The 112,368-nt window shown below is 68.3% G+C and carries 109 protein-coding genes, 1 tRNA gene and 1 other RNA gene (1 of these 111 cut by a window edge); 59 read left to right on the top strand and 52 right to left on the bottom strand.

The features are described from left to right. The 5 genes from AC0L6G_RS16245 to AC0L6G_RS16225 form a co-directional block, all read left to right on the top strand. On the top strand, positions 1-176 hold the 3' portion of the coding sequence (locus tag AC0L6G_RS16245) for a HigA family addiction module antitoxin (protein ID WP_291535622.1). 124 nt of this gene lie to the left of the window's left edge; 176 of the gene's 300 nt are visible here — the last part of the coding sequence; its start codon lies off the left edge, out of view; the stop codon is at positions 174-176. A 78-nt stretch (positions 177-254) separates the two neighbouring features. Next, positions 255-2,102 (top strand): acyltransferase family protein, encoded by a 1,848-nt coding sequence (locus tag AC0L6G_RS16240; RefSeq protein ID WP_473252640.1) that lies wholly within the window; start codon positions 255-257, stop codon positions 2,100-2,102. Between the two features lie 151 nt (positions 2,103-2,253). Then, entirely contained in the window at positions 2,254-4,215 is a 1,962-nt protein-coding gene (gene mdoH, locus AC0L6G_RS16235; RefSeq protein WP_473252639.1) for a glucans biosynthesis glucosyltransferase MdoH, read from the top strand. A gap of 111 nt (positions 4,216-4,326) precedes the next feature. After that, positions 4,327-4,644 carry a hypothetical protein gene (locus AC0L6G_RS16230; RefSeq protein WP_473252638.1) on the top strand — a complete coding sequence of 106 codons (318 nt, stop codon included), beginning with the start codon at positions 4,327-4,329 and terminating at the stop codon, positions 4,642-4,644. A 67-nt stretch (positions 4,645-4,711) separates the two neighbouring features. Continuing rightward, a complete protein-coding gene (locus tag AC0L6G_RS16225) occupies positions 4,712-5,692 on the top strand; it encodes an SDR family oxidoreductase (protein WP_473252637.1) in 981 nt (326 codons plus the stop codon). Here AC0L6G_RS16225 and AC0L6G_RS16220 read toward each other — a convergent pair. The 7 genes from AC0L6G_RS16220 to AC0L6G_RS16190 form a co-directional block, all read right to left on the bottom strand. Continuing rightward, positions 5,689-6,009, bottom strand: coding sequence for a hypothetical protein (locus tag AC0L6G_RS16220; RefSeq protein WP_473252636.1), 321 nt, complete (start codon positions 6,007-6,009; stop codon positions 5,689-5,691). The genes AC0L6G_RS16225 and AC0L6G_RS16220 overlap by 4 nt on opposite strands. A 108-nt stretch (positions 6,010-6,117) precedes the next feature. Beyond that, on the bottom strand, positions 6,118-6,402 hold the full coding sequence (locus tag AC0L6G_RS16215) for a GNAT family N-acetyltransferase (protein ID WP_473252635.1): 285 nt from the start codon (positions 6,400-6,402) through the stop codon (positions 6,118-6,120). Between the two features lie 54 nt (positions 6,403-6,456). Next, complete coding sequence (locus AC0L6G_RS16210) at positions 6,457-6,840, bottom strand: hypothetical protein (RefSeq protein WP_473252634.1); 384 nt, start codon at positions 6,838-6,840, stop codon at positions 6,457-6,459. Positions 6,841-6,853: 13 nt separating this feature from the next. Beyond that, entirely contained in the window at positions 6,854-7,504 is a 651-nt protein-coding gene (locus AC0L6G_RS16205) for a hypothetical protein (RefSeq protein ID WP_473252633.1), read from the bottom strand. A 91-nt stretch (positions 7,505-7,595) separates the two neighbouring features. After that, complete coding sequence (folB, locus tag AC0L6G_RS16200; RefSeq protein ID WP_473252632.1) at positions 7,596-7,991, bottom strand: dihydroneopterin aldolase; 396 nt, start codon at positions 7,989-7,991, stop codon at positions 7,596-7,598. 5 nt (positions 7,992-7,996) lie between these two features. Next, entirely contained in the window at positions 7,997-8,770 is a 774-nt protein-coding gene (locus AC0L6G_RS16195; protein ID WP_473252631.1) for an SDR family oxidoreductase, read from the bottom strand. Beyond that, positions 8,763-8,981, bottom strand: coding sequence for a hypothetical protein (locus tag AC0L6G_RS16190; RefSeq protein ID WP_293825340.1), 219 nt, complete (start codon positions 8,979-8,981; stop codon positions 8,763-8,765). Before AC0L6G_RS16190 ends, AC0L6G_RS16195 begins: the two co-directional genes overlap by 8 nt. A gap of 15 nt (positions 8,982-8,996) precedes the next feature. Between AC0L6G_RS16190 and ku the strand changes: the two genes are divergently transcribed. Further along, entirely contained in the window at positions 8,997-9,845 is an 849-nt protein-coding gene (gene ku, locus AC0L6G_RS16185; protein ID WP_293825342.1) for a non-homologous end joining protein Ku, read from the top strand. On the opposite strand, the gene ligD is transcribed toward ku, so the two are convergent. Beyond that, entirely contained in the window at positions 9,842-12,409 is a 2,568-nt protein-coding gene (gene ligD / locus AC0L6G_RS16180; protein ID WP_293825343.1) for a DNA ligase D, read from the bottom strand. The two genes, ku and ligD, sit on opposite strands and share 4 nt — an antisense overlap. A gap of 240 nt (positions 12,410-12,649) precedes the next feature. Between ligD and uvrC the strand changes: the two genes are divergently transcribed. Continuing rightward, a complete protein-coding gene (gene uvrC / locus AC0L6G_RS16175) occupies positions 12,650-14,527 on the top strand; it encodes an excinuclease ABC subunit UvrC (protein WP_293825345.1) in 1,878 nt (625 codons plus the stop codon). A 6-nt stretch (positions 14,528-14,533) separates the two neighbouring features. On the opposite strand, the gene AC0L6G_RS16170 is transcribed toward uvrC, so the two are convergent. Further along, the gene (locus tag AC0L6G_RS16170) at positions 14,534-14,905 is read right to left on the bottom strand and encodes a PIN domain-containing protein (RefSeq protein WP_293825346.1); all 372 of its coding nucleotides are present in this window, start codon (positions 14,903-14,905) and stop codon (positions 14,534-14,536) included. Positions 14,906-14,914: 9 nt separating this feature from the next. Beyond that, the gene (locus tag AC0L6G_RS16165) at positions 14,915-15,151 is read right to left on the bottom strand and encodes an antitoxin (protein WP_291535608.1); all 237 of its coding nucleotides are present in this window, start codon (positions 15,149-15,151) and stop codon (positions 14,915-14,917) included. Between the two features lie 68 nt (positions 15,152-15,219). On the opposite strand from AC0L6G_RS16165, the gene AC0L6G_RS16160 reads away from it, so the two are divergent. The 4 genes from AC0L6G_RS16160 (at position 15,220) to pgsA (ending at position 17,246) form a co-directional block, all read left to right on the top strand. Beyond that, positions 15,220-15,843: a carbonic anhydrase gene (locus tag AC0L6G_RS16160; protein ID WP_293825348.1), complete on the top strand. Its 624-nt coding sequence runs from the start codon at positions 15,220-15,222 to the stop codon at positions 15,841-15,843. Between the two features lie 79 nt (positions 15,844-15,922). Beyond that, positions 15,923-16,156 carry a ribbon-helix-helix domain-containing protein gene (locus AC0L6G_RS16155; RefSeq protein WP_473252630.1) on the top strand — a complete coding sequence of 78 codons (234 nt, stop codon included), beginning with the start codon at positions 15,923-15,925 and terminating at the stop codon, positions 16,154-16,156. After that, on the top strand, positions 16,096-16,608 hold the full coding sequence (locus AC0L6G_RS16150; protein WP_473252629.1) for a PIN domain-containing protein: 513 nt from the start codon (positions 16,096-16,098) through the stop codon (positions 16,606-16,608). Before AC0L6G_RS16155 ends, AC0L6G_RS16150 begins: the two co-directional genes overlap by 61 nt. After that, the gene (gene pgsA / locus AC0L6G_RS16145) at positions 16,605-17,246 is read left to right on the top strand and encodes a CDP-diacylglycerol--glycerol-3-phosphate 3-phosphatidyltransferase (protein WP_291535604.1); all 642 of its coding nucleotides are present in this window, start codon (positions 16,605-16,607) and stop codon (positions 17,244-17,246) included. The genes AC0L6G_RS16150 and pgsA overlap by 4 nt, the downstream gene beginning before the upstream one ends. On the opposite strand, the gene AC0L6G_RS16140 is transcribed toward pgsA, so the two are convergent. Together AC0L6G_RS16140 and AC0L6G_RS16135 are read right to left on the bottom strand one after the other, a co-directional pair. After that, positions 17,243-17,785, bottom strand: coding sequence for a retropepsin-like aspartic protease family protein (locus AC0L6G_RS16140; protein ID WP_293825352.1), 543 nt, complete (start codon positions 17,783-17,785; stop codon positions 17,243-17,245). The two genes, pgsA and AC0L6G_RS16140, sit on opposite strands and share 4 nt — an antisense overlap. 75 nt (positions 17,786-17,860) lie before the next feature. Next, on the bottom strand, positions 17,861-18,070 hold the full coding sequence (locus tag AC0L6G_RS16135; protein ID WP_291535602.1) for a DUF1289 domain-containing protein: 210 nt from the start codon (positions 18,068-18,070) through the stop codon (positions 17,861-17,863). Positions 18,071-18,226: 156 nt separating this feature from the next. Between AC0L6G_RS16135 and AC0L6G_RS16130 the strand changes: the two genes are divergently transcribed. Both AC0L6G_RS16130 and AC0L6G_RS16125 read left to right on the top strand, forming a co-directional pair. Further along, entirely contained in the window at positions 18,227-18,379 is a 153-nt protein-coding gene (locus AC0L6G_RS16130) for a hypothetical protein (RefSeq protein ID WP_291535601.1), read from the top strand. Positions 18,380-18,499: 120 nt separating this feature from the next. Continuing rightward, positions 18,500-19,297 (top strand): crotonase/enoyl-CoA hydratase family protein, encoded by a 798-nt coding sequence (locus tag AC0L6G_RS16125; protein WP_473252628.1) that lies wholly within the window; start codon positions 18,500-18,502, stop codon positions 19,295-19,297. 62 nt (positions 19,298-19,359) lie between these two features. Here AC0L6G_RS16125 and AC0L6G_RS16120 read toward each other — a convergent pair whose 3' ends face one another. The 3 genes from AC0L6G_RS16120 to AC0L6G_RS16110 are packed head-to-tail and all read right to left on the bottom strand — an operon-like array spanning position 19,360 to position 22,317. Next, on the bottom strand, positions 19,360-20,373 hold the full coding sequence (locus AC0L6G_RS16120) for an HlyD family secretion protein (RefSeq protein ID WP_293825356.1): 1,014 nt from the start codon (positions 20,371-20,373) through the stop codon (positions 19,360-19,362). A gap of 25 nt (positions 20,374-20,398) precedes the next feature. Continuing rightward, on the bottom strand, positions 20,399-21,154 hold the full coding sequence (locus AC0L6G_RS16115; RefSeq protein ID WP_291535598.1) for an ABC transporter ATP-binding protein: 756 nt from the start codon (positions 21,152-21,154) through the stop codon (positions 20,399-20,401). Beyond that, positions 21,151-22,317, bottom strand: coding sequence for an ABC transporter permease (locus AC0L6G_RS16110; RefSeq protein WP_473252627.1), 1,167 nt, complete (start codon positions 22,315-22,317; stop codon positions 21,151-21,153). Before AC0L6G_RS16110 ends, AC0L6G_RS16115 begins: the two co-directional genes overlap by 4 nt. A gap of 220 nt (positions 22,318-22,537) precedes the next feature. Between AC0L6G_RS16110 and AC0L6G_RS16105 the strand changes: the two genes are divergently transcribed. After that, complete coding sequence (locus AC0L6G_RS16105; RefSeq protein WP_293825360.1) at positions 22,538-24,631, top strand: S46 family peptidase; 2,094 nt, start codon at positions 22,538-22,540, stop codon at positions 24,629-24,631. 195 nt (positions 24,632-24,826) lie between these two features. Continuing rightward, positions 24,827-26,905, top strand: coding sequence for a S46 family peptidase (locus tag AC0L6G_RS16100; protein WP_293825362.1), 2,079 nt, complete (start codon positions 24,827-24,829; stop codon positions 26,903-26,905). Positions 26,906-26,908: 3 nt separating this feature from the next. On the opposite strand, the gene AC0L6G_RS16095 is transcribed toward AC0L6G_RS16100, so the two are convergent. The 3 genes from AC0L6G_RS16095 to sppA all read right to left on the bottom strand — a co-directional run bounded on the left by AC0L6G_RS16095 (position 26,909) and on the right by sppA (position 29,890). Continuing rightward, complete coding sequence (locus tag AC0L6G_RS16095) at positions 26,909-27,670, bottom strand: peptidoglycan recognition protein family protein (RefSeq protein ID WP_473252626.1); 762 nt, start codon at positions 27,668-27,670, stop codon at positions 26,909-26,911. Positions 27,671-27,684: 14 nt separating this feature from the next. Beyond that, positions 27,685-28,008 carry a hypothetical protein gene (locus tag AC0L6G_RS16090; RefSeq protein ID WP_293825365.1) on the bottom strand — a complete coding sequence of 108 codons (324 nt, stop codon included), beginning with the start codon at positions 28,006-28,008 and terminating at the stop codon, positions 27,685-27,687. A 103-nt stretch (positions 28,009-28,111) separates the two neighbouring features. After that, on the bottom strand, positions 28,112-29,890 hold the full coding sequence (gene sppA / locus AC0L6G_RS16085; protein WP_473252625.1) for a signal peptide peptidase SppA: 1,779 nt from the start codon (positions 29,888-29,890) through the stop codon (positions 28,112-28,114). 175 nt (positions 29,891-30,065) lie between these two features. On the opposite strand from sppA, the gene panD reads away from it, so the two are divergent. Next, complete coding sequence (gene panD, locus AC0L6G_RS16080) at positions 30,066-30,419, top strand: aspartate 1-decarboxylase (RefSeq protein ID WP_291535591.1); 354 nt, start codon at positions 30,066-30,068, stop codon at positions 30,417-30,419. Between the two features lie 72 nt (positions 30,420-30,491). On the opposite strand, the gene AC0L6G_RS16075 is transcribed toward panD, so the two are convergent. Next, positions 30,492-31,289, bottom strand: a complete 798-nt coding sequence (locus tag AC0L6G_RS16075) for an SIMPL domain-containing protein (protein ID WP_473252624.1) — start codon at positions 31,287-31,289, stop codon at positions 30,492-30,494. A 215-nt stretch (positions 31,290-31,504) separates the two neighbouring features. Here AC0L6G_RS16075 and AC0L6G_RS16070 point away from each other — a divergent pair. The 7 genes from AC0L6G_RS16070 (at position 31,505) to AC0L6G_RS16040 (ending at position 37,644) form a co-directional block, all read left to right on the top strand. Beyond that, a tRNA-Ile gene (locus AC0L6G_RS16070) sits at positions 31,505-31,580 on the top strand. A 151-nt stretch (positions 31,581-31,731) separates the two neighbouring features. Beyond that, entirely contained in the window at positions 31,732-32,229 is a 498-nt protein-coding gene (locus AC0L6G_RS16065) for a GAF domain-containing protein (protein ID WP_291539976.1), read from the top strand. A 60-nt stretch (positions 32,230-32,289) separates the two neighbouring features. Next, positions 32,290-32,967 carry an SDR family NAD(P)-dependent oxidoreductase gene (locus AC0L6G_RS16060; protein ID WP_473252623.1) on the top strand — a complete coding sequence of 226 codons (678 nt, stop codon included), beginning with the start codon at positions 32,290-32,292 and terminating at the stop codon, positions 32,965-32,967. Next, complete coding sequence (locus tag AC0L6G_RS16055) at positions 32,967-33,800, top strand: HpcH/HpaI aldolase/citrate lyase family protein (RefSeq protein ID WP_293825373.1); 834 nt, start codon at positions 32,967-32,969, stop codon at positions 33,798-33,800. The genes AC0L6G_RS16060 and AC0L6G_RS16055 overlap by 1 nt, the downstream gene beginning before the upstream one ends. 87 nt (positions 33,801-33,887) lie before the next feature. After that, positions 33,888-35,942 (top strand): capsular polysaccharide biosynthesis protein, encoded by a 2,055-nt coding sequence (locus AC0L6G_RS16050; RefSeq protein WP_473252622.1) that lies wholly within the window; start codon positions 33,888-33,890, stop codon positions 35,940-35,942. Between the two features lie 115 nt (positions 35,943-36,057). Then, entirely contained in the window at positions 36,058-37,209 is a 1,152-nt protein-coding gene (locus tag AC0L6G_RS16045; protein ID WP_473252621.1) for a beta-ketoacyl-ACP synthase III, read from the top strand. Positions 37,210-37,383: 174 nt separating this feature from the next. Continuing rightward, the gene (locus AC0L6G_RS16040) at positions 37,384-37,644 is read left to right on the top strand and encodes a hypothetical protein (RefSeq protein WP_291539987.1); all 261 of its coding nucleotides are present in this window, start codon (positions 37,384-37,386) and stop codon (positions 37,642-37,644) included. Between the two features lie 68 nt (positions 37,645-37,712). Here AC0L6G_RS16040 and AC0L6G_RS16035 read toward each other — a convergent pair whose 3' ends face one another. Next, positions 37,713-38,240 (bottom strand): porin family protein, encoded by a 528-nt coding sequence (locus AC0L6G_RS16035; RefSeq protein ID WP_291539989.1) that lies wholly within the window; start codon positions 38,238-38,240, stop codon positions 37,713-37,715. Positions 38,241-38,573: 333 nt separating this feature from the next. Beyond that, positions 38,574-41,252 (bottom strand): pyruvate, phosphate dikinase, encoded by a 2,679-nt coding sequence (gene ppdK / locus AC0L6G_RS16030; protein ID WP_293825379.1) that lies wholly within the window; start codon positions 41,250-41,252, stop codon positions 38,574-38,576. A 209-nt stretch (positions 41,253-41,461) separates the two neighbouring features. On the opposite strand from ppdK, the gene AC0L6G_RS16025 reads away from it, so the two are divergent. Then, positions 41,462-41,815 (top strand): endonuclease domain-containing protein, encoded by a 354-nt coding sequence (locus AC0L6G_RS16025; protein WP_291539994.1) that lies wholly within the window; start codon positions 41,462-41,464, stop codon positions 41,813-41,815. Positions 41,816-41,975: 160 nt separating this feature from the next. Here the strand turns inward: AC0L6G_RS16025 and glyS are convergent, their stop codons facing one another. The 6 genes from glyS to AC0L6G_RS15995 form a co-directional block, all read right to left on the bottom strand. Continuing rightward, positions 41,976-44,060 carry a glycine--tRNA ligase subunit beta gene (glyS, locus tag AC0L6G_RS16020; protein ID WP_293825383.1) on the bottom strand — a complete coding sequence of 695 codons (2,085 nt, stop codon included), beginning with the start codon at positions 44,058-44,060 and terminating at the stop codon, positions 41,976-41,978. Further along, entirely contained in the window at positions 44,060-44,953 is an 894-nt protein-coding gene (locus AC0L6G_RS16015) for a glycine--tRNA ligase subunit alpha (RefSeq protein ID WP_293825385.1), read from the bottom strand. The genes glyS and AC0L6G_RS16015 overlap by 1 nt, the downstream gene beginning before the upstream one ends. A gap of 109 nt (positions 44,954-45,062) precedes the next feature. Beyond that, entirely contained in the window at positions 45,063-45,803 is a 741-nt protein-coding gene (locus AC0L6G_RS16010) for a fasciclin domain-containing protein (protein ID WP_293825387.1), read from the bottom strand. Between the two features lie 208 nt (positions 45,804-46,011). Continuing rightward, on the bottom strand, positions 46,012-46,884 hold the full coding sequence (locus tag AC0L6G_RS16005; protein WP_293825389.1) for a 4-(cytidine 5'-diphospho)-2-C-methyl-D-erythritol kinase: 873 nt from the start codon (positions 46,882-46,884) through the stop codon (positions 46,012-46,014). 3 nt (positions 46,885-46,887) lie between these two features. After that, positions 46,888-48,798 carry a tetratricopeptide repeat protein gene (locus tag AC0L6G_RS16000; RefSeq protein WP_473252620.1) on the bottom strand — a complete coding sequence of 637 codons (1,911 nt, stop codon included), beginning with the start codon at positions 48,796-48,798 and terminating at the stop codon, positions 46,888-46,890. Between the two features lie 193 nt (positions 48,799-48,991). Continuing rightward, positions 48,992-50,647, bottom strand: coding sequence for an electron transfer flavoprotein-ubiquinone oxidoreductase (locus AC0L6G_RS15995; protein ID WP_293825762.1), 1,656 nt, complete (start codon positions 50,645-50,647; stop codon positions 48,992-48,994). Between the two features lie 195 nt (positions 50,648-50,842). Here AC0L6G_RS15995 and AC0L6G_RS15990 point away from each other — a divergent pair, with 195 nt between their 5' ends. Both AC0L6G_RS15990 and AC0L6G_RS15985 read left to right on the top strand, forming a co-directional pair. Then, entirely contained in the window at positions 50,843-51,655 is an 813-nt protein-coding gene (locus AC0L6G_RS15990) for a uracil-DNA glycosylase (RefSeq protein ID WP_293825698.1), read from the top strand. 92 nt (positions 51,656-51,747) lie between these two features. After that, complete coding sequence (locus tag AC0L6G_RS15985; protein WP_293825699.1) at positions 51,748-53,436, top strand: lytic transglycosylase domain-containing protein; 1,689 nt, start codon at positions 51,748-51,750, stop codon at positions 53,434-53,436. A 2-nt stretch (positions 53,437-53,438) separates the two neighbouring features. On the opposite strand, the gene AC0L6G_RS15980 is transcribed toward AC0L6G_RS15985, so the two are convergent. Then, the gene (locus AC0L6G_RS15980) at positions 53,439-53,579 is read right to left on the bottom strand and encodes a hypothetical protein (RefSeq protein WP_291540011.1); all 141 of its coding nucleotides are present in this window, start codon (positions 53,577-53,579) and stop codon (positions 53,439-53,441) included. Positions 53,580-53,695: 116 nt separating this feature from the next. Next, entirely contained in the window at positions 53,696-54,016 is a 321-nt protein-coding gene (locus AC0L6G_RS15975) for a DMT family transporter (protein WP_293825700.1), read from the bottom strand. A gap of 163 nt (positions 54,017-54,179) precedes the next feature. Between AC0L6G_RS15975 and purB the strand changes: the two genes are divergently transcribed. Genes purB through purU form a run of 4 tightly spaced genes read left to right on the top strand, consistent with a single transcriptional unit; the run spans position 54,180 to position 57,579 of the window. After that, the gene (gene purB, locus AC0L6G_RS15970; RefSeq protein ID WP_293825701.1) at positions 54,180-55,478 is read left to right on the top strand and encodes an adenylosuccinate lyase; all 1,299 of its coding nucleotides are present in this window, start codon (positions 54,180-54,182) and stop codon (positions 55,476-55,478) included. A gap of 5 nt (positions 55,479-55,483) precedes the next feature. Next, positions 55,484-56,218 (top strand): 2OG-Fe(II) oxygenase, encoded by a 735-nt coding sequence (locus AC0L6G_RS15965; protein ID WP_293825702.1) that lies wholly within the window; start codon positions 55,484-55,486, stop codon positions 56,216-56,218. Positions 56,219-56,224: 6 nt separating this feature from the next. Beyond that, positions 56,225-56,740 (top strand): DNA-deoxyinosine glycosylase, encoded by a 516-nt coding sequence (locus AC0L6G_RS15960; RefSeq protein ID WP_293825703.1) that lies wholly within the window; start codon positions 56,225-56,227, stop codon positions 56,738-56,740. Next, a complete protein-coding gene (gene purU / locus AC0L6G_RS15955) occupies positions 56,737-57,579 on the top strand; it encodes a formyltetrahydrofolate deformylase (protein WP_293825704.1) in 843 nt (280 codons plus the stop codon). The genes AC0L6G_RS15960 and purU overlap by 4 nt, the downstream gene beginning before the upstream one ends. Positions 57,580-57,825: 246 nt before the next feature. Here purU and AC0L6G_RS15950 read toward each other — a convergent pair whose 3' ends face one another. Next, positions 57,826-58,149, bottom strand: coding sequence for a DUF1476 domain-containing protein (locus AC0L6G_RS15950; protein ID WP_293825705.1), 324 nt, complete (start codon positions 58,147-58,149; stop codon positions 57,826-57,828). 290 nt (positions 58,150-58,439) lie between these two features. Between AC0L6G_RS15950 and purC the strand changes: the two genes are divergently transcribed. Further along, a complete protein-coding gene (gene purC / locus AC0L6G_RS15945; protein WP_293825706.1) occupies positions 58,440-59,198 on the top strand; it encodes a phosphoribosylaminoimidazolesuccinocarboxamide synthase in 759 nt (252 codons plus the stop codon). Then, entirely contained in the window at positions 59,198-59,449 is a 252-nt protein-coding gene (gene purS, locus AC0L6G_RS15940; protein WP_291540024.1) for a phosphoribosylformylglycinamidine synthase subunit PurS, read from the top strand. Before purC ends, purS begins: the two co-directional genes overlap by 1 nt. Before the next feature lie 25 nt (positions 59,450-59,474). Here the strand turns inward: purS and AC0L6G_RS15935 are convergent, their stop codons facing one another. Then, positions 59,475-60,644: a class I SAM-dependent methyltransferase gene (locus AC0L6G_RS15935; protein WP_473252619.1), complete on the bottom strand. Its 1,170-nt coding sequence runs from the start codon at positions 60,642-60,644 to the stop codon at positions 59,475-59,477. Between the two features lie 108 nt (positions 60,645-60,752). Here AC0L6G_RS15935 and AC0L6G_RS15930 point away from each other — a divergent pair, with 108 nt between their 5' ends. The 3 genes from AC0L6G_RS15930 (at position 60,753) to purQ (ending at position 63,247) form a co-directional block, all read left to right on the top strand. After that, on the top strand, positions 60,753-61,232 hold the full coding sequence (locus AC0L6G_RS15930) for a YbhB/YbcL family Raf kinase inhibitor-like protein (RefSeq protein ID WP_293825708.1): 480 nt from the start codon (positions 60,753-60,755) through the stop codon (positions 61,230-61,232). Positions 61,233-61,284: 52 nt separating this feature from the next. Next, positions 61,285-62,493 (top strand): MFS transporter, encoded by a 1,209-nt coding sequence (locus AC0L6G_RS15925; RefSeq protein ID WP_293825709.1) that lies wholly within the window; start codon positions 61,285-61,287, stop codon positions 62,491-62,493. 91 nt (positions 62,494-62,584) lie between these two features. After that, on the top strand, positions 62,585-63,247 hold the full coding sequence (gene purQ / locus AC0L6G_RS15920; RefSeq protein WP_293825710.1) for a phosphoribosylformylglycinamidine synthase subunit PurQ: 663 nt from the start codon (positions 62,585-62,587) through the stop codon (positions 63,245-63,247). Here purQ and AC0L6G_RS15915 read toward each other — a convergent pair whose 3' ends face one another. Together AC0L6G_RS15915 and AC0L6G_RS15910 are read right to left on the bottom strand one after the other, a co-directional pair. Further along, the gene (locus tag AC0L6G_RS15915; protein WP_291537194.1) at positions 63,248-63,481 is read right to left on the bottom strand and encodes a hypothetical protein; all 234 of its coding nucleotides are present in this window, start codon (positions 63,479-63,481) and stop codon (positions 63,248-63,250) included. Between the two features lie 66 nt (positions 63,482-63,547). Further along, the gene (locus AC0L6G_RS15910) at positions 63,548-63,943 is read right to left on the bottom strand and encodes a hypothetical protein (protein WP_473252618.1); all 396 of its coding nucleotides are present in this window, start codon (positions 63,941-63,943) and stop codon (positions 63,548-63,550) included. A gap of 121 nt (positions 63,944-64,064) precedes the next feature. On the opposite strand from AC0L6G_RS15910, the gene AC0L6G_RS15905 reads away from it, so the two are divergent. Then, the gene (locus tag AC0L6G_RS15905; protein WP_291537196.1) at positions 64,065-64,856 is read left to right on the top strand and encodes a hypothetical protein; all 792 of its coding nucleotides are present in this window, start codon (positions 64,065-64,067) and stop codon (positions 64,854-64,856) included. 4 nt (positions 64,857-64,860) lie between these two features. Here AC0L6G_RS15905 and AC0L6G_RS15900 read toward each other — a convergent pair whose 3' ends face one another. Both AC0L6G_RS15900 and AC0L6G_RS15895 read right to left on the bottom strand, forming a co-directional pair. Continuing rightward, positions 64,861-65,109, bottom strand: coding sequence for a Tat pathway signal protein (locus AC0L6G_RS15900; RefSeq protein ID WP_293825713.1), 249 nt, complete (start codon positions 65,107-65,109; stop codon positions 64,861-64,863). Next, positions 65,106-65,246, bottom strand: a complete 141-nt coding sequence (locus AC0L6G_RS15895) for a hypothetical protein (protein WP_291537198.1) — start codon at positions 65,244-65,246, stop codon at positions 65,106-65,108. The genes AC0L6G_RS15900 and AC0L6G_RS15895 overlap by 4 nt, the downstream gene beginning before the upstream one ends. Positions 65,247-65,356: 110 nt before the next feature. Here AC0L6G_RS15895 and purL point away from each other — a divergent pair, with 110 nt between their 5' ends. From purL to AC0L6G_RS15880, 3 genes are all read left to right on the top strand, one after another. Next, positions 65,357-67,585 (top strand): phosphoribosylformylglycinamidine synthase subunit PurL, encoded by a 2,229-nt coding sequence (gene purL / locus AC0L6G_RS15890; protein WP_293825715.1) that lies wholly within the window; start codon positions 65,357-65,359, stop codon positions 67,583-67,585. A gap of 108 nt (positions 67,586-67,693) precedes the next feature. Then, positions 67,694-69,091 carry a cytochrome P450 gene (locus AC0L6G_RS15885; RefSeq protein WP_293825717.1) on the top strand — a complete coding sequence of 466 codons (1,398 nt, stop codon included), beginning with the start codon at positions 67,694-67,696 and terminating at the stop codon, positions 69,089-69,091. A gap of 67 nt (positions 69,092-69,158) precedes the next feature. After that, positions 69,159-70,253, top strand: coding sequence for a glycosyltransferase family 4 protein (locus tag AC0L6G_RS15880; RefSeq protein WP_293825719.1), 1,095 nt, complete (start codon positions 69,159-69,161; stop codon positions 70,251-70,253). A 7-nt stretch (positions 70,254-70,260) separates the two neighbouring features. Here the strand turns inward: AC0L6G_RS15880 and AC0L6G_RS15875 are convergent, their stop codons facing one another. The 5 genes from AC0L6G_RS15875 to AC0L6G_RS15855 form a co-directional block, all read right to left on the bottom strand. Beyond that, a complete protein-coding gene (locus tag AC0L6G_RS15875) occupies positions 70,261-71,082 on the bottom strand; it encodes a TIGR00282 family metallophosphoesterase (protein ID WP_293825720.1) in 822 nt (273 codons plus the stop codon). 10 nt (positions 71,083-71,092) lie between these two features. After that, positions 71,093-71,641, bottom strand: a complete 549-nt coding sequence (locus tag AC0L6G_RS15870; RefSeq protein WP_291537203.1) for a 5-formyltetrahydrofolate cyclo-ligase — start codon at positions 71,639-71,641, stop codon at positions 71,093-71,095. Between the two features lie 102 nt (positions 71,642-71,743). Beyond that, a non-coding RNA gene (ssrS, locus tag AC0L6G_RS15865) (6S RNA) lies at positions 71,744-71,904 on the bottom strand. 52 nt (positions 71,905-71,956) lie between these two features. Then, positions 71,957-72,271: a cell division protein ZapA gene (locus AC0L6G_RS15860; protein WP_293825722.1), complete on the bottom strand. Its 315-nt coding sequence runs from the start codon at positions 72,269-72,271 to the stop codon at positions 71,957-71,959. Further along, positions 72,271-72,534 carry a hypothetical protein gene (locus AC0L6G_RS15855; RefSeq protein WP_291537205.1) on the bottom strand — a complete coding sequence of 88 codons (264 nt, stop codon included), beginning with the start codon at positions 72,532-72,534 and terminating at the stop codon, positions 72,271-72,273. The genes AC0L6G_RS15860 and AC0L6G_RS15855 overlap by 1 nt, the downstream gene beginning before the upstream one ends. Positions 72,535-72,684: 150 nt before the next feature. Between AC0L6G_RS15855 and tkt the strand changes: the two genes are divergently transcribed. The 6 genes from tkt to AC0L6G_RS15825 all read left to right on the top strand — a co-directional run bounded on the left by tkt (position 72,685) and on the right by AC0L6G_RS15825 (position 79,778). Beyond that, positions 72,685-74,634, top strand: a complete 1,950-nt coding sequence (gene tkt, locus AC0L6G_RS15850; RefSeq protein ID WP_473253271.1) for a transketolase — start codon at positions 72,685-72,687, stop codon at positions 74,632-74,634. Positions 74,635-74,803: 169 nt separating this feature from the next. After that, positions 74,804-75,649, top strand: coding sequence for an alpha/beta hydrolase (locus tag AC0L6G_RS15845; protein ID WP_293825724.1), 846 nt, complete (start codon positions 74,804-74,806; stop codon positions 75,647-75,649). Beyond that, positions 75,646-76,050: a VOC family protein gene (locus AC0L6G_RS15840; RefSeq protein ID WP_293825726.1), complete on the top strand. Its 405-nt coding sequence runs from the start codon at positions 75,646-75,648 to the stop codon at positions 76,048-76,050. Before AC0L6G_RS15845 ends, AC0L6G_RS15840 begins: the two co-directional genes overlap by 4 nt. Positions 76,051-76,055: 5 nt before the next feature. Further along, the gene (gene purT, locus AC0L6G_RS15835; protein ID WP_293825728.1) at positions 76,056-77,252 is read left to right on the top strand and encodes a formate-dependent phosphoribosylglycinamide formyltransferase; all 1,197 of its coding nucleotides are present in this window, start codon (positions 76,056-76,058) and stop codon (positions 77,250-77,252) included. A gap of 200 nt (positions 77,253-77,452) precedes the next feature. Continuing rightward, on the top strand, positions 77,453-79,540 hold the full coding sequence (locus AC0L6G_RS15830) for a carbon starvation CstA family protein (protein ID WP_473252617.1): 2,088 nt from the start codon (positions 77,453-77,455) through the stop codon (positions 79,538-79,540). After that, a complete protein-coding gene (locus AC0L6G_RS15825) occupies positions 79,533-79,778 on the top strand; it encodes a YbdD/YjiX family protein (RefSeq protein WP_293825731.1) in 246 nt (81 codons plus the stop codon). Before AC0L6G_RS15830 ends, AC0L6G_RS15825 begins: the two co-directional genes overlap by 8 nt. A gap of 50 nt (positions 79,779-79,828) precedes the next feature. Here AC0L6G_RS15825 and AC0L6G_RS15820 read toward each other — a convergent pair whose 3' ends face one another. Then, positions 79,829-81,079: a S41 family peptidase gene (locus AC0L6G_RS15820; RefSeq protein ID WP_473252616.1), complete on the bottom strand. Its 1,251-nt coding sequence runs from the start codon at positions 81,077-81,079 to the stop codon at positions 79,829-79,831. Between the two features lie 130 nt (positions 81,080-81,209). On the opposite strand from AC0L6G_RS15820, the gene AC0L6G_RS15815 reads away from it, so the two are divergent. The 11 genes from AC0L6G_RS15815 (at position 81,210) to trxB (ending at position 94,722) form a co-directional block, all read left to right on the top strand. Next, positions 81,210-81,911 (top strand): HAD family hydrolase, encoded by a 702-nt coding sequence (locus AC0L6G_RS15815; protein WP_293825734.1) that lies wholly within the window; start codon positions 81,210-81,212, stop codon positions 81,909-81,911. Between the two features lie 394 nt (positions 81,912-82,305). Further along, on the top strand, positions 82,306-85,614 hold the full coding sequence (locus AC0L6G_RS15810; protein WP_473252615.1) for a TonB-dependent receptor domain-containing protein: 3,309 nt from the start codon (positions 82,306-82,308) through the stop codon (positions 85,612-85,614). 193 nt (positions 85,615-85,807) lie between these two features. After that, a complete protein-coding gene (locus AC0L6G_RS15805) occupies positions 85,808-86,122 on the top strand; it encodes a hypothetical protein (protein ID WP_293825738.1) in 315 nt (104 codons plus the stop codon). Between the two features lie 22 nt (positions 86,123-86,144). After that, positions 86,145-89,444 carry a carbamoyl-phosphate synthase large subunit gene (carB, locus tag AC0L6G_RS15800; protein WP_293825740.1) on the top strand — a complete coding sequence of 1,100 codons (3,300 nt, stop codon included), beginning with the start codon at positions 86,145-86,147 and terminating at the stop codon, positions 89,442-89,444. 60 nt (positions 89,445-89,504) lie between these two features. Further along, on the top strand, positions 89,505-90,770 hold the full coding sequence (locus AC0L6G_RS15795; protein ID WP_473252614.1) for a hypothetical protein: 1,266 nt from the start codon (positions 89,505-89,507) through the stop codon (positions 90,768-90,770). A gap of 28 nt (positions 90,771-90,798) precedes the next feature. Further along, positions 90,799-90,999: a cysteine protease gene (locus AC0L6G_RS15790; protein ID WP_293825744.1), complete on the top strand. Its 201-nt coding sequence runs from the start codon at positions 90,799-90,801 to the stop codon at positions 90,997-90,999. Between the two features lie 67 nt (positions 91,000-91,066). After that, a complete protein-coding gene (locus AC0L6G_RS15785; RefSeq protein WP_293825745.1) occupies positions 91,067-91,732 on the top strand; it encodes a glutathione S-transferase family protein in 666 nt (221 codons plus the stop codon). A gap of 54 nt (positions 91,733-91,786) precedes the next feature. Next, positions 91,787-91,987, top strand: coding sequence for a hypothetical protein (locus AC0L6G_RS15780; protein WP_291537219.1), 201 nt, complete (start codon positions 91,787-91,789; stop codon positions 91,985-91,987). A gap of 142 nt (positions 91,988-92,129) precedes the next feature. Beyond that, the gene (greA, locus tag AC0L6G_RS15775; protein ID WP_291537220.1) at positions 92,130-92,603 is read left to right on the top strand and encodes a transcription elongation factor GreA; all 474 of its coding nucleotides are present in this window, start codon (positions 92,130-92,132) and stop codon (positions 92,601-92,603) included. Between the two features lie 50 nt (positions 92,604-92,653). Then, positions 92,654-93,625, top strand: a complete 972-nt coding sequence (locus AC0L6G_RS15770) for a mitochondrial fission ELM1 family protein (protein ID WP_293825748.1) — start codon at positions 92,654-92,656, stop codon at positions 93,623-93,625. Between the two features lie 89 nt (positions 93,626-93,714). Further along, positions 93,715-94,722, top strand: coding sequence for a thioredoxin-disulfide reductase (trxB, locus tag AC0L6G_RS15765; protein WP_293825750.1), 1,008 nt, complete (start codon positions 93,715-93,717; stop codon positions 94,720-94,722). A gap of 78 nt (positions 94,723-94,800) precedes the next feature. Here the strand turns inward: trxB and AC0L6G_RS15760 are convergent, their stop codons facing one another. The 4 genes from AC0L6G_RS15760 to AC0L6G_RS15745 all read right to left on the bottom strand — a co-directional run bounded on the left by AC0L6G_RS15760 (position 94,801) and on the right by AC0L6G_RS15745 (position 99,509). Next, a complete protein-coding gene (locus AC0L6G_RS15760; RefSeq protein WP_293825752.1) occupies positions 94,801-95,760 on the bottom strand; it encodes an aldo/keto reductase in 960 nt (319 codons plus the stop codon). 69 nt (positions 95,761-95,829) lie between these two features. Next, positions 95,830-96,237, bottom strand: coding sequence for a response regulator (locus AC0L6G_RS15755; RefSeq protein WP_293825754.1), 408 nt, complete (start codon positions 96,235-96,237; stop codon positions 95,830-95,832). Positions 96,238-96,300: 63 nt separating this feature from the next. Further along, positions 96,301-98,238, bottom strand: a complete 1,938-nt coding sequence (locus AC0L6G_RS15750; RefSeq protein ID WP_293825756.1) for a PAS domain-containing protein — start codon at positions 98,236-98,238, stop codon at positions 96,301-96,303. 80 nt (positions 98,239-98,318) lie between these two features. Then, positions 98,319-99,509 carry a cell wall hydrolase gene (locus AC0L6G_RS15745; RefSeq protein WP_473252613.1) on the bottom strand — a complete coding sequence of 397 codons (1,191 nt, stop codon included), beginning with the start codon at positions 99,507-99,509 and terminating at the stop codon, positions 98,319-98,321. A gap of 236 nt (positions 99,510-99,745) precedes the next feature. Here AC0L6G_RS15745 and AC0L6G_RS15740 point away from each other — a divergent pair, with 236 nt between their 5' ends. Beyond that, positions 99,746-102,997: a PAS domain S-box protein gene (locus AC0L6G_RS15740; protein ID WP_293825760.1), complete on the top strand. Its 3,252-nt coding sequence runs from the start codon at positions 99,746-99,748 to the stop codon at positions 102,995-102,997. Between the two features lie 67 nt (positions 102,998-103,064). Here the strand turns inward: AC0L6G_RS15740 and AC0L6G_RS15735 are convergent, their stop codons facing one another. Further along, on the bottom strand, positions 103,065-103,421 hold the full coding sequence (locus AC0L6G_RS15735; RefSeq protein WP_291537228.1) for a DUF6481 family protein: 357 nt from the start codon (positions 103,419-103,421) through the stop codon (positions 103,065-103,067). 242 nt (positions 103,422-103,663) lie between these two features. After that, positions 103,664-103,846, bottom strand: a complete 183-nt coding sequence (locus AC0L6G_RS15730) for a hypothetical protein (protein WP_291537229.1) — start codon at positions 103,844-103,846, stop codon at positions 103,664-103,666. A gap of 515 nt (positions 103,847-104,361) precedes the next feature. On the opposite strand from AC0L6G_RS15730, the gene AC0L6G_RS15725 reads away from it, so the two are divergent. Beyond that, positions 104,362-105,432, top strand: coding sequence for a cell wall hydrolase (locus tag AC0L6G_RS15725; protein ID WP_473252612.1), 1,071 nt, complete (start codon positions 104,362-104,364; stop codon positions 105,430-105,432). Between the two features lie 17 nt (positions 105,433-105,449). Here AC0L6G_RS15725 and nadC read toward each other — a convergent pair whose 3' ends face one another. The 4 genes from nadC to nadA are packed head-to-tail and all read right to left on the bottom strand — an operon-like array spanning position 105,450 to position 109,815. Continuing rightward, entirely contained in the window at positions 105,450-106,307 is an 858-nt protein-coding gene (gene nadC / locus AC0L6G_RS15720) for a carboxylating nicotinate-nucleotide diphosphorylase (protein ID WP_293827427.1), read from the bottom strand. Beyond that, positions 106,304-107,824 (bottom strand): L-aspartate oxidase, encoded by a 1,521-nt coding sequence (locus AC0L6G_RS15715; protein ID WP_473252611.1) that lies wholly within the window; start codon positions 107,822-107,824, stop codon positions 106,304-106,306. Before AC0L6G_RS15715 ends, nadC begins: the two co-directional genes overlap by 4 nt. Then, the gene (locus AC0L6G_RS15710; protein ID WP_473252610.1) at positions 107,821-108,681 is read right to left on the bottom strand and encodes a metalloprotease; all 861 of its coding nucleotides are present in this window, start codon (positions 108,679-108,681) and stop codon (positions 107,821-107,823) included. The genes AC0L6G_RS15715 and AC0L6G_RS15710 overlap by 4 nt, the downstream gene beginning before the upstream one ends. Before the next feature lie 54 nt (positions 108,682-108,735). Continuing rightward, complete coding sequence (gene nadA / locus AC0L6G_RS15705; protein ID WP_473252609.1) at positions 108,736-109,815, bottom strand: quinolinate synthase NadA; 1,080 nt, start codon at positions 109,813-109,815, stop codon at positions 108,736-108,738. A gap of 541 nt (positions 109,816-110,356) precedes the next feature. On the opposite strand from nadA, the gene ilvA reads away from it, so the two are divergent. Further along, positions 110,357-111,871, top strand: a complete 1,515-nt coding sequence (gene ilvA / locus AC0L6G_RS15700; RefSeq protein ID WP_473252608.1) for a threonine ammonia-lyase, biosynthetic — start codon at positions 110,357-110,359, stop codon at positions 111,869-111,871. A gap of 71 nt (positions 111,872-111,942) precedes the next feature. Here the strand turns inward: ilvA and AC0L6G_RS15695 are convergent, their stop codons facing one another. Then, positions 111,943-112,341, bottom strand: a complete 399-nt coding sequence (locus AC0L6G_RS15695; protein WP_291537236.1) for a host attachment family protein — start codon at positions 112,339-112,341, stop codon at positions 111,943-111,945. Positions 112,342-112,368: the final 27 nt, after the last annotated feature.

Here is a 112,368-nt window from a genome sequence, read left to right as displayed (position 1 = left end):
CCGCCAGCAGCCTGCTGAACGGCCGGTCGGGCGTTTCCGCCGAAATGGCGATCCGTTTCGAGAAACTGTTCGGCGTCAGCGCCGACACCCTGATGCGGATGCAGGCCCGCCACGATCTGTCCAAGGCCCGCGCCCATGAACAGGATATCCGGGTTCGTCCGCTGGCCGCTGCCTGAACGCCTTCCCGCCGCTCGCGTCCCCCGAGACCATCCGTCGTCTTGCCTGACCGTTCGGGCGGGATCATAGACGCGGCCGTGAACCCGTCCGCCTCCTCGACCCAGCGCCGTTACGATCTCGACTGGATCCGCGTCGGCGCCTTTTGCCTGCTGATCCTGTATCATGTCGGCCTAGTCTATGGCGTCTATGACTGGCACATCCACAGCGCCCACACCTTCGCGTGGATGCGCGAGGCGATCCTGATCACCAATCCCTGGCGGCTGACGCTGCTGTTTCTGGTGTCGGGCGCGGCCTTGCGCTTCATGACCCTGCGCCGCACCCCGCGCCAGGTGGCCCGCGCCCGCTTCGAGCGGCTGGTTCCGCCCCTGCTGTTCGGGGCGGTGGTCCTGGTGCCGATCCAGTCGTGGATCGAGGCCATGGACAAGGGCGGCTGGCCGAACGGGCTGTCCGGCTATCTGGCCTGGATGGGGCGCGAGTTCAGCCTCGGAGGCCTGGCGGACGGGGTGCCGGTCAACCACCTATGGTTCATCGTCTATATCGCCGCCTACAGCGTCGTGACCATCCTGCTGTGGCGCCAGCCCGGCCTGATCGACCGGCTGGGCGATTGGCTGCAGAATCATCTGGCCGGGCCGCGCCTGCTGGTCCTGCCGATCCTCTATCTGATCGCCATCCGCATCGGACTGTTTCCGTGGTTCGGCGTCACCAACGTCCTGCACTGGGACTGGTACAATCACGCCCTGTCCCTGGCCGCCTTCGTCTTCGGTTTTTCCATCGTGGGCCGCGAAAGCCTTTGGCGGGACATGGAGCGGTATCGCTGGCTCGCCCTGGGCCTGGCCGCCGTCGCCCTGCCGGTCATGATGGTCCAGGTCTGGCATCCGGGCGGGCGCGCCTTCTGGGGCATACCCAAGGCCGTCGTCTACGGCGTCGACCAATGGGCGACCATCGTCGCCATCCTTGGCTTCGGCTCGCGGCATCTGCGGGCGCGGGGCGGGCCGGTGCTGAACTATCTGACCCAGGCCACCTTCCCGCTTTATCTGGCGCATCAGACCATCCTGGTCGCCGCCGTCTGGATCGTCCGCCCCGCCGCCCTGCCGGCCTGGCTGGAAGCCTTGTTCCTGGTCGCCGTCACCTTTCTGGGCAGTCTTGCGGTCTATGAGGTGGTGCGCCGCATCCCCGCCATCCGGCCGCTGTGGGGGCTGAAGCCGCTGGACGGCCGGCCCTGGCCGCTGGACCTGAAGGCCCTGCTGCGGCCGCCCCAGCGGTACCACCGTCGCCGCCGCCTGTTGGGCGTGGGGGTGGCGGCGCCGCTGCTGGCCCTGACGGTGGTCGCCGCCGCCATCGCCGCCTATCCCGGCTTCGACAACGCCACCCAGTATCTCAGCGAACTGGGCGGCGCCTCGGCCAGCGCCCCGATCATCTTCAACGGCGGGGTCTTCGTCGCCGGGATCATGGCGGGCCTGGGGGGGATCGGCTTCGGCCTGGCCGTCTACGCCCTGACCGGCGCGCGCGTCGCCGGCTGGGTGATCGTCGTCGTCTTCGTTCTGGCGGGGACGGGCATGGCGGGATCGACCCTCTATCCCTGGCCCGATCCGCGCCACATGGTCATCAACTTGGCCCTGGGCATCCAACTGGCGCCGCTGCTTCTCCTGTGGGGACTGCACCGTCGACGCGACATGCCCCGGCTGAAGGTCTTTCTGGCGGCGACCTTCGTAGTCATGGCCGTGCTGACGGTCCTGACCAAACACCTGATCCTGCCGGGCGCGGTCAACGACGCCAACGTCGGCTGGTGGGAACGGCTCTACGCCCTCGTCCTGGTGGGCTGGGTCGGGGTTGCGGCCTGGGTTCTGGACCGTAAACTGCTGGCTCACGCCACAGAGTCGCCGCCGCCCCGCCCGGCTTCCGCCGTCTTGGACGTGCCGGCCTAGAAAACCCCGAAAATAATCGTCGGTATCAACATTGCGTGATTGAAAATCGCGCGAATGTGATCGAGTATGGGGAACGTGTTGCAGCGCAGCACTCCGCGCCTTTCCTGCCTTCGGAAAGACGGTCGGTCAACACGGGGGCGTCCAGAGCGGCATGAACAAGCTGGCGGTCCGGCCTGTCGAACAGGCTGAAATCGAGACGATCGAAACGGGCCACGGGTCGTCCTGGTCCTGGCTGCCCGACGCGGCGCCCCTGGCCATGCCGGTTCAGTCGCTGACCGCGCCCGAGGCCGTGGCCGAACGGATGCCCGCGACCTCGCCGCGCACGGTGGCCCTGCGTCGTCTGGCGCTGCTGGCGGGCACGGCGGTCCTGACCGGCCTGTCGGCCATCACTCCCTTCTACCTCTACGCCCGCAAGGGGTGGGACGGGACCGAGATCGTGGCCTTCGGCCTGTTCATGGTGCTGATCACCGCCATCTCCTGCTGGTTCGTCAGCGGCCTGATGGGCCTGTTCGTCATGATGCGCGGCAAGGACCAGCAGGATCTGGCCTTCTCGCCCCATCCGGCGACGCCGCGCACGCGCACGGCCCTGCTGATGCCGCTGTACAACGAGGACGCCCGCGCCTCCTTCGCGCGCCTTGGCATGATCGACCAGGCGCTGGCCCGTCTCGGCGCGTCCTCGGCCTTCGACATCTTCGTGCTCAGCGATTCGACCAAGGACGAGGCCGCCGCGTCCGAGCGTTCGGCCTTCCAGGCCTTCCGCCTGGCCGCCAACTCCAAGGCCTACTACCGCCGCCGCACCGACAACGCCGAGCGCAAGGCCGGCAATCTGGCCGAATGGGTCCGCCGTTTCGGCGGCGCCTACGAGAACATGATCGTTCTGGACGCCGACAGCACCATGGCCGGGGAGACCCTGCTGCGCATGGTCGATGCGGTGGAGCGCAATCCGGGCGTCGGCCTGATCCAGACAGCCCCGGTCATCATCAAGGCCCGCACCATCTTCGCGCGCGTGTCGCAGTATTCGGTGCGCCTGTACGGCCGCGTCGCCGCGGCGGGCCTGGCCTACTGGACCGGTTCGGAATCCAGCTATTGGGGCCACAACGCCATCATCCGCACGCGCGCCTTCGCCGCCTGCTGCGGCCTGCCGCATCTGAAGGGCCGCAAACCCTTCGGCGGCCATATCATGAGCCATGACGTCGTCGAGGCCGCCCTGATGCGCCGCGCCGGCTGGGCCGTCCACGTCACCGCCTCGCTGGACGGATCGTGGGAAGAGACCCCGCCCTCGATCACCGACTTCATCCGCCGCGACCACCGCTGGTTCCAGGGCAATCTGCAACACCTGGGCCTGATCACGGCCAAGGGCCTGTCGCCGATGAGCCGCCTTCAGCTGCTGATGGGCTGCATGGCCTATCTGTCCTCGCCCCTGTGGCTGGCCTCGCTGATGACCGGCCTGTTCATCCAGATGTTCTATCCGGTGGACTGGTCCAGCTTCTTCTACATCCTGAATCCGCAGTTCACGCCCTTCATGCTGGCCTCCTTCCTGTCGGGCATCCTGCTGATCGGGCCCAAGTTCATGGGCGCGGCCCTGGTGCTCAGCCGCCCGGCCGAGCTGCGCGCCTTCGGCGGCCGCCGCGCCATCGCCCGCGGCATGGCGGCCGAGATCGCCCTGTCCGCCATCCTGGCCCCCATATTGATGGTCGCCAACACCAAGGCCTTCATCCAGATCCTGTCGGGGCACGACACCGGCTGGTCGACCCAGCAGCGCGAGGCCGACGGCCTGGCCTGGTCGGACGCCTTGCGCGCCATGCGCTGGCAGATGATCGCCGGGGTCGGCTTCATCGTTCCGCTGTGCGTGCGCCCCGACCTGGCCACCTGGTTCGCCCCGATCGTCCTGCCGCTGCTGCTGGCCGCGCCGATCGCCGTGTGGACCTCGCGCGTCCGCTCGGGCGACGCCCTGGCCCGGAAGGGCTTCCTGGTCACGCCGGCCCAGGACGGCGTCAGCGTCTCGCCGGCCGTCCTGCATACGCCCCGTTCGCCGCTGCGGGCGGTCGCCGGGGGCGTCCTGGCGCCCGTCGCCGCCCCCGCCATGGTTCCGGCCCGCGCGCCGGAACTGTAGTTCCACCGATGCGTGGCGGCCACAGTGCCGCCACAACCGTTACGGTCACGCTCGACGCGAACGCAACTTCGCATCACCTTGGGCTCCTGATCTTTCGGGGAGATATGATTCATGGCCAAGTCCGATGGTCCCGATGCCAAGCCCGATCTGCGGCTCGTGGCGGCCGAGGCCGAAATCTACAATCTGATGAAGGCGCCCGAGACCACGGCCGAGCGCGTCAAGCGTCTCCAGCTCGAAGCCCACGCCCTGGCGCTGGAAGAGGTCGAGGCGCTGGAGAAGCTGCTGCTGGACGCCGCGTCCAAGGCCAGGGCCATCGCCGACGGCGGCGACGCCTATCCGGTCGGCGCGCGTGAACTGGCCTCGCGCCTGGCGACCGACCTGCCCAACCGCGCCGAAACCCTCCGGACCATCATCCACCGCGTCAGCTGATCGTCCCGACGGGAACGCCTGTCCGCCTCGCCCGCTTTCTGAAGACCAAGTCCTTCAGGAGCCTTCGATGACCGACACCGCCCGCGCCGACGCCGTCGCCGACCACGAACGCGCCATCCAACGCGACATCGACGCCAAGGACGCCCGTTCGGGTGACGCAGAGTCCTCGGGCGCGGTCCAGGCCGGCGCCCGCCCCTATCCCGAACCGCCCTTTCCCCAACAGCACCAGACCAAGCCCGGCGACGAGGCGGCCCTGGACCCCGCGCCCCTCTATGACGCCCCCTTCTGGAAGGGATCGGGCAAGCTGGACGGGTTCGCCGCCCTGATCACCGGCGCCGATTCCGGCATCGGCCGCGCGGTCGCCGTCCTGTTCGCGCGAGAGGGCTGCGATGTCGTCATCTGCCATCTGGACGAAGAGGCCGACGCCGAAACGACCAAGGCCGCCGTCGAGGCCGAGGGCCGCCGCGCTCTGGTGCTGAAGGGCGACGTGTCCGACCCCGCCTTCGCCGAGGCCGCCGTCAAGGCCACGCTGGACGCCTTCGGCCGCCTGGACGTCCTGGTCCCCAACGCCGCCTTCCAGGAGCACGTCGCCGCCTTCGAGGATCTGACCTACGACCATTTCGACCGCACGCTGAAGACCAACCTCTACGGCTATTTCAACATGACCAAGGCGGCGGTCCCGCACATGAAGACCGGCGGAGCCATCGTCATGACCGGCTCCGTCACCGGGCTTCAGGGCAACAAGGACCTGCTGGACTACTCCCTGACCAAGGGCGGCATCCACGCCTACGCCCGCTCGCTGGGCACGCATCTGGCGCCGCGCGGCATCCGGGTGAACGTGGTCGCCCCCGGCCCGGTCTGGACCCCGTTGAACCCCGCCGACAAGGACGCCGAGACGGTCTCACAGTTCGGCGCCAAGACGGTGATGAAACGCCCGGCCCAGCCCGAGGAGATCGCCCCCGCCTACGTCTTCCTGGCCTCGCCCCAGATGTCCAGTTTCATCACCGGGGAAATCCTGCCCATCGTCGGCGGCTATTCGGGCGGTTAGGGGAGGCCGACGATCCAGGAGTTCTTGCCGGCGGGGGTCCAGGCCTCCGTCGGCGCCCAGACGTTTCGACCGCCACGCCAACGCGCCTGAAGAAATTCTTCGGGCGCCACATCCACCCCTTCCAATAAGGCTTCGCAGCTGATGCCGTTCACGCGCGACCGAAGCCCAACGGCAAGCTCGCCTTCGCCCGTCGGCGTCAGCCAGTCTTCCTTGAAATCGCGCGACAGGCCGAACCAGGCGCCGGCCGTCCGTACCGGTTCCTCATTGACGATCAATCGATCCTGCGCCCATCCCCTCCAGGCGAAGGCGTTCTCCACGCGAACGATCGAGTTGCCGACGTGATAGACCCAGGCCTGTCCGATCAAATACATCCGGCCACATTACAGCGAACGCCGACCTCCGCCCTGCGACCTAAGCGCCGATTCCTACGCCAGCACATCGTCATAATCGGGATGCCGCTTGTGCCAAGCGACGGCGTAGCTGCATCGGGGAAACAGCTTCAGCCCCGTCTGACGCGCATGGTCGCCGAGGGACTGCATGAACCGCGCCGCCGCGCCCGAGCCGCGCAGCGACGGCTCGGCCTCGACGTGCAGGATGACCCGCGCGTCGCCCTTTACAGCATAGTCGGCCCAGACCAGGCCCGCGCCCTTGTCGTCGTCGAACGCCTGTTCGAACCGGTTATCGCTTTCGACGTCTTTGAACTGTCCCATCTGGATCTCCTTTGACGGATCAACCGCCAAGGCCGTCGGGACGTTCCGTCAGCGTCAGATCGGCTTGTCGTTCAGCAGGTTCAGCAGGCCGATCACGCTCTTTATCGTGAACCAGACGCTCAGCAGGAACCACAGAAGCAGGAACAGCAGCAGAAAGGGTATGCCGATCAACACCAGCGAGGCCAGGGCGCTGACGAAGATCCCGACCCAGGCCGCGATCGTCCACCAGAACACGGACCAGAACAGGGCGATCTGGGCGTCGATGTGCTGTCGCGCCACCCCGGTCGCCGTCCCGCGCGAGACATAGGACACGACCAGGCCGATCAGCACCAGCACGTTCGCGCTGGGGATCGAAAGGATGAACAGCGCCCAGGCGATCAGAGCGCCCACCTTGCCTTCCGGTTCGCGGCCGGCGGTGAAATCGGGGGCGTTGGTCATGATCGTGCCTCTCTCAGAACAGCCAGCTTCGGGGATTGGGAACGGCCTGGCCGCTCTTCAGTTTCAACACGCCGTAGGCGCCGCGGGCCAGGATCCAGACCGCCACGGCGAACAGGACCACGACGCCGATGTTGACGATCACCAGAACCGCCCCGACCACGGCGGCCGCGACCGCGCCCAGCAGGGTGCGCCGCTGATACAGCGCATGGCTGGCCTCCAGCGCGTCGACAGGCGGGTCGCGTCGCATCACCGCCAGCAGGGCTGCGAGGCACGACAGTCCAAGCGTCGGCGTCGCCAGCAGGATCAGCACATAGACCGCATACAGCCGCATCGGCGCCACCGGCCCCGGCGCCCGTGCGATATCGCCCCGTTCGCCGCCGCTCAGTCGGTGGCGCATCGCCGCGTGCGGACCGGCGGCGCGGGCGGACGAAGGGGGGGCGAAGCGGGCGACCGGCTGCACCCCCTCGTTCCGGTCGTACGGCCCCGTCGCGTCGGACAGCGGCGGATCGAACAGGTCCGGCTCATGGACCTCCGGTTCGGGCCTCGGCTCCGGCACGCGCGCCCGCCCGGCCAGCGAGGCGGGCGAGACGAAACCGACATGGGCGTCGTGATCGTGCTCGTCCTGCGCGTCGGCAGGGGTCTTGGGATCGCCGGGTTCGGCCATGAACAACGCTTCTCTCGCGCCGCGCCTGCGGCTGGACTCAACCCCGCGACAATGGCGGCGGGGCCGCCTGGACGCAACCGGGCTTTACGCCTCACCGCGCCAGCACGATCTCGCAGCCGGGGGCGATCACGGCGGCCAGGGCGCCGGGCTTTTCGATCCGCACCGTCGCGCGCCGCACCCGTCCGTCCGCCAGGCAGGCCCGCGCCAGCCGTTCGGCGAAGGTCTCCACCAGGCCGACGTGCCCCTGTTCGGCAATGGCAAGCGCCGCATTGGCCACGGTCTCATAGTCGATGGTGTCGCCCAGCCGCTCGATGGATCGCGGCTCCAGCTCCAGCGTCACGTCGATCGTCAGCCGCTGCAGCCGCCCGTGTTCGTGGTCATAGACCCCGATGCCCGCCTCGACCACCAGCCCGCGCACGAAGACGCTCAACCGTTCGAAACGCGGCTCGTCCGCCGGGAAGGGCGAAACCTGCGACGACTGGACCACGCGGCCTACTCCTGGATGTCGGGGGTGCGCCAGGCCAGATGCTGGCCCCCGTCGACGGCGATCATCTGGCCCGTGACCATGCGGGCGTCAATCAGCCACAGCACCGCCTCGGCCACCTCTTCCGGGCTGCCGGGCGTCTCCAGCAGGGTGGCGCGCGCCTCGGCGGCGAATTCCTCGGGCGTTTGGTGGACGGACGGCAGGGTCGGTCCCGGCCCCACCCCGTTGACCCGGATGCCCGGCGCCAGCGCCTGGGCCAGGGTCCGCGTCGCCCACCACAGCCCGTTGCGCGACAGGCTGTAGGAGAAGAAGCGCGGGTCCGGCTTCAGCACCTTCTGGTCCAGCAGATTGACGATGGCCCCCTCGACAGCCTGGGCGGCGAAAGCCTCGGCCAGGACGATGGGCGCCCTCAGATTGGTCTCGATATGGGCGTCCCAGCTTTCGCGCGTCAGCCCGCCGATCCGGTCGTCCTGGAACACCGAGGCGTTGTTGACCAGCACAGTTACCGGCCCCAGCGCCTCGACAGCAGCCGGCATCAGCGCCCGCACCCTGGCCTCGTCCGCGAGGTCCGCCTGCAACAGACAGGTGCGCCGCCCCAGGCCAGCGATTTCCTCGGCCAGGCCGCGCGCCGCGTCGCCCGAGGCATGATGATGGATCGCCACGTCGAACCCGGCCGCGGCCAGCTTCAGACAGATGGCCCGCCCGATCCTGCGCGCCCCGCCCGTGACCAGGGCGACCCCGCGCCCCCCAGACTGGAACTGCGTCTGCGCCGGTTCAGTCAACCCGACCGAACTCGAACACATTGAAGGCCGCGATGACGGCGATGAAGCCGAAGATGATGCCGAGCGCCAGCATGGTATGCTCCTGTTCCGTCCCTTGGTTAGAGCGGGACGAAGCGGGGTTCAAGCGGGCATACATCGGTCGAGCGCAAGACTGTTCGGCGGCCGCTGCAACATTTCCCCGGCGCCCGTCGTTCTGCAGGGCGAAACGCATGACGGAGACCTCGCCGTGGCCGCCCGCCCTACCTGGCATGGACATCTGAAGCTGTCGCTCGTGACCTGCCCGGTCGGGCTCTACACGGCTACGGCGTCGAACGCCCATGTCAGCTTCAACCTGATCAATCCCGAGACCAACAACCGCATCCGCATGGTGCCGACCGATCCCGACACCGGGCCGGTCGAGCGGTCCGATCTGGTGAAGGGCTATGAGGTGTCCAAGGACGAATACGTCCTGTTCGACGACGCCGACTTCGACAAGGTCAGGCTGGAGACCACCCACACCATCTCCATCGACAGCTTCGTGGACGAGGCCGACATCGACCGTCTGTACTGGGACGACCCCTTCTTCATCGTGCCCGAGAAGGGGGTGGGGGTCGAAGCCTTCGCCGTCATCCGCGACGCCATGAAGGCGGCGGGCAAGGTGGCCATCGGCAGCCTGGTCCTGCGCGGGCGCGAGCGGCAGCTGGCCATGGAGGTGCGGGGCAAGGGCCTGGTCGCCTGGTCCCTGCGCGCCCATGACGAGGTGCGCGACGCCGACGACTATTTCGACGACATCCCGGCGGTGAAGGCCGACAAGGACATGGTCGAGATCGCCACCCGCATCATCGCCCAGAAGGAGGCCCCCTTCGATCCCTCCCAGTTCAAGGACCGCTACGACGACGCCCTGCGCGACCTGATCAAGGCCAAGCAGAAGGGCGGCAAGGGCGTGGTCGAGGTCGAAGAGCCGGACGACACCAATGTCGTGGATCTGATGCAGGCCCTGCGCAACAGCCTGCAGGGTTCGGCCGGGGGCAAGAAGGCGCCGGCGAAGAAAGCCGCGCCCAAGAAGAAAACGCCCGCCAAGAAGAAGGCGGCCTAACTCACCTCCATCGTCTTCAGCGCCGGCTTCAGGCTGACGGCGCCTTGGCGGAAATCCGCCCAGGGATCGGCCTTCCTCAGCAGGGCGGGCGCGGTGAGCATGTTGAACGCGCGCGGGTCCAGCCCCGTCTTCACCTGCCCCCAGGCCAGCGGAAAGGCCACGCCCGCGCCGGGCCGGGCGCGCGGCGACCAGGGGGCGACCGCCGTCGCCATCCGCCCGTTTCGCAGATAGTCCAGAAAGATCTTACCGCCCCGCGCCTTCTTGGCCAGGGTGGTGGTGAACCGGTCCGGGGCCTCGGCGCGGACGGCCTCGGACACGGCCTTGGCGAAGGCCTTGTTCTGGTCCCAGGTCACGGCGCTGCGCTTGTCGGCCTTGATCGGGACCACGACGTGCAGCCCCTTGCCCCCCGTGGTCTTGACGAAGGGGTTCAGACCCAGCGCCTCCAGCCGCGCCTTCACCACCTTGGACGCACCGATCACGTCCCCGAAGTCCAGCCCCACGTCGGGGTCCAGGTCGAAGGTGATCTGGTCCGGCGTCTCGGGATCGCCCGGCGCGCAGCCCCACGGGTGCAGCTCCAGCCCACCGGACTGCCCCACCGCGATCAGCCCCCCGACATCGACCACGGCGACATAGGGTTTGCGCTCGTGCACGTCGATCAGCTTCAGCCGCGGGTTCGACCCCGGCATGGCGTGGCGCTGGAAGAACTGCTCGCCCCCTATCCCCTCCGGCGCGCGGATGATCGACAGCGGCCGGTCCGCCACATGGGGCAGGATGCGTTCGGCCACCGCCTCGTAATAGCGCGCCAAATCCGCCTTGGTGATCGGGTCGGCCCCGTCGTGGGCGGGCCACAGCACCTTGTCGGGATTGGAGATCGTCACCCCGGCCACCACCACCTTGCCGGACCGGCCGTTCGCGCCGCCCGTCTTGGCCCCCGCCTTGATCGTGCTGCTGGGCGGCTGGGGCGGGGCGTCGACCTCGGCGGCCGCCTTGTCCTCGCGCAGCCCCTTGAACGCCGCCTGGCGCAGGGAGCCGCCGTCGGTATAGCCGCCGTGCTCGATCTCAGCGACCAGCACGGGCCGGGTCCAGTGAATCGCCTCGCCCCGCGTCGTGCGTCTGGGCGCATCCTTTCCGACGAAGGGGCTGCGGTCGGTCTCCACCGCCGCCAGCGCCGGGATCAGGGTCTTGACCAGCGGCTGGGCGTAGCCGGTCCCGACCCGCCCCAGCGACCGCAGCCCCTGCCCTTCCTTGATCCCCACCAGCAGCGAGCGGAACCGCGATCCGTCCGTGGTCCAGCCCCCGATCACCACCTCGTCGCGCCCCCGGCACTTGGACTTGACCCAGGTGGTCGAGCGCCCGGCGCGATAAGGCGCGTCCAGCCGTTTGGAGATCACCCCCTCCAGATCCATCCGGCACGCGCTTTCCAGCACCGCCCTGCCGCTGGAAGCGAAATGGTCGACATAGCGCACCCGTTTCGCCGCCCCCTTGGCGATCCGCTGAACATAGGCCTCCAGCCGCGCCTTGCGATGCGACAGCGGCAGGTCGCGCAGGTCCTCGCTTCCTTCGAACAGCAGGTCGAAGGCGAAATAGACCAAGGCTTCGGTCTCGCCGTCCGACAGGGCCGTCTGCAGGGCAGAAAAGTCCGGGCTGGAATCCTCGGCCAGGGCGCACACCTCGCCGTCGATCACCGCATCGGGCCAGCGCGCGGCGTCGGCCGCCAGTTCGGGGAACCGTTCCGTCCAGTCCAGACCCTTGCGCGTTCTCAGCGTCGCCTGGCCGCCCCCCGTGGCGATCTGGATGCGATAGCCGTCGAACTTGATCTCGTGCGCCCAGCCGGCGTCGCTAGGCGGATGGTCGGCCGTCTTGCACAGCTGGATCGGCACGAAGGCGCGCGGCCGTTCGGCGTCGGACTTCTGGGCCTTCGTCGCCTTGGGTTTGGGCGGCGCCTTCCGCCCCGTGGGCTTGGACGACGTCCACTGTTTGCGCCCCTCGGCGATCTGGGCCATCGTCCGTCCGGTCGCGATCGAGGCGTCGATCTCCATATTGGCGTCGCCCTCGCCCTCGACGGCGAATTCGTCCTTCTCCTTGATCAGCAGCCAGTTGTTGCGCTTGGACGGCCGGCCCCGGTCGGTCTTTAGCCGGATAAGCGCCCATTTGCCCTTCAGCCGCTCGCCGTCCAGCACCATCTTGATCTGGCCCCGGGCGAAGGCGGCGGCCAGGTCCGGCTCCTGCGGGGCCCATGTCCCCGTGTCCCACATCTGCACCGTACCCGCGCCATAGTTGCCGGCGGGGATGGTCCCTTCGAAGTCGCCATAGTCCAGCGGGTGGTCCTCGACCTCGACCGCCAGCCGCTTCACATGGGGATCGCGCGACGGCGCCTTTGTCACCGCCCAGGACTTCAGCACCCCGTCCGCCTCGATGCGGAAATCGTAGTGCAGCCGCGTCGCCGCGTGCCGCTGGATCAGATAGCGCCCGCCCTCCGCCCTGGCCGCCCCCTTGCGCCCCTTCGGCTCCGGCGTCTCCCCGAACCGCCGCTTGCCCCGATAGGTCTCCAGTTCGCCGCGCATCCGCATCCCGCTCCCTTGAACCAGCGAAACGTCATGCGACGAAAGACGATCCGCAACGGCCTGTCTTGCGTTCGACGGAGACTCAGGCCGAACCGTTCGGCGTCATCCCAGGCATTGCCGGCATCCACATAGGGACTTGGATCACGCCAAGGCGTGGAGCCCGCTTCCCGACAGGGCGCTTGTCGGCGGCCGCCTGCACCCTCCTTCTGGTCCGGCGCTCCTGACCCTATATCCCGCCGGATGAACGCGGAGACCCCCGATTCGAAACTGACCGCCGCCGCGCTGATCGCCGACGAGGCGCGCCGGGCGCCCGACAAGCCCGGCGTCTATCGGATGTATGGCGAGGACGGGACCTGCCTTTATGTCGGCAAGGCCCGCAGCCTGAAGAAGCGCATCCTCCAGTATGCGCAAGGACGCTTCCACACCCAGCGTATCGGCCTGATGGTGGCCCAGACCCGGTCGATGGAGCTGGTGGTCACGGCGTCCGAGACCGAGGCCCTGCTGCTGGAATCCAACTTCATCAAGAAGCTGAAGCCGCGCTACAACGTCGTGCTGCGCGACGACAAGTCCTTCGCCGAACTGATGATCCGCAGCGACCACCGCGCGCCTCAGATCCGCAAGCATCGCGGCGCCCACACGACGCCCGGCCAGTATTTCGGCCCCTTCGCCTCAACCTGGGCGGTCAACCGCACGCTGAACACGCTGCAGAAGGCCTTCCTGCTGCGCTCCTGTTCGGACAGCGTCTACGAGACCCGCACCCGCCCCTGCATGCTGCATCAGATCAAGCGCTGCTCGGCGCCCTGCACGGGCCTGATCTCGCTCGAGGACTATGGCGAACTGGTGAACGAGGCCGAGCAGTTCCTGCGCGGCAAGTCGCGCGCGGTCATCGGCCGCCTGTCCAAGGAGATGCAGGCCGCGTCCGACGCGATGGACTTCGAACAGGCCGCCCGTGTGCGCGACCGCATCCGCGCGCTGTCGGCCATCGCCATGGAGAACTCCGTCAGCGCCGACAGCGTCGCCGAAGGCGACGTCTTCGCCCTGCATTCGGACGGCGGCCAGGCCTGCGTCCAGGTCTTCTTCTATCGCGCTGGCCAGAACTGGGGCGGCCGCGCCTATTTCCCGCGCGTGGACAAGACCGATACGGACCCGGAGATCCTGGCCGCCTTCCTAGGCCAGTTCTACGAGGACAAGCCGATCCCGCGCCTGATCCTGTCCAACGTCCGCCCGCACGAGCTGGAGCTGCTGGAAGAGGCCTTCTCGATGAAGGCGGACCGCAAGATCGAGATCGCCCGTCCCCAGCGCGGCGAGAAGCTGACCCTGGTCGACCACGCCCTGACCAATGCGAGGGAGGCCCTGGGCCGCCGCCTGGCCGAAAGTTCGGCGCAAGGGAAAATCCTGGACGAGGTGTGCGAGGCCTTCGGCCTGGAGGCCCGGCCCGAACGGATCGAGATCTACGACAACGCCCACATCCAGGGGACGAACGCGGTCGGCGGCATGGTCGTGGCCGGCCCCGAAGGCTTCCAGAAGTCGCAGTATCGCAAGTTCAACATCCGGGGCGAGGACCTGACGCCCGGCGACGACTACGGCATGATGCGCGAGGTGATGCGCCGCCGCTTCGCCCGTCTGGTCAAGGACGAGGAAGAGGGCGAGGCCAAGGGCGAAGATGTCGTCCGCCCCGACCTGCTGCTTATCGACGGCGGCGCGGGCCAGCTGGCCGAAGTCCTGGCCGTCATGGCCGAGATGGGCGTCGACGACATCGCCGTGGTCGGCGTCGCCAAGGGGCCGGATCGCGATGCGGGGATGGAGAAGTTCTTCATGCCGGGCAAGCCGCCCTTCATGCTGCCGCTGAAGTCCCCGGCCCTCTACTACCTGCAACGTCTCCGCGACGAGGCCCACCGTTTCGCCAACGGCGCCCACGCCAAGCGCCGTTCGATGGACATCAAGCGGAACCCTCTGGACGAGATCGAAGGCGTCGGCCCCGGCCGCAAGAAGGCCCTGCTGCACGCCTTCGGCTCCGCAAAGGGCGTCAGCCGCGCCTCCGTCGCCGATCTGGTCAAGGTCGACGGCGTCAGCCAGCCCCTGGCCGAACGCATCCACGCCTTCTTCAGGAAGGCGTGAGCCCTGTCACCATTCCAACAGCGTCAGGCCCGGAATGTCGCGAAAGTCGTCGCCGTTGCGCGTCACGAGGGTCGCTTCATCGACCAAAGCCTGGGCGGCGATCATCCGGTCCAGCACCTTGCGCCGGGAATAGCCGGTATGCGCGATGATGCGCCCGTAGGCGGCGGCGTCCCGATCATCGAACGCCCTGTAGCTGATCGTCTCAAGCAGAGCGGCCAGACGCGCGCGTCGCAGCTCGGCCTCTCCGTCCAGAAAGCCCTCCTCCAGCTCGACCACTGTAATGATGGAGAAAGTCAGCGTATCGTCGGCGTCTTCGATCCGCGTCCGTATGGTCGGGTCGCTATCCCGCAAGTGGATGGCGATGCTGGTGTCCAGCATCAACAAATGTCAAAGCCCCTTTCGAATGGGTGCGATGAACGGCGGCCGCTTGCCGATGCTGGAGGGTTTGGGCAGCGCATCCAGCTTCGCGAGCATCTCTCGCACCGAAGGTCTTTTCGGCGTCAGAGTCACCACGTCGCCCTTGCGCTCGATCTCGACCTCGACGCCCGGCCCGAACGAGATTTCCTTGGGCAGGCGCACGGCGTCGCTGTTGCCGCTTCGGAAAGTTCGACTGGTGACGGGCATGACGGCCTCCTTCGTATAGACACGTATACACCATTTATCGACGCGGCTCAAAGCGCTACAGCGCCGTCATGAGCGACACCGATGACGAACTGACCGCCGGCTATCGCCGCTTCCGCGCCGACCACTGGCCGACCGCGCGCGCCGAATATGAAAGCCTGGCGACCAAGGGCCAGAAGCCGCACACCCTGATCGTGGCCTGTTCCGACAGCCGCGCCGATCCGGCCCTGATCTTCGACGCCAAGCCAGGCGAACTGTTCGTGGTGCGCAACGTCGCCAACCTGGTTCCGCCCTATGAGCCGGACGGCAAGCTGCACGGCGTGTCGGCGGCGCTGGAGTTCGGGGTCAAGGTGCTGGGGGTCAAGCGGATCGTCGTCATGGGCCACGCCCACTGCGGCGGGGTCAACGCCATGCTGCACGGCGCGCCCGACAGCTGCGCCGACTTCGTGGCCCCCTGGGTGGCTCAAGGCACGCCGGTCGTCCGGCATGTCGCCGAGACTGTCGCGGCCGACGAGGAGGAGCGCGCCGCCGAGGAGGCCATTGTCCGCCTGTCGATCCGAAACCTGCGCACCTTCCCCTGGATCGCCGAGCGCGAGGCCAAGGGCGAACTGCACCTCAGCGGCCTTCATTTCGGCATCGCCGAGGGCGCCCTGACCGCCCTGACCGACAAGCCCCGGTTCGAACCCTTGGCTTGAGTATCAAGGATTGATATGATGGACGTATGGGAACCAACGTCCATCTTACCGCAGAGCTTGAAAGTTTGCCCGTGATCGGGTGAGTTCCGGCCGCTACAACAATGTCAGCGAAGTGGTGCGGGAAGGTCTGCGCCTGCTTCAGGATCAGGAAATCGCGAGGCGCAGCGCCGAAGCTGCGCGACTGGAAGAAGATCGCCGGCTTGAGATCGAACGCGCACGTCGCGAGGCCGCTTTGCAGGCCATGCTGGATCGATGGGCCGCCATGCCGACGATCGACATCGGTCCGTGGACGCGAGACGAGCTTTACGATTGAGGATCGCCCTAGACACCAACCTTCTCGTCTATGCCGAGGGCGTGAACGGCCCTGAGCGTCGCGACGCTGCCCGCCGGATCGTGGATCAACTTCACCTTCTGCACGAGTTCGTCATCGCCGTTCAAACGTTGGGTGAACTTCACCGCGTCCTGACCGGAAAGGCGAAGATGCCGAGCGCTCTGGCGGCGGAGGCCGCGCACAGCTGGCGGCGACTTGCGCACATCGCCCCCGGCGACGAGACGACGCTGACGGCCGCCTGCGATCTGATCGACGCCCATCCACATCAAATCTGGGACGCCATCATCCTTTCCGCCGCCGCCGAAGCCGGATGCGCGCTCCTGCTTTCCGAAGACATGCAGGACGGCTTCGTCTATCGAGGCGTGACCGTCGCCAATCCGTTCGCGGAGACGCCGCACCCCCTGCTCGCGTCCCTGCTGGAGACACCGCCATGACCGCCCACCGCGCCAATCCCGTTCCCAACATCCTGACGGGCGTCCGTTTGGCGGCCGGGGTGGTGATGTTCGCCATGATGGCCGGCGCGGCGCCGGGCGCGCTGGAAGCCTGGCTGTCGCCAGAGATCCAGGGCCGATTCAGCGTCTGGGCCTTCTGGATCTTCGTCATCGCCGCCTCGACCGACTGGGTCGACGGCTTTCTGGCCCGGCGCTGGAATTCCACGACGCGCTGGGGCGCCATCCTGGACCCGATCGCCGACAAGGTGCTGGTCACGGGCGCCATCCTCGGTGTTCTGGCCTCCGGTTCCCTGCCCGGCATCGCCCTGCCCTGCGGCCTGATCCTGTTCCGCGAATTCGCGGTCTCGGCGCTGCGCGAGACGATGGCGGGGCGGATCGAGCTGCCCGTCACCCTGGCGGCCAAGTGGAAGACCACGGTGCAGATGGTGGCCTTGGCCGCGCTTCAGCTGACCTTGCTATGGGGCGCCCTGGGTCTTCAGAACGAGGACGGCTCGCCGCTCGGCTGGCAGCCGGCGTTCGAATCCTTCGCCATCTTCCTGATCTGGTTCGCCGCCATCATCACCCTGTGGACCGGCTGGCAATATTTCCGCGAAGCGCGCCGCCAGATGAAGGATCTCTAAGGCCTGAGAGTCAGCCCCGCCGGCGTGGCCTCGAACGACGACAGCCGACCCAGATAGCTCATTCCCAGCAGGGAATATTCCAGCCCCTGTTCGACCACCAGGGCCTCCACTTCATCGACCCGTGCTCCGGCGACCGAGACGGCGGCCAGACGCACCGGCGCGGCGCGAACAACGCCCGAGGCGGTCTGGACCTGGCCGGTGAAGGCGCCCGGCTCCGGGTCGACGCCCAGACGCGCCGCATCGGCCCGCGTCAGGGCCACCACGCTGGCGCCGGTGTCCACCAGAACCCGCACCGCCCGCCCGTCGATCCGGGCCTGGGCCCAATAATGGCCGTCCGCGCCCCTGGCCACCTGGGCGGCGGCCCCCGTGGCGGCTGCCGACGCCGCGCGTCCACCCGCCGGGGCGACGAGGGCGACGGGTCCGGTCGCGGCCTGGGCCGCCTCGCCGCCGTCAAGGCGACCGATCGTCAGGGCCGTGGCGAGGGAGGCCGCCAGGGCGACGCCGAACACGATGACGGACTGAGGGTCGATGCGGATCATGGCCTTGGTTTAGCGGGCCGATCTTTGGATGCGGTGAAACGACGTGGCTGACGAAAGCTTAAGCCCCAAAACCGGCTAACCCAGCTTGGCCGGGTCAATCCGGTCACGTCGCCCCGGCAGGTCGGCCATCACCGCCGCCCGCTCGGCGTCGGTCAGCCCGCGCCAGCCGGCGATCTCTTTCAAGGTGCGGAAACAGCCCAGGCACAGGCCGCTTTCGCCGTCGACGGCGCAGACCATGACGCACGGCGTGGCAACGGCCCTTGGCGGCCCGGACGGGCCGGTCATTGTGACACCACAGCTAAAATCACTCCGACTCCTGACGAATAAATTTGCAAATTCACCAAACTGTCTTATATTGCCCGCTGACGCGAAACGACTGAGGGTGGAATCCCATTGGTACGACGTGTCTCTTTTCATCGTTCTGGGAAAGGAGACGCCAAGATGAACGATAAGGAGCGTAACCTCCAACACGCCATGATGTCCTTCGCCCTGTGGGGCGGGATGCTGGTCAACAGTCGGCAGATGCCGTCGAACTCGGGCCGGACGGTCAGCCATCCGTCCAACTTCACGCCCTATGCGATCAAGAAACGCTGACGGCGCTCAGATCGCCCAAAGCTCCCGAAAGCCCTGGCCTCGCCGGGGCTTTTTCAATTCCGGTCTTGCCTGACGCGACCTTCCCGGTCGATGAGGGCCGACAACAGAGGGAGACCGCCAATGAGCCTGATCGCCGAAGAGCGCCGCGGCGCCGTCCTGATCTGGACGCTGGACCGCGAGGCGCGGCTGAACGCCTTGCCCGATCTGGCCGACGGCGACGAGATGGCGGCGGCGTGCGAGCGGGCGAACGCCGACGCCGGCGTCCGCTGCGTCGTGCTGACCGGGGCCGGGCGGGCGTTCTCCGCCGGCGGCGACCTGACGGCCATGCGCGACCGGCGCGACCTGTTCGAGGGCTCGGGCGCGGCCATACGCGAACGCTATCGCCGGGTGGTCCACCGGATCGTGCGGTCGCTGTACGGGCTGGAGGTTCCCTTGATCGTCGCCGTCAACGGCCCAGCCATGGGACTGGGCTGCGACATCGCGGGACTGGCCGACATCCGCATCGCCTCGGATCGCGCCAGCTTCGGCGTGCCCTTCCTCAAGCTGGGGATCATTCCCGGCGACGGCGGATCGTGGCTGCTGCCGCGCAACATCGGCTACGCCCGCGCCGCCGAAATGCTGTTCACCGCCCGGTCCATCGACGCCGAGACGGCCGAGCGCTGGGGCCTGGTCAACCGCGTGGTCCCTCACGACGCCCTGCTGGACGAGGCCCTCGCCACGGCCGCCCAGATCGCGGCCCAGCCGCCCCAGGCGCTGCGCATGGCCAAGGCCCTGCTGCGCCAGGGCCGCGACATGAACTTCGACCAGATGCTGGAGATGTCGGCGGCCATGCAGGCCTTGGCCCACCTGACCGAGGATCACCAGGAAGGCGTCGCCGCCGTGCTGGAAAAACGGCCGGGCGACTTCACCGGCCGTTGACGCCCAAAACGAGAAAGGGACCGCCGCAGCGCCCCTTCCCGTCCTCGACGCCGTGGACGCCGTTACTTCTGGCCGGCCGGGCGCATGGCCTGGCTGGGACCGACGCCGGCCTGCACCGGGCGGGCGACGCCGGCCTTCTGGCCGGGCTTCATGAATTTCACCAGCACCCGCTGACCGATCAGGAATGGGGTGTCGTCTGCCGAGACCACCACCTCGACCACCCGTTCGTCGGTGCGGGCCGACGGGTCTTCAGACTGCAGCTGGCGGGCGCCGAAGACGGCGGCGCGGCGTAGGACGCGGCCCACGGTGATCTTGGTGGGATCGCCCTCAGGGGTCAGTTCGACCTCCTGGCCGACCGCGACGTTGGGAATGTCGGCCTCGACGATCTCGGCGCGGACGATCCGGGCGGTGTCCGGCTCCAGATCGAACATGGCCGTCACGTTCAGGGTCGAGGCGCCGGCGCCGGGCTGAGCGTAGCGGCGGGCGATCCGGCCGTCCATCGGGGCGCGGATGACGGTCAGTTCCTGGTTGTAGCGCGCCTCGGCCAGGCGCGACTCGGCGGTCTGGATGGCGGCGTCCTGGGAGGCGATGCGCGCCTCGGCCTGGGCGATCTGGTCGCGCGCCTGGTCCAGCCGCTGGGCGGCGACGTTGTTGGTGGCGGCCAGTTTCGACAGGCGGTCGTATTCGCGCCGCGCCGTGGTCAGTTCGACCCGCGACAGGCCCAGCTGGGCGCGCGCCTCGGCGACGGCGGCGGCGGCGCTCTGGGCGGCCAGACGGGTTTCGTCGTCCTCCTGGCGGGCCAGAACCTGGCCGGCGACCACGCGGTCGCCCTCGTTGACATAGACCTGGCTCACGATGCCGCCGCGACGGGCGGCGACCTTGATGACCCCGCCCTCCACGTCCGCCTTGCCGTTGGCGATGGCGGCGTAGGGGCTTTCGATCTTCTGGGCGGCCTCCTTCTCGACCTGCGCCTTCTTGGCGGCGCCGGCCTTGGAGAAGGCGACGAAGCCCCCGACCAGCAGGACGATCAGGACCAGGCCGATCCAGAGCCATTTGTTCTTGAGGAAGGCGGGCATGACGGTAGTCCGTTCGAGAGAGGGCTTAGTGGGACGCCAGCTGGGCGTCGGGATCGGGCGTGCGGCGTTGATCATCGAGGATCTTGCCGTCCTCGATATGGATGACCCGGTCGGCCCAGGCCTCAAGGCGCGGGTCGTGGGTCACGCAGATGACGGCGGCGCCGTACTCGGTGGCGGCGCGGCGCAACAGGCGGATGACCACCTGGCCGTTCTCGCCGTCCAAGGCCGAGGTCGGTTCGTCGGCGAACAGGATCTGCGGGTTCTTGGCCAAGGCCCGGGCGATGGCGACGCGCTGCTTCTCGCCGCCGGACAGGGCGCTGGGCCGCTGGTTCAGGCGGTGGCCCAGCCCGACCTCCTCCAGGGCCGTGGCGGCGCGCTTCCTGGCCTCGGACTTGGACAGGCCCTGGTATTTCAGGACCGTCATCACCTGCTGCAGCGCCGTCAGCGACGGGAACAGGTTGAAGCCCTGGAAGATGAAGCCGCAATGGTCCAGCCGGAACTTGTCGATCCGGCCCGAACCGTATTTCCACAGGTCGTCGACGTCCAGGATGTCGACCCGACCCTCTTCCGGCTTCAGCAGGCCCGACAGATTGGCGATCAGGGTCGACTTGCCCGAACCGGACGGCCCCATGACCATCGTCAGGTCGCCGTGCCGCGCGTCGAAGTCCACGCCCTTCAGCACCTCGACCCAGCTGCGGCCGGTCTTGAACCGCTTGACCAGACCCTTGGCCTCGATGGCGAAGTCGCCGTGCTTGCCGTGGACTTTCGTATGACTGTTCATCGCAGCAGATCCGCAGGCTGGCTCTTCTTGAGGACGCCCAGCGACAGGAAGCCGGATCCCAGGGCGATCAGCACCAGCATGGCCGAAACCATCAGCACCATCGTCGGCGGGAAGGCCATCGTCAGGCCGGTTCCGGCCGCCAGCAGGCTGACCAGCCAGGTCAGGACGAACGACGCCAGCACCCCGGCGATGCCGACCCAGAAGCTGAGTTCCAGCACGATCCGGCGCAGCGATCCCATCGACACGCCCAGCGCCCGCAGCGAAGCGAACTCCTTGATGTTGGCCATGATGGCGCCGCGCAGCGTCTGCCAGGTGATGGCCACGCCGATCAGAACGCCCAGGAACAGGGAGAAGCCCAGCATGATGGCGATGAAGCTTTCCTTCATCATCGCGCCCTCGTTGGCCTTGGCCAGGTCCTGGCGGGTCCAGGCCTTGAACTGGCCGTTGGCGGCCGCGTTCAGCTGGGCCACGACGATGGGCGCGCGGGCGGGGTTCTTGATCTGGACCATCAGCGGTCCGACCCGCTCGCCGGTGTTGGCCTCGCCCAGCATCCGCAGGGTGTCGCGCGACATGACGACGGTGGCCTGCATCATGTTGGGATAGCCCTGGGTCACGGCGGCGACGCGAACGGTCTTGCCGTTATAGGACGCCTGGTCGCCCAATTTGACGCCCAGCCGCCCCAGGGCCGTCTGGTCGATGGCCACGGCGTAGGGCTGGCGCAGCGCCTCGACCAGGTCGTCGGAATAGTCGACCGGCACCGTCACCGCGCCGGGCACGGCGTCGATGGTGGTGACGTTGACGAACTCCATCTTCTTGGAGCCCTGCGACGCCTTGCCCTGCGTAGCCTGGTCCTTGACGATGTTCTGCCAGCGCCCCCCCGACCCATCCAGGTCGGCGACGGCGACCACTTCCGGGTGCTGATAGACCACCGGCATGATGCGGCGCGGAACGCCAGACGGGCCGCCGTTGAACAGGGCCGTGGCGCCGGGGCTGAGGATCATGATGTCGGCGCGCGCGCGGTCGATCTGGGCCGTGAACGCCTTGCCGATGCCCATGAACATCCCGACCTGGGCCAGGACCAAAAGGCCGGAAAAGGCCAGCGCCACGATGGCGGCCATGTAGCGGCGCCATTCGTAGAGCAGCGTTAAAAGTGCAAGCGACATGAACCGGCGGTTCCCCCGAACTGGGTTCTATCTGACCGCGAGCCCTCGCACCGCCAAGTTAAATCGCAGTAAGGCAGGGCCGGGTGCGGACCGCGCATCCGGTTGCGCGTGGATGATCGGGGGCTTAAGGCGGCCATCGGCTCTTGGCGCCGGCCGCGCATCGGGGCTAGTTACACCATAACAGCGGGGCAGGCCGTCCCGCTTCGGGAGAAACCCTTTCATGTCCCTGCCCTCGCTTCGCCTCACCGCCTCGCTGGCCGCGCTCGGCGCGGCGACCGCCGTCCTGTCCGCCCCCGCCGCCCCGGCCAAGGCCGACGAGGGGATGTGGACCTTCGACAACTTCCCCATCGCCACGGTGAACGAGAAATACGGCGCCAACATCGACCAGGCGTGGCTCGACCGGGTGCGCAACGCCGCCGTGCGCCTGCAGGGCTGCTCGGCCTCGCTGGTGTCGGGCGAGGGGCTGGTGCTGACCAACCACCACTGCGTCGTCTCCTGCGTGCAGGACCTGTCCACGGCCCAGAACGACTACGTCAAGAACGGCTGGATGCCGGCGACGCGCGAGGAAGAGAAGAAATGCCCCGGCCAGACGGCCGAAATCCTGACCGACATCACCGACGTCACCGACCGGGTCGTCGGCGCCGGCGCCGGGCTTGAAGGCGCCGCCTTCGTCCAGGCCCGCGCCGCCGAGATCGACAAGATCCAGAAGGAGACCTGCGGCGACGACCAGAAGCTGACCTGCCAGGTCATCAGCTTCTATCGCGGCGGTCAGTACAAGCTGTACAAGTTCCGCAAATACGACGACGTGCGCCTGGTCTTCGCGCCCGAGTTCCAGGCGGCCTTCTTCGGCGGCGACCCGGATAACTTCAACTTCCCGCGCTACGCTTTGGACGCCGGTTTCCTGCGCCTCTACGAGGACGGCAAGCCGGTCGCGACGCCGAACCACCTGACCTGGAATCCGAACGCGCCCAAGGACGGCGACCTGACCTTCGTCGCCGGCAACCCCGGCTCGACCCAGCGCCTGCTGACGGTGGCCCAGCTGGAGGCGCTGCGCGACCAGCAGATGCCCCTGACCCTGATCCAGTCGTCGGAACTTCGCGGGCGGCTGCTGGAATATTCGACCCGTGACGACGAGGCCAAGCGCGTCAGCGTCGATCCCCTGTTCGGCCTGGAGAACAGCTTCAAGGTCTATTACGGCCAGCAGGGCGCCTTGACCGATCCGGCCTTCATGGCGACCAAGCGTCGCGAGGAGCAGGAACTGCGCCAGCGCGTCGCCGCCGACCCGGCCCTGGCCCAGCGCATCGGCGATCCCTGGGCCGATCTGGAGCGTGTCTCGGCCGCCCAGCGCGACCTGTATCTGCCCTATCGTCAGCTGGAATCGGCGGCGGGCCAGCGGTCGCAACTCTACAGCTACGCCAAGGCCATCGTTCGCGCGTCCAAGGAACGCGCCAAGCCGGTCGCCGAACGGCGCGCCGGCTATTCGGACGCCGACATCGCCGCCCTGGGCCGCCGCCTGGCGACCGAGACGCCGATCTCGACCGATCTGGAGAAAATCTTCCTGGACTTCTGGCTGTCCAAGACGCGCGAATATCTGACGGTCGACAACGCCAATGTGAAGGCCCTGCTGGGCAAGGAAAGCCCGGAACAGATCGCCCAGCGCCTGATCGACGGCACCAATCTGGGCGACCCCCGCGCGCGGGCGGCCTATCTGGCCATGACCCCGGAACAGTTGGCCGCCTCGGGCGACCCGCTGATCCAGTTCGTCCTGGCCAACGACGACGCGGCCCAGGCCGTCCGCACCCAGTGGGAATCGGCCGTCTCCGGTCCGACCAGCCGCGCGGGCGAAAAGATCGCCCAGGCCCGGTTCGCGGCTTACGGAACCAATCTGTATCCCGACGCGACCTTCTCGCTGCGTCTGTCCTACGGCCAGGTCAAGGGCTGGACCTATCGCGGCGTGACGGTGGAGCCCTTCACCCACATCGGCGGCCTTTACGAGCGAAACACCGGCGCCGAGCCGTTCAACGCGGCCGAGGACTGGCTGGCGGCCGAGGGCAAGGTGAACAAGTCGACCGTCTACGACTTCGTCTCGACCAACGACATCATCGGCGGCAATTCGGGCTCGCCCGTGATCAACGCCAAGGGCGAGGTCATCGGCGCGGCCTTCGACGGCAACATCCACTCCCTGGGCGGCAGCTTCGGCTACGATCCCGAACTGAACCGCACGGTGACGGTCTCGACCGCCGCCATCACCGAGGCCCTGCGCAACGTCTACAACCAGCCGCGCCTGCTGCGCGAACTGGGTGTGCGTCGCTAAAACGACAACGAAGAAGTCTCCTCCCCGCTGCGCGGGGAGGAGGACCTCCGGCGAAGCCGGTGGTGGAGGGGCTCTTCACCACCGCATGATCGCCTGTAAATTGCCCAAGAGCCCCTCCGTCACGGCGCTGAAGACGCGCCGCGCCACCTCCCCATCCGCTTCGCGGACAGGGAGGAGACTTCAAGGACACCGCCCATGCGCCCTCTTCTCCTCGCCTCCGCCGCCGTCCTCGCCGTCGCCGCCGCCTCCTCGGCCAGCGCGGAAGAGGGCATGTGGACCTACGACAACTTCCCCATCGCCCGCGCCAACCAGACGCTGGGGACCCATATCGATCAGGCCTTCCTGGATCGGGTGCGGCTGTCCTCGGTCAAGTTCGGCGGCTGTTCGGCCGGGGTGGTGTCGGGCCAGGGGCTGGTGATGACCAACAATCACTGCGTCGCCACCTGCGTCGCCAACCTGTCCACGCCCCAGCAGCAGTACGCAGAGACCGGCTTCACGCCCCGGACCCGCGAGGAAGAGCGCAAATGCCCCGGCGCCACCGCCGAAATCCTGACCGACATCTCCGACGTCACCGAGCGGATGCACAAGGCCGGCGAGGGTCTTGAGGGCCAGGCCTTCACCCAGGCGCGCGAGGCCGAGGCCGGGCGGATCGAGACCGAAGCCTGCGGCGGCGACTCCAAGATCCGCTGCCAGGTCGTCAGCCTGTATCGCGGCGGCCAGTTCAAGCTCTACAAGTTCCGCAAATACGCCGACGTCCGCCTGGCCTGGGCGCCCGAGGATCGGGCCGCGACCTTCGGCGGCGATCTGGACAACTTCTCCTTCCCGCGCTTCGCCATCGATGCCGCCTTCATCCGTCTGTACGAGGACGGCAAGCCGGTCGAGACGCCGATCCACTTCGCCTGGAACGCCGACAAGCCGACCGAGGACGAGGCCGTCTTCGTCTCGGGCAATCCCGGCGCGACGCAGCGCCTGCTGACGATGGATCAGCTGGCGACCATCCGCGACGTGGTCCTGCCGCTGGACCAGCTGATCGCCTCCGAATTGCGCGGCCGGTTGATCCGCTATTCGGAAGAGGGCGAGGACCAGGCCTTCATCGCCATGGACCCGATCGTGGGCGTGGAGAACACCTACAAGCGCGGCCTGGGCCGGATGCGCGCCCTGACCGACGCCGACTTCATGGCGACCAAGGCGGCGGCCGAGGCCGACTTCATGCAGCGCTACGCCGCCGCCAACGGCGCCGGTTCCGATCCATGGGCGACGCTGAAGGCCGTCCAGCCGCTGGCCCGCGAACTCTACGCCCCCACCGCCCTGCTGGAAGGCGGCACGGCCCTGGGCACGACCTCGGTCGCGGGCGGATCGCAGCTGTTCCAGTGGGCCAAGGCCATTGTGCGCGGCGCCCAGGAGCGGGCCAAGCCGTCGGATCAGCGTCTGGCCGAGTTCGCCGACAGCCGCCTGCCCGGCGTCGAATCCGGCCTGTTCGCCGAAAAGCCCACCTATCCCGAGCTGGAGCAGATCCGGCTGGAATGGTGGCTGTCCAAGACCCGCGAATGGCTGACGGTCGATAGCCCCCACGTCCGCACCCTGCTGGGCAAGGAAAGCCCCGAAGCGCTGTCGGCCCGCGTCGTCGCCGGCACCAAACTGGCCGATCCGGCGGTGCGCCGCGCCCTGTGGACCGGCGGTCTGGCGGCGGTGCAGGCGTCGGACGATCCGCTGATCCAATATGTGCTGTCGATCGACGCCGACGCCCGCGCCGTCCGCGCCGACTGGGAGAACAAGGTCAAGGCCCCGACCGACCGCGCCTCGGAACAACTGGCCGCCGCCCGCTTCGCCGCCTATGGCGACGCGGTCTATCCCGATGCGACGGGCACCCTGCGCCTGACCTACGGCCGGGTCGAGGGATCGGATGTTCCGGGCCAGCGTTTCGGCGCCTTCACCACCTTCGCCGGCCTGTGGGACCGCGCCACCGGCGCCGAGCCGTTCAAGGTCGCGCCCAAGCTGATGGCCGCCAAGGACCGGATCGACCCGAACGCGGTGATGGACATGGCCGTCTCGACCGACACCATCGGCGGTTCGTCCGGCTCGCCCGCCGTCAACGCCCGGGGCGAGATCATCGGGGCCAACTTCGACTCCACCGTCCTGACCCAGCGCAACGCCTATGGCTACGACCGCGCCGTGAACCGCAGCGTGATCGTGACGACCCAGGCCGTCACCGTCGCCTTGCGCGATGTCTATGGCATGGACCATCTGGTCGAGGAGTTGGGCGTTCGCCCCTGAGCGTCAGTCCAGCACGCCCGTCACGCTCTCGACGCTGGCCCGCTGGAGCACGCCGATCAGGCGGGCGCGGGTTTCGCCGTCGGCGACGCCGTCGATACGGCCGGGACGCCAGTGACGCTGAAAGGCGCGGACCGTGGCTTCCGTCTCCGCGTCATAATCGCCGCCGGGCTTCAGGCCGTAACCCAGCCGGTGCAGGCCCGCGCGCAGGACGATGACGCCGACGCCCTGGTCGCCCTTTTGCAGCAGGCCGCCCAGGGCCCGAATGCGCTCGGGCCCGGGCTCGAACCACAGTCCGTGACCCGCCTCGGCCAGCCGCTTCCAGGGGAAAAGCTCGCCGGGGTCGTCCTTGCGCTCGGGCGCCAGGTCTGAATGGCCGATGACGCGGCTGTCGGGAACGGTCCAGCGGGCGCGGATGTCGCCGATCAAGGCGATGACGGCCGCGACCTGGGCGTCGGGAAACGCGCGATAGCCGAACTCATGGCCCGGATTGACGATCTCTATGCCGATGGAGGCGGCGTTGCAGTCGTCCTGCCCTTGCCAGACGCCGCGACCGGCGTGCCAGGCGCGGCGTTCCTCAGGGACCAGATGAAAGACGCGGCCGTCTTCCTCGACCAGATAATGGGCCGAGACCTTGGCGTCGGGATCGCGCAGACGCGCCAGGGCGGCCTCTCCCGTCCGCATCCCGGTGTAGTGCAGCACCAGCATGTCCGGCGGCGCACGGCGCGCGTCGAAATTGGGCGAAGGCGCGTCGATGACGGCGATCATGGAGGCCGGGCGGCTCAGCGGCCGTTGCGTTCCCAGCCATAGGCGACCCAGGCGCCGTCCACCTTGTGCGCCTCGATCAGCTCGGGGTCGCCGGCGCGGCGTCGCGGCGTCATGGTGCGGCGCGTCCGCATGACCAAACCGACCAGAAAGACCAGCACCCCGGCGAAGAGGGCGATCACCGCCACCGCGGCGGCGGTGAAGACCGCCAGAACCGCGCCGACGGCCATGGCCGCGACGGCCGCGATCACGCCGGCGAGCCACATCGCCGAGGCGACCAGGCCGTTGGGACGGCGGCGGGCGGCGATGCCGATGGTGGCGAGACGGTCAGGCTGGAACATGGGTCATCCTTTCAGGCGATCCGAAGAACGCCCGGACCGCAATGTCGGTCCATCGGGTCCTGGGGTCAATGGACTGCGGCGCACCGCCGCGCTCACATCCTGTTCAGAACATCGGCTGATCGGCCAGGACGACGGCGCCCTGGCTGCGCATCCGCTCGCCGTTCACCCGCTGCATCACCGCCTGCGCCTGAGGATCGGCCATGACCCCGCCCAGCATGACCAGGGCCCTGGCGGCCTCCGTCTGGACGCCGAACATTTCGGAGATCGCCTCCCAGGGGGACTTCTCCTTGGGGAAATGCTTGAAGCGCACGGACTGGTCGGCCGGAATCCTGGCCAATTCCCTGGCCTTGGCCACGGCCTCGGTAAGGCCGCCAAGCTGGTCGACCAGGCCCAGCGGCAGCGCCTGGGCGCCAGTCCAGACGCGGCCCCTGGCGATCTCGCGAACCCGTTCGACCGGCAGTTTCCGCCCCGTCGCCACGCGGCCGATGAAGTCGTCGTAGATGCGATCCATCGAACCGGCGAAGGCCGCGCGCTGGGCTGGGGTGAAGCTCTGGCTGGGCGAGAAGGCGTCGGCGTATTCCCCGCCCACCGTCAGGCCGCGCATGTCCACGCCGAACCGCCCCAGGGCGTCAGCCAGCACGAACTTGCCGCCGAACACGCCGATGGAGCCGGTCAGGGTGGTGGGCTGGGCCACGATCCAGTCGGCCTGCGAACTGACCCAATAGCCGCCCGAGGCCGCATAGGCGCCCATCGACACCACCACCGGCTTGCCCGCCGCGCGGGCCGCCCGCACGGCGGCCAGAATCTGTTCGGACGCCTCGGGCGAGCCGCCGGGCGAGGAGACGCGGAAGACGATGGCCTTCACGTCCCTGTCCCCGATGGCGTCGTAGATGGCCTCGGCCGTGTCGTCAGAGTGGATGGAGGAGCCGCCGCCGAAGCTTCCGGCCCCACCGCGGCCGGTGACGATGGCCCCCTCTCCCCCCACGATGGCGATGGCGCTGCGTCCCGATCCGGTGCGTTCGCCCTTCTGGCTCAGATATTCGCCGAACTCGACGATCTCGGCGCCCTTGCCGGCGCGGGACTTGGCGGCGGTCTCGGCCTCCTCGACCTGGCCGACCTTGTCGATCAGGCGGTTGGCCAGCGCCTGTTCGGCCGTATAGGGACCGGCCTCGATCAGGGTCCTCAACGCCGGGGCCGTGGTCTTTCGATCCCGCGCGGCCTGGCTCAGGGCGCTGTCGTAGATGGAGGTCATCCAGGCCGTCATGGCCTCGCGGTGCGGGCCGGTGTAGTCGCTCTGGGTGTATTCGTTGACGGCGTTCTTGTATTCGTAACGCTGCTCGAAATCGGCCTTCACGCCGTATTTCTGGAAGGCGCGGCCCAGGAACAGGCTGTCGGCCGAGAAGCCGGTGGCCTGGAAGCCGGCGGTGTTCTGCATCCACAGTTCGGACGCCGAAGCCCCGACCATATAGGTGGACATCACCGCCCCCGTGGGCGCGAAGCCCTGGCTGTGGGCGAAGACCGGCTTGCCCGAGGCGCGGAAGCGATGGACGGCCTGGCGCAGTTCGTCGGCGACGGCGGGGGTCATTCCGCCTTCGGGCAGGCGGATCAGCACGGCCTTGACGCTGGCGTCCCCTTGCGCCTGGTGCAGGCCGTCGACCACCTGGGTCAGGGCCAGGCCCGATCCGCCGAAGGCGGCGAACGGATTGGTCGAAGGCTGGTCGCTGATCCCGTCGCGCAGGTCCAGCTCCAGCACCGTATTGGCCGGGGTCGTCGGCTTGGCCGTGGAGGCGACGGCGACCGTCAACAACACCACCGGAATCACCACGACGAACAGGATCAACCCGGTGAAGACACCAAGGACCGTCAGGAAGAATTGCTTCATGGGAAGGAAAACGCGCGTTCGCAGGCCGAAAATGGCCGGGCCAGCATAGGGGGCGCGCCGCCGCCGTCAAATGTTGCGATGCAGCGGCGGCGATTGATGCCGACGGCGGAAATCCCTATATGAGCCGCCTGTCGGCGCGGATCGAAACGCGCGTCTATTACGAGGAGACCGGGCGATGCTGGTCACCCTGATGAAGTCCAAGCTGCACCGGGCCACGGTGACTCAGGCCGACCTCGACTACGAGGGGTCGATCGCGATCGACATGGACCTGCTGGACGCTGCGGGCATCTATCCGCACGAACAGGTCGATGTGCTGAACATCACCAACGGCGCACGCTTCACCACCTACGCCATCCAGGCCCCGCGCGGCTCGCGCGTGATCGGCGTCAACGGCGCCGCCGCCCGCCTGGTGCAGAAGAACGACAAGGTCATCGTCGTCACCTACGGCCAGATGCCTCAGGAGGAAGCCCGCCAGTGGACGCCGAACGTGGTGCTGCTGGACGACGCCAACGCGATCAAACACGTCTGATCGATAGCTGCAGAACCGTCGAAAAAAGGCCCGCCGGCGACGGCGGGCCTTTCTTCGTTACGCCGGGCGGGATCAGCGGGCGATGTCGTAGACGCCGGTGATGTCGATCCGCACCGTCAGTTCTCCGGCCGCGACCGGGGTGCTGTCCTCGCGCACGGCCATGGCGCGGGCGGCGAACATCGGCGTCGGCGGCTGGGGCGCATAGCCGCCGCCTTCGCTCAGGGTGCGGATGCCCGACAGCTGAACGTTCAGCGACTGGGCGTACAGCTGGGCCTTGGCCTGCAGGTTGCGCACGGCCAGCTGACGCGCCTGGTTCTCGGCGGCGGTCGGGTCTTTCAGGCCGAAGCCGATGCCGTCGATCTGGTTGACGCCGGCGGCGACCACGGCGTCGGCGGTCGCGCCGACCTTGGTCAGGTCGTTGATGACCACGGTGACGCGGTTGACCGCCTGATAGCCGCGCAGCTTGGGCGGTTCGTTCTGCTGATAGTCGTATTGGGCCGACAGGTTCAGGCCCGAGGTCTGGATGTCGCGTTCGGCGATGCCGGCGCGGCGCAGGGCGGCGACCACCTGGGTCATCCGGGCGGCGTTGTCGCGCATGGCCGCCTGGGCCGTCGGGGCCTCGGTCTGGACACCGAAGGTGATGGTGGCCATGTCCGGCGCGGCCTTGACCTCGCCATAGGCCGACAGATTCAGCGACGGCGCAGGCTGCATCATGTGCATGGCTCCCATGGAGGGTTCAGGCGTCTGAGCCATGGCGCGCGGGGTTGCCGCGGCCATGAAGGCGGCGGCGGCCACCGCGCCCCCCAGGGCCAGGGTCTTCAAGGCCGGGGTCTTCAGGCGCTGGGCGGGGGCCGTCAGGGTGCGGGTCATGCGGTTCGTCTCCGTATTCGATCCAGGAGCGACGGGCGTCGTCGATCCGTTGCAACGACCTTGGCCGTTCTCGCCTGAACGAACGCCCGCACCCCCCTGGCAGTTTCCGTTCATCTTTGTGAAATCGACGAAAGATCGCCTTCTGGTCCGACCCCGCTTGGCAAGGCGCGCCCGCGCCTGCTAGGCGAACGCCTGTCCGCCGAGGCGCGCCCTGGGGGCCCGTAGCTCAATGGTTAGAGCCGACCGCTCATAACGGTCTGGTTGGGGGTTCGAGTCCCTCCGGGCCTACCACCCCCATGAGAAAACGGCGGCGGTCGCCGCGCGGGAAGGCGGCGCGCAATGTCGCGGCGGCGACCGGCCCCGGCAGGCGCGGGCGGCGACCCCTCGCCGCCAGGCGCGGCGCGGCCTATATGGCGGGCCTGACCGCTTCGGAGTTCTCGCATTGGCCTATGTCGCCCGCAACGATCGCCCCGCCGACAAGGCCGCCCGATACGCCGAGATCGAGGGCGAAATCCTGGCCGTGCTGGACGGCGAGCCGAATGTGACGGCGCGGATGGCCACGGTCGCCTCGATGCTGGCGGACGCTTTCGATCACTACTTCTGGACCGGCTTCTATGTGGTGGCGCCGGACAGGGCGGACGAACTGGTGGTGGGGCCGTATCAGGGAACGCTGGGCTGCCTGAGGATCGCCTTCGGACGCGGCGTCTGCGGGACGGCGGCGGCGACGCGGACGACGCAGGTGGTCGAGGACGTTCACGCCTTTCCCGGCCACATCGCCTGCGACAGCCGCTCGGCCAGCGAGATCGTGGTTCCGGTTCTGGACGCCTCGGGGACTCTGATCGGCGTGTTCGACGTGGATGCGGCCACGCCCGCCGCCTTCGACGCCGAGGATCAGGTCGCGTTGGAACGTTTGATGGCGCGGGTGTTCGGGGCCGGTTGATCGGGACGAGTTGATCGCGCCGCCCCCGGCTCTATGGTCCCCGCAAAAGAGGAGGATCGGATGACCGAGCGGACAGTCGCCATCACGGGCGGACACGGCGCCCTGGGCCGGGCGGTGCTGGAGGCGGCCTTGACGGCCGGCTGGCGGGTCGCGGTCATCGACCATGCGGCGGGTCACGCCGCGCCGGACGGCGTGCTGGAGATCGGCGGGATCGACCTGACCGACGCCGACCAGGCGCAGAAGGCCATGGACGCCGTGATCGCGCGATTCGGACGGCTGGACGCCCTGTTGAACATCGCCGGCGGCTTCGTCTGGCAGACCACCGACGATGCGGCGCCGGCCTGGGACCGGATGCACGCCCTGAACGTGACGACGGCGCTGAACGCCAGCCGCGCGGCGCTTGCCGCCCTGAGAGCCGCGCCCCAGGGGCGGATCGTCAATGTCGGATCGGCCGCCGCCCTGCAGGCCGGGGCCGGCATGGGCGCCTATGGCGCGGCCAAGGCTGGGGTCCATGCCCTGACCCAGGCCTTGGCGGAGGAGCTGAAGGCCAGCCGCGTCACGGTCAACGCCGTCCTGCCTTCCATCATCGACACTCCCGCCAACAGAAGGGACATGCCGGGCGCAGATCCGGCGACCTGGGTCGCGCCGGCCGATCTGGCGGCGGTGATCCTGTTCTTGGCCTCGCCCGAGAGCCGAGCCATGACCGGCGCCCTGGTTCCTGTGACGGGCCGCGTCTGATGCGCGCCGAGCGGGTCCGCAGCGTCCTTTATCTGCCCGCCTCCAATGCACGGGCGATTCAGAAGGCGCGCACCCTGGACTGCGACGTGGCCGTGCTGGACCTGGAGGACGCCGTGGCGCCCGAGGCCAAGGCCGACGCCCGCGCGGCCGCCGTCCAGGCCGTGCGCGACGGCGGCTTCGGGCCGCGCCTTGGGGTGCGGATCAACGGTCTGGACACCGAATGGGGGCTGGACGACCTGGCGGCGATGAAGGCGGCGGGGGCGAAACTGGTGGTCGCGCCCAAGGTGGAGACGCCCGAGATGGTCCATGCCCTGACCGCCGGCCTGGCCAGAGGTTCGGCCCTGTGGGCCATGGTCGAGACGCCGCGCGCCCTTCTGGCCCTGGCCGAAATCGCCTCGGCCGACGGGGCGCTGGACGGGCTGATGCTGGGGGTCAACGACCTGGCCAAGGCGCTGGGGACCGGGGCGTCGTCGGATCGCGAGCCGTTCAAGCCATGGCTGGCGATGCTGGTCGCGACGGCGCGCGCCAATGGATTGCTGGCCGTCGACGGGGTGTTCAACCGCATCGACGACGCGCAAGGGCTGGCCGCCGAGACGGCGCAGGGGCGGCTTTACGGATTTGACGGCAAGAGTCTGATCCATCCGTCCCAGATCGCCGCCGCCAACGCCGCTTTCTCGCCGTCTGAGACCGAGGTCGCCCAGGCCCGCGCCATCGTCGCCGCCTTCGCCGCGCCCGAGGCCGAGGGCCAGGGCGCGATCCGCGTGAACGGCGCCATGGTCGAACGGCTGCATCTTGACCAGGCGCAGGCCCTGCTGGCGCGGGCGGAAGGCTGAACGCCGTCTCCTCCCATTCATGGCGAGGTGACTAGCGGGTCTGAGGCAACCGCCCTAAACCTCGCGTCAAACTCCAGCGGATCCGCCTTGACCCTACCTGCCGACACGCCTGCGAAAATCCCGGCCTGGGTCTGTGCGCCCGGCGTGCTGAAGGTCCCTTTCCTGGAAACCTTCCTGACCGACTGCGACCTGCGGCGCCTGCCGGGCGCGGAGATCGAGGCCGTGCTGGGCTGGGGCATGAAGCCGACGGCGGCGGCGGGACGGCGGTGGGCGCAGAAGAACGGGCGGCCCTATGTGGCGCTGGAGGACGGCTTCCTGCGCTCGGTGGGCATCGGCGAGGCGGGGGCGACCAGCCTGAGCCTGATCGTCGATGATCTGGGCGTCTATTACGATGCGACGCGGCCCAGCCGGTTGGAGCATCTGATCCTAGGCGCGGACGCCTGGTGCGACGCCGCCATGACCGCGCGTACGCGGGGCCTGGTCGACCGGATCGTCGCATCGGGCGTGTCCAAGACGAACATGGGCGGGCCGCTGGATCAGAGCCTGTTGAAGCCCGGCCGTCGCGTGCTGATCGTGGACCAGACGTTCGGCGACGCCTCCATCGCCCATGGGCTGGCTGCGCCGGACAGCTTTGACGCCATGATCGCCGCCGCCCGGCGCGACGAGCCGGACGCCCAGTTGATCGTCAAACGCCATCCTGCGGTGGCGGCGGGGAAAAAGCGCGGCTGCGTGACCGATCTGGACGGGGTCGCCCTGGTCGACGCCGACGTGCGGCCCGCCGACCTTCTGGCGGCGGTGGATGCGGTCTATTGCGTCACCTCGGCGCTGGGGTTCGAGGCCCTGATGCGCGGCCTGCCGGTGCGCTGTTTCGGGGCGCCCTTCTATTCCGGCTGGGGCCTGACCACGGACGAGGTCCAGACCGGCCGCCGCGGCGCAGCGCGATCCATCGAACAGGTCGCCGCCGCCGCCCTGATCGCCTACAGCCGCTATGTCGATCCCGTCACCGGCGAATCCTGCGAGGCGGAACAGGCGCTGGAACGGTTGATCGCCCTGCGCGATCGCGCCGACCGGCTGGCGGGGTCGTGGTCGGCGGTGGGGTTCGCCCCTGCCAAGCGGCCGCCGGTGCGCCGGCTGCTGAACTCGCCCAAGGCGACGATGCGCTACTTCATGTCGCCGTCGCGGGCCGCCGCCCATGCGGCGAGGACCGACGGACGCCTGATCTGGTGGGCGGGCAAGGAGAGCGAGGCGACGCGCCGGGCGGCGGCCGCATTTCATGGCCCGACTGTCAGGATGGAAGACGGCTTCATCCGCTCGCGCGGTCTGGGGTCCGATTTCGTCGGGGCCCTGTCGGCCGCCCTGGACGACCAGGGCGTCTATTACGACCCGTCGCGGCCGTCGCGTCTTGAGACCCTGATCCAGACCTCGGACCTGACGCCGACGCAACTGGCGCGGGCGGCGGACTTGAGGACGCGCGTGGTCTATGCGGGTCTGTCGAAATACAATCTGAAAGGCGGGGCGCCGACGGGGTGGCCCGAAGACCGCGACATCCTTCTGGTCGTCGGCCAGGTGGAGAACGACAAGTCGATCCTCTTGGGCTGCGCGCCCGATCTGAACACCAACTCGGCCCTGGTCGAGGCGGCTCGGCGCGACCACCCGGGCGCCTTCCTGGTCTATCGCAACCATCCCGACGTGCTGGCCGGCAACCGGCCGGGGCGGCTGGACGCCGGGGCGATGGCCTCGGTCGATGCGGTCGCGGACGGGCTGGACATCGTCGACTGCCTGAACGCCTGTCGGCGGGTGGCGACCCTGACGTCGCTTACGGGGTTCGAGGCCCTGATGCGGGGCAAGGCCGTGTCGGTCTATGGTCGGCCCTTCTATGCGGGATGGGGGCTGACCGACGACCGGCTGAGTTTCGAGCGTCGCAGCCGCCGCGCCGGCGTCGACCATCTGGTCCACGCCGCCCTGATCGCCTATCCCCTCTATGTCACGCCCCAGGGCTGGCCGTGCGAGGCGGAAGACCTTGTGGCCCTGCTGATCGCCGCCCGCGACCAGCCGACGCCCAAGGCGCCGCGCGGCCAGGTGCGGCGCTGGGCCGCCGGCGTCGTCGCCAGTCTCGACCGCAGGCCGCCGCCGTCCTATTGAAGGCGTTCGTATAGGAAACTGACCTTCCTGAAACAGCGACGCCTCGCGGGCCGAGCGACAGGAACTTCCTCAAGCAGCGAGACGCCGTGCGTCGAGCCATAGGAAAAAGAATAAAGTGCCCCACGCCGTCATCGCCGCCACCGGCCTCTTCACCCCTGAGCAGTCTGTCTCGAACGCCGAACTGGTCGACAGCTACAACGCCTGGGCCGATGGCTGGAACGCCCGCCACGCCGCCCAGATCGAGGCCGGCGAACTGCAGGCCAAGGCCCATTCCTCGCCCGAGTTCATCGAGAAGGCTTCCGGCATCAAGAGCCGGTTCGTGCTGGACAAGGCCGGCGTCATCGACCCCGCGCGGATGGCCCCCTATCTGCCCGAACGGTCCAACGAAGAACTGTCGATCCTGGCCGAGATGGCGGTCAAGGCCGCCCGTCAGGCCATCGCGGCCTGGGGCAAGCCGGTCTCGGAGATCGGCGCGGTCCTGTGCGCGGCGTCCAACATGCAGCGCGCCTATCCGGCCATCGCCATCGAGGTGCAGCAGGCGTTGGGGATCGAGGGCTTCGCCTTCGACATGAACGTGGCGTGCAGCTCGGCCACCTTCGGCGTCAAGACGGCGGCCGACTTCATTGGCGGCGGCTCGGTCAAGGCGGTGCTGATGGTCAACCCGGAGGTCTGTTCGGCCCACCTGAACTTCACCGACCGCGACAGCCATTTCATCTTCGGCGACGTGGCGACGGCGGTGATCGTGGAATCGTCGGACACGGCCGGTCCGGGCGGCTGGGACGTGCTGGGCACGCGGCTGAAGACCGTTTTTTCGAACAACATCCGCAACAATTTCGGCTTCCTGAACCGCAATGCGCGCGACACCGCCCATCTGGACAGCCCGGTGGCGGACGACAGCGTTCAAAACGACAAGCTGTTCATCCAGCAGGGTCGCAAGGTGTTCCGCGACGTGGTGCCGATGGTGTCGGAGATGATCGTGGACCATGCCGGCGAACTGGGCGTCGATCCCCAGGGGCTGAAACGGCTGTGGCTGCATCAGGCAAACATCAACATGAACACCCTGATCGGCAAGAAGGTGCTGGGCCGCGAGCCGTCTTCAGAAGAGAACGTCATCATCCTGGACGACTACGCCAACACCTCCTCGGCCGGGTCGATCATCGCCTTCCACCTGCACAACGACGGCTTCGCACCCGGCGAGACGGGGCTGATCTGCAGCTTCGGCGCCGGCTATTCGGCGGGAACCGTCTTCGTGCGAAAACGCGCCTGACCGCGCAGGCGCGACGGTTTAGACCCCAAAAGGCCCGGCTTCGGAGAACCAAAGCGCGCGACCCGCGTTACGTCAGGTTAATTCCCTGTCCATGGCGATTCTCTCGCGGCGACGCTTGAAACTGTCACAAGTTTTTGTCACCCATTCCGGTGTCGAGAACAGGGGATATCCCAGATGGCTCACACGACGCCGAAACAGGTGCTGGAAAGCTTGGCCAAGGACATCGCCGCCGTGCTGAAAAGCATGGGCGGATCGGCGCACCAGAACATGGTCGTCGACTGCGTGGCGGCGATGAAGCGACAGCGCGGCGAGGCGGTCAATCCGCCCGATCTGCGGCAGAAGATCATCGAGGCCTTCGAACAGTATCGCGACTTGTTCGTGCGTCCCTTCGGCGAAGGCTCGCAGCGCTGGGCCCTTGCGGGCGATTTCGCCTGACAGCCCCTGCAGAACGAAAGGCGCGCTCCTTGCGGAGCGCGCCTCGTCGTTTGGGCTGACCGTCAGGATCAGAAGCGTCGGATATAGCTGACGGAATAGGCGTCGGCCTCGCCGCCGTCGTCGCGATAGTCGCGGCGGGTCCAGTCGGCGCGCAGACCGTTCACGCCGTCCAGATAGAAGTTGGCGCCGGCGCCGTAGTTCCAGCTGTCGCCGCCAACGTCGGTGTCGGCGCCGGGGAACTCCTGCTTCAGTTCGGTGTGGCCGTAGCCGCCGCGGGCGAACAGCTCCAGCTTGTCGGAAACCGGCACCTTGCCGACGACATAGCCTGCGGCGTCCCACTCATGCTTGGTGGTCCCGTCGATGCCGGCGACGGTGAAGTCGTCGTCCTTGACGCCGACCGAGGCTTCGGTTTCGACGGCCAGGTAACGGTTCAGGTTCACGCCCAGACGACCCGTAACGGCGCCGGTCGTTGCATTGTCACCTTCAAGATGAGTGTAGCCCAGCGATCCGTAACCACGTGGTTCGGGGTTGGTTTGAGCAAATGCCGGCGCGGCGATTGCGGAAACGGCGACGGCGGCAAGAAGAATGTTACGCATTGTTTCTTATTAACTCCTAGATGCGATGACCGAGCCGATCATCAGCCCCATCCAGCGATTGCTTAAATAGGCGACGCCTTCTTCTGTTCCAGGGGCGACCCGACAGCGCGATTGTTTGTGGGCGCCGAGACACATACGGCGTTCCCCCAAGTTTGTCAGTTCTGTGACAAAACAGAAAGGGCGGCCTCGTCAGAAACCGCCCTTCTGATATTTCCACCCCGTCGTGCTCGGGCTTGACCCGAGGATCGGTCGACAGGCCGTTCGTCGTCATCGCACCTACGGCGGAGCCTCCGATCCCCGGGTCAAGCCCGAGACGACGGCGCCGGATAAGTTTCACCTATCCTTTTCGCGTTCCACATCCAGGGCGGCTTGGGCCGCAGCCAGGCGGGCGATGGGCACGCGGTAAGGCGAGCAGGAGACGTAATCCAGGCCGGCCTTCTCGCAGAAGGCGATGGACGACGGATCGCCCCCGTGTTCGCCGCAGATGCCCAGCTTGACCCCGGGCCGCACGGCGCGGCCCCGCTCGGCCGCGATCTCGATCAGGCCGCCGACCCCGTCCTGGTCCAGACGCACGAAGGGATCGGTGTCGAAGATGCCCTTGTCCAGATAGGCCTGGAGGAAGCGCCCGGAATCATCGCGGCTGATGCCGAAGGTCGTCTGAGTCAGGTCGTTGGTGCCGAAGCTGAAGAACTGGGCGTATTCCGCCAGGTCCCCGGCGCGGATGGCCGCGCGCGGCAGTTCGATCATGGTGCCGACCAAGTATTCGACGCTGTCGCCCGCCTCTTCGAACACCGCCCTGGCGGTGCGGTCGGTCAGTTCGCGCAGATATTTCATCTCCAGACCCAGGGCGACCAGCGGGTGCATGATCTCCGGGATCGGCGCCTCACCCGACGCCTGCTTGACCTCCAGCGCGGCCTCCAGCACGGCCCGGACCTGCATCTCGTAGATTTCGGGATAGGCCACGCCCAGACGGCAGCCGCGGTGGCCCAGCATGGGGTTGGTCTCATGCAGTTCCTTGGCCCGGCGCTTCAGCTTTTCGGCGTCGATGCCGGACGACGCCGCCAGGGCGTCGATGTCCTCGTCCGTATGCGGGATGAACTCGTGCAGCGGGGGGTCCAGCAGGCGCACGGTCACGGGCAGGCCGGCCATGATGGTGAACAGTTCGACGAAGTCCGACTTCTGGAACGGGGCGATCTTGGCCAGGGCCGTGCGGCGGCCCTTCTCGTCGTCGGCCAGGATCATCTCGCGCACGGCGGCGATGCGGCTGTCGTCGAAGAACATATGTTCCGTGCGGCACAGGCCGATGCCCTCGGCGCCGAAACCGCGCGCGGTCTTGGCGTCCAGCGGCGTCTCGGCGTTGGCGCGGACCTTCAGGCGGCGCACCTTGTCGGCCCAGCCCATCAGGGTCTGGAAGTCGCCGGTCAGCTCCGGCTCGATCATCGGCACGGCGCCCTCCAGCACCTCGCCCTTGGAGCCGTCGATGGTGATGATCTCGCCGGCCCTGAAGGTGCGGCCGCGCGCGGTGAAGACGCCCTTGGCCTCGTCGATGTGGATTTCGCCGGCGCCGGAGACGCAGGCCCGGCCCATGCCGCGCGCCACGACGGCCGCGTGGCTGGTCATGCCGCCGCGCGCCGTGACGATGCCGCGGGCCGCGTGCATGCCGTGGATATCCTCGGGGCTGGTTTCCTCGCGCACCAGGATGACCGCCTCGCCCAGGCCGGCGGCGCGTTCCGCCTCGTCGGCGTCGAAGACGATCTTGCCGGTCGCCGCGCCGGGCGAGGCCGGCAGGCCGGCGGCGATCACGGTGCGGGCCGCATCCGGGTCCAGCGTCGGGTGCAGCAGTTGGTCCAGGGCGGCCGGTTCGACGCGGCTGATGGCTTCTTCCTGGGAGATGACGCCCTCGGCGGCCAGGTCCACGGCGACCTTCAGGGCCGACTTGGCGGTGCGCTTGCCATTGCGGGTCTGCAGCATCCAGAGACGGCCCTGTTCGACCGTGAACTCGATGTCCTGCATGTCGCGGTAGTGGCTCTCCAGCGTGTTCACCACCTCGACGAACTGGGCGAAGACTTCCGGCATGGCCTCTTCCATCGAGGGGGCGGTCTCGCCCATCTCCTCGCGGCCGATCTTGGTCAGGCTTTGCGGCGTGCGGATGCCCGCCACCACATCTTCCCCTTGCGCATTGATCAGGAACTCGCCGTACAGACGCGCCTCGCCGGTCGAGGGGTTGCGGGTGAAGGCCACGCCCGTCGCCGAGGTCTCGCCCATGTTTCCGAACACCATCGACTGGACGCTGACGGCCGTGCCCCAGCTTTCGGGGATGTCGTGCATCCGGCGATAGAATTTCGCCCGGTCGTTCATCCAGCTGGCGAAGACGGCGCCGATCGCGCCCCACAGCTGGTCCTTGGGGTCCTGCGGGAAGGCGTAGCCCAGTTCGCGCTCGACCACGGCCTTATAGTCGACGACCACCTTCTGCCAGTCCTCGGCGGTCAGGTCGGTGTCGACGGCAGCACCCAGCCGAGCTTTATGCTGGTCCAGCACCTCTTCGAAATCGTCGTGGCTGAGGCCCAGGACCACGTTCGAATACATGGTGATGAAGCGGCGATAGCTGTCGAAGGCGAAGCGGCGGTCGCCCGACAGGGTCGCCAGGCCCTCGACCGTCTGGTCGTTCAGACCCAGGTTCAGCACCGTGTCCATCATGCCCGGCATCGACGCCCGCGCGCCCGAACGCACCGACACCAGCAGCGGGTTGGCCACGTCGCCGAACACCTTGCCGACGATGCCCTGCACCTTCTCCAGCGCTTCCTGGACCTGGGCCTCCAGATCGGCCGGATAGGTTTCGTTGTTGGCGTAATAGTGGGTGCAGACCTCGGTGGTGACGGTGAAGCCCGGCGGCACCGGCAAGCCCAGGGACGACATCTCCGCCAGATTGGCGCCCTTGCCGCCCAGAAGGTTCTTCATCGACGCATCGCCGTCGGCGGAACCTCCGCCGAAGCCGTACACCCACTTTGTCATCTTGCAGTCCCTGAGCTTTCAGATCGTTCGGCGGGTTCGCCCCGCTCGCACATGCAGCATGATCTAGCGCGGGCGATCCGGCTTGGCCATGGCGGACGTAACAATGCGTGAGGGGATGGGCGGTTTCTTGCGCAGGCGCGCGTAACCTTGACGTCATCGTCTCCTCCCCATGAAATGGGGAGGGGGACCGCGAAGCGGTGGAGGGGTTCTTGACGCACGAAGGCTCCGTATCACGCGCCCGCATCCTGCGCCGCGCCCTGACCCCGCCCGAAGCCCGACTGTGGGTCCGCCTGCGCCGCCGCGCGCTCGACGGGCTGAAATTTCGCCGCCAGCATCCGATCGGGGTTTACGTGCTGGACTTCTATTGCGTCAAGGCGATGCTTGCGGTCGAGGTCGATGGCGAAACCCACGCTGGCCGCGGCGACCACGACGCCCGACGCACCCGCTGGCTGGAACGACAAGGTGTCTCCGTTATCCGCATCCCGGCGGAACAGGTGCGCGTGAACCTGGACGCCGTGCTGACCTTCATCGCCTCGACCGCCAGAGACCGAATCCGCAGCTGATCAATTCCGTTTCCTCCCCATTTCATGGGGAGGTGGCTCGTAGCGCAGCGGAGAGACGGAGGGGTTCTTCGCCGCATCACCGGCGCCCGTGGAACTTCAAGAACCCCTCCACCGCTTCGCGGTCCCCCTCCCCACAAGTGCGGAGGAGACGATGCGGCCCCTACCCCGCGATCTGGCCGAAGTCGGCGACCTGCCCCATCACGTCGCGCACCTGGCCCAGCAGTTTCAGGCGGTTTTCGCGTTCGGCGGCAATGTCGGAGTTGACCATGACAGCCTCGAAGAAGGCGTCCACCGGCGCGCGCAGGGCGGCCAGCGCCGTCATGGCGGCGGCGAAGTCCTCGGTCTCCAGCGCAGCCTCGACGGCGGTGCGGGCGGCGCCGACGGCGAAGGCCAGGGCGGTCTCGGCCTCGGGCTGGCTCGGCAGACCCGTCTGGACCATGCCGGTCGGCAGGGCCCCCTTCTTCTCCTCGGCGCGCAGGATGTTGGAGGCGCGTTTGTAGCCCGCCAACAGATTGGCCCCGTCGTCAGTGGCGAGGAATGCGGCCAGCGCCTCCACCCGACGCACGATGCGGACCAGATCGTCGTCGCCCAGAGAGAAGACAGCGGCGACGAGGTCGTGGCGCTGGCCCCGGTCGCGCAGGAGGACGGTCAGGCGGTCGGCGAAGAAATTGATTATATAGATGCCGATTTCGTCAGGAGAATCTTCGGGTGCAAGCTCGTCGTTTTGCTTGAGTACCTTAGCAAAAAACCTTTTGGCATGGTCCGTCGCTGCATCGTCGATGTGAAGCCGAACTCCATTTTCCAGCACCAGCCGGATAACCCCGAGCGCCGCACGACGCAGCGCGAACGGATCCTTCGACCCCGTGGGCTTTTCGTCGATGGCGAAAAAGCCGACCAGGGTGTCCAGCTTGTCGGCCAGGGCGACTGCGGCCGTGACCGGCGCGGTCGGGACCGTGTCGGCCGGCCCCTGCGGCTTGTAGTGGTCGCGGACGGCGTCGGCGACGGCGTCGGGGTATCCGGCCAGACGGGCGTAATAGCCGCCCATGATCCCCTGAAGCTCCGGGAATTCGCCCACCATGCCGCTGGCCAGATCGGCCTTGGACAGGCGGGCGGCGGTTTCGGCCTGATCGGCGTCAGCGCCGACCAGGGGGGCGATCTCGCGCGCCAGGGCGGCGACCCGCTCGACCCGCTCGGCCAATGTGCCCAGTTTGGCGTGGAAGGTGACGCCGGACAGTTTGGCGTTCCAGGCGTCGAAGCCGACCTTCTGGTCCTCGTCCCAGAAGAAGCGGGCGTCGTTCAGGCGGGCGCTCAGCACGCGGCTGTTGCCGGCGGCCAGGGCCTTGCCGCCGTCGGTCGCCTCGACGTTGGCGACGACCAGGAAGTTCGGCGCCAGCCCCGCCTTCGCCGGGTCGCGGACGGCGAAATATTTCTGGTGCACCTTCATCGACAACTGGATGACTTCGGGCGGCAGGGCCAGGAACTGCGGGTCCATGTCGCCCAGGATCGGGGTCGGCCATTCGGCGAGACCCGCCACCTCGTCCAGCAGGCCGTCGTCGTCGACCAGCACCAGCCCACGCGCGGCGCAGGCGGCCTTGGCCTGTTCCAGGATACGCAGCTTGCGGTCGGCGACGTCGATCAGGACAAAGTTCTTCTCCAACTGGGCGCGATAGTCGGCGAAGTCGCTGACCCGCAAGGGTGCGCCCGAGCCTAGGAAACGATGACCCTCGGTGATGGCGTCCGACGCGATGCCGTCGATCTCGAACGGAACCACCGCCCCGTCGAAGACGCACAGGATGCGCTTGATCGGCCGCACCCAGCGCAAGCTTCCCGTTCCCCAACGCATCGACTTGGGCCAGGGGAAGGCGCGCACGATCTGATCGACCGTCTCGGCGACCAGATCGGCGGTCGCGCGGCCCTGGGACGACAGGACAGCGAACAGGACGCCGTCGCGCTCCACCAACTGCTCGCGGGTCAGGCCGGTCTTCCTCAGGAACCCTTCCAGCGCCTGGGGCGGCGCCGATGCCTTGGGTCCCTTGACCTCTTCCTCGCGGTCCGGCGTGGCGGCCGGCAGGCCGTCGACCACCAACGTCAGGCGACGCGGCCCGGCGTATGTGGTCAGGGCGTCCCACGTCAGGCCGGCGGCCTTCAGCCGTTCGGACGCCATACGCTCCAGGTCGCGCGCGGCGCCCTGCTGCATCCGGGCGGGGATTTCTTCGGAGAAGATTTCGAGGAGGAGTTGGGGCATCAGGCGGTTTTCCGCTCTTGTTCGACGTAAGCGAGGGCGCAGGCTTTGCAGAGTTCGCGGATGCGGCCGATGTAGCTTTGGCGTTCGGCCACGGCGATGGCGCCGCGGGCGTCCATCAGATTGAACAGATGGCTGGCCTTCAGCACCTGGTCGTAGGCGGGCAGGACCAGCGGCTGATCCTGCGGCCCGCGCATGTCCAGCAGGCGCTGAACTTCGCCCACCATGTCCTCGAACCGGCACTTCAGCCCATCGACGTCATAGCCGTGGAAGTTGGCTTCCGACTGCTGGCGCTCGTTCTCCAGGAAGACCTCGCCATAGGTCAGCCCCTCCTTGGTGAACTTCAGATCGTAGACGTTGTCGACGCCCTGGACATACATGGCCAGACGCTCCAGCCCGTAGGTCAGTTCGCCCGACACCACATCGACCTCGATGCCGCCGACGCCCTGGAAATAGGTGAACTGCGTCACCTCCATCCCGTCGCACCAGACCTCCCAGCCCAGCCCCCAGGCGCCCACGGTCGGGTTTTCCCAGTCGTCCTCGACAAAGCGGATGTCGTGCAGCTTGGGGTCGATGCCGATGGCGGCCAGCGAGCCCAGATACAGCTCCTGAAGATTGTCCGGGTTCGGCTTCAGGATGACCTGGTATTGATAATAGTGTTGGAGCCGGTTCGGGTTCTCGCCATAGCGGCCGTCGCCGGGGCGGCGGCTGGGCTGGACGTAGGCGGCCTTCCACGGCTTGGAGCCCAGGGCGCGCAGCACCGTCGCCGGGTGCAGCGTCCCCGCCCCCACCTCGATGTCATAGGGCTGCAGGATGGCGCAGCCCTGATCGCCCCAATAGCGGTGAAGGGTCAGGATCAGGTCCTGAAACGCGAGCGGCTCAGTCGGGGTGGTCAAATCGGGCTCGGGAGGGGCTGCAAAAAAGACGGCGGACCATAGGGCCCGCCGCCTCTCGCTTCAACACGCCGCGCCCGCCCATTTGACGCCGGGCGCGGATCGGCCCGTCTTACTGCGGGGTCGGAGCCGTCTCCTCGCCGCCGTCCGCGGCCGGATCGACCCGACCGTCGGTCGGATTCTGGACCGGGGGCGAGGCCGTGGTGGTCGTGGCCGCCGCCGGTTCGCCGCCGGGCGCCGTCGCCGGGGCGGCTTCGGCCGGGGCAACGGCTTCCTCGTCGCCCATGGCGGCCAGGGATTCGGCCGGGTTCAGCACCTTGTCGATGGGGAAGACCGCGCCGTTGGAGGCGTCAAGCTCGGCGCTGACCACGGTCGCGCCATCCGCCTTGATGGCCGAGCCCGTGCCGTCCAGCAGGATTTGGCTGTCGGCGGCCGTCGGCACGCCGCCGCGCTTGCCCTGGATCTGGTCGGGCGTCACATCGGCGGCGATGACGTGATAGAGCAGACGCTGGCGCAGCTCGGCTGCATTGGCCGGGTCCAGCAGGCGGGTGCGGTCCGCCTCGGGCAGGGCGGCGAAGGCCGCGTCCGTCGGCGCGAAGATCGAAATGGCCGGACGGCTGGCCAGGGTGTCGGTCAGCTGGGCGGCGTCCAGCGCAGCCAGCAGAGTGGTGAACTGACCGCTGGATTTCAGCACGTCCACGACGTTCTCGGCCGGGGCGGGCGTCGCCTGGGCCGCGGCGGTCTCGGCCGGGGTTTGCGCGGGCGTCGCGGCGGCGGTGCTTTCCTGAGCCAGGGCGGGGACGGCCATCAGGGAGACCACGGCGGTCGCGGCAAGCAATTTGGCACGAAGCATGACGGTATCCTTTTTCTGTTTGAGGACCGCCGCAGGGAGACGACGGCCCGTTCCAGTCATCGGAACTGACATTCCCAAGTCGGACACCGACGATCTGGTTCCGATAATTTGAAACAAACCGTAACTCTTGTGATGATCGCGGCGAAACCTCGGCGGATGCTGGGCGGGAGCGCCGAAATCGCCGGCATTCGGCCACAAGAGCAAGGCGTTACTGTACCGCCAGCTGTGTCGATCGGACCCAGGCGGCGGGGTGGGCCGAGGCCAGGGTTCGGGCCGCCGCCTCGGCCGCTTCGTGCGTAGGATAGAGGCCGAAGACGGTCGCCCCCGAACCGGACATCCGCGTCAGGGCGACCTCGGGCGTGGCCGCCACCGCCGCCAGGGCGTCGCCGATGGCGGGCGTCAGGGCCAAGGCCGGCGCCTCCAAATCGTTGCGCTGGACCGACAGCCAATCGAGCACGCCGCCGAGGCTCCAGTCGGCAGGCGGCGCCGGACGATCCGCCGCCGCGACGGGGCCGGCGTCATAGGCGCGATAGACGGCGCCGGTGGGCGAAGGAAGGCCGGGATTGAACAGCACGGCCGGCAGGGTCGGCAGACGCGGCTCGTCGGTCAGCCTCTCCCCCCGCCCCTCGGCCCAGGCGGTGCGCATCCACAGGCACATGGGGCCGTCGGCGCCGACCACGCCCGCCGCCGCTTCCAGGTCCGCATCGTCGATGTCGAGCGACAAGACCTCGCGCGCCAGCTTCAGCGCCGCCCCCGCATCGGACGATCCGCCGCCCAGGCCCGCCGCGACGGGAAGCTGCTTGTCCAGCGCCACCCGCAGCCCCGGCTCGCCCGTTCCGGCCGCCTGGCCCAGCCGACGCAGGGCGCGCAGGATCAGATTGTCGTCGCCGCCCGACAGGCCGCCTGCGAAGGGGCCGGCGACGGACAGGGACAACCGGTCCGACGGCTCGGCCGAAACCCTGTCCCCCACGTCGGCGAAGGCGACCAGGCTGGTCAGCGGATGATAGCCGTCGGCGTCCACCGCCCCGACGTGCAGGAACAGATTGATCTTGGCCGGAGCCAGGGCGGTCAGGGCGGGCATGACCTATTGGGACACACCCTTGGCGGCCGGAGCCGCCTCCAGCCCGTCGGTGATCTTGCGCTCGACTGCGGCGCGGCGTTCGTCGTCGGGGTCCAGCACCAGGACGCGGTTCCACAGCCAGACGGCCTCGCGCCGGCGGCCCACCTTCCAATAGGCGTCGCCCAGGTGGTCGTTGATCTCGGCGTTGGCCGGCTCCTTGTCGACGGCTTGTTCCAGCGTAACGACGGCGGTTTCGTACTGGCCCTGTTTGAACTGGGCCCACCCCAGCGAATCCTGGATGTTGCCGTTGTCGGGCTCCAGGGCATGGGCGCGGGCGATCATTTCGGCGCCTTCCTGGACGCGCAGACCCTTGTCCACCCACAGATAGCCCAGATAGTTCAGCATGTCGGGATCGTTGGGCGCCGCCTGCAAGGCGGCCCAAAGCTCCGCCTCGGCCTCGGGCACGCGGCCCAGGGCCTCATAGGCCGCGCCGCGCAGGAAGCGGACGCCGGCCCCCTGATCCGCCGTGTTCAGAACCGGGCCGTCCAGCAGGGCCAAGGCCTCGTCGTGCTTCTTCAGCTGCATCAGTTGGCCAACCAGGACCTGGGCGATGCGAGGGTCGTCGGGCGCGGCGGCGGCGGCGCGGCGCAGTTCGGCCAAGGCCTCTTCGGACTGGCCCTCCTCCTCCAGGCTGACGGCCATCTGGGCGCGCGCGGCGGCGTACAGGGACGGCGTCTCGGCCCCGATCCGCGACAGGGCCGCGCGGGCGGAGCTCTTCAGCCCGGCGCGGGCCAGAACCTGGGCCAGCTGATACTCGGTCTCGTCTTCGGGATACAGGTTCTGGGCGAGGCGCAGATAGACGGCGGCGAACTCGTTGCCTCGCTCGGCCGAGGCTTGGGCGGCGGCCGTGACCAGGGCCTGGGACGCGCCCTCGCGCAGATCGGGCAAGGCGGGGGGCCGCCCTCCCTCCTTCAGCCGTTGCAGCGCGCGGGCCACGCCCGGATCGGCGGGCTGGACCGCCATGGCGGCTTCATACAGGGCGATGGCGTCGTCGCGACGACCGCGCCGTTCCAGAAACTCGCCATAAGGCCGTTTGAACAGGGCGCCGATGCCGGGCGCGTCGGCCGCCGCCTTCAGTTCGGCCTCGGCCTGGGCGTAGTCGCGGCGGCGCTCCAGCAGGGCCGCCCGGTTCATGCGGGCGAAGGCCAGGGTCAGGGGATCGCCCGCCGCAGGCGCGGGCTGAAGCGCGCGGGACCAGTCGCCGGCGGCCGCCGCGATCCAGGGCGAGACCTGAAGCCCCGCGCGGGCGTGCGGCGCGCCGATCGGCTGGGCCGCCAGGGCGGCGTTGGCGGCGCGGGCGTCGCCGTGGGCGTAGTCCTGAACCAGCCGCACCAGCCGTCCGCCCTCCACGAAGGCTGGAGAGGCGGTCGCATCGGTCGGCGCGAGCGCGGCCGCCACGTCCAGATCGCCGGTGAGAAGCGCCGAGGTGAAGGCCTGTTCGCGCACCCGGGGCTGCTCGGGCGTCAGCCGTTCGGCCTGGGCCAGATAGTCCGCGCCGCTGCCCCCCTGCCCCTGCATCAGGGCCAGTTTGCCCGCCAGATACAGGCCATAGGCGCTGCGCCCCTCGGCGTCCGTGGGCACCGGCGACCAGACGGCGGGGATGGGCGGCGTCGCCGGCGTGTCGGTGATGATGATGTGCGGATCGGGCGCGCTCTCCGCGCCGGGCGTCGCTTCGCGCGGCGCCTCCGGGGTCGCCGTCGGCGCCTGACCGGGAATAGGCTGGCCCGGCTCCAGGATCACGGCCGGCGGGTGGGTCTGCGGCGTGGGAGCGGGCGTGGCGGCGGGCGCGGTCTCCTGCGCGAAGGCTTGGCCCGCCACGGCCAGGGCGAGGACGGTCAGGGAAGCGGCGAACAGGCGCGAACGGGGGGCGATCATGCCCCGACCCTTCACGGTTTTCCGGAACGGAGCAAGAGCCATCCCATACTCCGCTCATCCCCGCGCAAGCGGGGACCCAGCGCTTTGGACGCACCATCTCTTGTTTCAGTTCACGCCGACGATCCAAGCGGAGACGATGTGAAAGAACTGGGTCCCCGCTTGCGCGGCGATGAGCGGAATTCCTAGGGAAAGATCACATGTTCGGATAGTTCGGGCCGCCGCCGCCCTCGGGCGTGGTCCAGACGATGTTCTGCGACGGGTCCTTGATGTCGCAGGTTTTGCAGTGGACGCAGTTCTGGGCGTTGATGACGAAGCGCGGATCGGCCTTGGCCGCCTCGTCGCCATAGACGACCTCGTAGACGCCTGCCGGGCAATAAAGCCGGGCCGGTTCGCCATACTGGGGCAGGTTGACCCGGATCGGGATCGACGGGTCCAGCAGCTTCAGATGGGCGGGCTGGTCCTCGGCGTGGTTGGTGTTGGAGATGAAGACCGACGACAGCTTGTCGAACGACAGCTTGCCGTCCGGCTTGGGATACGCGATCGGCTGGTGGTTCGCCGCCGGCTCGGTCGAGGCGGCGTCGGTCTTGCCGTGCTTCAGCGTCGGGATCGGGGACCAGCCGCCCAGCAAGGTGCGGCACCACATGTCGAACATGCCGAACACCCCGCCCAGGGTCGTGCCGAATTTGGACAGCAGAGGCTTGGCGTTCCTGACGACCGACAATTCCTTGTAAACCCAGCTCTTTTCGAACGCCGTCTGATATTCGACCAGTTCGTCGCCGCCGCGCCCGGCCTGCACCGCCTCATAGGCGGCGTCGGCGGCGAGCATGCCGGTCTTCATCGCATTATGGCTGCCCTTGATGCGGGGCACGTTCACGAAACCGGCCGAACAGCCGATCAGGACGCCGCCGGGGAAGCTGAGCTTCGGAATGGACTGCAGCCCGCCCTCGGTGATGGCCCGCGCGCCGTAGGAAATGCGCGTCCCGCCCTCCAGATGTTTGGCGATCTCCGGGTGATGCTTGAACCGCTGGAACTCGTCGAAGGGCGACAGGAAGGGATTCTTGTAGTTCAGGTGGACGACGTATCCGACGGCCACGTAGCGGTCGCCGAAGTGATACAGGAAGCTGCCGCCGCCGGTGTGTTCGTCCAGCGGCCAGCCGGTCGTGTGCTGGGCCAGGCCGGGCTGGTGCTTGTCGGCCGGCACCTGCCATAGCTCCTTCAGGCCGATGCCGTATTTCTGGGGAGACTTGGCGTCCTGAAGCTTGTGGCGGGCGATGATGGTCTTGGCCAGTGAGCCGCGCACGCCCTCGGCGATGAAGACGTATTTGCCGTGCAGTTCGATGCCGGGCTGGAAGTCGCCGGTCGGCTTGCCTTCGCGGTCGATGCCGAAGACGCCGGCGACGACGCCCTTCACCCGGCCCGTCTCCTCTTCCCAGACCACATGGCTGGCGGCCATGCCGGGATAGACCTCGACGCCCAGGGCCTCGGCCTGTTCGCCCAGCCAGCGCGTGACGTTGCCCAGCGAGGCGATGTAGCAGCCGTGATTGTGCATGAAGGGCGGCAGCAGCGGCATGGGCAGCGACGCCGACCCCTGCGGCCCCAGCAGCAGGAACCTGTCCTTGGTCACGGGCGTCTCCAGCGGCGCGCCGCGTTCCTTCCAGTCGGGGAACAGTTCGTTCAGCGCCTTCGGGTCGATCACGGCGCCCGACAGGATATGGCCGCCGACCTCGGCCGCCTTTTCCAGGACGGCGACGCTGATGTCCTTGCCGTCCTTTTCGGCGCGTTGCTTCAGTCGGATGGCGGCCGACAGGCCGGCGGGGCCGCCGCCGACGATCACGACGTCGTACTCCATGACCTCGCGCTCGACGCCCTCCAGCGCCTCGAGCGGCGGCAGATTGTCGATGATGGCTTCCTGACGGGCGTTTTCCGCGCCGCCTTCGATGGCGTCTTCGGCCATGGTTTCCCCTGAATCCCGGTTATCTGTGTGGTTATGCCGCTTATCGGAAGGTGACGCGGGGGCGGTCAAGGCTTATCGGTGGCCCGAGACATGAACGCGCAACCCCACGACATCGCTGCAGTCGAAAGCCTGCTCGCCTTCTGGCGGGATGCGGGGGTGGACGCCTGCTATGGCGATGCGCCGATCGACCATACCCATGTAGCCCCGCCGCCGGCGTTGAAGGCGGTGCAGCGCGCGACCGCCTCGGTGGCTCCGCCGCTGGCCGGGCATGCAGCCGAGGATGCGGTGGCGGAGGCGCGCCGGCTGGCCGCCGGCGCCGCGACGCTCCAGGACCTGGCCGCCGCCGTCGCGGCCTTCGAGGGCTGTCCCCTGCGCGGCATGGGCGCGACCCAGTCGGTGTTCGGCCGCGGCAATCCCAATGCCGCAGTGATGGTGATCGGCGAAGGTCCCGGCGCTGAAGAGGACCGGATCGGCCAGCCCTTCGTCGGCAAGGCCGGCCAGTTGCTGGACCGGATGCTGGCGGCGGCGGGTCTGACCGATAGGGTCTTCATCACCAACACCGTCTTCTGGCGCCCGCCCGGCAACCGCACCCCCACGCCCCAGGAACAGGCGGTCTGCGCGCCCTTCGTGGAACGCGCCTTCGCCCTGCTTAAGCCCCGGGCCGTGCTGTTGCTGGGCGCCGCCGCTTCCAAGAGCGTGCTGCAGGCCGAGGAGGGGATCATGAGGTTGAGAGGCCGCTGGGGGGAGTGGAGACTGGCCGAAGGCGGCGTTTCGGCTCCGGTCATGCCGACCCTGCACCCGGCGTTTTTGCTGCGCCAGCCCCAGGCCAAGCGCCAGGTCTGGGCGGATCTGCTGTCCATGGCTGTTCGCCTTGAAACGGACTCGGTTGAAGAACAAGGCTAACGGCGGCATTGTGATGCTGACGACCATCGCCATACACGCGCCGCCTTTGTCCATATGACTGGTGGCCGTCGCCAACGAGGGGGCCGCCGCCTATGCACCTGTTCCGCCGCGCGTTCCTCGCGCCGACGCTGACCGTCGCCGTCTGCGCCCTGTCTTGCGCAGCCTTGGCCGAGACGCCCTATGCCGGTTCAACGGCCGACATGAACGCCGGTTCCACCCGCCCCGTGGCCCTGAGCTCCGCCGACCGGATTTCCTACACCACCGCCTTCGACGCCCTGCGGCGCGGCGACATCGAGGCCGCCCGCGCCTCGGCCCGCCAGGCCCAGGATCGGGTGTTGCTGGGCCAGGTCGAGTTCGAGAGCCTGTTCCATCCCGACCACGTCGCCACCTATGAAGAACTGACGGCCTGGCTGGAAACCTATTCCGACCTGCCCTGCGCCGACCGGGTCTATACGCTGGCGCTGCGTCGCCGCCCGGACGGCGCGCCAGAGCCGGCGCGACCCGGCGGCCTGATCGGCCGCACCTGGAACAGCGTCGTCGACGCCGTCTCGGGCGGATCGACCGAAGATCCGATGAAGGCGGCGCGCGTCGCCTACAACAACGACGACCTGACCGGCGCCTCGGCCATCGGGCGCCAGATCGGCGACTGGTGGACCGTCGGCCTGGCGGAATGGCGGCTGGGCCAGTTCCACGAATCCTTCGCCGCCTTCGAGCGGGTGGCCAACGATCCGACCGAAGACCCCTGGGTGCGCGCCGGCGCCGCCTATTGGACCGCGCGGGCGGCCTCGCAGTCCGGCCGCCAGGACCGGGTAAACGAATATCTGCACCTGGCCGGGCAGTGGCCCGCCACCTTCTACGGCCAGATCGCCCTGCGTCAGTTGGGCGAGGAACCGGCGATCGAAAACATGGGGCCGCGCCCCTACGAGGCCGAGCCGCGTCTGCGCCGCGCCGCCTATGCGCCCCAGAGCGCCAGCGTCGAACCGACCGCGCTCGAAGCCTTCGTCCAGGCCGATCCGCGCGCCAGACGCACCGTCGCCTTCTACGAGGTCGGACGCCGCGCCGACGCCGAGACCGAACTGCGTTCCAACCTGCGCACCGCCGTCGGCGACGCCGCCAGGATGTGGACCGCCCTGGCCCGCGCCATCATGCCGGTCAACACCGCCGCCGAAGCCAGCCGCATCGACGCGACCCGCTATCCGACGCCGGATCTGACGCCCGAGGGCGGCTTCGTCATCGAAAAGGCCCTGGTCTATGCGCTGACCCGCAAGGAAACCGACTTCAACCCGACTGCCCGCTCCAGCGTCGGCGCCTATGGGCTTATGCAGGTGATGCCGACGACGGCGGCGGAACTGAGCGGCGACCGCAGCTTCGTCAGCAATCCGACCCGCCTGTTCGACCCGGCGGTGAACCTCCGTCTGGGCCAGGCCTATATCAGCCGGATGCTGGCCCTGCCCGCCTTCCAGGGCGATCTGCTGCGTGCGGTGGCCTCCTACAACGCCGGGCCGGGGCCGATGCTGGCGGCGGTCAGAAAGCTGGGGCCGGACGCCGATCCGCTGCTGCTGATCGAGACGATCGACGTTCCCCAGGCGCGCGACTATGTCGAAAAGGTCGTGGCCAGCTACTGGATTTATCAGCGGATGTTCGGCGGCCCGTTGAAGACGCTGGACGCTCTGGCGTCCGGGGCCAAGGCCGCGCCCATCGCCCTCGATTACGTCGCCCCGCCGCCCCAGCCCGAGCCGGTCTTGATCGCCCAGGCCGGCGCGCTGGGCGGCGGCCAGTAGCTTCAGAAGATCGCGACCAGCAGGCTGGCCCAGAAGGCCGTCCCGATCAGCGCCGCCAGACCATAGCCAACGACCGGATGCAGACCGCGCGGCGCGGCGGCTTTCGTCGGAGCTTGGATCGTCGGCGCGGCCGGGTGCGTCATCTGCCTTGGGTCCGAATGGAGGAAGCTGTACCGATCTAACGGCGTGCGCTTAACGCGGCGTCTGCCGAGAAGGTTCTCGGGCCGTTAAGATTTTCGTCCTGGGTCCGCAAAGGCGATCAGTGGCTGGACGCCAGTTTGAGCACGATCAGGCCCGAGGCCACCAGGGTAACGCCCGCGATTCTCAGCGGCGTCAGCGGCTCGCCCAGAAAGACCGCCCCGACCGCGAAGGCGCCCACAGCCCCGATGCCGGTCCAGATGGCGTAGGCCGTGCCCAGCGGCAGGGTTTTCATCGCCATCGACAGCAGGCCGAACGAGCCGATCATGAAGACGATCATGCCGAACGTCGGCCACGGTCGCGTGAACCCGGCCGAGGCCTTCATCAGAAAGGCCCAGACCACTTCGAGCAGGCCGGCGGAAAGAAGGAACACCCAGGCCATGACATATCTCCCTGCATGGCGCCGGGTCGTCCCGGCGTTGATCCCATGTGGGGGAGGTCGTCCTCCTGAAAGCGCGCCTAATCTGGGACAGGGGCGGGCGAAGTCAAGTCCGGCGCCCGGCGAACCTTGACTCCGGGGCCCGGCCGACCGACACGACCCGCCCATGATCACGCGCTATTCCCGCCCCGTCGCCGCCGCCCTCTGGTCGCAAGAGACCAAGTACAGGATCTGGTTCGAGATCGAGGCCCACGCCGCGACCAAGATGGCCGAACTGGGCGTGATCCCCAGGGATGCGGCCGACGCCATCTGGGCCAAGGGCGAGAACGCGACCTTCGACGCGGACCGGATCGACGAAATCGAACGCACCACCAAACACGACGTCATCGCCTTCCTGACCCACGTCGCCGAGATCGTCGGCGAGGAAGCCCGCTTCCTGCACCAGGGCATGACCTCGTCGGACGTGCTGGACACCTGTTTCGCGGTTCAGCTGGCGCGGTCGTCGGACCTGCTGATCGAAGGCGTGGATCGGGTTCTGGCCGCGCTGGAGACCCGCGCCAAGGAGCATAAATACACCCCGACCGTAGGCCGTTCGCACGGCATCCACGCCGAACCCGTCACCTTCGGCCTGAAGCTGGCCGGCTATCACGCCGAGTTCCAGCGCGCCAAGCGCCGCCTGATCACCGCCAGGGAAGAGATCGCCACCTGCGCCATCTCCGGCGCCGTCGGCACCTTCGCCAACGTCGATCCGGCGGTCGAAGCCTATGTGGCCGAAAAGATGGGCCTGCAGGTCGAGCCGGTCTCGACCCAGGTGATCCCGCGCGACCGCCACGCCGCCTTCTTCGCCGCCCTGGGCGTCGTTGCATCGTCGGTCGAACGCCTGGCCGTCGAAATCCGCCACCTGCAGCGCACCGAGGTCCTCGAAGCCGAGGAATTCTTCGACAAGGGCCAGAAGGGCTCGTCGGCCATGCCGCACAAGCGCAACCCCATCCTGACAGAGAACCTGACCGGCCTGGCCCGGCTGGTCCGTTCGGCCGTGACCCCGGCGATGGAGAACGTCGCCCTGTGGCACGAGCGGGACATCAGCCACTCGTCGGTCGAGCGCGGCATCGGCCCGGACGCCACCATCCACCTCGATTTCGCCCTGCATCGTCTGGCCAATGTGGTCGAGCGGCTGAACGTCTACCCCGAGAACATGCAGAAGAACATCGACCGCCTGGGCGGTCTGGTTCACTCGCAACGGGTCATGCTGGCCCTGACCCAGGCCGGCGTCTCGCGCGAGGACGCCTATGCGGCGGTCCAGGAGAACGCCATGAAGGTCTGGCGCGGCGAAGGCGCCTTCCTGGACTTCCTCAAGGCCGACGCCCGCGTCACCCTGCCCGACGACCAGTTGGAGGCCCTGTTCGACCTGGGCTACCACACCAAGAACGTGGACGTGGTGTTCAAGCGGGTGTTCGGAGATTGACGCTCATGAGCGACCCGATCCTGCGCCTGAACCCCGCCATTGATGTCGCGAAACACGCTGACATCTACGCCCGCGACGGCGTAGTTCAGATTCCTGACATCTTCGAGCATGACGTCGCCCGTAAAATCGGCGATATCCTCGAGACGTCTATTCCTTGGTCGATGACCTTCTACGGTCCTAACGGCAAGCCGGTGAAAATTCCGGTGCAGGATATCCAGGGCCAGAAGGCGCAGGAATTGCGCCCCCAGATCGACGAATTGATCAAGCGATCAGGCGAGGCTTACGGCTTCATTCACTTCACCTTCGGCATGGTGTCGGCCCACGTGGGCCGGCAGTATCCGGGCCACCCGATCCATTCGTTGACCGGCTTCCTGATGGGCCCGGACTTCGTCCAGTTCGGACGCACCCTGACGGGCGACACATCCATTCATTGGGCGGACTCGCAAGCCACGCTCTACCGTCCCGGTGACTTCATCGGCCTGCACGTCGATCATAGCGAACACAATATGCAACGCGTCGCCGCCTATACGCTGGGCTTCACCTCGCGCTGGCGGTCCGATTGGGGCGGCCAGTTGCTGTTCCACGACGCCCATACCGGAGAAGTGACCCGCGGCCTTATGCCCCGATGGAACACTCTGACCGTATTCAAGGTCCCGACCCTGCACTCGGTCGCACCGGTCGCCCCTTACGCCCGGAGCGCCCGGCTGTCCGTGGTTGGCTGGTTCCGTTCCGACCAATAGCCATTGGTGAGCAACGCCCGCCATACCGCCTTTGATCCCGTCTTCGATGCGGCCACCCGCCTGCTGATTCTCGGCAGCCTGCCCGGCGATGCGTCGTTGAAGGCGGCGCAGTATTACGCTCATCCGCGCAACGCCTTCTGGCCGCTGGTCGGCGGCGTGCTGGGCGAAGACCTGACCGCCCTGCCTTACGCGCGGCGGCTCGAGCGGCTGAAGGCGCGCGGCGTCGGCCTGTGGGACGTGATCGCATCGGCCGAGCGGTCCGGCAGCCTGGACGCGGCGATCCGATCCCCCGAGGCGGCCGATCTGCGCGGGCTGGTCGAGCGGCTGCCGACCCTGCGGGCCATCGCCTTCAACGGCGGGCTGGCGGCGAAGCTGGGGCGGCGCATCCTGGCGGATATCGCCGGCGTCGAACTGATGACCCTGCCGTCCTCCAGCCCGGCCCACGCCATAACCCTGTCGGCAAAGGCGGAAAGCTGGGCCATATTGGCGAAACACCTGCCCGACCAGCCGGCCGACCGATGATCCTGACCCTTTCCTGCCCCGACCGCCCCGGCATCGTCGCGGCCGTTTCCGCCTTCCTGCTGGAACGCGGCGCCAATATTTCCGACGCCCAGCAGTTCGGCGACGCCTCCAGCGCCACCTTCTTCATGCGCGTGGTGTTTGAACCCGCCGCAGGCGACGTGGAGGACGCGATCCGCCGCGCCTTCGCGCCCGTGGCCGAACGGTTCGCCATGGACTGGACGATGCGAGGCCCGACGCCGCGCAAGGTGATGATCCTGACGTCCAGGTTCGACCACTGTCTGGCGGACCTGCTGTATCGCTGGCGCATCGACGAGCTGCCGATGCAGGTGACGGCCGTCGTGTCGAACCATCCGCGCGAGATGATCGGCCACGTCGACCTGGGCGACCTGCCCTTCCACCACCTGCCCGTCAGCGCCGCCGACAAGCCGGCGCAGGAGGCTCAGCTGCTGCGCCTGATCGAGGAGACGCAGACAGAACTGGTCGTCCTGGCCCGCTACATGCAAATTCTGTCCGACGACCTCAGCCGCAGGCTGGCGGGACGTTGCATAAACATCCACCATTCCTTCCTGCCGGGCTTCAAGGGCGCACGGCCCTATCATCAGGCCCATGCGCGCGGCGTGAAGGTGATCGGCGCCACGGCCCACTATGTCACGCCAGACCTGGACGAAGGCCCGATCATCGAACAGGACGTGGAGCGGATCAGCCATCGCGACACGCCCGACGATCTGATCCGCAAGGGCCGCGACATCGAACGCCGCGTGCTGGCCCGCGCCGTTCGTCGGCATCTGGAGGATCGCGTCCTGCTGCATGGCGCGAAGACGGTCGTGTTCGAGGACTGACTTCGCTGGCCGGCGCGCCTTCTTGGCGAAGGCCTCTCGGACACGCCGTCGGGCACGCTGCAAAAATAATCGGTTTTCGGGCGGAACGGCCTGAAACCAAATTCCGCCGCCCGTGTTCTGCAAGGGCGCGAGACGCACAGTAAGCCGGGTGAGACATCCCCCAACGTCCCCGGCGAAAAGAAAGGGCCGCACTTTCCCCCGGGTGCGGCCCTTTCGAATTTCAGCATCGGCCCGAAGGCGCGCCGTCTATTCCCCGGCGCGAATTCCTTCGCGGGCGATCGAAGCCAGTTCGTCGATCTTGGAGCGGATCTCGCCTTCCGACACCAACAGACCCGAGGCCTTGAAGTCGCCGGCGACCTTGCGGAACACATCCTCGTCGCCCGGCTGTTCGAAGTCGGCGCGCACGACGGCCGCGGCGTATTGATCGGCGCTCTCGGCCGACAGGCCCATCTTTTCGGCCGCCCACAGGCCCAGCATCCGGTTGCGCCGGGCGATGGCCTTGAACTCCTGCTCCTGATCGAGGGCGTATTTGGCCTCGTAGCCCTTTTCCCGATCGTCGAAGGTCGTCATTTCGCTCAGCATAGCTCCGTACGCCCCGCTAACGTCGGGGCAGGGGCCGTCTATAGCCCGCCCGTCCATGAACGCAACCTGACTCCGGTCCGAAGGGGCGCCCGTCGCCCGCCCTCGCGCCCATCCGCCATCCTCATTTGTATCCCGGGCCGCCTTCGGCTAAGGAGACGCCGAACGAGATTGACTGCCCGAACGATTCCAAAACGCGCCGCCAGGACCGGGTCTTGCCCTTCCACTCATGGCCGCGCGATTTTTGTTTCTGGAGGGCGCCCGTAAGCCGGGACCGGACCATGAACAGCAAGCGCAAGAAAATCTACGAGGGCAAGGCCAAGATCCTGTACGAAGGACCCGAGCCCGGCACGCTGATCCAGTATTTCAAGGACGACGCCACCGCCTTCAACGCCCAGAAGAAGGCGGTGCTGGAAGGCAAGGGCGTGGTCAACAACCAGATCAGCGAATTCATCATGTCGCGCCTGAACGGCATCGGCGTGACCAACCACTTCATCAAGCGCCTGAACCTGCGCGAGCAGTTGATCCGAGAAGTCGAGATCATTCCGCTGGAGGTCGTCTGCCGCAACATCGTCGCCGGCTCGATGAGCCAGCGCCTGGGCATCGAGGAAGGCACGCCCCTGCCCCGCTCGATCATCGAATTCTACTACAAGAAGGACGAGTTGAACGACCCGATGGTCACGGAAGAGCATATCACCGCCTTCAACTGGGCCTCGACCCAGGAGCTGGACGATATGCTGGCCATGACGGTGCGGGTGAACGACTATCTGTCGGGCATGTTCGGCGCAGTCGGCATCACCCTGGTCGACTTCAAGATCGAGTTCGGTCGCATCTGGGAGAACGATTTCAGCCGCGTCCTGCTGGCCGACGAGATCAGCCCCGACAGCTGCCGCCTCTGGGACGCGTCGACCGGCGAGAAGCTGGACAAGGACCGCTTCCGCCGCGACCTGGGCAATGTCATCGAAAGCTATACCGAGGTCGCGCGTCGCCTGGGCATCATGAAGGGCATGCCCACCGTGATCCAGGGGGGTCTGCACTGATGGCCCCCACCGCTTCAAGCAAGGTTAAAGTGCACGTCTTCCTCAAGCCCGGCGTCCTGGACGTCCAGGGCAAGGCCGTCGAAGGCGCCCTGCAGGGCCTGGGCTGGCCCGGCGTGTCCAACGCCCGCGTCGGCAAGCTGATCGAATTCGACCTGGCCGGCGTCGAAGACCCGCAAGCCGAGGCCAGGAAGATGTGCGAGCAACTGCTCGCCAACACGGTGATCGAAGGCTACCGCATCGAGGCCGCCTAGCCGTCGGGCCAGGCAGCCGCTTGCGTCAGCGTCCGGCGTACAGATAATCCCGCGACAGAGGGACCGCGTCCGGCGTCTTGGCGAGCTGAAGCTGGAAGACCATGTGGCCCAGTTCGCGGAAGGCCACCTCGCTGGCGGCCAGATAGAACTCCCACATCCGGCAGAACCGCTCGTCATATAGGGCCAGGGCCTCGTCCCGCCGCGCCAGAAACCGCTCGCGCCAATGCCGCAGCGTCTCGGCGTAATGCAGGCGCAGCACCTCCATGTCCGTGACCCACAGGCCCGCCCGCTCGATGGCCGGCAGCACCTCCGACAGGGATGGAATATAGCCGCCCGGGAAGATGTATTTCCTCACCCAGGGCTGGGTGCGGCTAGGCGGACCCTTGCGGCCGATCGAGTGGATCACCGCCACGCCGTCATCGCTCAGCAGCCGCGCCACCGTATCGAAATATTCCTGGTAGTTGGGCTGGCCGACGTGTTCGAACATGCCGACCGAAACGATGCGGTCGAACGGTTCCCGCAGGTCGCGATAGTCCTGAAGCCGGAACGTGGCCCGGTCCGCCAGCCCCCGCGCGGCCGCCCGTTCGTTCGCTGTCCGATGCTGTTCCGTCGACAGGGTGACGCCCGTGACCGTCGCGCCCCGTTCGGCCATCGACAGGCCCAGCCCGCCCCAGCCGCAGCCGATGTCCAGCGCCGTCTGTCCCGGCGACAGAAGCAGTTTGTCGATCAGGCGGCGCTTCTTGGCCGCCTGTGCCTCTTCCAGGCTGGCGTCCGGCCGCTCGAAGAAGGCGCACGAATACTGAAGATCCTCGTCAAGGAACAGTCGATAGAAATCCACCGTCAGATCGTAATGATGATGCACGTTTGAGCGGGCGTGGGCGCGGTCGTTGGCCTGCTCCCACGCCCGGTGGATGCGCCAGCCGGGCTTCAGGGGGCGGCGCGTCCGGGCCAGTTCGGACGCCGTCAGTTCCAGGAAGTCGTAGATGGTCCCGTCCTCGACCCGGAACGTGCCGTCCATGAACGCCTCGCCCAGCCTGAGTTCCGGGTTCAGGGCGATGGCCATCGCCGTCTTCATGTCTTCGACGACGATGGTCAGTTCGGGCGCGCCCGGTCCGCCGCGGATCGTCCTGCCGCCCGGCAATCGCACGGCGATAGACCGGGTTCGGAACGTTCTGGCGATGAGGGATTGCAGCATCCGCCCCTCCATGGCTTGACCATACTCCAAGCTAGTGAATGATCGCTGCGACGCAACAGGCGCGGGGCCGCGTCGTTAGATCATCGCCTCACGAATTGGAGAGATCGCATGACCTTCACCCTGACCTCCACCGACATCGAGGACGGCGGCGTGCTGCCGGACGCCCAGGTCCACGCCAAGGGCGACATCTCGCCCCAGCTGGCCTGGTCCGGCGCGCCAGAGGGTGCTAAAAGCTACGCCGTCACCTGCTACGATCCCGACGCCCCGACCGGTTCGGGCTTCTGGCACTGGACCGTGGCCAATATTCCCGCCGACGTGACCGAACTGCCCACCGGCGCCGGCTCGCCGGGCGGCGCTCTGCCGCACGGCGCGGTGCAGGGTCGCACCGATTATGGCCAGGCCCTATTCGGCGGCGCCGCCCCGCCGCCCGGCCATGGGCCGCACCGCTACATCTTCACCGTCTTCGCCGTGGACGTGGACAGGCTGGACGTCACGGCCGACGATTCCGGCGCGGTGTTCGGCTTCAACCTCCATTTCCACACCCTGGCCAAGGCGTCGATCACCGCGACCTACGAAAACCGGGGCTGATCGCCCATCCGCCCTTGTGAGGTCGTGAAGCGCCCCTATGTTGCGCCGCAACATGACTGACGCCACGCTCGACACCGCTCCGCACACGCTTTCCCCAGGAGCGGTCGCCCTGGTCCTTCTGGCGCTGGCGACGGGCGGCTTCGCCATCGGCGTGACCGAGTTCGCGGCGATGAGCATCCTGCCCGACTTCGCCGCGGGCCTGGGCGTCGACGCGCCGACCGCCGCCCATGTCATCAGCGCCTATGCGGCCGGGGTCGTGGTCGGGGCGCCGATCCTGGCGGTGCTGGGCGCCCGGCTGCCGCGCTGGCTGCTGCTGATCGGCTTCATGGCCCTGTTCGCCGTCGGCAACGTCCTCAGCGCTCTGGCGCCCACCTATGGTTGGATGCTGGTGTTCCGATTCCTCAGCGGCCTGCCCCACGGCGCCTATTTCGGCGTGGCGGCGCTGGTGGCGGCTTCCGTCGTCCCGCTGCATTTCCGCACCCGCGCCGTCTCAACCATCCTCATGGGGCTGACGGTCGGCACGGTGCTGGGCGTGCCGGCGGTCAACATCATCAGCCACGCCTACGGCTGGCGCTGGACCTTCGCCATCGTCGGGCTGCTGGCTGTCATCACCATGGCGCTGGTCGCCCTGTTCGCCCCGCGCGACCCCGCGCATTCCGACGCCAGCCCCTTGCGTGAGCTGGGCGCCCTTAAGCGGCCCCAGGTCTGGCTGACCCTGGGCGTGGGAGCCGTCGGCTTCGGCGGAATGTTCGCGGTCTACGCCTATCTGGCCTCGACGCTGCGGGCCGTGACGGGCGCGAACGCGGATGTCATGCCCTGGGTCTTCGCCGTCTTCGGCGTGGGGATGTTCCTGGGCAATCTCCTGGGGGCCTGGGCCGCCGACCGCGGGGGGTTCAAGGCGGCGGGCGGCCTGCTGCTGTGGAGCGCGGCCGCCCTGACCCTCTATCCGATCGCCGCGCCCCATCTATGGTCCGTGCTGATCGTGGTCTTCCTGATCGGCGGCGGCGGCGGCCTGGGCTCGATCCTGCAGACGCGGCTGATGGACGTGGCCGGCGACGCCCAGACCCTGGCCGCCGCTCTGAACCACTCGGCCTTCAACACCGCCAACGCCATCGGCCCCCTGCTGGGCGGCATGGCCATCGCGGCCGGCCACGGCTGGACCTCGACCGCCTGGGTCGGCGTTGGACTGTCGCTGGGCGGGTTCGCGATCTTCCTGGTCGCCTGGCTGACGGGGCGGCGACCCGAGACGGCCTCGACCTGAGCGTTTCGCCAGGCCCTATGCACGGAGGCGTCTGGGTGTTCGCGACGCCGCGCACTGACATTTGCCGAAAACGGTGCTAGAGGCCCGCGCCATGAGCGCAGCCGTCATCGTCTTCCCCGGTTCCAACTGCGACCGCGACTGCAAGGTCGCCGTCGAACGCTCCACCGGTGAACCGGTGAAGATGGTCTGGCACGCCGAGACCGACCTGCCGTCCGACCTGGATCTGATCGTCATTCCCGGCGGCTTTTCCTATGGCGACTATCTGCGCTGCGGGGCCATGGCGGCGCAGTCGCCGGTGATGCAGGCGGTCAGGAAGGCCGCCGACGACGGCGTCGCCGTGGTCGGCATCTGCAACGGCTTCCAGATCCTGTGCGAGGCGGGGATGCTGCCTGGCGCCCTTCTGCGCAACCAGGGTTTGAAATACGTCTGCAAGCCCATCGCCCTGACCGTGGCCAACGGCCAGACCCGCTTCACCGCCGGCTATCAGGGCCAGCGCGAGGTGACGATGACCCAGGGCAACGGCGACGGAAACTTCTTCGCCGACGCCGAGACCCTGGCCCGGATCGAGGGCGAGGGCCAAGTCGTCTTCCGCTACGTCGACAATCCCAACGGCTCGGTCAACGCCATCGCCGGCATCCAGAACGCGCGCGGCAACGTCCTGGGCATGATGCCCCACCCCGACCGCGCCTTCGAGGCCGAACTGGGCTCGGCGGACGGCGCGGTCCTATTCCAGAGCATCTACGCGGCGGCCTGATCAGTCGGCGTCGTCGACGCCCTGGACGCCGAGATTCTCGTCAAGCTGATCCGTATCGCCGGCCTCGACGGACGCGCCGTTCTCGAGCTCCGGCTCCTCGTCCGCCGTGATCACGCCGCCGGGATCGCGTTGGGCGGCCAGTTCGCGGGCGCCGACGCCCAGGCCCTGTTCGATGGCCAGATTGGCCTCGACCTCGTCGTTCAGGTCCAGGTCTTCGTTGTCGGGATCGGCCATGGGAACATCCTCGTCTGTGGTTCGCCAGAACAACCGCCTGTCCGCCCTTTGGGTTCCTGTCAGGCCCTAGGGCCCGAACAGGGGTTCCACGCTGGCGCGCGACAGGGGACGGAAGACCAGGAACTGGCCGCCGACCGTGATGGTGATCTCATGCGCCTGCGGCCGCTGCGACAGGGCCGGATCGTCCAGGGACACGGCGCGGCCGGACGCGATGTCGCGCGCATCCGCCGGCGGCAGGGTCGGCCGTCCCTCGGACGCCGCCAAGGCCGAGAGGAATCGCCGCACGGCGTTGGCCTGTTGCGCCGGCGTCAGGGCGGCGCGCACCTGTCCCCAGGCGTCCTGCGCCCCCGGCGGCAGGGTCGTCGCCGGGATGGACGGCTGCACCTGGGCGGCGGCCGGAAACGCCGCGACGCCCATCGCCGCCAGGGCGAAGATCGAGACAGGCGAACGGCGCGGCGGCATCATCGTCGCAACAGACCCCGCCGACCCGTCCGAATGCAAGCTTCACTTTTCATGCGCATCGGGTGAACCTCTGACCTTCCGGCGCGTATGGGCCGGACACGCGCCCCGCATTGGAAATAGAATGTCCTCCATCATCCGCCCCACGCCCCGCCAGCGCACCCGCCGTCTGGTGGTGCTGGCCGCCGCCGTCTTCGCCGTCGTCACGCCCGTGGTCCAGAACCTGTCGGGCCTGGGCCTGAGCCAGGCCGAGTTCGCCGCAGACGGAAACAGCACCCTGCGCGTCGCCGGTTACGCCTTTTCGATCTGGGGGCTGATCTATGCAGGCGTCCTGGCCTATGCGGTGCGCCAGGCCTTGCCGCAGACCGGAGAAAGCCCTCTGTTGACGCGAATGGGCCTGCCCTCGGCGGTCGCCTTCTTCGGCGTCGGCTTCTGGATCGTCGTCGCGGCGATGAACCTGAAGGCCGCCAGCGTGGCGGTGATCTTCGCCTCGCTGTTGGCGCTGCTGATCCCGTTGTTGACCGTGTCGGGGACCATTCGCGCCCTGCCCCGCCTGGACCGCGAGCGCATGCTGCTGGTGTGGCCCTTGGCGGCCTTGGCGGGCTGGCTGACGGTGGCGGCGCCGCTAAACCTGATCACCACCCTGACCGCCTTCGACGCCCTGCCCGCCGCGCTGTCTCCCAGCCTGTGGGCCATCGTCGCCATCGTGGCTGTGACGGTCGTGGCGCTGGGCGTCACCGCCAGCCTGCGCACCCTGGCCTATCCCCTTCCGGCGGCCTGGGGCCTTCTGGGCGCCTTCGTGGCGGAACAGGCGGAAAAGCCGGCCGTCGCCTTCACCGCCCTGGGCGGGGCGGTCGTCCTGCTGATCGCCGGGGTGCTGCTCAGCTTCCGCCTGCGCCCCGGCGTCGAGCGCTGATCGTTCAGGGCTTGGACGGGGCGACGATGGCGTCGTCCCGGGGTTCGTGATCGCCCGCCCCCACGTCGAAGGCGCCGGCGCTGTCGAAATCGACGCTGCCGACGCCGACGGCCGAACCTGTCAGACGCTGACGGCTGGCGAGCGCCGCTTCCGGCGCCTCGGCGTCCAGCTCGGCGGTCGTTTCCGGGTCGTTCGAGCGGTCCATCTGCTGGCCCCCGGCCGGGACGATGCGGTCGGTGCGGGGCTGGCTCATTGCGGCTCCTCCTCTTCGTCCTGCGCCTTTTTCTGAGCCGCTTCGGCCAGGGCGGAGGCGCCGGCGTCGTCTGCGGCGATCTCGGGCAGGTCGTCGTCCTGGGGCGTGGCGGCGGGGTCGGTGGGCGTGTCGGTCATGTCGGCTCCTGTGAGTATCGCTGGAATCAACCGCCTGCGATCGTTGATGTTCCCCGATCTTGCGCCGGGCGGGCTGACATTCGGCCCGTCTGCGGCTAGAAGCGCCGCCCATGAGCGCTCCGCAGACGACCCCCCAAAAATCGATGGCCGACCTGGCCGCCGAATATGGCCTGGCCCCGAACGAATATCAGGTGGTCCTGGACCGGCTGGGGCGTGACCCGAACCATGTCGAACTGGGCGTCTTCTCGGTCATGTGGTCCGAGCACTGCTCCTACAAGTCCTCCAAGATCCACCTGGGCAAGTTCCCCACGACCGGCGATCGGGTCATCTGCGGACCGGGCGAGAACGCGGGCGTGATCGACATCGACGACGGCGACGCCTGCATCTTCAAGATGGAGAGCCACAACCACCCCTCCTACATCGAACCCTATCAGGGGGCGGCGACGGGCGTGGGCGGCATCATGCGCGACGTCTTCACCATGGGCGCGCGGCCCGTGGCCCTGCTGAACGCCCTGCGCTTCGGCGATCCGTCGCACGAGAAGACCAAGCGCCTGGTCAAGGGCGTCGTCTCGGGCATCGGCGGCTACGGCAACTGCGTCGGCGTGCCGACCGTGGCGGGCGAGACCAACTTCCACGCCGGCTACAACGGCAACATCCTGGTCAACGCCATGTGCGTGGGCCTGGCCAAGGCGGACAGCATCTTCTATTCGGCCGCGCCGTCGGCGGGCCTGTCGGTGGTCTATTTCGGCTCCAAGACCGGCCGCGACGGCATCCACGGCGCGACCATGTCCTCGGCCGAGTTCGACGACGAATCCGAAAGCAAGCGCCCCACCGTTCAGGTCGGCGACCCCTTCGCCGAAAAGCTGCTGATCGAGGCCACGCTGGAGCTGATGGCCTCGGGCGCCGTCGCAGCCATCCAGGACATGGGCGCGGCCGGCCTGACCTCGTCCTCGGTCGAAATGGCCGGCAAGGGCGGCGTCGGCATCGAACTGAACATGGACGCCGTGCCCCAGCGCGAAGAGGGCATGACCGCCTATGAGATGATGCTGTCCGAGTCGCAGGAGCGGATGCTGGCCGTCCTGAAGCCCGGCCGCGAGGACGACGGTTATCGCATCTTCCAGAAATGGGGCCTGGACGCCGCCGTCATCGGCGTGACCACCGACACCGGCCGTCTGGTGCTGAAACACCATGGCGAGACCGTCTGCGACGTGCCGCTCGCCCCCCTGTTCGACGACGCGCCCCTGTACGACCGCCCCTGGGTCCAGCCGGAACTTCAGCCCAAGCTGAACCCCGCCGACATTCCCGCGCCCGACAACTGGGCCGATGCGGTGATGAAGGTCGTCGCCTGCCCCGACATGGCCTCCAAGCGCTGGATCTGGGAGCAGTACGACCGCCACGTCATGGCCGACACCCTGCAGGATTCGGCCACCGGCGCCGACGCCGGCGTGGTCCGCGTCCACGGCACGGACAAGGGTCTGGCCGTCACGTCCGACTGCACCCCGCGCTACGTCCAGAACGACCCCTATGAGGGCGGCAAACAGGCGGTGGCCGAGGCCTGGCGCAACCTGACCGCCGTGGGTTCGCGCCCCATCGCCATCACCGACAATCTGAACTTCGGCAATCCGCAGCGGCCCGAGATCATGGGCCAGATCGTCCGCGCCATCGACGGCATGGCCGAGGCCTGCCGCGAACTGGACTTCCCGGTCGTGTCGGGGAATGTGTCGCTGTATAACGAGACCAACGGCGTCGCCATTCCGCCCACCCCGACCGTGGGCGCGGTGGGCCTCTTGCCCAACTACGACGTCGTGACCGGCTTTTCCGGCATGGCCGAGGGCGACGCCCTGGTCCTGATCGGCCAGACGCACGGCGAACTGGGCGTGTCGATCTATCTGCGCGAGGTGCTGGGCCGCGAGGACGGCGCCCCGCCGCCCGTCGACCTGGCGCTGGAAAAGAAGACCGGCGATTTTGTCCGCGGCCTGATCGAGGCGGGCGAGTTGACCGTGGTCCACGACCTGTCCGACGGCGGCCTGATCGGCGCGGCGGCAGACCTGGTGCTGGCCTCCGACGTCGGCGCGACTTTGGACGCCTCCAGCCAGACCCACGCCCACATCTTCCTGTTCGGAGAGGACCAGGCCCGTTACCTGGTCGCCGTAACCGATGCGGACGCCTTGATCGCCCAGGCCCGCGACGCCGGTCTGCACGCCTCGGTCGTCGGGCGCGCGGGCGGCGACGCCTTCGCCTCCAAGGGCGACAAGGGCGACCTGTTCAGCATCCCCGTCGCCCATCTGCGCGAATGGCACGAAGGCTGGATGCCGGGCTGGCTGGGCGACGCGGCCTAGTTCCCGTCGCCATTCCTGTGCGACCCCGCGCCGCAAGGTCCGTCTCGCGCAGGCCCTTGTTCCGCCTATCCGACGCCTTAAGTCTGTGACCTGACTGAAGGCATGGACATGACACTGGCCGACGCTTCCGTCTTTCGCCCCGCCATCCCGCCGCGCCGGGCGGGGGAACCGCTGTCGCTGCTGCCCTTCCTGTGGATCAGCTGGCGCGACCCGATCCGAATGTGGTCCGAGCGCCATTTCACCGAGCCGCAGATTCACGGCCATTCGGCCTTTGGCGAGGTTCTGGTGGTCAGCCATCCGCAGGGCGTGCGCCACGTCCTGACCGATAACGCCGCCAACTACGAGAAGGGCGAGTTGCAGAAGCGGGTGCTGGGGCCGATGCTGGCCGAGGGCCTGCTGCTGACCGAGGGCGACAAATGGCGCCGCGCCCGGCGCATCCTGGCGCCGCTGTTCACCCCGGCCAAGATGGCGACGCTGAACGCGCGCATGGCCGAAGTCTGCCGCGCGCGCGTCGCCGCCTGGGCGCTGTCGGCGCGCGGGCGGGTGCTGGATGTGGATTCGGAAATGTCGGGCCTGACCTTCGACATCCTGTCGGCGACCATGTTCTCGGACGAGTTGGGCGGCGAGGCGCGCGGATTCGAACGGGCGCTGAACCAGTTCCTGGCCAATGGCGCGCGAATCGATCCGCTGGACGTGCTGGGCGCGCCGGATTGGGCGCCGCGACTGGGCCGGCTGGCCAGTTTCCGCTCCGCCCGCTTCTTCGAGCAGCGCGTCACGCGACTGGTCGAAGCCCGACGCGCCCATGTCGAGGCCGGCGGCGCCGTCCATGACGACTTGCTTAGCGCGCTGCTGCTGGCCAGGGACGAGAACGGCGGCCCCGGCCTGTCGGACGAGGAGGTCGCCTCCAACATCCTGACCTTCATCCTGGCGGGCCACGAGACGACGGCCCGCGCCCTGGGCTGGACCCTGCATCTGCTGTCGCGCCAGCCTGAATATCTGGCCCGGCTCCAAGCCGAGGCCGACGCCTTCGACGTTTCCGATCCCAAATGGGCCGAGGGCCTGCCCTGGACCCGCGCGGTGCTGGAAGAGACGATGCGCCTGTTCCCGCCCGCCCCGACCATGGCGCGCAAGGCCCTGGCGGACGACGAGATCGGCGGCCAGAAGATCGGCGCGGGCGCGACGGTGATCGTCTCGCCCTGGATATTGCAGCGTCACAAGCGGCTATGGGACGACCCGGACGCCTTCAGGCCGGAACGGTTCCTGCCCGAGAACCGCAAGTCCATCGACCGCTACGCCTATATCCCTTTCAGCGCTGGACCGCGGGTCTGCATCGGCGCCGCCTTCGCCCTTCAGGAGGCGATGATCGCCCTGGCCGCGATTCTGCGGGTCGCCCAGGTCGAGGCCCTGACCACGGCCGAGCCCCGCCCCGTCCACCAGATCACCCTGCGCAGTCGCGAGCCGATGCGCCTCAGGCTGCGGGCCCGGCGCGGGCCGCATCGGGACTGACGAAGGCGGTCGCCGTCCCGTCCCGGATGGGCGATAAGGGACGCCGGTCTTTCAACGGATTCCACCCTTGCGCGTCGCCATCCTGCTTCCCCCCGGTTCCCGGTTTTCCGAGGCCCAGCCCAATTCGATGGAGACGGTCGTGCGCACCCTGGCCGGCGCGGCCCAGTCGACCTGCGACGATCCCGATGTCGAAACGCGCATCTTGTGCTGCAGCGGGGCGGACGATCACAATCTCGGCGGCGTCGACGCCCTGCCTGGCGGGCGGGGGCGGATGGAGGCCCTGATCGCCCGGCTGCGCGCCTTTCGTCCCGATGTGATCGAACACCACCAGCAGGTCAAACAGGCCCTGGCGGTGCAGCAGGCCCTGCCCGAGGCCGCGCATCTGCTCTATCGCCACAATGCGCTACGGGCGCCGCGTCACAGGCTGGACGCCTGGCGCTATCGGGCGCGCTACCGGCGGATGGACGGTCTGGTCTTCGTCAGCCGGGCAGAGCGCGACGCCTTCGTGCGGACCTTCCCCGACATGGACGACCGCGCCTTCGCCGTGCCCAATCCGATCGACGCCGGGGCCTGGCTGGCCTCGCCCGAAAACCGGCCGCCGGTCATCGCCTTCGCGGGGCGGGCGATGCCGGAAAAGGGGGTCGACATCCTGTGCACCGCCCTGCCCGCCGTTCTGGACGCCCATGCCGACTGGCGCGCGGTCCTGATGCTGAACGACTGGGACGCTCACGCCCAGTGGGCCGCGCGCCACGTCGCCCCGCTGGCGCGCTTCGGGGACCGGGTCGAGGTGCTGAAATCCGCCCCTCTGGCCGAGGTGCGTCGGCGGATGCAGTCGGCGGCCATCGCCCTGACCCCTTCGGTCTGGGACGAACCGTTCGGCCTGACGGCCATCGAGGCCCATGCCGCCGGCGCGGCCCTGATCTCGTCCGGTCGCGGGGGCCTGCGCGAAGCCAGCGGCCCCCACGCCTTCTATGTCGATGCGGTGACGCCAAAGACGCTGGCGGCGGCGATGGATCGGCTGATCCGCGATCCCGCCGAACGGCTGGCTCTGGCCCGCGCGGGCCAGGCCTATGTGCTGGAGACCCATACGCCCCGGCGCCGCGCCGCCGACCTGAACGCCGTCAGACGCACCCTGGTCGAGCGTCGCCGGATCGCCGCCTGAGCTCGCTTCAGACCACGGGCACGGCCTGGGACAGCCGACCGCCCACCCGGATCGGCTCGACGCGCGTGGCCAGGCCCGTGCGATCGTCCGTCTCCACGAAGACGCCGCACACCGTCGCCGGGCCGGACGCGGGCGTATAGCGCCCGCCGGAAATCCGCGTTGTGAAGCGGCGCAGCGGCTCGTCCTTCTCGTTGCCGATGACGCTGTCGTAGTCGCAGCAGCCGCCGGCGTCGGTCTGATAGGCCGTGCCGCCCGGCAGGATCTGGCAGTCGGCGGTCGGGACGTGGGTATGGGTGCCCACGACCAGCGAGGCCCGCCCGTCGCAGAAGTGGCCCATCGCCATCTTCTCCGAGGTCGCCTCGCAGTGCATGTCCACGATGACGGCGTCGGCGACGGCGCCCAGGGGGGCGGCGGCCAGTTCACGCTCCACCGCGCCGAACGGATCGTCCATCGGGTCCATATGCACCCGGCCCAGCACATTCATGACCAAGACGGTGCGGCCCGTGTCGGTCTCGAACAGATTGGCCCCGGCGCCCGGCGCATCCATCAGGCGCGGATAGTTGGCGGGACGGATCAGACGCGGCTCGCGCACGATATAGGTCAGGGCCTCGCGCTGGTCCCAGCTGTGGTTGCCCAGCGTCAGGCAGTCGGCGCCCGCCATGAACAGCTCGCGCGCCGTATTCTCGGTGATGCCGAAACCGCCCGCTGCGTTCTCGGCGTTCACCACGACGAAATCCAGCTTCAGATCGCGCTTCAGGCCCGGCAGGTGATCGCTGACGCCGTCACGGCCGGACTTGCCGATGACGTCGCCGAAAAATGCCAGTCTCATTCGAAAAGTCTCATTCGAAAGCCGTATAGCCGTTCTCGGTCAGAACGCCATGCAGTCGGATGTCGTGATCGTCCAGCGCCAGTCGCTCGACCCGCTGGCCGGCATAGGCGAAGCCGACCCGCAGCGCGTGAGGACGTTCGGCGAAGGTGCGGTCGTAATAGCCGCCGCCCTGCCCCAGCCGCCCGCCGCGTTCATCGAAGGCCAACAGCGGCGTCAGGATCAGATCGGGCTCCACCCCGTCGGCCAGAGGCAGGGGCGCGGGACAGCCGGCGGCGTCCATTTCCAGCGGTTCGTGCGGGGACCAGGCGCGGAACAGCATAGGCGCGTCGCGCTGGACGACCACGGGCAAGCACAGGCGTCGCCCCTGCGCCAGCAGGGCGAGGGCCACGGCGTCCGTGTCCAGTTCGGAGCCCATGGCGCGATAAAGGGCGACGACATCGCCCCCCGGCAGGGCGTCGGCGCGATCCGCCGCGCGGGCCGCCGCCGCCGGATCGGCCTGGGCCAGGCGCTTGCGCAGCGCCCGCGCGGCGGCCCGGAGTTCGTGCTTCTCGGAGTTCATGCCGCGACCTTAGATCGGCAAGACCGTCGCGGCGAGCGATAGCGCGCTCAAGCAGCGAGCCGCCGCGCGGCGAGCGTTAACGCCCTAAAAATAAAGAAAGTTGGCGGCGCCGCGCGAACCGTGAGGAACGTTTAAATCCTCTCGACCTGGGTAGCCAGGTGGGCTCCATATGCCCAGGCCCTCGAGCCCGGACAGGGACAGATCCCGTAGAGTGAATTAAGGTCAGAAGGATATGTTGTCTTCGACGTGAGCCGCAGCAGGACCCGCCGTCCGACAAGATAGGGCCTCGAGGCCGAACACGCCAGCGCCGCCCGATCAGATATTTTGGGCGATCTTCTCGATCCGCGCGGCGACGGCGTTCAGGGCCTCGGCCACGCCCTCGGCGGCGGCGGGCGCGGGCGGGGCGGCGGGCGCCTTGCCCTCGCCCAGGCGGGCCTCGTGCAGTTCGTCGGCCAGGATCAGGGCCGACATCAGGAACAGGCGCAGATCGCCGACATGGCCCACGTCCTGGGCCACGGCGCGCACCTGGTTGTCGAACTGCTTGGCCAGGATGCGGACCCGCTCCTCCTGGCCGTCGGCGCAACCGACCGCATAGGGCCGGCCGTTCACCTCCACTGTCACCGTCGCCATCAGCGATCCTCGCTTTCTGGCGCATCCCTGGCTTGGAGCGCCTCGCGCACCGCCTCGGCCGCGCGGCCCAGCGCCTGGGACGCCTCGCGACCCGCCGCCTCCAGCTCGGCGACGCGCTGGTCGGCAGGCCGCGGCGCGAACAGGTCGTCGTCCGCCACGGCGGGCGCCGAGGCGGGGCGCGCCTTCAGTTCCAAGACCTTGCGTTCGAGATCGGCCAGGGCGCGGTCGATGCGCGCCCGTGCGGCCGTGGTGGCGTCTGCCATCGGTCGCTCCTTGCAAATTGCGTATAGAACCCGAGGACGCGCCGGGGTAAAGCGGCGCCGCCTCTTAAATTCCGCATCGTCCGAAAGGTCTCCGCCGTGACCGACGCCAAATCCGCACCCAAGCCCGCGCCCAAGGCCACTCCCGAACAGATGGCCAACGCCATCCGCGTCCTCGCCATGGACGGGGTGGAAAAGGCCAAGTCGGGCCATCCGGGGATGCCGATGGGCATGGCTGACGTCGCCACGGTGCTGTTCTCGAAGTTCCTGAAGTTCGATGCGTCGCGTCCCGACTGGGCCGACCGCGACCGCTTCATCCTGTCGGCTGGCCACGGCTCGATGCTGATCTACGCCCTGCTGCACCTGACCGGCTACAAGGCCGCGACCAAGGCCGAACTGTCCAACTTCCGCCAATGGGGCTCCAAGACCGCCGGCCACCCCGAATACGGCCATATGCCGGGCGTCGAGGTCACCACCGGCCCGCTGGGCCAGGGTCTGGCCGCCTCGATCGGCTTCGCCATGGCCGAGCGGCGCCTGGCGGCCAAATACGGCGAGGATCTGGTCGACCACCGCACCTGGGTGATCGCCGGCGACGGCTGCCTGATGGAAGGCGTGTCCCAGGAGGCCATCGCCCTGGCCGGGCGCTACCGCCTGAACAAACTGACCGTGCTGTGGGACGACAACGAGATCACCATCGACGGCAAGGTGTCGCTGTCGGACGTCGTCGACCAGAAGGCGCGCTTCAAGGCCGCCGGCTGGGCGGTCAAGGCCGTCGACGGTCACGACATGAAGGCGATCAAGTCCGCGCTTCAGTGGGCGACCCGCCAGGACAAGCCGACCCTGATCGCCTGCAGGACCAAGATCGGCCGGGGCGCCGCCACCATGGAAGGCAGCCACAAGACCCACGGCGCGGCCCTGGGCGCCGCCGAGATCGCCGCCACCCGCCTGGGCCTGGCCTGGGACCACGATCCGTTCGAAATGCCCGAGACGATCCTGTCGGCCTGGCGCAAGGTCGGCCGTCGCGGCGCCAAGGACCGCAAGAAGTGGGAGGCCCGTCTGGCCGCTTCGCCCCAGGCCGCCGACTTCACCCGCGCCATGAAGGGCGACCTGCCGGAAGGCGCCTTCGACGCCCTGAACGCCAAGATGGCCGAACTGGTCGAGACCCGGCCCGCCCAGGCCACGCGCCAGTCCTCGGGCGCCGCGCTGGACGAACTGTTCGCCGCCATTCCCGAACTGGTCGGCGGCTCGGCCGACCTGACCGGCTCGAACAACACCTTCGTGAAGGGCACGCCGATCTTCGACGCCCCGACCTATGAGGGCCGCTACGTCAACTGGGGCATCCGCGAGTTCGGCATGGCCGCCGCCATGAACGGCCTGGCCCTGCACGGCGGCGTCATTCCCTACGGCGGCACCTTCATGGCCTTTTCGGACTACAGCCGCCCGGCCATCCGCCTGGGCGCGCTGATGGGCGTCCGCGTCATCCATGTCCTGACCCACGATTCCATCGGCCTGGGCGAGGACGGTCCGACGCACCAGCCGGTCGAACACCTGGCCGCCCTGCGCGCCATTCCGAACCTGCTGGTCTTCCGTCCCGCCGATACGATCGAAGCGATGGAGTGCTGGCAGGTCGCGCTCCAGTCCAAAACCGCGCCGTCCGCCCTGGCCCTGTCGCGCCAGAAGACCCCGGCGGTCCGCACCATCGCCTCGAGCGAAAACCTGTCCGCCAAGGGCGCCTATGAGATCAAGGCCGCATCGGGTGAAGCGAAGGTCACGCTGTTCGGCACGGGCACGGAACTGGCCCTGGCGCTGAAAGCGGCCGAGACGCTGGAGGCCGAAGGCACGCCCGTCCGCGTCGTCTCCGTCCCCTGTTTCGAACTGTTCGAACGGCAGGACGCCGCCTACCAGGCCTCGGTCATCGGCCGCGGCACGGTCCGCGTCGCGGTGGAAGCCGCCATCAAACAAGGCTGGGAACGGTTCATCGGCGAGGACGGCGCCTTCGTCGGCATGACCGGCTACGGCGCCTCGGCCCCGGCGGAGGTTCTGTACGACAAGTTCGGCATCACCGCCGAGGCGGTGGTCGCGGCGGTCAAGGCGCGGCTTTAAGAACACGGCCCTTCTCCCGTTGGGAGAAGGTGGCCCGCAGGGCCGGATGAGGGTCGGATGGTGTGCCAGTCCGCACTACGACCCCTCACCTTTCGCGCCAGAATGACGGCTTCGCCGCCGTGCGCTTAAGCCCTCTCCCCCAGGGAAAGGGAGACTTGTGGAGCAGACGATGAAATCCGGCATCCTCGGTCTTCTTCTCGCACTCAGCCTGACGGCGCCCGTCGCTCAGGCCCACACCGTCCTCCAGACGCCCGCCCCGGTCGAAACCCCCATCGTCATCGGCCGCTCCTACGCCCTGCCCTCCGCGATCATGAGCGCGATGCGCGAGATCAACATCTGGCTGCCCCCCGGCTATGCCGACAGCGGCAAGGCCTACCCCGTCCTCTATGTCCTCGACGGCGGTCAGGATCAGGACTTCCACCACATCTCGGGGCTCGCCCAGATGGGGACCGTCGTCGGCACCACCCGCGATGTTATCGTGGTCGGGATCGCCTCGGTGGATCGCCGCAACGAACTGGCCCTGCCCACCACCGATCCCGACCTGATCGCCCGCTATCCGACGCAGGGCCATTCGGACCGTTTCCGCCGTTTCGTGGCCGATGAGGTCCTGCCCTTCATCCAGGCCCGTTATCGCACCAGCGGCGAGACGGCCCTGATGGGCGAGTCGCTCGCCGGCCTGTTCGTGGTCGAGACCTTCCTGAAGGAACCGCAGATGTTCGACGCCTATGTCGCCGTCAGCCCCAGCCTGTGGTGGGACGGCGGTGAGTTGGCGCGTCAGTCCGGCGCCCGTCTGCGCGACCAGTCGAACGACCCGCGCACCCTGATCCTGACCTTGGGCGACGAAGGCCCTGAGATGCAGGCGCCGATGGACGTCCTGACGGCCAATCTGCGCGACCACGCCCTGCCCGGCCTGAGCTGGAGCTTCACGCCCCGCCTGAACGAGACCCACGCCACCATCTACCATGGCGCCGCCCTGGACGCCTTCCGCCAGCTCTATGCAGAGCCTGCGAAATGAGCCGGATCGGCGCAATCAGCCTGCTTGTTCACGACTATGACGCGGCCATCGCCTTCTATGTCGGAAAGCTAGGCTTCGGGCTCAGTGAAGACACCGACATGGGTGGGGGCAAACGCTGGGTGCGGGTCACGCCCCAAAGCGAAAGTGGTCGCGGCGAGACCAGCCTGCTGCTCGCCCGCGCCACGACCGGCGCCCAGAAGGCCCAGGTCGGCAACCAGGCCGGCGGCCGCGTCTGGCTTTTTCTTGAGACCGACGACCTGCTGCGCGACCACGCCGCCTGGCTCGCCGCCGGTGTCCACTTCCGTGAAACCCCGCGACATGAGACCTATGGCAAGGTGGTGGTCTTCGAAGATCTCTACGGCAACGCCTGGGACCTGATCGAACCCGCTACCGGAGCCTGACGCCCATGAAACTCGGCACCCCGCTTTCCGACACCGGCGTTCGCGTCATGCTGCTGGGCAGCGGCGAACTGGGCAAGGAGGTCGCCATCGCGCTGCAACGGCTCGGCGTCGAGGTCATCGCCGTCGATCGCTATCCCAACGCCCCGGCCATGCAGGTCGCGCACCGCAGCCACGTCATTCCGATGACCGATCCCCAGGTGCTGAACGGTTTGATCTTGGCCGAGGCCCCGCACATCATCGTTCCCGAGATCGAAGCCATCGCCACCGACATCCTGGCCGAGATCGAGGCGTCGGGCCTGGCGCGCGTGGTCCCCACCGCCCGCGCCGTGCAGCTGACGATGAACCGCGAGGGCATCCGCAAGCTGGCCGCCCAAGACCTGGGCCTGCCCACCAGCCCCTACGCCTTCGCCGGCTCGGCCGAGGAGCTGGCGACAGGGGCGCAGGCCGTGGGTTTCCCCTGTTTCGTCAAGCCGGTCATGTCGTCCTCCGGCAAGGGCCAGTCCTTCGTCGAAGACACCGACCAGATCGCCGACGCCTGGACCTATGCGCAGGAAGGCGGACGGGTCGCCGGATCTCGGGTGATCGTCGAGGGGCGGATCGACTTCGATTTCGAGATCACGCTGCTGACCGTCCGTTCGCGCGGCGCAGACGGCGAGACCGCTACCTCCTTCTGCGCCCCCATCGGTCATCGCCAGGTCAAGGGCGACTATGTCGAAAGCTGGCAGCCCCAGGCCATGACGCCCGCCGCCCTGGCCGCCTCCCGGGACATCGCGGCCAAGGTGACGCAGGCGCTTGGGGGATGGGGCGTCTTCGGCGTCGAGCTGTTCGTCAAGGGCGATCAGGTCTGGTTCTCGGAGGTTTCGCCCCGTCCGCACGACACCGGCCTCGTGACCCTGGCCAGCCAGACCCAGTCCGAGTTCAGCCTGCACGCCCGCGCCATCCTGGGCCTGCCGGTCGATGCGACCCTGCGCGAACCGGCCGCCAGCGCGGTCATCTACGGCGGCATGGAGGCCCAGGGCGTGGCCTTCGAAGGCGTCGCTGCGGCCCTGTCGACGCCGACGGCCGACCTGCGCCTGTTCGGCAAGCCCGAAGCGTTCGAGCGCCGCCGGATGGGCGTGGCCACGGCGCGCGGCGCCGATGTCGAGCAAGCCCGCGAACGCGCACGCGAAGCGGCGGCGCACGTGAAGGTGGTTCGATCCTAGCGCCTGGGGCTCTTGAAGTCCCCACAGGCGGCGGAGATGCGTTTCGGAGCCCCTCCGTCTCTCCGTTTCGAGCCGCCTTCGCAGAAAAGGGAAAGCAGGCGGGTTCCCTTTTCTACGACTTTAGTCGATTGGCCTTGTTCTGCATTGTGGTGCAAACCAAGCGCGAGGGCCGCCAGTCAGTCGGCCGGGAGGAATTGTTCGTGGGCAAGCTAAGCACCCCCATCGTCTTTGGGGCCATCGCCATTCTGGGCGCCGTGTCCCTGGCCATCATCGCCCTGCACCAGGGCGAAAGCATCAGCGCGGTCTGGATGGTGGTCGCCGCCGTCTGCACCTACGCCATCGCCTATCGGTTCTACAGTCGATACCTGGCGGGCAAGGTGATGGGACTGAACGCCGCGCGGCCGACGCCGGCGGTGCGGCGCAACGACGGTCTGGACTATGTGCCCACGCCCCGGAACGTCCTGTTCGGCCACCACTTCGCCGCCATCGCCGGCGCGGGGCCGCTGGTCGGGCCGGTGCTGGCCGCCCAGATGGGCTATCTGCCCGGCGTCCTGTGGATCCTGGTCGGCGCTGTCCTGGCCGGCGCGGTGCAGGACATGATGGTCCTGTTCATGTCGACCCGCCGGGACGGCAAGTCGCTCGGCGACATGATCCGCACCGAGATGGGCAATATCCCCGGCATCATCGCCCAGGTGGGCGTCTTGATGATCATGGTCATCATCCTGGCCGTCCTGGCCCTGGTGGTCGTCAAGGCCCTGGCCGAAAGCCCCTGGGGGACCTTCACCGTCGCCGCCACCATCCCCATCGCCATCTTCATGGGCCTGTACACCCGCTTCCTGCGGCCCGGCCGCGTGGGCGAGGTGTCGGTCATCGGCGTCGTCCTGCTGATCCTGGCCATCATCGGCGGCGGCCATGTCGCGGCCGATCCCTACTGGGGCCCGGCCTTCACCCTGACCGGCCCGACCCTGGCCATCCTGATGATGGTCTATGGCTTCATCGCCTCGGTCATTCCGGTCTGGCTGCTCTTGGCGCCGCGCGACTATCTGTCGACCTTCCTGAAGATCGGCGCCATCGTCGCCCTGGCCGTCGGCATCATCATCGTGCGGCCGCACCTGCAGATGCCGGCCATCACCCCCTTCATCGACGGCACAGGACCGGTCTTCGCCGGCGCCCTGTTCCCCTTCCTGTTCATCACCATCGCCTGCGGCGCCGTGTCGGGCTTCCACGCCCTGATCTCGTCGGGCACCACGCCCAAGCTGCTGGAGAACGAAAACCAGATTCCGCTGATCGGCTATGGCGCCATGCTGTGCGAAAGCTTCGTGGCCGTCATGGCCCTGATCGCCGCCACCGTCCTGGACCCGGCCGTCTATTTCGCCATGAACAGCCCGGCCGCCGTGATCGGCACGGATGCGGCCTCGGCCGCCGCCGCCGTGGCCCAGTGGGGCTTCCACATCACGCCGGGAGAGCTTGAGCAGTTGGCCCGCGACGTGGGCGAGCATTCGATCCTGTCGCGCGCGGGCGGCGCCCCGACGCTTGCGGTCGGCATGGCCCACATCCTGTCCAGCGTCATCGGCGGCAAGGCCATGATGGCCTTCTGGTATCACTTCGCCATCCTGTTCGAGGCGCTGTTCATCCTGACCACGGTCGACGCCGGCACCCGCGTCTGCCGCTTCATGATCCAAGATCTCTTAGGCGTCGCGGTTCCGAAGATGCGCGAGACCAAGTCGTGGGGGGCCAACGTCGTCGCTACGGCCCTGACGGTCGGTCTGTGGGGCTATTTCCTCTACACCGGCGTGGTCGATCCGCTGGGCGGCATCAACAGCCTGTGGCCTCTGTTCGGCATCGCCAACCAGATGCTGGCCGCCGTCGCCCTGATCCTGGGGACCGTGGTCCTGTTCAAGATGAAGCGCGAGCGGTTCGCCTGGGTCATGGTCGCGCCCGCGACCTGGCTCCTGATCTGCACCCTGACGGCGGGCTTCCAGAAGCTGTTCCACCCGGATGTCCGCGTCGGCTTCCTGGCCCATGCCCGCAAGTATCAGGAGGCCCTGGGCGCCGGCGAAATGATCGCCCCGGCCAAGACGGCGGCCGACATGCACCGCATCGTCATCAACGACTATGTCAACTCGGCGCTGACGGCGGGCTTCCTGTTCGTGGTCATCACCATGGTCGTCTATGGCGTCCTGGCCTGCCGCAAGGCCTATCTTAACAACCGTCCAACCGTGCGCGAATATCCGGAAAGCCACGATCTGACCCCGGCCGACGAAGCCGCGGACGTGGCCCGTGCCTAAGTCGGGGCCTGATCCGTCGAGCGCGGACCTGCTGTGCCTGTGCCGCGACGCCGCCATCCGGTGGGGTCGCGGCGTCCAGCGCACGGCCGGGGCCATGATCGGCCAGCCCGACTACCAGGCGTATGTCGACCATGCGGCGGCGACCCATCCCGACCAGGCGCCGCTGGACAAGACCGCCTTCTTCCGCCTGCACGAACAGCGCCGCTTCGGCGGGGCGGGCGGGTTCAAGTGCTGCTGATCCGACCTTGATATTGCGCTCATCCCGGCGAAAGCCGGGATGAGGTCGGCCTAAAGACCGATGGGCCGGTCCGCCGCCGCCCGGTCCTCGGCCCGCAGCGCGGCGATGGCGGCCTCCAGCGTCGGATCGTCGCCGGCCCGTCGCTGGGCCACGCTGCGGGGCGCGGCGATGTCGGGCGTCACGCCGCGTTTTTCCAGCCGTATCCCGCCGGCGGTCACGAAGTCCGCCCGGCTGAGCGTCAGCCGCCCGCCGTCTGGCAGATTGGTCTCCTGGGCGATCAGGACCGAACCGCCCGTCTTTTCGCCCACCACGACGCCGCGTCGCGCCTCCTGAATGGCCGCCGGCGTCAGTTCCGCCGCGCTGCGGCTGCCCTGGTCGACCAGGACGGCGACCGGATTGGCCAGCGGATCGCGCCGGTCGCCGCAATCGCCCGACGCCCTCAGCACCACCGCCCGACCGCTGCGCCCGGTGCGCGTGGCCCAGGCCTGGTTGCGCGGCAGGAAACAGGTCAGCACCGATTCCGCCTCCCACAGCCGCCCGCCCGGATTGCCGCGCAGATCCAGGATCACGGCCACATCCGGCGAAAGGCCCTCCAGCGCCCCGCCCATCCACGGCCCCAGCCCCTTGTCGAACTGCTCGACCCGCAGCACCAGGACGCCGGGCCGCGACGTATCGGCGACGAAGGGCTGGACCGCCTCCATCACGCGGGGCGTCAGCGTGGTCTCATGACGCGCGCCCGCCTCGTCCGTCAGGACCAGTTGCAGGGGCCGCCCCTCCGGCGTTTCCACGTCCGGGCCCCAAGGTCGGCCGTCAACCGCCTTCAAAGTCCACCCCAGCCTGATTCCCGCCGCCTCGGCCGGAGAGCCGGGGCGGATGCGTTCGACGGTCCAGTCGTCCGGCGTCTCGCCCCGCATCAGCACCAGACCCATGACTGCGCGCCGGGCGAACTGGGCCTCCTGGCGGCGCACGGCGGCGGGCGGGCTGGCCGAGGCGTGGCCGTCGTCCAGCAAGTCCAGCATGGCGTTCAGCGTGCGGTACAGCGCCCGCTCGTCCAGGGCCGCCAGGGCCTGGGGGCGGAACCGCGCCCGCGCGGCGTTCCAGTCCACCCCATGCAGGGTCGGGTCGTAGTAGCTGCTGCGGACCTCGCTCCAGACCCGGTCGAACACCCGCTGGTTCAGCCGCGCCTGCGATCGGCTGGGCGCCGCCGCCTCGCCGGAATACGCCGCCGGAAGGGCCAGCGCCGGAGCGACTTCCCCCAGCGGCGCCGCCAGCAACAGGACGCCGATCAGTCGTGCGGACATCGAGACGCGCATGGCTCGCATCAGAACCCACCGGCCGGCGCGCCTCAAGTCACGAATGCGCGTCATGCGATCGACCGGCCCCGTGCGCCGTCCCTCCCGTCGCGCCCCTTCCCGTGATAGGGGGCGCGCCATGAGCATCACGACGGTCGGCCTGGATGCCGACGACACCCTCTGGCACAATGAGACGATCTTCCGCCTGACCCATGCGCGGTTCGTCGATCTCCTGGCCGATCATGGCGACGAGGCGACCATCGAGGCGCATCTGGCCGACACGGAACAGCGCAACCTGCGCCTTTACGGCTATGGCGTGAAGGGCTTCACCCTGTCGATGATCGAGACGGCGATGGAGCTGATGGGCGGCGAGGCCCCGCCCCAGGTGGTGCGCGAAATCCTGGCCGCCGGCCGCGAAATGCTGGCCCATCCGGTCGAAACCCTGCCCGGCGTGGACGAGGTGGTCGCCGAACTGTCCGAGAAATACCGGCTGGTGCTGATCACCAAGGGCGATCTGATGGACCAGGAGCGCAAACTGGCCGCCTCGGGCCTGGGCGAGCGGTTCAGCGCGGTCGAGATCGTGTCGGAAAAGGACCGCGCCACCTACGACCGTGTCTTCGCCCGCCACGGCACGGGTCCGTCCGAGGCCGTCATGGCCGGCAACTCCATGAAGTCCGATGTCCTGCCCGCCATCGCCTCCGGCGCCTTCGGCGTCCACATCCCCTACCCCGTCACCTGGGCGCACGAACTCGCCGACGCCCCCGTGGACGAACCGCGCTACGTGTCCCTGTGCCGCATCGGCGAACTCCCCGACTGGATCGCGGCGATCGAAATCTCTTGACCGCATGGATCGGTCAAGGCGGGCGGCGCAGGCTTTGTGTGAACTTGCAAGCGCCAAACGCGACGCCTCTCAGAGGCTGAAATTGAGCCGGCAGGAACCGCCGCCCTCAATACCAACGTCCGGCTCGCATTGAACTGGATTCGACAACCGTTAGGTCGACATTTCGCCCGGTAGGAATTCCCTTTAGGGGAAAATGAATTTGAGAAGCCCACAAACAATATATCGACGTTATATCGCCGCTATTGGTCGATGTTCGTTTCCTATTTGCAACACGGTGACATTACCGTCGTCTCTTCTTCACAAGCTGTCCGATCAAACTTGACCTCGGGCTCATGGGGCAATCTTGTGGCGGTTCATGGCTTATACCGTGTCATTAACCGAGGTTGCTTTTCGTATGCGTTTTACCCGCTCCCATCTCTTGGCCAGCACCGTGCTGGTCGGCGCCATCACCGTTTCCGGCGCCGCTTCGGCCCAGGTCGCTCAACCTAGCTCGGACGCTCAAGCTACCGAAATCGGCGAGATCGTCGTCACCGGCTCGCGCATCCGGCGCAGCGCGGCCAATGCGCCTACTCCCCTCATCCAGGTGACGCAGGACGAGATCCTGTCCACTGGCCAGACCAGCGTGATCGACTATCTGGCCACTATCCCTGCGCTTCAAAACTCTCAGGTGCCGTCTGACACCACGGGTTCCAGCCTGAATATCGGCGGCCTGTCGCTTCCGAATCTGCGTTCGTTGGGCGCTGGGCGCACCCTGACGCTGGTTGATGGCCGTCGCCACGTCGGCTCCTCGGGCGGCGAACTGTCGGTGGACGTCGACACCATTCCGCGCCTGCTGATCCAAAACGTCGAGATCGTCACCGGCGGTGCCTCCTCCGTTTACGGCGCGGACGCCGTCTCCGGCGTGGTCAACTTTATCCTCCGCAAAGACTTCGAAGGTCTCGAGATCGACGCCAATTATGGCCAGATCAATGACAACGGCGAAGCCACCCGCCGCATTTCCGGCCTGATCGGCAAGAATTTCTTTGACGATCGGCTGAACGTCTACGCCCACGCTGAATACGAAAAGGTCGATGAAGTCCGCTCATCGGACATCGACTGGATCCGTCGCGCGCCCATTCGTCTGTCGATCGACGCCGATCCGACCACGGCGCCGTACGACGGCCGTCTGGACGCCGGCGTCTTCTATGGCGTCAACCGCCTGGACATCCTGCCGTGGGGCCAAACCACGCTGGCCAACCTGCAGCAGCCCAGCGACCTGACCAACCCGAACATCCCCTACCAGAGCTGCTTCGGCGCCAGCGGCTTCACCTACGCCGCCAACTGCTACGGCATCACCCCCGGCAAGACCTACGTCTATGATGGTGAAACGGGTCGTCTGGCGAACTTCGGTCAGCGTGTCGGCAATGTCGGCATCAATCGCCCCTACAACATCGGCGGTGACGGCATGCCGCTGGGCGAGGTCGCCACCGGCAGCCGTGTTCCTGAATCGGAATCGCAGCGTTATCAGGTCGGCGCCAACTTCAAGGTCACGGACGCGATCAACTTCCGCGCGGAAGCCAAGTACGTGACCGAAGACACCTTCATGCAGGGTCAAGCGACCTTCTTCGACGTCGACCTGGACAACAGTTCCTATGACGCGGACAATAGCAACTCCATCTGGGCCAACTCGGCCTTCGATCTGCGCTGGGACGACAACGCCTTCCTGCCGCAGAATCTGAAGGACGCAATCGCCGCCAACCGGATCGATATCTACGCGCCGCCGACTGCCGCCAACGCCGGCCAGTTGATCGAAAGCCGCGCGCTTCCGCTCGCGCGCCACAGCTTCTTCGGCCCAGCACGCACGCAGACGAACACCCGCGACCTGCAACGCTACGTCATCGGCTTCGACGGTTCGCACGGACAGGTCGGCTTCGCCAAGTCGTTGTCCTGGGATGTCGGCTATACCTACGGCAAGGTCGAGATCGAGAACATCGAGCGCGCGGTCGATACTCAGCGCATGGCCCTGGCGGCCGACGCTGTCGTCGATACGGCTGGCGTGCTGGGAACCGCTGGCGCTATTGTCTGCCGCTCCACCCTTTTGAACGCCCAAGGCGCAGACCTCACGGATTACGTGCGTGGAGGCAACCTGGCGGACACTGAATACGGTCGCAACTCGATCGCCCAGTGCACGCCGCTGAACATCTTCGGCGCCGGCAACCAGTCGGCCGAAGCTCTGGAATACGTCGACGCCTTCGTCCGCGTTCAGGAAACCAACGAACAACATCAGGCCGTCGCCTCGATGTCGACCGAACTGTGGGATCTGTGGGGCGCTGGCAACCTGGGCTTCGCTTTCGGCGGCGAATGGCGCAAGGAAACCACCTCGGCCATCGGTCGCAGCACGACCGCGGGCGACCGCCTGCTGTTCCTGAACACTGGCGCCGACTTCCCGGAAGTCAGTTATGAGTCGAAGGAGCTGTTCACGGAACTGTCCGTGCCGCTGTTCCGCGACTCGCGGCTGGGTGAATACGCCGAACTCAGCGGATCGTACCGCTGGGCCGACTATTCGACGGTGGGCAACGTCGATGTCTATGGCGTGAACCTGGTCTACCGTCCGATCCGCGATATCACCTTCAAGACCAGTTTCAACAGCTCGGTCCGCGTCCCGAACCTGGCCGAGAACTACTCGCCCTACGGTGAAACCTACGCCAACAACTTCGTCGATCCCTGCGCCACCGCCAGTATCGCGGCTGTCGACGATCAAGAGACCCGCAACAACCGCGTCAAGAACTGCACGGCCCTGGCTGCGCAACAGGGTCTGTCCTTCGACTTCGCCGGCGCCACCGCCACCAACACCGACGACTTCCGCCCGAACTACACCTCGGGCCTCTCGGGCGTCAGCGGCGGCAACCCGGACCTACAGCCGGAAGAGTCGGAATCCTTCACCTTCTCGACGGTTCTGACGCCGCGCTTCGCGCCCGGCCTGCTCCTGTCGCTGGACTACTACGAGATCCGCATCGACAGCGTGATCTCGTCGGTTTCTGCCGCCGGCATCGCCGCCAACTGCGTCAACGGCGCTGAACTGAATATGGACGCCTGTAACTCGATCTTCCGCAACAACCCGAACATTGAGTTCGGCGTGGGCGCGCCCTCGGGCGACCTGATCGGCGGATTCATCGAGCGCCCGTTCAACTACGCCGCTCTTGAAACCCGCGGTCTGGACTTCGGCGCCAACTATACGTGGGACACCGGCGACTTCGGCAAGAACTGGGGCGCTTTTGACTGGCGTCTGAGCGGCTCGTGGCTGATCGAACAGAAGCAATATCTCAACGAGTCCGACCCCAGCGATTACGACGAACTGGCGGCCGGCATCAGCGGGACCAGCCTGTATCCTCGTGTTCGTCTGACGAACTCGCTGTCCTGGCGTCCGAACGACACCTGGAACGTCAACTGGACGGCGGACTGGCAAACGGCCTCGAACATTGTCCGTGCCCGCGACTTCATCAACAACGCCGACTCGCGTCTGGACGACCAACTGGACACCGGCAACTTCGTCCGTCACGACCTCACGGTGCGCTACAACGTCCGTGACGACCTGACGCTGCGCGCCGGCGTGGTGAATCTGTTCGACGCGGAACAGCGCGACATCCTGGGCACGACCATCTATTCCAACTTCGACCCCTACGGCCGTCGCTTCTTCGTCGGCCTGAACTTCCGCCCGTTCTAGTAACGTCGCGAAGCGAGACTGGAAGGCGGCGCCGCAAGGCGCCGCCTTTTTCTTTGGGTCGGGGATGATGCGTCTTGTCATCCGCGCACCCTCTCTCTAAACGGGCCGCTTAACCGACAACCTGACGCGAGCGTCGCATGGCCCTGCCGTGCGGGGGCTTCTCGCGCGCCTAATCAAAGGACGCCGCCGCCTCTTGCACGCCTCGGACATCAGTCATGACGAACGCGACGCCATGGTGCGCGCGGCGCTGGCCGAACAGGGCGACAGCGGCGTGACGCCGCGCCACACCTTGTTCTACTTCTATGGCGAGGGCGACCACGGCGATCTGAACGAGGTGGCCCGGCGCGCGGGGTTCCTGACGCGCGGCGCAGACGACATGACGGTGCTCGAAACGACCATGGCGGTGGACGAGGCGTCGTTCTCGGCGACCTCGGCGATGATGCAATCCTGGGCCGCGGCCTTCCAGCTGGACTACGACGGCTGGGAATGCGCGGTCGTGACCCATTAGCGTTCAATAAGAAGAGGCTCCCATGCCCAAGCGCACGGACATCCGGTCCATCCTCATCATCGGCGCCGGCCCCATCGTCATCGGCCAGGCGTGCGAGTTCGACTATTCCGGCGTCCAGGCCTGCAAGGCGCTGAAGGCCGAGGGCTACCGGGTCATCCTGGTCAACTCCAACCCCGCCACCATCATGACCGACCCGGAGGTGGCCGACGCCACCTACATCGAGCCGATCACCCCCGAGATGGTCGAGAAGATCATCGTAAAGGAAAGGCCCGACGCCCTGCTGCCCACCATGGGCGGCCAGACGGCGCTGAACACGGCCCTGGCCCTGCATGAATCGGGCGCCCTGGCCCGCCACGGGGTCGAGATGATCGGCGCCAAGGCCGAGGTCATCGACAAGGCCGAGGATCGTCAGAAGTTCCGCGACGCCATGGACAAGCTGGGGCTGGAATCGCCCCGCTCCAAGGCCGCCCACTCGATGGAAGAGGCGCTGGAGGGGCTGGCGTTCGTCGGCCTGCCCGCCGTGATCCGCCCGTCCTTCACCCTGGCCGGCACCGGCGGCGGCATCGCCTTCAACCGCGAGGAGTTCGAGGAGATCGTCCTGCGCGGCCTGGACCTGTCACCGACCACCGAGGTGTTGATCGAGGAATCGGTGCTGGGCTGGAAGGAATACGAGATGGAGGTCGTCCGCGACACGGCGGACAACTGCATCATCATCTGCTCCATCGAGAACGTCGATCCGATGGGGGTCCACACGGGCGACTCGATCACTGTGGCCCCGGCCCTGACGCTGACCGACAAGGAATATCAGCGGATGCGGACCGGCTCGATCAATGTCCTGCGCGAGATCGGGGTGGAGACGGGCGGCTCGAACGTCCAGTGGGCGATCAACCCCGCCGACGGCCGCATGGTCGTGATCGAGATGAACCCGCGCGTGTCGCGCTCCTCGGCCTTGGCGTCCAAGGCCACCGGCTTCCCCATCGCCAAGGTCGCGGCGCGCTTGGCCGTCGGCTATACGCTGGACGAGCTTCAGAACGACATCACCCAGGTCACGCCGGCCAGCTTCGAGCCGTCGATCGACTATGTCGTCACCAAGATCCCGCGCTTCGCCTTCGAGAAATATCCGGGCTCGGAACCCTTGCTGGGCACCTCGATGAAGTCGGTGGGCGAGGTTATGGCCATCGGCCGCACCTTCCAGGAATCGATGCAGAAGGCCCTGCGCGGGCTGGAGACCGGCCTGAACGGCTTCGACGAGGTGGAGATCGAGGACGTCGCGGGGTCGCAGGACGACGCGGCCGCCCGCGCCGCCGTGGTCCGCGCCCTGGGCGTGCCCACCCCCGACCGCATCCGCGTCATCGCCCAGGCCTTCCGCCACGGCCTGACGGTGGAAGAGGTCAACGCCGCCTGCGCCTACGAACCCTGGTTCCTGCGCCAGATCGCCGACATCGTGCGCGAGGAAGGCCACGTCCGGGTCAAGGGGCTGCCGACCGACCCGACCGAGTTCCGCCGCCTGAAGGCCAAGGGCTTCTCCGACGCCCGCCTGGCCGCCCTGACCGGCAAGACGGAAAAGGCGGTCCGCGCCGCCCGTCGCGGCCTGAACGTCCGCCCGGTGTTCAAACGCATCGACACCTGCGCGGCCGAGTTCGCCTCGGCCACCGCCTATATGTATTCGACCTATGAGACGGGCGCCCTGGGCCAGGTTCCCGAGTGCGAAGCCGAGCCGTCGGACAAGAAGAAGGCCGTCATCCTGGGCGGCGGTCCGAACCGGATCGGCCAGGGGATCGAGTTCGACTACTGCTGCTGCCACGCGGCCTTCGCCTTCGACGACATCGGCGTCGAATCGATCATGGTCAACTGCAACCCCGAGACCGTCTCCACCGACTACGACACCTCCGACCGCCTGTATTTCGAGCCGCTGACGGCCGAGGACGTGCTGGAGCTTATCGAGGTCGAACGCTCCAACGGCGACCTGATCGGCTGCGTCGTCCAGTTCGGCGGCCAGACCCCGCTGAAGCTGGCCCACGCGCTGCAGGACGACGGCATTCCCGTGCTGGGCACCAGCGTCGATTCCATCGACCTGGCCGAGGACCGTGAGCGGTTCCAGCAGATGCTGGAGGGCATCGGCCTGCGCCAGCCGCCCAACGCCCTGGCGCGCAGCGCCGAGGAAGCCGCCCAGAAAGCCGAAGAAGTCGGCTATCCGGTCGTCCTGCGCCCCTCCTACGTCCTAGGCGGACGCGGCATGATGATCGTCCACGACCGCGAGCAGCTGGACCGCTACGTCCACGAGGCCATGCGGGTGTCGGGCGACGATCCCGTCCTGATCGACCACTATCTGAACCGCGCCACCGAGGTGGACGTGGACGCCCTGTGCGACGACGAGACCGTCTTCGTCGCCGGCGTCCTGGAACATATCGAGGAAGCCGGCGTCCACTCGGGCGACAGCGCCTGCTCCATGCCGCCCTGGTCCCTGCGGCCCGAGACGGTGGCCGAGCTGAAACGCCAGACCGCCGAAATGGCCAAGGCCCTGAAGGTGCGCGGCCTGATGAACGTCCAGTTCGCCATCGAGGAGCCGCACGACGAAAACCCGCGCATCTTCGTGCTGGAAGTGAACCCGCGCGCCTCGCGCACCGCCCCCTTCGTGGCCAAGACCATCGGCCAGCCCATCGCCGCCATCGCCGCCAAGGTCATGGCGGGCGTGCCGCTGAAGTCCTTCGGCCTGACGGACAAGCCCTACGACCACATCGCGGTCAAGGAGGCGGTCTTCCCGTTCGCCCGCTTCGCCGGGGTCGACACCATCCTGGGCCCGGAAATGCGCTCGACCGGCGAGGTCATGGGCCTGGACTGGAAGCGCGACGGCGAGACCGACATGGCCCCCGCCTTCGCCCGCGCCTTCGCCAAGTCCCAGATCGGCGGCGGCGTCACCCTGCCCACCTCCGGCTGCGCCTTCGTCTCGGTCAAGGACGAGGACAAGCCCTTCATCGTCGATGCAGCCAAGACGCTGCTGGCCGAGGGCTTCAGCCTGATCGCCACGGGCGGCACCCATGCCTATCTGGTCGAACAGGGTCTGGAGGCGAAGCGGGTCAAGAAGGTGCTGGAAGGTCGCCCGCACATCGTCGACGCCATGAAGAACGGCGAGGTCCAGCTGGTCTTCAACACCACCTCGGGCAAGCAGTCGCTTCAGGACAGCTTCTCCCTGCGCCGGACCGCCCTGATGATGAAGATTCCCTACTACACCACCACCGCCGGCGCCCTGGCGGCGGCTCAGGCCATCGGCGCCATCAAAGCCGGCGACCTGGACGTGAGGGCGATCCAGGCCTGCGGCTGACCTCTTGCGGACGGCGCGCCGTCCGATAGCATCCCCGGAACATCGTTCCGGGGAATCGCCATGAGCCTCAAGTCGCTGTCGTTCGCCGCCGTCCTGCTCGCGACACTCTGCTCATCGCCCGCCCTGGCCCAGATGGGGCCGCCCCAACCCCTCCCGGCCGAGGCCCTGGTCGATCCCGTCGATCCGGCCAAGGCGGCCTGGCTGCGCGCGCACACGGTGATCGACGGCCCGGTCTCGGGCGGCCTGACCTTCGCCCTGCCCGACCGCTTCTACCGATCGAAACTGATCCTGCTGGGCGAAAGTCACGGCGTCGCCGCGCCCCAGATTCTGGACTTCGAACTGCTGCGCCACCTGAACGACCGGATCGGCCTGACCGACTATGTGGCCGAGGTCGATCCCGTCCAGGGGGACCGACTGAACCACTATCTGGAGACCGGAGACGCAGCCGCGTTGGATCGGGTCTTCGATCACTGGTCCCGGGCGGGCGCCCAATGGGGCAACACCGCCTTCGAGGACAAGATGCGCCGCATCCGGTCCCTCAACCAGACCCTGCCGGCCGAACGCCGCATCCGCTTCATTGGCATCGACGCCATCCAGGACTGGCCCCTGGTCGGCGAATGGCTGACGAGCCAGGGACGCGACGTCGATCTGTCTAGCGCCTCGAACGCCGACAAGGCGCGCGCCGCCCTGGCCGCGCTCGACGGCCTGGACGGCCCGGCTGTTCCGCGATTGCGGGGCGTGCTGGAGCGGGTGGCCCAGGGCCGTGATCGCGAGTCGGTCATCTTCGAGACCTACGCCCAGGCTGTCCGGTCGGGCGAATTGGGCGGGCGGCCGGCCTATGGCCTGTGGGGGATGTTCCACGCCATGCAGGGGCCGGTGAACGGCGCATGGCCCTTCGCGGCGCGCGTGCGGGAATCCGACCTGCCGACGGCCGACGCGGTGGCCACCCTGGTCGTCCTGTCGCTGGACTCGGCGGTGCAGATTCCCGTGCCGACGCCTGAGGGCGTGCAGCGGATGCGCCTGGACAAGTTCAACATCGACGGCCCCTTCGTCATGGTGAGGGGCGCCTCCACCCTGCGCGCCGCGTCCGAGACGGGACGGATCACCTTGTTCGACTCTGCCGCGCCCGGCTCGCCCTTGACCGGCGCCGACTTCCTGAAGGTTCAAACCTCGGTCGGTCAGAACTTCGACCTCGATCCCGGCGCCCCCAGGGTCGATACGCCCAGTATCTGGGGGTCTTCCGAAACTCCGACTGGGCGCCGCCGCGCGAATAGCGGACCACGATATCGCCCATGTCGTCGCAGTCCAGAACGCGCGGCGGGTTGAAGCGTTAGGTTTGCGAAGGAGAAACATCATGATCCGCAGACACAAGCTCGTCCCGCTCATCGGCGGCCTTCTGCTGTCCAAGGGCGGCCGTCGCGTCGCCGGGCGTCATGCCGGCAAGCTGGCCCTGGCCAGTCTGGCCTACGAGGTGTGGCGCAACCGCCGCCAGGGCGCCCAGCAGAAGCACCGCCCCGAGCCCCGCACGCGCTGGAGCGGCAGGGCGCCTCGCTGATCGGACAGGCTGACCTGACGTCAGTCGGAAACCGCGTTAGGATGGGCGCCGAAACGCGGAGATCGCCATGATCAAGGTCCATCACCTGAACGACAGCCGCTCCCAGCGCGTCCTGTGGCTGCTCGAGGAGTTGGGGCTGGACTACGACGTCGTCCGTTACGAGCGCAATCCCGGCAGCCGGCTGGCCCCGCCGGAACTTCTCGCCATCCACCCGCTGGGCAAGTCGCCGGTGATCGAGGATGGGGCGATCACGGTCGCCGAGACCGGCGCCGTGGTCGAATATCTTCTGGAGACCTATGGCAAGGGGCGGCTGCGTCCGGCGCCGGGCGCGGAGGAGGCCCGCCGCTTCACCTATTGGCTGCACTATGCGGAGGGCTCGGCCATGCCGCCGCTGCTGCTCAAGCTGGTGTTCACCATGCTGCCCCGTCGCGCCCCGGCGCTGATGAGGCCGCTGGTCAAAGGCGTGGCCGCCAAGGCCCTGGCCGGTTTCGTCGATCCGCAGCTGCGCGCCCATGTCGACTTCTGGGAGGCCGAGCTGGGCCGATCCGACTGGTTCGCGGGGGACCAGTTCACCGCCGCCGACATCATGATGAGCTTCCCGGTCGAGGCGGGGGCCGACCGCGCCTTCGACGCAGAAACCAAGCCGCGCCTCAAGGCCTACCTGGAGCGGATTCACGCCCGACCCGCCTATCGGCGCGCCCTGCAACGCGGTGGCGAATACAGCTATGCGTGATCGGAACGTGATCGGCTGATCGCAACCGGGCGCGGCGCCGGACGTTAACGAACCATGCGCCTTCAAACCATTCAGATCATCGCCGGGCTCGCCGCCGCCGTCGCCTTCGTCCTGGCCTTCATGGCCGCAGGAGCCGCGCTGGTTTCGGGCTTGTTCATGTTCACCGGCCTGGCCGCCATCGGCTGGCTGGCCTACAGCCTGATCAAGGGCGTCCTACGCCGCAATCCCAAGACCGAACCGCCCGCGCGCGCATGACCGGCCCCGAAACAGGGCGACGGTCTTGATTTAAAGGCGGATCGCCCCTAGTCTTGATGCCCGGCCGCGCCCGCCCCGCGGCCTTTTGTGTGCCTACTCCGCGTCTTTCCAGTCTCCGGGCGAACAAGAAAATCACGACACAATGGAAAAAGTGCCGATGACGGCCGAGGGCTATCGCGTCCTCGACGATCAACTGAAGCAATTGAAGTCGGTCGAAAGGCCCAGCGTGATCGCGGCCATTTCCGAGGCCCGCGAACACGGCGACCTGTCCGAGAACGCCGAGTATCACGCGGCCAAGGAACGCCAGGGCTGGATCGAGGGCCAGATCGCCGAGATCGAGGACAAGATCAGCCGCGCCCAGGTCATCGACGTGTCCAAACTGTCGGGCGACCAGGTCAAGTTCGGCGCCACCGTCACCGTGGTCGACGAGGACACCGAGGAAGAGGCCCGCTATCAGATCGTCGGCGAACACGAGGCCGATGTGAAGAAGGGCAAGATCTCCATCGCCTCGCCCATCGCCCGCGCGATGATCTCCAAGGAGGTCGGAGACGTGGTCGAGGTCAACACCCCCGGCGGCGTCAAGGCCTACGAAATCCTCAAGGTCGAGTGGAAGTAAGCCGCTCGGCGCAAGACCTTCCGTCTCCCCCTGCGGGGGAGGCGGAACCGATGCCCGCCCCCCTTTCCATCTGGGTCGTCTCCGACGGCCGCGCGGGCATCGAGAACCAGGCCCTGGGCCTGGCCGAGGCGGTCCAGCGCCTGACGCCGGCCGAGATCGCCACCCGACACATCCGCTGGCGCGCCCCGTTCGACCGCCTGCCCTCCGCGCTGAAGACGCGGGCCATGCTGGACCCGGCCTCGGACGCCATCGCCGCCCCCTGGCCCGATCTTTGGATCGCGACGGGCCGCGCTGCGCTGCCCCTCTCCACCCGCATCAAGGGCTGGAGCGGCGGCAAGACCTTCGTGGTCCAGACCCAGGACCCGCGCTGGGCCAACGCGCGCTACGACATGATCGTGGCCCCCGCCCACGACGGCCTGTCCGGCGACAATGTCTTCGAGATCACGGGTTCGCCGCACCGCATCACGCCCGACAGGATCGCCCGGGCCGCGCCCGCCTTCGCCGATCGGATCGCCCCCCTGCCCCATCCGCGCGTCGCCGTGCTGGTGGGCGGAAAATCCAAGGCTTTCGACCTGACGCCCGCCCACGCCGCCGACCTGGCCGACCGGATCGCGGCGGCCGTGCGCGCGGCGGGCGGCTCTCTGATGCTGACCTTCTCGCGCCGCACGCCGGAGGCGGCCCGTGCGGCGATGACGGCGCGTCTGGCCGAGGTTCCCGGCTGGATCTGGGACGGGACCGGCGACAACCCCCTGTTCGCCTTCCTGCATTTCGCCGACCATGTGCTGGTCACGGAAGACAGCGCCAACATGGCCGCAGAGGCCGCCTCAACCGGCAAGCCGGTCCATATCCTGCCGATGATCCCGCTGAAGCCCGCCGGCAAGTTCGCCCGGCTGCACGACGACCTGCGGTCGCGCGGCGCCGCCCGGCCGTTCGACGGGACGCTGGCCGCCTGGACTTACGAACCCCTCGCCGAAACCGACCGCGCCGCCCAGGCCGTGCTGGAGGCGATGCGCGCGCGATAGGTTCGATCGCTCCGCTCGTCATCCCCATCGGCCTGGGCCTCGGACGAGACCGGCATCGCGCAAACGGGAATCACCGCCTAAATAGGGCCATGACCCAAGTTCGCACCGTCCGCGTCGCCATCATCGGTTCCGGCCCCGCCGGCTGGACCGCCGCCATCTACGCCGCCCGCGCGTCCCTGAACCCGGTGGTGATCGCCGGGCTTCAGCCCGGCGGCCAGCTGACCATCACCACCGACGTCGAGAACTATCCCGGCTTCGCCGACACCATCCAGGGTCCGTGGCTGATGGAGCAGATGCAGGCCCAGGCCCTGCACGTCGGGACCGAGGTCATCCACGACATCGTCGTCTCCGCCGACCTGTCGCAACGCCCGTTCCGGCTGACGCTGGACGGCGGGGAGGAGATCCTGGCCGAGACGGTCATCATCTCCACCGGCGCCCAGGCCAAGTGGCTGGGGCTGGAGAGCGAGGCCGCCTATCAGGGCTTCGGCGTCTCGGCCTGCGCCACCTGCGACGGCTTCTTCTATCGCGGCAAACAGGTCGTGGTGGTCGGCGGCGGCAACACCGCCGTCGAGGAGGCGCTGTTCCTGACCAACTTCGCCTCCAAGGTCACGGTCGTCCACCGCCGCGACGAGTTCCGCGCCGAGAAGATCCTGCAGGACCGCCTGTTCGCCCATCCCAAGGTCGAGGTGATCTGGAACGTGGCGGTGGAGGAGATCGTCGGCGTGACGGACGGCATGGCCCGGAACGTCTCCGGCGTCCGGCTGAAGAACGTCCAGGACGGCTCGACGACCGAAATCCCCGCCGACGGCGTCTTCATCGCCATCGGCCACGCCCCGTCGTCGGAACTGTTCAAGGGCCAGCTGGAGACCAACGCCGGCGGCTATCTGAAGGTCAAACCCGGCACGGCCTCGACCGCCATCGAGGGCGTCTGGGCCGCCGGCGACGTGACCGACGACGTCTATCGCCAGGCCGTCACCGCCGCCGGCATGGGCTGCATGGCCGCGCTGGAGGCCGCCCGCTTCCTCGCCGAGGAAGACCACGCCAAGGCCCGCCACCCGATCAGCCACGCCGAGGCGGAGAAGATCGGGGTCTGGTAGAACCCGCTTGCCTCTCCCTCCCCTTCAGGGGAGGGTGGTCGAGCCGGAGGCGAGACCGGGTGGGGGCGGCGCAAAGCCTCAGTAAACCGACGCCTCCGTCAGCTCCGCCACATCCTCTTCCGACAGCTCCAGCGTCGCCGCCTTCAGCGTATCGGCCAGCTGCTCGATGGTCGTGGCGCTGACGATCGGCGCCGTCACGCCCGGCTGGGCCAGCAGCCAAGCCAGGGCGACCTGGGCGGGCGTGGCCTCGTTTCTCTGGGCGACGGCGTCCAGCACGGCCAGAATGCGCACGCCGCGCTCGTCGAACTTGCCCTTCAGCATGTCTTCCCGCTTGGCGCCGACGATCTGGTCGGCGGTCTTGTATTTGCCGGTCAGGAAGCCGCTTTCCAGGCTGAAATAGGTGATGACGCCCAGACCTTTCTCGACCGCCAGGTCCTGCAGCGGCCCTTCGAAAGTCGCGCGGCTGTAGAGGTTGTAGTGGGGTTGGAGCGTCGCATAGGCGGCCAGGCCCTCGCGCTCCGAAACGGCCAGGGCCTCCGCGACCTGTTCGGCGGAATGGTTGGACGTGCCGATGGCGCGGACCTTGCCGGCCTGCACCAGCCGGTCCAGGGCGCGCAGCGTCTCCTCCTGCGGCGTGTTCGGATCGGGCCAGTGGGTCTGGTACAGGTCGATATAGTCGGTCTGGAGCCGGCGCAGGCTGTCCTCGACCGCCTTTTCGATCCAGGCGGGCGACAGGTCGTTATGGCCCTGGCCCATGTCCGAGCCGACCTTGGTGAAGATCTTGACGGCGTCGCGGCCGCCCCGCGCCTTCAGCCATTCGCCGATGACGGTTTCGCTCTCGCCGCCCGAATGGCCATCGACCCAGCGGGAATAGGCGTCGGCGGTGTCGATGGCGTCGAACCCGGCTTCGACGAAGCCGTCCAGCAGGGCGAACGACGCGGTCTTGTCGGCCGTCCAGCCGAACACGTTGCCGCCGAAGACCAGAGGCGAGACATCCAGTCCGCTGCGGCCGAGCGCACGTTTGGCGAGGGTGTTCATGAGAAGCTCCGTTTTCGGGGAGCTCTGGACATAGGCCGCATCGGGGCGACCGCAACCTCCGAGCGGCGATCAGCCGAACAGTTGCAGCCCGGGGGGTGCGTATTCCACAGACTGACCGTGGCGACGGCGCAGGGCGTAATCGACGGCCGTCTCGACCGCCTGTTCGTCGGTCGGCTTGGACAGGGCGCCGATGGCGCCGGCGACGCCTTCGCGCACCATGCCGGGGTTGGCCGTCATGAACAGGACGCTGACGCCCATATCCTGGCCCAATTCGCGACCCAGGGCGATTCCGGTGGGCCCGTCGGACAGGTGGATGTCGACCAGAGCCAGATCGACGTCGTTCTCGCGCACCAGATCGCGCGCGGCCCGCGCGGTCGCGGCCACGCCCACCACCTGGTGCCCCAGGTCTTCCAGGATGAATCGAAGCTCCATCGCCACCAGGGCTTCGTCTTCGATGATGAGGATACGCGCGATCATGAGTCAGGCTTGTGCTCGGAAGCGGACATAACGCGATAAACGGCTCGGAGTTTCAACGAAAGGCTAATTGGCCGCCATTATCGCCGCGCGGCGCCTCGACAGGGCGGCATCCGGCAGATCGACAATGACCTTCAGCCCGTCCGCGTTCCATTCGCGATGCAATTTCCCGCCCAGCTGCCCTTCGACCGACAGGGTCGCCAACGAAGAGCCGAAACCCGAGCGGCTGGGCGGTCCCTGGACCGCCGGGCCGCCGCGTTCTGTCCACGTCAGGAGGAAGCGACCCGCCTGCCGCGCCGTGCTCAGGAACACGATTCCCGCCTTTTCCGAGAGCGAGCCGTATTTGGCGGCGTTGGTCGCCAACTCGTGGAACAGCAGGGCGACGGAGGTCGCCGCCTGGTCGTCGAACACGGCGTCGTCGCCGCTGATCAGCACGCGCGGCTCGCCCGCGTCGTCCGCATAGGCCTTGAACAGGTCCGCCAGGAAGGAATGCAGGGTGGTGTCGCCGACCGTGGTCTTGGAGGTCTCGGTATGCGGGCGCACGAACTCGTGCGCGCGGGCCAGGGCGGCGATGCGGGTGCGCAGGGAGGCGGAAAAGCCCTTGGCCTCGGGATGCTGCCGCGCCGACAGCGCCACCAGGGCCGTGATCACGGCGAAGATGTTCTTGATGCGGTGGCTCAGTTCCTGGCTGACCAGTTCGCGGCCCTGCTCCAGTCGCTTCAGTTCGTCGATGTCGGTGCAGGTGCCGAACCAGCGGGTGATCCGGCCCTCGTCGTCGCGAATGGCCACCGCCCGCGCCAGGGCCCAGCGATAGCCGCCATCGTGGTGCTTCAGCCGGTATTCGATCTCGTAGGGTTCTCCGGTCTCCAGCGAACGGCGCCAGGCCGCCCAGGCGCGCGGCTGGTCGTCGGGGTGGAGGATGTCGTTCCACCCCGCTCCATCGGTGGACCCGACCGGAACGCCTGTGAACTCGTACCAGCGGGCGTTGTAATAGTCGTGAAACCCATCGGGCAGGGTCGACCAGACCATCTGCGGCATGGCGTCGGCCAGGACGCGAAACCGCGTCTCGCTCTCGCTGAGCGCCCGGGCGGTTTCGGCCAGGTTGGTCTCGATCTGCTTGCGTTCGGTGATGTCCACGGCCACGCCGGGCAGACGCACCGCCGCGCCGGACCGATCGTATTCGGCCTGGCCGCGCGCCAGGACCCAGCGCGTCGCCCCATCGACCACCAGCCGGTATTCGCTGACGAAGCCCCCCTCCCCTTCCAGCGCGCGCTGGATGTCCTGGGTCAGGCGGGGGCCGTCGTCGGGATGGACGCTGGCGCGGAAGAGGTCGATCGGCGCGCCCTGGCGGGCGACGGCGGGATAGACCCCATACATCCACGCGAACCGCTCGTCGGCGACGACCCGATCCGCCGCTATGTCCCAGTCCCAGGCGCCGACATAGGCCGAAGCCTCGATGGCCAGCCTGGCGGCCTTTTCGCTGCGATCCCGCTCCAGCAGGGCGCGGCGCAGTTCCAGCTGGCTCGTGACCTGTCCCGCCAGGGTCGTGAGCGCCATCTCCTGCAAAGGCGTCAGCCCTTGCGGCCTCGGCTTGGTGTCCAGGACGCACAGGGTGCCGAGAGGCAAGCCTTGCGGGCTCTTCAGCAGGCGGCCGGCGTAGAAGCGCAGATGCGGCGCCTCGGTCACGAGCGGATTGCAGGCGAAGCGCGGGTCCTGGGCGGCGTCCGGGACGACCATGCCGTCCTGTTCAAGCAGGGCCTTGGCGCAGAAGGACGTCGCCAGCGGCGTCTCCCGCACGCCCAGCCCCCTCTCGGCCTTGAACCACTGGCGGTCCGCGTCGATCAGATTCACTACGGCGATCGGCGCCTGACAGATTTCGGCGATGAGGTTCACCACATCGTCGAAGGCGACCTCCCGCTCGGTATCCAACACCCCGTAGCTTCGCAGCGCCTCGAGGCGCTCATTCTCGTCCCACGAGGGCCTGTGGGTGTCTTGGCGGGTCAACAGTCGTCCTCGTCGATTCCGGTCGGGCCTGGCCCGGCTTCATCAATGCCCCGACCCGCCAGGCCGTTGCAAATGCGAAATCAATTGCCCGGGCGCCCGACTTCCTCCACCGCCATCGTCGTCACCCCGGCCGGCGCCGCCTGCGCGGCGGCCTGCGGCGCTGGCTTGGCGGGATCGACGGTCAGGCGGGCGTTGATGGCGGCGACCTCTTCGCGCGTTGGCAGACGCCGTCCGCCCAGACTGGCCACGCCGACGACGCGTTGCCTGCCGTCGATCTCGACGGTGCGGAGAGCGGCGTCCTTGGCCGGCGTCGCGGGCGCGTCGGGATCGGGGCCGCCCGTCGCGGCTCCAGCCGCCGTCAAGGCCCGCGGCCGCGAGAAGCGCGCCTCGTCGATCAGCGGCTCGCGGCCCTTGTAGACGTTCCTGAGGGCGGCGGTCTCGCCATAGACGCCCTTCCAGCGATAGAAGATGTGCGCGCCGATCTGAGTGACCTTGGCCACCGTGGGGGCCCACCAGGGGCGCACATAGTCGGCGTGATAGTGGGTGGCGGCGCCGACCTCCTGGGCCACGGCGCCGTCCAACGCCTTTTCCGCCACGCGGCGCGCGCGCTCCCACGCCCAGGGGACCGGGGCTTGGGCCAGGGAGCCGTCGCAGGTGAAGCTGAACTGGCAGCCGGTGGTCCGCTCCGCCCCCTCGAACACCACGCCGCAGACGGTGTTGGCGTAGTTGGGATCGCGCACGCGGTTCAGCACCACCTGAGCCACGCCCGCCTGGCCGCTGTCCGGCTCCAGCGCCGCTTCGAAATAGACGGCCTGGGTCAGGCAGCGCAGAGCGCGGCGGCGATCCTCGGCGCTGCCCTTGAAGACGAAGGGCTGGGCGGGGCGCGCCACGCCGAAAGCCGGCGACAGGGCCGCGTTCAGGCGCTGGGCCTCGAGCCCGCTCTTGCCCGGCTCCAGGCCCGGCTTGCCGGCCAGGGTCAGGCTTTCCCAGCCGGGCGTCAGCCCGTAGAGGGCCGGTTGCAGCACGCTGGGATCGTGGCGCAGGGCCTCGGCCAGCTGGGCGGGGGTGAGGCGCGCCTTGATCGCGGCCAGGCCCTGGACGCCCAGGTCGCCGCCGGTGACGCGCGACACCGCCTCGGCCGTGCGGTCCGCATCGGGGCGCACGCTGGATCCTGCGGCCATGGCGACGCCCAGCACCGCGCCCGCCGCCGGCAGGGCCGCCGCCGAACGCCGCAGCGTCTTCCACAGGGTCTTCCAGGACGACAGTTTCATTCAAAGTCCAAAGCGCGTTCGACAACGCCGCCGACCGCCAGGGGTTCGCGCTCCTAGCCGCAAACCTGGACCATTTTCCGGCGATCTGACGATCAGCGATACGGGGGCGCGTCCGCCGCGGCGCGCAAGATGGGGTGGCCGCGCGCGATCCACGGTGTAAAGCTGTCGGCCGTTCGCATGGTCGGGCGTATCTTGGGATGCGGAAGAAGATGGGCGAAAAGGCGTCGTCGGGGCGTATGGCGACGATCGACCGATGGCTGGTCGGACTGACCCGGCTGTCGACGCCGTCGGCGATCGGCCGCCTGGCTGTCGGCGCGGGCTTCGCTGTCGCCGCATTGATCGGGCGAGCCGCATTGTCGGCCGTTTATGGCGAGGTGACGGGCTTTTCCATCCTGCTGCCGGCGGTCAGCCTGGCGGCGCTGGCGGGGGGCTGGACGGCGGCGCTGGCGGCGCTGGCGGTCTGCATGGGCGGGGGCTGGGCGATCCTGGGCCTGACCACCACAGGCGAGGACGGGGTTCTGAGCGCCATCGGCGGGGTGGCCACCGTCAACTTCGTGATCGTGGGCCTGTTTACGGCCGCGGTCAGCGCAGCGCTGCGCGGGGCGCTTTTGCGCGTCAGCGAGAGCGAGACCCGGTTCCGCCACCTGGCCGACACCACCCCCTGCCCCATCTGGCTGCGCGATGCGCAGGGCGCGTTCGAATTCGCCAACGCCGCCGTCGTGAACCTGCATGGACTCGATCACACGGCCCTGTCCGGCGACGGCTGGCGAAGCGCCATCCACCCGGACGACGTCGCGCGCGTGGACGCCATGGAGGCCGCGGCGTCGAGGGACCGCGCCCCCTATGCGTTCGAGGCCCGCGTCCAGAGTTCGGATGGCGGCTGGCGCTGGATGCGGGCGATGGTCCAGCCGCGTTTCGACGGCCAGGGCCGGTTCCTGGGCCACACCGGCATTTCCTTCGACGTGACCGACACCCATGAGGCGCTGGAGGCCTCGGCCAGGGCCGAACGCCGTCACGCCTTCCTGCTGGACCTCAGCGACCGGCTGCGCGACCTGACCGATCCGATCGCCATCATGGCCGAGGTCGAGGGCGCGCTGGGCCGCCTGCTGGAGGCCGACCGGGTCGGCTATGGCGAAATCGACCAGGCCGCGGGAATGGTGTCCATGACCCACGACTGGACCTCGGGGGTGGCCAGCGCCCAGGGGCGGTTCGACCTGCACGCCTTCGGAGAGGGTCTGATCGCGGACCTGGCCGGCGGCCGCACCATTCAGATCGAGGACGTGCGCGACGACCCCCGTACGGCCGCCGTCTCCGACGCCTTCGAGGCCATCCAGACCCGCGCCCTGATTCGGGCGCCGTTGATCCGCGGCGGGCGGTTGCGCGCCTTTCTCTATGTCCACGCCTCTCGTCCCCGCGTCTGGACCGAGGCCGAAGCCAGCCTGGTCGAGGAGGTCGCGGCCCGCACCTGGGCCGAGATCGAACGCGCGCGCGCCGAGAACGAGACCCGCGAAAGCGAACAGCGCTTCCGCGCCATCGCCGATACGGCCCCGGTCCTGATCTGGGTGACGCGCCAGGACGGCGGCCGCAGCTTCGTCAACCAGGCCTATGTCGATTTCCATGGCGCCGACTACGAGACGGCGCGCGACCTGGACTGGCTGGCGATGGTCCATCCCGACGACCAGGCGCGCATCCTGGCGGAGTCCGTCGCCGGAGAGGCGTCCAACGAGCCCTTCTCGCTGGAGGCGCGCTATCGGCGGCACGACGGCCAGTGGCGCTGGCTGAAGTCCTTCTCCCGCCCGCGCCTCAGCGGCTCGGACGTGGTCGGCTTCGTCGGCGTGGCCTTCGACGTGACCGAGATGCGCGTGGCCCAGGCCAAGCTGGAGGAATCCGAGAACCGCTTCCGCACCGTCGCCGACAGCGCCCCGGCCCTGATCTGGATGAGCGACGACGCGGCCCAGCTGACCTTCGCCAATCGCCGCTATCGCACCTTTTTCGGCGTGACGGGCGAAGCCCACCTGCCCGACAGCTGGCGCGGCCTGGTGCACCCCGACGACGAGGGGGTCTTTTCGGCCGCCTTCATGCGCGCATTCGGCGCGCGCGACCGTTTCGAGGCGCTGACCCGGATCGAACACCCCTCGCTGGGTTCGCGCTGGCTGCGGACCGAGGGCGTGCCGCGCTTCGACGCCTCGGGCGTGTTCCAGGGCTATGTCGGGGCCTGTCTGGACGTGACGGACGCCAAGCGCGCCGAGGACGACCTGAAGCGGATCAACGAACTGCTGGAGGAACGGGTCGACGAAGCCCTGATCGAAAAGGCCCAGGCCGAGGCCCAGCTGATGCACGCCCAGCGGATGGAGGCGGTCGGTCGGCTGACCGGCGGGGTGGCGCACGACTTCAACAATCTGCTGACCGTGGTGATCGGCGCCCTGGACATGATCCTGCGCAGCGACGATCCGGCCAAGCGCAGGAAGCTGGGCGAGGCCGCCCTGGCCGCCGCGCGCCGGGGCGAGAGCCTGACCCACCAGCTGCTGGCCTTCTCGCGTCGTCAGGCGCTGAGGCCCGAGCCGATCGACCTCAACGCCCTGATCCGCGAGGGCGAGCCGCTGTGGCGCCGCGCGGTCGGCGAGACGGTAGACTTCAAGGTCCGGCTGAAGCGCGGCGGCGCGCGCGCCAATGTCGACCCCGCCCAGTTCGAAGCGGCCCTGCTGAACCTGATCGTCAACGCCCGCGACGCCCTGGGCGACGTGACGGGCCCCAAGGGACGGGGCGGCGCGCGCATCACGGTCCAGACGCAAGAGGTCCAGGTCGCGGCCGGCGAGGTCGCCGAACTGGCGCCCGGCCGCTACGTCTGCGTCGCCGTGATCGACAATGGCCAGGGCATGTCGCCCGAAATTCTGGATCGGGTGTTCGAACCCTTCTTCACCACCAAGGGCGTCGGCAAGGGCACCGGCCTGGGGCTGAGCCAGGTCTATGGCTTCGCGCGCCAGTCGGGCGGCGGGGTCCAGATCGTCTCGGCGCCGGGACAGGGCGCCGAAATCCGCCTGTATCTGCCCCCGCTGTCGCCCGACGACGTCGGTTCCGACGGCGCCGGCGCCGTCAAGGCCGACGCCCGCCGGATCGAGGGCGGGCGGGTGCTGCTGGTCGAGGACGATCCGGGCGTTGCGGCGGTGGCGTTGGAGATTCTCAAGGAGCTGGGGCTGGAGGCGGAACTGGCCGAGAACGGCCAGGAGGCCCTGCGCCTGCTGGCCGGGGCGGCGTTCGACATCATGTTGACCGACGTGGTCATGCCAGGCGGCATGAGCGGGGTGGATCTGGCGCGCGCGGCGGCCCGGGCCTGGCCCGAACTGCGGATCGCCCTGATGTCGGGCTATGTCGGCGAAGACGTGGACGAGGTGCTGGCCGACATTCCGTGGCCGCTGCTGCGCAAGCCCTATTCCTCCGAACAGCTGCGCGATCTGCTGGAACAGTTGAAGACCGCGCCGGCCGCCTGATCGGCGCAAAGAAAAACGCGCCGCAGGGCCTGCGGCGCGTTCATCTGTCGAAAGCCGGGGACGGCGCCTATCTGCGCGCCTTGCGCGCGGCGTAGCGGGCGTCGCGCTTGGCCTTCTGTTCTTCCTTGGTCAGTTGCTTGCGGGCCTTGCGGTCCGCGCGCTTGGAGGCGTCGATCTCTTCCTGGGCGGCCATTTCGGCGGCCAGCCGGGCGGCTTCCTTCTCGGCCTTCTCGCGACGAAGTTCGGCCTTGGCCAATTCGTGCTGCTGGCGCAGGGCTTCCTTTTCGGCGGCCCGCTTCTCGGCCAGCCTGTCGAATTCGGGGTCGGGCGCGGCGGCCTTGGGCTTGAATTTGGCGAGCAGGGCCTTCTTGGCTTCCTGCTGGGCGGTAATGCGGTCGGAGAATCCGGTCTTCAGATCTTTCATGCGAAAGCGTCAGGGTTCCTTGTGAGCGGCCAGGGGCGGCCGTCGGGGATCGGGCGGCGAAGAAAGGCGCGGCCAGAAGCGGGGCGCACAAAGCCGATATGCGGGCGGAAATCAAGGTTCGCCGCGATGAAATCGACCGCGGGCGACGTTTGATCGGGCGCGGCGGCCCGACCACCACACCAGATAGGCGCGATCCGTCCGACGGCAAGGGCCGCCGTCGGACGGATCGCTGGGCGGCGGCCTTAGTTGGGCTTTTGCGAGTGGCCGACGGCCGTGCCGGCCGCGCCGCCCACGGCGGCGCCGACCGGGCCGCCCACCACGGCGCCCGCGACCGCGCCGCTGGCGGCCTTCTGTTCGATAGTGGTTCCGCAGGCGGCCAGGGCGAGGGTTCCCAGGACGGCGGCGGCGGTGATGGCGATTTTCATGAGGCTTTTCTCCAAAGGCCACGCTTCAACGCCGCTCGCTGCATCGCGGTTCCGAATCCTGACCTCAAGTCGCGAATTACGCGCTCTGTCACATTTCACAACCGACAGGCCGATCGTTTTTAGTCGTCGACATCAAAAACGCCGACTGGACTTCAAGTCTTCATGTAACCCAATACAGTAAAGACGCGTTCGATTTCGGACTCGACGCCCGGTTTCCGCCACATCCTCGGCGGCTGCTGAAAAATACATAATCGCTTCTGTCGCTTAACCGCAAGATTGCGAATCGACCACATTGCGGCCATAAAAGGCTGGCTATAGGCCCGTCCTCGACGCCCGGGCCAGTGAGCCGAGCGCCGGATTTTGCAGGCTGGAAAGCGACCGTCAGCGTCGCCCGGCCGGCAGGACTACCCCCGGGGGCCGCGTTTCTCGCCCTGCTGAACAGGACTATGTCGTTGTCGCATTTCCCGCAGACGCGCGCACTGCTGCGCGCCGATCGTGTGGCCAGGATGAAGCCCATGACGGCAGCCGCGGCGTTCGGAGGTCTGGTGGGTCTGGCGATCGGATGCGCCTATGTGGGCGGCGTGGCTGCGCGCGCGACGACGCTGCGCGCCCAGGCCGAACGCATCCAGGGCGCCACCGCCGCCGGCTTCACCGAAGAAGCCCTGGCCGCCGCCGCCGGCGGTCTGGACGCCAGCGCCCTGACCATCGCGCGTCGGCACGATCCCTACACCAGCGCCGGCTCCGCCCAGCGCGACCGCCAGTCCGAACTGCTGGCCGCCCGTCTCGAACAGCTTCGCGCGTCGAACGGTTCCAATCTTCGTCGCGCCAGCCTGACGGCGCCCGACCCCGCCCGCCCCTTTCGCATGGACCATGCGCTGGACGCCAGCCGCGACCTGGATTGCCTGACCCAGGCCGTCTATTACGAAGCGCGCGGCGAAGGCGCCGACGGCATGAAGGCCGTGGCCCAGGTGGTCCTGAACCGGGTCCGCCACCCCGCCTTCCCCAAGACCATCTGCGGCGTGGTGTTCCAAGGCGCCGCGCGCAGCAGCGGATGCCAGTTCTCCTTCACCTGTTCGGGCGTGATGCGCGGCCGCGTCAACGCCTCGGCCTGGAACCGCGCCCGCGCCGTCGCCTCCGGCGCCCTGTCCGGTTCGGTCTTCGCCCGCGTCGGCTCCGCCACCCATTTCCACACCACCAGCGTCGCGCCAGGCTGGCGGTCGTCCCTGGTGCAGGTCAGCCAGGTCGGCAGCCATCTGTTCTATCGTTTCGGCGGCCGTTCGGGGAGCGCGAACGCCTTCACCTACGCCGCCCGACCTTCGGTCGAGGCTCAACGGCCGCGCCTGGTCCAGGCCGGTCTGAACCCGGTGGAGACCGCCCGCCAGGCGGGCCAGGCCGTGGCCTATTCGCTGGTCCTGGCCCAGGAAGGCCTGAACCCGACGACCGCCCGCGCCCCGGCGTCGCAGCCGCGCCCCGCGGCCGCGCCTGCCCCGACGACGACCCGGGCGGCGAGCGCGCCGGCCGCCCGCCCTGCACGTCCAGCCGAAGCCGCCGCCGAGGTCCCGGAAGCCGCCGCCACCCCCGCCTGACCGGCGGGGACGGCGGTTCAAAGCGCGTCCAGACCGATATCCAGATTGGGCGCCGAATGGGTCAGGGCGCCCACCGAGATGACGTCGACCCCCGTCTCGGCGACGGCGCGCACCGTGGTCAGATCGACCCCGCCCGACGCCTCCAGCACGATCCGGCCGCCGGCGCGGCCGACCGCCGTGCGAAGATCGGCCAGGCTGAAGTTGTCCAGCATGATCACGTCCGGCGCCGCGCCTTCGTCGATCAGGGCCAGGACGGCGTCCAACTGGTCCAGGCCGTCGACCTCGACCTCGACCTTCATCAGATGCGGCGCGAAGGCCCGCGCCCGGCGCACCGCCTGGGCGACGCCGCCGCAGACGGCGACGTGGTTGTCCTTGATCAGTATGGCGTCGTCCAGGCCGAAGCGGTGGTTCATCCCCCCGCCGCAGGCCACGGCGTGTTTCTCCAGCGCGCGCAGGCCGGGCGTGGTCTTGCGCGTATCGGCGATGCGCGCGCCGGTTCCGGCCACGGCCTCGACATAGGCCCGCGTCAGGGTCGCCACCCCCGACAGCCGCCCGACCAGGTTCAGCGCCGTCCGTTCGGCCGACAGGAAGGCCCGGGCGTTCGCCTCGACCACCGCCAGCACCGCGCCGGGGGCCAGGGCCTCGCCGTCGTTCAGGCGCAGATCGACCTGGGCCTGCGGGTCCAGGGCCAGCACCGACAGCCGTATGGCCTCGATCCCCGCCAGCACCCCGGCCTTGCGCGCGACGAAGGCCGCCGTCATCCGCGCATCCTCGGGGATGCAGGCCATGGCGGTGACGTCCCCCGCCCGGCCCAGGTCCTCGGCCAGCGCCAGGCGCACGACCGGCTCGACCAGGATGTCGGGCAGTCGCCTCATTCCGCCGCCTCCATCGCCGCCGGGCGGGCCAGCCGGACCCGCGTGTGCTCGGCCCGAGCGGCCGTTTGCGGATAGTCGGCGCGGTAGTGGCCGCCCCGACTCTCCCGCCGGTCCAGCGCCGCCTGGGCGATCAGGCGCGCGGCCAGCAGCGGCGCCGCCGGGCCGTACTCGGCCTGCAGCCGGTCGATCAGGGCGATCAAGGCCGCCAGCCCCTCGGCCGTCCGCACCACCCCGGCGCGGGCGGTCATGGCCGCGCGAAGTTCGGCCGTCGCCGGTTCGGGCAGGTCGGGCGCGACCTGGGCGGGCAGGGACCGCCCTCCGCCGATCTCTCCGGCCGCCGCCTGGCCGGCGCGCCGTCCGAAGGCGCAGGCTTCGAGCAGGGAGTTGGACGCCAGCCGATTGGCGCCGTGCACCCCGGTCGCGGCGCATTCCCCCACGGCGTAGAGGCCGGGGACGCTTGTCCGTCCGTCGGCGTCGGCGGCGATTCCGCCCATGTAATAGTGGCAGGCGGCCATGACGGGGATAGGGCTTTGGCGCGGGTCCAGGCCGGCGCGCATGCAGGCGGCGAAGACGGCGGGAAAGGCGTGGGGAAACTCGTCCCCGATGGCGGCGCGGGCGTCCAGATAGGCCCCGCGTCCGCCCATCCGCGCCGCATGGACAGCGCGCGCCACCACGTCGCGCGGCTTGAGGTCCGCATCGTCCTCAGCCCCCAGCAGGAACCGCCCCTGGCCGTCGACCAGCCGCGCCCCCTCGCCGCGCAGAGCCTCGGTGGCCAGGGGGGCGGGGTCCAGACCGACGTCTATCGCCGTCGGATGGAACTGCACGAACTCGGGGTCCAGGAGGTCCGCACCCGCCAGGGCGGCCAGGGCAATTCCCTCGCCCTTCAGGGCCGAGGGCGTCGTGGTGGCGGCGAACAGACCGCCCGCCCCGCCGGTGGCCAGAACGACCGCCGTCGCCGCGATCTCGATCCGCTTGGCGTGCGGCCCGCGCGCGATCACCGCCCCGACCACCCGGCCGTCGGCGTCCTGGGCCAGGGCCTTCAGGCGGGCGTCGTCCCAGACCTGGATGCGTTTTTCGGCCCGCACCGCCGCGACCACGGCCGACAATATGGCGCGGCCCGCGCCGTCGCCGCCGACCCTGGCCACGCGCGGGGTGGAATGGGCGGCCTCCAGGCTGACGACGAAACCGCCGTCCGCGTCGCGGTCGAACGGCGCGCCCAGGGCCGCCAGCCATTCGACGGTCTGGCGCCCCACGCCGGTCAGGGTCCGGGCCACGTCCGGCTGAACCAGGCCTGCGCCGGCCGCCTCAGTGTCGCGGGCGTGAAGCTCGGCGGAATCGACGGCCGTCAGGGCCGCCGCCATTCCTCCTTGCGCCCAGGCCGAGGAGCAGGCGTTCAGCAGCGGCTCGGGCGTCACGACCAGCACCTGCGCCCCGGCCCGCGCGGCTTCCAGCGCCGTCGACAGACCCGCCAGGCCCGCGCCGACGATCAGCGGCCCGTCATGTCGCATCCGGTTCATCGTGCGCCCCCCGGATAGCTCAGGCCCAGATAGCTCAGACCAAGCCGAACCGCCCCGGCCGGGTCGCCTTCGGCCACGGGCATCAGGGCGCCGACCGCCGCCGCCCCGCACAGGGCCAGGGTCAGCAGATACAGGACCAGGCTGCGTCCCGCCTCGGGCCAGCTCAGCGTGCCCCAGGCCGCGCGCCACACGCCGCGCTTCAGATGGGCGAAGACCGACAGGGCCAGGAAGGCGGCCAGGATGAACCGGCCCGTCGACAGCCCCCACCAGACCACGGCCACGCCGATGACCAGCAGCACGACCTGCTCCAGCCGGGGGTGGACCCGCGTCAGCACCGGCCCCAGGGCCTTTGACCCGTCCAGCGGCGGGGCGGGAACCAGGTTCACCAGATTGAGCAGGGCGATGAAGAAGGCGCCGGCCAGCCATTCGGACTGACCCAGAACCAGGCCCACGCCCATGAAGGGGATCATGGCCAGGAGGCCGAACGCCGGCCCGGCCAGGGACACCAGAACCCCATGCCATTCGCTCCTGGGCTCGCGCCGCGCCTTGGCCAGACCGCCCAGGAACGGAATGATGTAGATGCGCGCCGGCCCCATCCCCAGCCGGTTCATGGCCAGGGCGTGGCCCGCCTCGTGCACGAACAGGCCGATCAGCACCGCCCCCGCGACGATGGCGCTGCCGGTGATCCACCACAGAAAGCCGCCCATCAGGGCGGTTGAGGCCAGGACCCAGACCAGGCTCTGATCCTTGTCGACCGGCTGTTCGACGGCGGGCGCGGCGGCGGCGGGCGGACGCGGCGCCTGGGGCTGGATGTCCCATGGGCCGGGCTTGCGGGGCGTGGTGTCGATATCGCTCATGGCGTTCAGATGGGCGTCGCGCCCGGTCCTGGCGACAGGACCGAACGCCGCGCCTCAGATCAGCTCCACATCGACGTGATGGCGCGCCTTGACGATGTCGTAGCGGGCCGGGACGGCGGGCGGCGGCAGGTCGATCATCCGCTGCACGGCCAGGCGCCCGCGTTCGATCATCTCTTCCGGCACAGTCACCTCGAACTGCATATTGACCAGGCAGTCGAGAATGTTCTGCAGGGTGATCTGCTTCATGTGCGGACACAGGTTGCAGGGGCCGACGAACTCCACGCCGGGCACGTCGCCCTTGATGTTGGAAGCCATCGAACATTCGGTGATCAGCACCACCCGTTTGGGCCTGCGCTGTTCGACATAGTCGGTCATGGCCGCCGTCGATCCGGCGAAGTCCGAGGCCGCCAGAATCTCTTCCGGGCATTCGGGGTGGGCCAGCACCTCGGCGTCCGGCCAGGCGTCGCGCATGTCGGCGATGTCCTGGGCGGTGAACCGCTTGTGCACCTCGCAATGGCCCTTCCAGGCGATGATCCCCACCGACGTCTGGGCCGCGACATTGCGCGCCAGGAACTCGTCGGGGATCAGGATGACCCGGTCCACGCCCCATTCCCTGGCCGCCCATTCCACCACCTGGACGGCGTTGGCCGACGTGCAGCAGATGTCGGTCTCGGCCTTCACCTCGGCGGTGGTGTTGACATAGGTGATGACCGGCAGGCCCGGATAGCGCTGCTTGATCAGCCGCACGTCGGCGCCGGTGATCGAGGACGCCAGCGAACAGCCCGCGCGCAGATCGGGGATCAGCACCGTCTTTTCGGGCGACAGGATCTTGGACGTCTCGGCCATGAAGTGGACGCCTGCCTGGACGATCACCTTGGCGTCCGACCGCGCGGCCTCCTTGGCCAGGCCCAGGCTGTCGCCGACATAGTCGCCGACCCCGTGGAAGATTTCGGGCGTCATATAGTTGTGGGCCAGGATCACGGCGTCGCGCTCGCGCTTCAGCCGGTTGATCTCGCTGATCAGCCGCGCCTGTTCGGGCCATTCCAGCGGGGTGACATGGTCCTTGACCTTGACCCACACGCCGGCGGTCTCCCGCTCCAGTTCCTTCGTCAGACCAAAGGCGCCGTCGGCCATGACCTACTCTCCAAGACCCTTATGCTCAAAGTTAGCATAAGCAGAGACAATGTAGGCCGATGGGGGACGGGCGCAAGGGGATTGTTCCGTCGGCTAGCGCCTGATCCAAGCGAGAGCATGGAACAGATCGCTCGGCGGAACGCCAGGGCGCGCGACGCCGCCATCCTATTTCTCGCGAGAAGTCGCCGAATCATCAACGACATATCGACCGCGCCCGCCGTTCTACCTACCGCCCTCCCAAACTGTGCGATGCTGCCGGGGTGTTTTCGGGAGGCGGTCGATCCGGTCGCAAGCTCATCTTCTTCGTCATCCGGCGTGTCACGCACACCGGCAGCCGCAGCCCTTTGGGACCGCGACCGCCGCCCTGTCCGTCGTCGATTTCAGACTATTCACACTATTCAGACGGTGTTTTTCGCCGTCGGCGTGTGAAACCCACCTCGCCAAACACGCCGATTTGCGCAAGAACCTTTCGCGCTCCGCGCCGCTCGCCTACACGAGCGGCTCCTTCATTTCCCCAAATCCCACTCTTCTCGCCATTTCCATGCAGGACACCATCCGCCGCATCCTCACCGCCCGCGTCTATGATGTGGCGGAGGAGACCCCGCTGGACCCGCTGCGGCGGCTGTCGGCGCGGCTCGAACGGCCCGTCCTGCTGAAGCGCGAGGACCTGCAGCCGGTCTTCTCGTTCAAGATCCGCGGCGCCTACAACAAGATCGCCGGCCTGTCCGAGGCCGAACTGTCCAGGGGAGTCATCTGCGCCTCGGCCGGCAATCACGCCCAAGGCGTGGCCCTGGCCGCCGCCCGCCGGAACGCCAGGGCCGTCATCGTCATGCCGACCACCACCCCCGGCATCAAGGTCGCCGCCGTGCGCGCCCTGGGCGGTCAGGTGGTGCTGCACGGCGACAGTTTCGACGCCGCATACGCCCACGCCCGCGACCTGGAACGCCAGACCGGCGCCGCCTTCATCCACCCGTTCGACGACCCCGAGGTGATCGCCGGCCAGGGCACCGTCGGGCTGGAGATCGCCCGCCAGCACGCCGATCCGATCGAGGCTGTCTTCGTCCCCATCGGCGGCGGGGGCCTGGCGGCCGGCGTCGCCGCCATAATCAAATTCCTGCGCCCGGAAACCCGGGTCATCGGGGTCGAACCCGTCGACGCCCCGACGATGAAATCGGCCATCGACGCCGGACAGGTCGTCACCCTGAACGAGGTCGGCCTGTTCGCCGACGGGGTGGCGGTGCGGCGCGCGGGCGAGATGACCTTCGACCTGTGCAAGGACCTGCTGGACGAGATCGTGCTGGTCGACACCGACGCCATCTGCGCGGCGATCAAGGACATCTTCGACGACAGCCGCGCCATCGCCGAACCGTCCGGCGCCGTGGCCCTGGCGGGCTTGAAGGCGTGGTCGGCCGCCCATCCCGGAACCGGCGCCCTAGTCGCGATCAACTCGGGCGCCAACGTCAACTTCGACCGGCTGCGCCACGTCGCCGAACGGGCCGAGATCGGCGAGGGCGCCGAGGCCCTGCTGGCCGTGGCCATGAGGGACGACCGCGACGACTATCGCCGCTTCCTGACCAGTCTGGACGGCCGATCGGTGACGGAGTTCAACTATCGCTGGTCCGGCGACGGCCAGGCCCAGATCTTCGTGGGCGTGGCCTTGAGGAACGGCGCCGACGAGCGCGAGGATCTGATCGCCGCCCTTCGCGACGGCGGCTACGCCGTCGAGGACATGAGCGACAATGAAACGGCCAAGCTGCACGTCCGCTACATGGTCGGCGGCCGCACCGTGGGCCTGCCGCACGAGCGCATCCTGCGCTTCCAGTTCCCCGAACGCCCCGGCGCCTTCCTGCGCTTTCTGAACAGCCTCCAGCCGGCCTGGGCCCTGACCTTGTTCCACTATCGCAACCACGGCGACGACGTCGGCCGGGTGCTGGCCGGGATCAGCGTTCCGCCCCAGGACCATGACCGCTTCGCCGCCGCCCTGGCGGAGTTGGGCTACCCCTATGTCGAGGAGACCGACAATCCCGCCTGCCGCCTGTTTCTGGACGGCGCCTGACGACGAAAGACAGGGCCAGGCCGAAAAAAAGGGAGCGCCGACGGCGCTCCCTGGCTGACCAACGCCCGCAATCAGGCCTTGTCGATGGCGGCGGCGATCTGGTCGCTGGAATGGCCGGTCAGGTCCTTGGCGATCTCTCCGACCAGCTTGCCCTGCAGATCCTTGTGCCAGTGTTTGCGCAGCTCCCCCAGGGTCTTGGGCGCGGCGATGACCAGCAGTTCTTCGATCTTGTTCGTGACCGACCATTTGTTCAGCACCTCGGCGACGCCCATGGCGAAGCCGTCCTCGGCCTGGGTGTCGTTGTCGGGATTGGCCTCGTTCGACCGGCGGCCCGCCGAGCCGGAAACGCGGTCGGCGACGGGCGGAGTCTCCAGCGGGATCAGGGCGATGTCGGAGGCGTTCGTGTTCTTGAACAGGGCCAGCTTCTCGCCGTCCACCACCGCCACCAGCGCGCCATTGGAAAGTTTCATCGTCGGTTCTCCAGTCTCTTTCGGCTC

The sequence above is a fragment of the Brevundimonas sp. D3-1P genome, assembly GCF_055809335.1.
Note: the sequence above shows the minus strand (reverse complement) of the source record. Positions and strands in the feature narration are given on the sequence as shown.

Coding starts and splice junctions, on each gene's coding strand:
- mdoH (WP_473252639.1), top strand. CDS start 2,254: ATGAACAAGCTGGCGGTCCGGCCTGTCGAACAGGCTGAAATCGAGACG.
- AC0L6G_RS16230 (WP_473252638.1), top strand. CDS start 4,327: ATGGCCAAGTCCGATGGTCCCGATGCCAAGCCCGATCTGCGGCTCGTG.
- AC0L6G_RS16225 (WP_473252637.1), top strand. CDS start 4,712: ATGACCGACACCGCCCGCGCCGACGCCGTCGCCGACCACGAACGCGCC.
- AC0L6G_RS16215 (WP_473252635.1), bottom strand. CDS start 6,402: ATGGGACAGTTCAAAGACGTCGAAAGCGATAACCGGTTCGAACAGGCG.
- AC0L6G_RS16210 (WP_473252634.1), bottom strand. CDS start 6,840: ATGACCAACGCCCCCGATTTCACCGCCGGCCGCGAACCGGAAGGCAAG.
- AC0L6G_RS16205 (WP_473252633.1), bottom strand. CDS start 7,504: ATGGCCGAACCCGGCGATCCCAAGACCCCTGCCGACGCGCAGGACGAG.
- AC0L6G_RS16190 (WP_293825340.1), bottom strand. CDS start 8,981: ATGCGTTTCGCCCTGCAGAACGACGGGCGCCGGGGAAATGTTGCAGCG.
- ligD (WP_293825343.1), bottom strand. CDS start 12,409: ATGCGCGGCGAACTGGAGACCTATCGGGGCAAGCGGCGGTTCGGGGAG.
- uvrC (WP_293825345.1), top strand. CDS start 12,650: ATGAACGCGGAGACCCCCGATTCGAAACTGACCGCCGCCGCGCTGATC.
- AC0L6G_RS16170 (WP_293825346.1), bottom strand. CDS start 14,905: ATGCTGGACACCAGCATCGCCATCCACTTGCGGGATAGCGACCCGACC.
- AC0L6G_RS16165 (WP_291535608.1), bottom strand. CDS start 15,151: ATGCCCGTCACCAGTCGAACTTTCCGAAGCGGCAACAGCGACGCCGTG.
- AC0L6G_RS16160 (WP_293825348.1), top strand. CDS start 15,220: ATGAGCGACACCGATGACGAACTGACCGCCGGCTATCGCCGCTTCCGC.
- AC0L6G_RS16150 (WP_473252629.1), top strand. CDS start 16,096: ATGGGCCGCCATGCCGACGATCGACATCGGTCCGTGGACGCGAGACGA.
- pgsA (WP_291535604.1), top strand. CDS start 16,605: ATGACCGCCCACCGCGCCAATCCCGTTCCCAACATCCTGACGGGCGTC.
- AC0L6G_RS16140 (WP_293825352.1), bottom strand. CDS start 17,785: ATGATCCGCATCGACCCTCAGTCCGTCATCGTGTTCGGCGTCGCCCTG.
- AC0L6G_RS16135 (WP_291535602.1), bottom strand. CDS start 18,070: ATGACCGGCCCGTCCGGGCCGCCAAGGGCCGTTGCCACGCCGTGCGTC.
- AC0L6G_RS16130 (WP_291535601.1), top strand. CDS start 18,227: ATGAACGATAAGGAGCGTAACCTCCAACACGCCATGATGTCCTTCGCC.
- AC0L6G_RS16125 (WP_473252628.1), top strand. CDS start 18,500: ATGAGCCTGATCGCCGAAGAGCGCCGCGGCGCCGTCCTGATCTGGACG.
- AC0L6G_RS16120 (WP_293825356.1), bottom strand. CDS start 20,373: ATGCCCGCCTTCCTCAAGAACAAATGGCTCTGGATCGGCCTGGTCCTG.
- AC0L6G_RS16115 (WP_291535598.1), bottom strand. CDS start 21,154: ATGAACAGTCATACGAAAGTCCACGGCAAGCACGGCGACTTCGCCATC.
- AC0L6G_RS16110 (WP_473252627.1), bottom strand. CDS start 22,317: ATGTCGCTTGCACTTTTAACGCTGCTCTACGAATGGCGCCGCTACATG.
- AC0L6G_RS16105 (WP_293825360.1), top strand. CDS start 22,538: ATGTCCCTGCCCTCGCTTCGCCTCACCGCCTCGCTGGCCGCGCTCGGC.
- AC0L6G_RS16100 (WP_293825362.1), top strand. CDS start 24,827: ATGCGCCCTCTTCTCCTCGCCTCCGCCGCCGTCCTCGCCGTCGCCGCC.
- AC0L6G_RS16095 (WP_473252626.1), bottom strand. CDS start 27,670: ATGATCGCCGTCATCGACGCGCCTTCGCCCAATTTCGACGCGCGCCGT.
- AC0L6G_RS16090 (WP_293825365.1), bottom strand. CDS start 28,008: ATGTTCCAGCCTGACCGTCTCGCCACCATCGGCATCGCCGCCCGCCGC.
- sppA (WP_473252625.1), bottom strand. CDS start 29,890: ATGAAGCAATTCTTCCTGACGGTCCTTGGTGTCTTCACCGGGTTGATC.
- panD (WP_291535591.1), top strand. CDS start 30,066: ATGCTGGTCACCCTGATGAAGTCCAAGCTGCACCGGGCCACGGTGACT.
- AC0L6G_RS16075 (WP_473252624.1), bottom strand. CDS start 31,289: ATGACCCGCACCCTGACGGCCCCCGCCCAGCGCCTGAAGACCCCGGCC.
- AC0L6G_RS16060 (WP_473252623.1), top strand. CDS start 32,290: ATGACCGAGCGGACAGTCGCCATCACGGGCGGACACGGCGCCCTGGGC.
- AC0L6G_RS16055 (WP_293825373.1), top strand. CDS start 32,967: ATGCGCGCCGAGCGGGTCCGCAGCGTCCTTTATCTGCCCGCCTCCAAT.
- AC0L6G_RS16040 (WP_291539987.1), top strand. CDS start 37,384: ATGGCTCACACGACGCCGAAACAGGTGCTGGAAAGCTTGGCCAAGGAC.
- AC0L6G_RS16035 (WP_291539989.1), bottom strand. CDS start 38,240: ATGCGTAACATTCTTCTTGCCGCCGTCGCCGTTTCCGCAATCGCCGCG.
- ppdK (WP_293825379.1), bottom strand. CDS start 41,252: ATGACAAAGTGGGTGTACGGCTTCGGCGGAGGTTCCGCCGACGGCGAT.
- glyS (WP_293825383.1), bottom strand. CDS start 44,060: ATGCCCCAACTCCTCCTCGAAATCTTCTCCGAAGAAATCCCCGCCCGG.
- AC0L6G_RS16010 (WP_293825387.1), bottom strand. CDS start 45,803: ATGCTTCGTGCCAAATTGCTTGCCGCGACCGCCGTGGTCTCCCTGATG.
- AC0L6G_RS16005 (WP_293825389.1), bottom strand. CDS start 46,884: ATGCCCGCCCTGACCGCCCTGGCTCCGGCCAAGATCAATCTGTTCCTG.
- AC0L6G_RS16000 (WP_473252620.1), bottom strand. CDS start 48,798: ATGATCGCCCCCCGTTCGCGCCTGTTCGCCGCTTCCCTGACCGTCCTC.
- AC0L6G_RS15995 (WP_293825762.1), bottom strand. CDS start 50,647: ATGGAGTACGACGTCGTGATCGTCGGCGGCGGCCCCGCCGGCCTGTCG.
- AC0L6G_RS15990 (WP_293825698.1), top strand. CDS start 50,843: ATGAACGCGCAACCCCACGACATCGCTGCAGTCGAAAGCCTGCTCGCC.
- AC0L6G_RS15985 (WP_293825699.1), top strand. CDS start 51,748: ATGCACCTGTTCCGCCGCGCGTTCCTCGCGCCGACGCTGACCGTCGCC.
- AC0L6G_RS15980 (WP_291540011.1), bottom strand. CDS start 53,579: ATGACGCACCCGGCCGCGCCGACGATCCAAGCTCCGACGAAAGCCGCC.
- AC0L6G_RS15975 (WP_293825700.1), bottom strand. CDS start 54,016: ATGGCCTGGGTGTTCCTTCTTTCCGCCGGCCTGCTCGAAGTGGTCTGG.
- purB (WP_293825701.1), top strand. CDS start 54,180: ATGATCACGCGCTATTCCCGCCCCGTCGCCGCCGCCCTCTGGTCGCAA.
- AC0L6G_RS15965 (WP_293825702.1), top strand. CDS start 55,484: ATGAGCGACCCGATCCTGCGCCTGAACCCCGCCATTGATGTCGCGAAA.
- purU (WP_293825704.1), top strand. CDS start 56,737: ATGATCCTGACCCTTTCCTGCCCCGACCGCCCCGGCATCGTCGCGGCC.
- AC0L6G_RS15950 (WP_293825705.1), bottom strand. CDS start 58,149: ATGACGACCTTCGACGATCGGGAAAAGGGCTACGAGGCCAAATACGCC.
- purC (WP_293825706.1), top strand. CDS start 58,440: ATGAACAGCAAGCGCAAGAAAATCTACGAGGGCAAGGCCAAGATCCTG.
- purS (WP_291540024.1), top strand. CDS start 59,198: ATGGCCCCCACCGCTTCAAGCAAGGTTAAAGTGCACGTCTTCCTCAAG.
- AC0L6G_RS15935 (WP_473252619.1), bottom strand. CDS start 60,644: ATGCTGCAATCCCTCATCGCCAGAACGTTCCGAACCCGGTCTATCGCC.
- AC0L6G_RS15930 (WP_293825708.1), top strand. CDS start 60,753: ATGACCTTCACCCTGACCTCCACCGACATCGAGGACGGCGGCGTGCTG.
- AC0L6G_RS15925 (WP_293825709.1), top strand. CDS start 61,285: ATGACTGACGCCACGCTCGACACCGCTCCGCACACGCTTTCCCCAGGA.
- purQ (WP_293825710.1), top strand. CDS start 62,585: ATGAGCGCAGCCGTCATCGTCTTCCCCGGTTCCAACTGCGACCGCGAC.
- AC0L6G_RS15915 (WP_291537194.1), bottom strand. CDS start 63,481: ATGGCCGATCCCGACAACGAAGACCTGGACCTGAACGACGAGGTCGAG.
- AC0L6G_RS15910 (WP_473252618.1), bottom strand. CDS start 63,943: ATGCCGCCGCGCCGTTCGCCTGTCTCGATCTTCGCCCTGGCGGCGATG.
- AC0L6G_RS15905 (WP_291537196.1), top strand. CDS start 64,065: ATGTCCTCCATCATCCGCCCCACGCCCCGCCAGCGCACCCGCCGTCTG.
- AC0L6G_RS15900 (WP_293825713.1), bottom strand. CDS start 65,109: ATGAGCCAGCCCCGCACCGACCGCATCGTCCCGGCCGGGGGCCAGCAG.
- AC0L6G_RS15895 (WP_291537198.1), bottom strand. CDS start 65,246: ATGACCGACACGCCCACCGACCCCGCCGCCACGCCCCAGGACGACGAC.
- purL (WP_293825715.1), top strand. CDS start 65,357: ATGAGCGCTCCGCAGACGACCCCCCAAAAATCGATGGCCGACCTGGCC.
- AC0L6G_RS15885 (WP_293825717.1), top strand. CDS start 67,694: ATGACACTGGCCGACGCTTCCGTCTTTCGCCCCGCCATCCCGCCGCGC.
- AC0L6G_RS15875 (WP_293825720.1), bottom strand. CDS start 71,082: ATGAGACTGGCATTTTTCGGCGACGTCATCGGCAAGTCCGGCCGTGAC.
- AC0L6G_RS15870 (WP_291537203.1), bottom strand. CDS start 71,641: ATGAACTCCGAGAAGCACGAACTCCGGGCCGCCGCGCGGGCGCTGCGC.
- AC0L6G_RS15860 (WP_293825722.1), bottom strand. CDS start 72,271: ATGGCGACGGTGACAGTGGAGGTGAACGGCCGGCCCTATGCGGTCGGT.
- AC0L6G_RS15855 (WP_291537205.1), bottom strand. CDS start 72,534: ATGGCAGACGCCACCACGGCCGCACGGGCGCGCATCGACCGCGCCCTG.
- tkt (WP_473253271.1), top strand. CDS start 72,685: ATGGCCAACGCCATCCGCGTCCTCGCCATGGACGGGGTGGAAAAGGCC.
- AC0L6G_RS15845 (WP_293825724.1), top strand. CDS start 74,804: ATGAAATCCGGCATCCTCGGTCTTCTTCTCGCACTCAGCCTGACGGCG.
- AC0L6G_RS15840 (WP_293825726.1), top strand. CDS start 75,646: ATGAGCCGGATCGGCGCAATCAGCCTGCTTGTTCACGACTATGACGCG.
- purT (WP_293825728.1), top strand. CDS start 76,056: ATGAAACTCGGCACCCCGCTTTCCGACACCGGCGTTCGCGTCATGCTG.
- AC0L6G_RS15820 (WP_473252616.1), bottom strand. CDS start 81,079: ATGTCCGCACGACTGATCGGCGTCCTGTTGCTGGCGGCGCCGCTGGGG.
- AC0L6G_RS15815 (WP_293825734.1), top strand. CDS start 81,210: ATGAGCATCACGACGGTCGGCCTGGATGCCGACGACACCCTCTGGCAC.
- AC0L6G_RS15810 (WP_473252615.1), top strand. CDS start 82,306: ATGCGTTTTACCCGCTCCCATCTCTTGGCCAGCACCGTGCTGGTCGGC.
- carB (WP_293825740.1), top strand. CDS start 86,145: ATGCCCAAGCGCACGGACATCCGGTCCATCCTCATCATCGGCGCCGGC.
- AC0L6G_RS15795 (WP_473252614.1), top strand. CDS start 89,505: ATGAGCCTCAAGTCGCTGTCGTTCGCCGCCGTCCTGCTCGCGACACTC.
- AC0L6G_RS15790 (WP_293825744.1), top strand. CDS start 90,799: ATGATCCGCAGACACAAGCTCGTCCCGCTCATCGGCGGCCTTCTGCTG.
- AC0L6G_RS15785 (WP_293825745.1), top strand. CDS start 91,067: ATGATCAAGGTCCATCACCTGAACGACAGCCGCTCCCAGCGCGTCCTG.
- AC0L6G_RS15780 (WP_291537219.1), top strand. CDS start 91,787: ATGCGCCTTCAAACCATTCAGATCATCGCCGGGCTCGCCGCCGCCGTC.
- greA (WP_291537220.1), top strand. CDS start 92,130: ATGGAAAAAGTGCCGATGACGGCCGAGGGCTATCGCGTCCTCGACGAT.
- AC0L6G_RS15770 (WP_293825748.1), top strand. CDS start 92,654: ATGCCCGCCCCCCTTTCCATCTGGGTCGTCTCCGACGGCCGCGCGGGC.
- trxB (WP_293825750.1), top strand. CDS start 93,715: ATGACCCAAGTTCGCACCGTCCGCGTCGCCATCATCGGTTCCGGCCCC.
- AC0L6G_RS15760 (WP_293825752.1), bottom strand. CDS start 95,760: ATGAACACCCTCGCCAAACGTGCGCTCGGCCGCAGCGGACTGGATGTC.
- AC0L6G_RS15755 (WP_293825754.1), bottom strand. CDS start 96,237: ATGATCGCGCGTATCCTCATCATCGAAGACGAAGCCCTGGTGGCGATG.
- AC0L6G_RS15745 (WP_473252613.1), bottom strand. CDS start 99,509: ATGAAACTGTCGTCCTGGAAGACCCTGTGGAAGACGCTGCGGCGTTCG.
- AC0L6G_RS15740 (WP_293825760.1), top strand. CDS start 99,746: ATGGCGACGATCGACCGATGGCTGGTCGGACTGACCCGGCTGTCGACG.
- AC0L6G_RS15735 (WP_291537228.1), bottom strand. CDS start 103,421: ATGAAAGATCTGAAGACCGGATTCTCCGACCGCATTACCGCCCAGCAG.
- AC0L6G_RS15730 (WP_291537229.1), bottom strand. CDS start 103,846: ATGAAAATCGCCATCACCGCCGCCGCCGTCCTGGGAACCCTCGCCCTG.
- AC0L6G_RS15725 (WP_473252612.1), top strand. CDS start 104,362: ATGACGGCAGCCGCGGCGTTCGGAGGTCTGGTGGGTCTGGCGATCGGA.
- nadC (WP_293827427.1), bottom strand. CDS start 106,307: ATGAGGCGACTGCCCGACATCCTGGTCGAGCCGGTCGTGCGCCTGGCG.
- AC0L6G_RS15715 (WP_473252611.1), bottom strand. CDS start 107,824: ATGAACCGGATGCGACATGACGGGCCGCTGATCGTCGGCGCGGGCCTG.
- AC0L6G_RS15710 (WP_473252610.1), bottom strand. CDS start 108,681: ATGAGCGATATCGACACCACGCCCCGCAAGCCCGGCCCATGGGACATC.
- nadA (WP_473252609.1), bottom strand. CDS start 109,815: ATGGCCGACGGCGCCTTTGGTCTGACGAAGGAACTGGAGCGGGAGACC.
- ilvA (WP_473252608.1), top strand. CDS start 110,357: ATGCAGGACACCATCCGCCGCATCCTCACCGCCCGCGTCTATGATGTG.
- AC0L6G_RS15695 (WP_291537236.1), bottom strand. CDS start 112,341: ATGAAACTTTCCAATGGCGCGCTGGTGGCGGTGGTGGACGGCGAGAAG.